This is a genomic window from Archaeoglobus sulfaticallidus PM70-1, assembly GCF_000385565.1.
In the GTDB taxonomy this organism is placed as follows: domain Archaea; phylum Halobacteriota; class Archaeoglobi; order Archaeoglobales; family Archaeoglobaceae; genus Archaeoglobus_A; species Archaeoglobus_A sulfaticallidus.
Genome location: NC_021169.1, coordinates 1 through 111,165, shown reverse-complemented (window position 1 = coordinate 111,165; position 111,165 = coordinate 1). Strand labels below are relative to the sequence as shown.

The window sequence follows — 111,165 nt, the reverse complement described above, 5'->3', positions numbered from 1 at the left end:
ATATGAAGCCTGCATAAAGATGGCAGGAGGAAAGGTTGTCTGGGTGCCACATGCTGAGGGATTTGAGGATGCTCCGGTTGAGGACTACATAACAAGCAAGACCAAGCTGATAATAATAAACTCACCAAGCAATCCGCTTGGAGTAGTCTATCCAGAATCCTTCCTGAAGAAGATCAGGGACCTTGCCGTTGATAGAAACATCCTCGTTATGAGTGACGAGGTATATGAGAAAATAATCTTCGATGGTAAGCATAAGAGCATAGCAGAATTCGATGGAATGCTGGAGAGAACTATTCTGATCAATGGACTGTCAAAGACCTACTCGATGACTGGCTGGAGGCTGGGGTATGCGGCATCAACGGAGGAGATAATAAAGGCGATGACAAAGATACAGTCTCATTCTGTCAGCCACCCAACTTCCTTTGTGCAGTATGCTGCTGTGGCAGCTATAAAAAGTGATCAGAGCTTTCTGAACGAGATGGTTTCGGAGTTCAAGGCTAGAAGGGACATAATCATGGATGGTCTGGACAGGCTGGGAATAAAGTATGCTCCTCCAAAGGGTGCATTCTACATCTTCATGGATGTCAAGCAGGACAGCATGAAATTCTGTGAGGAATTTCTGGCTAAGGAGTATGTTGCGACTACTCCTGGTTCGGCTTTTGGACTGAAGTACAGTACATGGGTCAGGGTTAGCTACGCAACTTCAAGAGAAAACATCGAGGAGATGCTTGTAAGGCTCGAAAGATTCCTCTCCTAATTTTTCTAAATTTTTATGATTGAGTATCCAATAGCCTTCATCGGAGGCCTTATCTCAGCACTCTCTCCGTGCGTTCTACCTGTGATTCCTGTAGTTTTTGCAGTATCAAGGGCCAATATTGTCAGAGCTTTTGTAACAGCATTAAGCATGACTGCCACCTTCTCGATACTGGGGTTCTTTTTCGGGCTAATTGAAGGACAGCTTAGAGTAATCTCGTCTCTTATACTCGCAATCTTCGGGGCGATGCTCCTGCTGAACATAAACCCATTCCAGAGCTTGCCTCTTGGCATCACCAATAGGATTTATCTCACGGGTGGTGTGGTAGGTTCAATCCTTCTTGGAGCTGGGCTGGGAGTTATTTGGAGTCCATGCATAGGCCCGATTCTTGGAGCGGTGCTGTCTTTAGCTTCATCATCTTCCGGGCTGACTGTTATGCTTGCATATTCCTCCGGTTTCGGGATGGCTATAGCATCAATTTTGTTTTTAGGGCTGAAAGCGACAGAGAGGGTTGTTAGAGTATCCAAGGCATCAAACAGAATCTTTGGGGCCATAATTCTGGTTTTTGTTGTGCTCGTTGTTACGGGGTACTTGGCCGAGATTGAACTGATAGTGGCTGAAAAAATGGGCTTTGTTGAAGATCTTTTAGTAAAATTATTCATCATTAAAGTTGAATAAAATGAAAAAAATTTATAGCCTTCGGTTGGATTTTATTGAGATGCATGGAACGCTCAGGTTGCTAATTCTGATAGTATCTCTGCTTGTGATTCCTGTAGCTGACGCTTCGGTAATTCATGGAAAAATTTTCTCATGGGAGAACTTCAAACCGCTTGATGGGGCTGTGGTTGAGATAAATACAAAGCCTGTTCAGAAGAAAGTTACCGAGAATGGCAGCTATATTTTTGAATCCATACTTCCCGGAAATTACACGATAAAAGCCTACTACTGGCAGGATGGTGAGTTGCTTTACTGGGAGGAGAACATCACGATAGTTTCAGAAGGTAAATATGTGCTTGACATGGTTCTGTTCCCAAAGCTTGAGTCGCCAGATGTTAGTGGTCTGGATAAGGTGGAATTCTCGCTGGGTAAGGATGAGGAAGTTGACCAGTCATATCTTGCTGTTGTGGCTGTTGTGGTTGTTGTGACAGTAACGGCTGTAGCATACTTCTGGAAAACCCGTTTGAGGAAAACAGAAAAGATCGAAGAAGTTGAGATGGAGGATATAGATCTCCCGGATGATCTGAAAGAGGTGTTGAACATACTGATGAAGGAGGGAGGAAGAATAACGCAGAAGGAACTAAGAAAGAAGCTTGGATATTCCGAGGCCAAGGTTAGTCTGATGATTGCAGACCTTGAGCGAAGAGGGATCGTGGAGAAAATTAAGAAGGGTAGGGGAAACATAATATTTCTCAGGGATGAATTCCTGAGGAAGTAATATAGCGGATCTATCTTATGTTTCCTGTGCAACCTCAAAATCACTTTCAAACCACTCAAAACCTTTATTTAGAAACAGGATAAATGTGAATTGATGCAAATACCTGATGAAATGCTAAAGCGAGCAGAATACATCTCCTCATTGATAAAAAGGTCTGATGAAGTCCTTATTGTCACCCACATCGATGCTGATGGTATCACTTCTGGATCAATAGCCAGAATAACCCTGGACAGGCTGGGAATAGAAAATGAAGTTGTTTTTGTCAAACAGCTATCCGATTCCGAGATAGAAAAAATAGCAGATGAGAATAAGTTTACCTGGTTTACCGACCTTGGCAGCGGGCAGATAAATTCTATAATCGATAAAAAAATTGATTTTGTTATAACAGACCACCATCTCCCTGTAATGGATAACAAGAGACAGTTGAACCCCCATAGCTTCGGATTTGATGGCAGCTATGAGCTTTCCGGGGCTACCACAACCTATATTCTGTCCAGATACCTCGGAAACAGGCTCTTCGCAATGAATGTAGATTTAATCCCCCTCTCCATAGTTGGTGCAGTAGGTGACCTTCAGGACTCGAGAGAGGGCAGACTTCTCGGGCTGAACAGAATCGTTATAGATGAAGGAATAAAAAGAAAGGTTCTCGCAGTCCATAAAGACCTGAGATTCTTCGGCAAGCAGACGAGGCCTGTGGTCAAGATGCTCGAGTACACGTTCGACCCCTACCTCCCGGGAATAAGCGGGAATGAAGCCGGGGCAATAAACTTCCTCGACTCACTTGGCATAGAAGTCTCTGAGTGGAAAAAGTGGATAGACCTTTCTGAGGAGGAGAGGAAGAGAGCAGTTAACGAGATCGTGAAGCTCTGCATATCTGCTGGTATACCGTTCAAATCAATTAAGAGAATAGTCGGTGAGACATACATACTGTCTCATGAGGAGGAAGGAACGGAGCTCAGGGATGCGATGGAATTCTCAACGCTCCTGAATGCAACTGCCAGATATGGATATGAAGATGTAGGCCTGAAAGTTTGCTTAGGAGATAGAGATGGAGCCTTTAAAAGAGCGAGAACCCTGCTTCAGAACCACAGGAGGAACCTGTCGGAAGGGATAAGGCTGGTGGATGAGATAGGAATAGTCGAGCTTGAGAACATTCAGTACTTCGATGCGAAGGACATGATTCTCGACACAATTGTGGGCATTGTTGCCGGAATGTGCTTCTCAAAGGCGAACCTGAACAAGCCGATTATAGCCCTTGCCAGAAACGATGAAGGTATTAAGGTTTCGGCAAGAGCCACGCAGAGGCTGGTTGACAGGGGTGTGAACCTGGCGAAGGCGATAAAGCTCGTTTCCGAAAAGATTGGCGGAAAGGGTGGAGGACACAGCATAGCTGCGGGAGCTTTAATTCCTGAGTCCGAGGTTGACCGGTTTTTGAAAGAGCTGGATAGGGTTATCGGTCAGCAGCTTGCGAGGGCCTGATTGTGCTGTTTATGTATAGGTAAGGCGCCTGTGTCGCTGTACTGATCAGTTCACTTATTTCACCAGAAAAAAATATATTGTCAGCGCAGCACACCTCAGATCGTGAGGGTCCTGGCAATTAAGAATGCGAAAAATGAAGGACTTGAGTACATCGAAAACATCTTTGAGGCAAGAAATATAGAGTTCGATTATGTTATGGCAAAGGAGATCGAGGAAGTTTCTGAGTATCTGGATTACACACACTTCATAATTCTTGGCGGCCCGCAGGGTGTGTATGAAGATGACAAGCATCCCTATCTGAAAAAGGAAATGGAGCTTATAAGGCTGGTTGATGGAAAGAAACCTGTTCTGGGGGTCTGTCTTGGAGCACAGCTAATAGCAAATGCGTTCGGTGCTGATGTTTACAAGTATAAAAAAGAACTGGGTTGGTATAGTGTTCGAAAGGTGGCAGATTTGCCATTCCCGGATGAGATGGTGGTTTTTCAGTGGCATCAGGACACATTTAATATCCCGGAGGATGCCAAGATAGTCTTTAAAGGAGATAATGTCGAGAATCAGGGATTCATCCTGAGGAAGAATGTCGCGGTTCAGTTCCATCTCGAGGTTACCAAAGATACAGTCAGAAACTGGCTCGAGTCTGAAGGTAGCCTGGATGATGAGGTGAAAGATAGAATAGTTGAAGACACGGACAAATATATTGATGATCTGAATAGGAATACGGAAATACTGATTGAATGGTTTTTGAATCTCTGATTCAGTTCTTTCACTCAAACATTTTTTAAATCCTTTCCGTTTAATTCCTGCAATGAACATAGCCATTCCCTCTTCCTCTCTGATAAACGAAAACGATGAGAAGATTAAAGCATACAAGGTTTGGCAGATTGCAAGATACTGTGCTATATTTAGGGTAGAAAAGATTTACATTTACCACGATCCAAGAAAGGATGATTCAGGCTATATTAAAGATATACTGGAGTACTTAGAAACCCCGCAGTATCTGAGAAAAAGCCTCTTCCCGATAAAGAAATCGCTGAGCTACGCTGGAGCTTTACCCCCTTTAGCAATCCCATCCCATAAGCCGAAACATTTAAAAATCGGTGAGTTAAGGGATGGGGTTGTAAGGAAGGTTGGGCCTGACGGAACGCTATGGGTGGATGTTGGTTTACCTGCCCTGGCCCTGATGAAGGGTGATAAACCCAAGGGGGCCCGCGTTACCGTCAGGGTCTGTTCGAAGACCCCGTTGGTTGTGGAAGAAGCCGAACCCCGGGAATACTGGGGATACAGGGTAGAGAAGGTAAAGCTTGGAAGGATACTCGATAATTCGGTGATCCTCTCGAGGAGAGGGAAACCGATAAGTGAGAGCTTGGAGGAGATAAACCAAAACTCAACGCTCCTCTTCGGAAATCCTGAAGAGGGGGTTCACGAGATAGCGAGGAGGTTGAAGATAAAACTCGATGGAATACCCTCAATAAATTCGATACCGAATCAGGGTACCGAAACTGTGAGGCTGGAAGAGGCGATAATCGCTACGCTGGCGATAATAAACTCCCTGAAGGGTTGAATGGGAAGAATAAGAGTGTATGAGGTTAATTAGAGGTTAATTAAATAATAGGAAGTAAGGTGGTAGGTAATGAAAGAACACAGACCGAGAAGAGGTTCGATGGCATTTTCCCCGAGAAAGAGAGCCAAGAGTATCATACCAAGGATAAGGGCTTGGCCCGAACACAGTGAAACAAAGCCACTCGGTTTTGCCGGCTATAAGGCCGGTATGACGCATGTCGTGATTGTGGATGATAGGAGGAATTCCCCGACATATGGGGAGGAAATAGTAGTGCCCGTAACGGTACTGGAAACCCCGCCGCTGAAGGTTGCAGGGTTCAGAGCTTACAGGAAAACACCCTATGGCTTTGAGATCATGAGCGAGATATGGGCAGAGAATCTTGACAATCAGCTTGGTAGGAGAATAAACATTCCGAAGAAGGTTAATGGAAATGCTGACGACATAGATCTCGATAAGGTAGATCATTTCAGGCTCATAACATACACACAGCCCTACAAGATAACCGGTGTGCCAAAGAAGACTCCAGAGATAATGGAGCAGAAAGTGGGCGGGGATGTTGAGACAGCGTTTGGATATGTGAAGGAGAAGCTTGGTGGAGAAATCAGGGTTTTTGAGGTTTTTGAAGAAGGTTCGATCATCGATGTTACATCCATCACAAAGGGTAAGGGATTTCAGGGTCCTGTTAAGAGATGGGGCGTTATAACACTGAACGCAAAGCATGCAAGGAGCAGCAAGCACAGAAGGATCGGAAACCTCGGTCCATGGAACCCCCACCATGTCAGACCGACTGTTCCTCAGGCAGGTCAGATGGGATTCCACCAGAGGACGGAGTTCAACAAGAGGATAATAAAGATGGGAGAGAACGGTGAGGAAGTAACCCCCAACGGTGGTTTTGTGCACTACGGTGTTGTCAGGGGAGACTATGTGATGGTCTCTGGCAGTGTGCCGGGCAGCGTTAAGAGGCTCGTGAGGTTTAGGTATGCTGTGAGACCACCTTCAGCAGCGTATGATGGAGTCAATGTGATTTATGTGAGCACAACATCCAAGCAGGGCAGGTGATTTTTGTGAAGGCAAAGGTTTACGATCTTAAAGGAGAGGTTGTAGAGGAAATAGAACTGCCATCCGTTTTCGACACAGAATACAGGCCGGATATTATAAGGAAAGCCATTCATTCCCTCCAGAGCAGGAGGAGGCAGCCATATGGCCCCAGCCCCCTTGCGGGAATAAACTATTCCGCTGAAAACTGGGGTCCGGGACATGGTTATGCCAGGGTTCCAAGGCTTAAAACCGGCAGCAGGGCTGTAAAAGTTCCGCAGGCTGTTGGTGGCAGGAGGGCACACCCACCAAAGGTTCAGAAAATCTGGGAAGAGAAGATAAACAAGAAAGAGATGAGAAAAGCTCTCTGCTCTGCGATTGCAGCAACCGTTAACGCTCAGCTTGTTTCAGAAAGGCCACACATATTCAGCGGAGAGCTTCCGAAGATTGTGGTTGATGACCTCCAGAACCTGAAGAAAACCAAGGAAGTAGTGGAAGCTCTGAAGGCAATCGGTGTTTACGAGGATGTTGAGAGGGCTAAATCCAGAAAGAGATACAGGGCTGGAAAAGGAAAGATGAGGGGGAGGAGATACATTGTGAAGAAGAGTGTGCTGATCGTTGCTGGAGAGAAGTCTGACATTCTGAACTCTGCAAGAAATCTTGCCGGTGTTGATGTTGTGGTGGCGAGAAACCTTAATGTAGAACTCCTCGCACCCGGAGCAAAGGCTGGAAGGCTTACTGTCTGGACCAAATCCGCAATTGAAGCTTTGGAGGGATGGTTATGCTGATTAAGTGCTTTATAGTCACAGAAAAAACCTCTACAGAGATAGACAAAAACATTCTTACAGCTATAGTTGACAAAAGGGCGAATAAAAAGCAGATAAAGGAAGAGATTGAGAAGAGGTTTGAGGTTAAGGTTGAGAAGGTTAACACCCTCATAACCCCCAAGGGAGAGAAAAAGGCGTACATCAAGCTAACTCCCGATTATTCGGCTGAAGAAATACTTTCAAAACTTGGTGTGTTCTGATGAGGTGGTTTAATGGGTAAGAGGATAAAATCTCAAAACAGGGGGAAAGGAACCCCGACATATAGGGCTCCCTCACACAAGTATAAGGCTGATCTGAAGCACATAAACTTCGAAGGATTAGTGAAAGCGAAGGTTATCGACATAGAACACGATCCTGCCAGAAATGCTCCTATTGCTAAGGTGAAGCTTCCAGATGGTAGTGAGAGATATATAATAGCCACAGAGGGTATGGGAACTGGACACATAATCGAATGCGGAGAGAAAGTTTCGTTAAGGCCAGGGAACATAACCTATCTGAAAAACATCCCCGAGGGCAGTCCGGTTTGCAACATAGAATCCAACCCGGGTGATGGTGGCAAGTTCGTCAGGGCCAGTGGAACTTTCGCACTGGTTGTTTCCCATGAGGAAACAAGAACGCTCGTTCAGATGCCCTCTGGTGTGCTGAAGTGGTTCAACCCGAATTGCAGAGCGATGATTGGTGTTGTTGCCGGAGGAGGAAGAACGGACAAGCCATTCGTTAAGGCGGGTAAGAAATATCACAAGTACAAGAGCAAGGCTGCAAAGTGGCCAGTGGTCAGAGGAGTTGCGATGAACGCTGTGGATCACCCATTCGGTGGAGGTAAGCACCAGCATACTGGTAAGCCAAAGACGGTCAGCAGAAATGCTCCACCGGGCAGGAAGGTTGGTAGTATTGCTGCAAGAAGAACCGGAGCCAAGAGGTGATATTTATGGCATTAAAAAGCAAGGTTGTAAGGCCGAAAGATTTCAAGTATCGTGGTTATACGCTTGATGAGCTGAAGAAGATGACGCTTGAGCAGTTTGCTCAGCTTTTGCCAGCAAGAGAGAGGAGAAAGATCCTGAGAGGGTTTACTGAGCAGGAAGAGAAGCTCTTGAGAAAGCTGAAGAAAAAGGATGCTGTCAGGACTCACTGCAGGGATATGATAGTTCTGCCAGAAATGGTTGGCAAGATAATCATGGTTCACAACGGCAAGGACTTTGTCAGGGTTGAGGTAAAGCCGGAAATGATCGGTCATAGGCTCGGAGAGTTCGCTCAGACGAGGACATTCATAAAGCACAGCGGTCCGGGTGTCGGTGCTACGAGGAGCAGTAAATTCGTACCGCTCAAGTAAAGGGTGATAGCATGGCGAGAGTCAGGTATGCTTACGAGCCAGAAGATCCCACAAAGGCTGCGAAGGCAATGGGATACGAGATGCCAATCAGCTTCAAACATGCGGTTGAGATATGCTCTGAGATAAAGGGTATGAAGATTGACGAGGCGATAAGGTTCCTCGAAGAGGTTGCAGAGATGAAGAGGGCTGTAAGGTTCAAGAAGTACTACAAGAAGGTCGGGCACAAGAGTGGGCTGGATAAATGGTTCGCGGGCAGATATCCGCAGAAGGCAGCAAGGTATATACTGAAGGTCATAAAGAATCTGGAGGCGAACGCGGACTACAAGGGAATCGAGAAGGATAGGCTTATCATAACCCATGCTCAGGCTAAAAAGGGTAGGGTTCTGAAAAGGTTCACCCCAAGAGCGTTTGGTAGGGCAACTCCGAAATTTAAGACCCTTACAACTGTAGAATTTGTAGCAGAGGTGCGATAATGGCTGTAGAAAGAAAGTTTGTTGAGGAAAGGCTGAAGAAGTTCAGGGTTAAGGAATGGATGGCTCAGGAAGTCAGGAATGCCGGTTTCGGTGGTGTGGATATAACGAGAACACCTCTGGGAACACAGATAACCCTGTTCGTTGAAAGACCGGGTTTGGTTATTGGAAAAGGTGGTAGGAGGATAAGAAACCTCACGGAGAAGCTCAAGGAGTTCGGCATCGATAACCCACAGGTTAGCGTGGATGAAATTGAAAAGCCCGAGTTCAACCCACAGCTCATGGCATCTCTCCTCGCAAGAGCGCTTGAGAGGGGATGGTACTTCAGAAAGGCTGGATACAGGTTCCTGTACAGAATAATGGAGGCTGGAGCAAAGGGATGCGAAATAGAGATCAGTGGAAAGCTAACTGGAGAGAGAGCAAGAACTGAGAAGTTCCTTGCGGGAACTATGGTTCACACCGGTGAGCCAGCCATCTCAGCGGTAAAGACAGGGTTTGATGTTGCGATAAAGAAGCTCGGTGTGATGGGCATTAAGGTCAGAATAATTCCGCCAGATGCAGAACTTCCGGATGAGTTCAGCGTCAAGGAGAAGAGCAGGCCAGAGGTTGAAGAGGTTGAGAGCAAGGAGGCTCAGGAAAGCCCGGAGAGTCAGCCTACTCAGGAAACTGAGGCCTCTGAAGCTTCTGAGCCTTCTGAAGCTAAAAAAGAGGCTGAAAGCACTGAGAGAGGGGATGAGCAATGAAGATGAACGAAATCCGGAAGATGAGTAGGGAAGAGAAGATAAAGAAGCTGAGAGAGCTGGAAAACGAGTTGCTCAGAGTTAGAACTCAGGTTAGATCGGGTGGATCGATTGAGAATCCGGGAATCGTCAGGGCGATAAGGAAAGACATAGCGAGGGTCAAGCTCGCTCTCAGGGAGGAGGGATACAGAGCTTGAATGAACTGATCATCGCACACGAACTCATAGGACTTGAGTGTGAGGTGGTTGACAGCCCTAACAGATACGAGGTAGGGTTAGCGGGGGAAATAGTTGACGAAACGATGAAAACCCTGCTGATCAGGACAGATAGGGGATATAAAAGAATTGCAAAAGCGGACAGGAAGTTTAAGCTCAGAGTTGGTGATTCATGTGTTGAGCTGGATGGTAATCTCATCGCGTACCGTCCTGAAGAAAGAATAAAAAGAGGTTTGTTGATAATTAAGAGGTTTAAAGGAAATTTGAGGAAATTTAAGATAAAGCAAAGGTGATTAGTGTGAGAGACATAGGATATGATGTTAAACCCCCTGAAAAAGAATGTGATGATGAGAATTGTCCATTTCATGGGAAGCTTCCCGTGAGGGGACAGATGCTTAGGGGAAAAGTGGTGAAGACCTACGAAAAATCGGCGGTAATCCAGAGAGAGCACATACGATACATCCCGAAGTACGAGAGGTACATGAAGAAACGATCCAAACTGCACGCTCACAATCCACCATGCATCAACGCAAAGGTAGGCGATACTGTAACGATCATCGAATGCAGACCTCTGAGCAAAACAAAATCGTTTGTTATAGTTGAAAAAGTCTCAGAGGTGACAGAATGAAGGCGAGAAAATCCAAGATCCCGAGGGCGTTGCCTACTGGGGCGAGACTCGTCTGCACGGATAATACCGGTGCGAGGGAGCTTGAGATTATTGCCGTGAAAGGATACAAGGGAGTCAGGAGAAGGTATCCCGCTGCTGGAGTTGGAGATATTGTCGTTGTGAGTGTCAAGAAGGGAACTCCAGAAATAAGGAAGCAGGTGCATTATGCGGTAATCGTCAGGCAGAGGAAGGAGTTCAGGAGGCCTGATGGGACAAGGGTTAAGTTTGAGGATAATGCGGCTGTAATCACGGATCCAAACGGAAACCCGAAGGGGAGTGAAATAAGAGGTGCTGTTGCGAGAGAGGCTGCAGAGAGGTTCTCGAGAATCGGAACTCTCGCAGCAGCAATCGTGTGAGGTGGTATCATGATTCCAAAATCAAAACAGCCAAGAAAGCAGAGAAGGTGGCTGTACAAGACATCAAAGCTCCATGAGAGGCACAGGCTACTCAATGCCACATTATCCAAGGAATTAAGGAAAAAATATGGCAGAAGAACGATAAGGATCAAGAAGGGAGACAAAGTAAGGATAATGAGAGGAGAGTTTGCCGGGCAGGAAGGAAAGGTAATCGAGGTTGACATGAAGAGGCTGAGGATCAAGGTGGATGGTGTTACAACAACGAAAGTCGATGGAACAGAGGTTGCAGTTCCCATTCATCCATCGAATGTGATGATAGTGAGCCTTGGAGAAGTTGATGATGTTAGGAAGAGAAAGCTTGAGAAGGTAGCGAGGTGAATTTATGCATCAAAAGAGATTATCTGCTCCAAAAACACTGAAAATTGCGAGAAAGGTTAAGAAGTGGACGGTAAAGGCATCTCCCGGACCGCATGACAGGTCTGCAGTACCACTGCTCATAGTCGTAAGGGATTTTCTCGGACTGGCGGACAATGCCAGAGAGGCGAGGAGAATAATCGCTTCCGGAGATATACTTGTGGATGGGAAGGTCAGGAAGGACTACAAGTTTCCGGTAGGATTGTTCGATGTTGTATCAATACCGAAGATAGACAAGAGCTACAGAATAGTCTTCGACGAGAAGGGAAGATACATACCCAGGGAGATTGAGGACTCGGACAGAAAGCTGTACAAGATAACTGGGAAGACGCTCCTCAAAGGCGGAAAGGTTCAGCTGAACCTGTTCGATGGAACCAACATCATTGCGACCAACGAGTTCAAAACAAAGGACAGCCTTCTGCTTGAGATACCGAGCAAGAAAATACTTGAGCATTTGAAGTTTGAAGAGGGAGCACTTGTTATGATCATCGGTGGCACTCACGCTGGAGAAATTGGAAGACTCAAGAGCTACAAGGTCGTCAGAGGTTCTGCACCGAATCTTGTTACTGTGGAGGGAGAGGAGAGAGATATCACAACAATCGAGGACTACATATTCGTTGTTGGAGATAAATCGGCATCCAAGCCAGTTATCGACTTGGGAGTGTGATCGCATGAACCCGATGAGAGAGCTGATGATAGATAAGGTTGTCATAAATATGGGGATTGGAGAGAGTGGCGAGAGACTTCAAAGAGCGAGCAAGCTCCTTGAGGAGCTTATAGAGCAGAAACCAGCGATAACACATGCTGTTAAGACCATAAAGAACTTTGGGATAAGGAAGGGAGAACCGATCGGGTTGAAAGTCACACTCAGGGGAGAGAAGGCTGAGGAGTTCTTGAAGAGGGCACTTGTTGTTAAGGAGAACAAGCTGAAGAGGAAACAGGTTAACGCTGGAGAGTTCTCATTTGGAATTCATGAGCATATAGATCTCCCTGGAGTGGATTACGATCCTGATGTTGGTATTTTCGGAATGGATGTCTGTGTGTCCTTGAGAAGAAGGGGCTACAGGGTTAAGAGAAGGAGAATTTCCAGATCGAAAATTGGGAAGAACCATCTGATAACCAAGGAAGAAACTATCGAGTTTTTGAAGAAACTTGGTGTGGAGGTTGAATAAAATGAAGAAGAGTGAGAAGGTGTTCGGCAGAGGGGCCAACGAGTGTAGAAGGTGCGGTAGAAAGGCTGGACTTGTTAGGAAGTACAGGCTGTACCTTTGCAGGCAGTGCTTTAGGGAAATAGCCCCGGAACTGGGATTTAAGAAGTACTGGTAATCGAGGTAGGTGAAGATCATGAGCCTGAGCGATACGCTCTCAAATACGATGATCGCAATAAAGAATGCGGAAAAAGCCGGATATGATGTTTGTGAGGTAAGGCCAGCCTCAAAGCTCGTTGGCAATGTCTTAAAGGTGTTTAAGGATTATGGATACATCAAGGAGTTCGAGTACATTGACGATCACAAGGGAGGTGCTTTCAGGATAACCCTCACGAAGAGGATAAACGATTGCGGTGCGATCAGGCCGAGGATGAGTGCGAAGAAAACGGAGTATGAGAAGTTCGAGAAGAGATTTCTCCCAGGAAAAGACTTCGGAATCCTGGTGGTCTCAACAGTCAAGGGAGTAATGTCCCAGAGGGAAGCAAGGGAGAAAGGTCTTGGTGGAGTGCTTTTAGCTTATGTGTACTAGAGGTGGTGACAATGGCCGATAATGAACGCATCATTGAGATCCCAGAAGGGGTGGAAGTATCGATTGAAGGTGACGATGTTAAGGGCTACACTATCAAGGCAAAAGGACAGAAGGGAGAGAACTCAAGGTATCTGAAATTCAGGGGAGTTAAGATCGTCAAAGAGGATTCGAAGGTTAGAGTATACACAGAGGACGGAAAGATAAAGCAGAAGGCGATGGTTGGTACATTTGCCGCTCACATAAGGAATCTGATTAAAGGCGTGACGGAGGGCTTTGAGTACAAGCTCAGAGTTGTTTACGCTCACTTCCCGGTAAAGCTCAGGGTTGAGGGTAGGGAAGTTGTGATCGAGAACTTCCTTGGAGAGAAGCATCCGAGAAGGTCGAAGATAGTGGGTAGATGTGAGGTAAAGATTCAGGGCAACGACATCATCGTTACGGGGATCGATAAGGAAGAGTGCGGACAGACTGCTGCAAATCTCGAACAGACAACGAGGATTAAGAACCTCGACCAGAGAATCTTCCAAGATGGGATATATATCGTTGAAAAACCATGAGGTGATATTATGGTGGATAAACCGAATCTCTCACCTGAGATCAGAAGGCTTCTTAAGGTTAGGAGAAGGCAGAAGGCCAGGAAGCCAGAGTTCAGAAGGTACGAGTCTCATAAGAAGCTGAGGCTCAGAAGGAAAAGCTGGAGAAGACCGAGGGGTATGGATAACAAGATGAGGCTGAGGATCGCTGGAAAGAAGCCGGTGATGGTTGGTTTCGCCTCACCAGCTGAAGTTAGGGGATACCATCCAAGCGGTTACATAGAGGTTCTAGTTCACAATCCGAAAGAGCTTGAAAATGTTGATGCTGAGACACAGGCTATCAGGATCGCATCATGTGTTGGCCTCAAGAAGAGGCTTATGATTGAAGATAAAGCCAAGGAATTGGGTATTAAAATATTAAATCCATCACAAAGGTGAAGATTATGAATTTAAAGATTCAGAGAAGGCTTGCATCTTCCGTACTGAAATGTGGAGAGAATGCAGTCTGGTTGGATCCAGATCAGCTTGAATCGATAGCTGAGGCAAGCACGAAAGAGGAAATCAGAGAACTCATCGAGAGCGGTGCAATAAAAAGAAAGCCTGTCAAGGGAGTGAGCAGGGCCAGAGCAAGGAAGAGGGCTTTGCAGAGGAAGAAGGGAAGGAGAAGAGGACATGGTAGAAGGAAGGGAAGAAAGGGTGCAAGGATGTCTAGGAAGAGGAAATGGATCATCAGAATAAGGGCTTTGAGGAGAAGGCTTAAAGAATTGAAGGTCGAAGGAAAGCTCGATACAAGGACTTACAGAATGCTGTACAGAAAGGCAAAGGGCGGTGAGTTCAGGTCTGTAGCTCATCTGGAGTTGTATATAGAAACTAACAATTTGTTGAGGGGTGATTAAATGGCCAGGGGTCCTCGTTACAGGGTTCCTTTAAGAAGGAGAAGAGAGGGTAAGACCAACTACAGGAAGAGGTTGAAGTTACTGCTTTCAAGAAAGCCGAGATTGGTTGTCAGGATTACCAATAAGATGGTAATAGCTCAGATAATAGAATACTCTCCGGAAGGTGACAGGGTAATTGCTCATGCAGACTCTTATGAGCTTCAGAAGCTTGGATGGAAAGGAGATGCCAACAACACACCCGCAGCATACCTCACAGGGTTGCTGATAGGCAAGAAAGCTCAGAAAGCTGGTGTCAGTGAGGCTGTGTTAGACATAGGTCTGAAAACACCTACAAGGGGTTCAAGGGTCTTTGCAGTGCTGAGAGGGGCTGTTGAAAGCGGCTTGGAAGTTCCGCATTCGGAAGAGGTATTCCCTGATGATTCAAGAATCAGAGGTGAACACATCAAAGCATACTATGAGCAGGCTGGAGGCTTCAAGGGCTATGAAAAGAGGGGCTTGAGCCCGTCGCAGTTGCCGGATCATGTTGATGAGATAAAATCAAAGATAATGGAGATGGTTGAATGAATGTCCAAGAATGGGTTCCCAAAACAAGACTCGGCAAGCTCGTTGCGGAGGAGAAGATAAGAACGATAGATGACGCTATCGCAAGCGGTTTGCCGATTAAAGAACCTGAAATCGTAGATATCCTGCTTCCGAATCTTGAGGATGAGGTTCTTGAGATTAATCTTGTTCAGAGAATGACCGACAGTGGCAGAAGAACGAGCTTCAGGGTTACGGCCATAGTTGGGAACAGGGATGGTTACATTGGGATTGGAAGTGGAAAGGCATCTCAGGTTGCTCCGGCAATACAGAAGGCGATAAAAGATGCGAAGCTCAATATCTTTAAGGTGAACAGGGGTTGTGGATCCTGGGAGTGTGGCTGTGGAGGAGACCACTCGATCCCGTTCAAGGTTACCGGCAGTGCTGGCAGTGTAAGGGTAACTTTAATTCCGGGCCCGAAGGGTCTGGGAATAGTGGCTGGAGACATGGCAAGGAAAGTCCTTGAACTTGCCGGGGTGAGCGATGTCTGGACATTCACGAGAGGAAACACGAGAACAACGATCAACTTCGCAAAAGCCACTTACGAGGCTTTAAAGCAGACAATGTATATGAAGAGGTGATATAATGAAGTACTATGCGGTTGTGAGGCTCAGGGGCAGGCATGATATCCGGAGGAGCATAAGGGATACGCTAAAAATGCTCAGGCTGCACAAGAAGTATCATTGCGTTATCGTGCCGGAAAACGAGACATATATTGGTATGCTCAGGAAGGTCAAGGATTATGTCGCATATGGGGAGATAACTGCGGAATCTCTTGCCAGGCTGATCAGACTGAGAGGGAGACTTGCAGGAAACAGAAGGGTTACTGATGAGTACATAAAGGAAAAGACAGGCTATGAGACGATTGAGGATTTTGCGAAGGCGGTTATGGAAGGAAAAGTGAGCCTTAAGGATGCAGAGATGAAGCCCGTCTTCAGACTTCACCCTCCAAGAGGTGGTTTGAAGAATATTAAGTGGCACTATCCGAATGGCGAGCTGGGTTATCAAGGTGAAAATATAAACAAACTCCTGTATAAAATGAGGTAGCTCAAGGTGATTGTATGCCCAAGAAGAAGATTAAAAAGATCAGAGGAAGCAGAACCTGTGGAGGCGGCTCCCACAAGAAGAGGAGAGGAAGGGGGAGCAGAGGCGGAGCAGGGAACGCTGGAATCCTTAAGCACAAGTATCTGAAGGCGATAAAAGAAGGATATGAGATTGGAAAGCATGGATTCAGGAGACCAGAAAACATAAAGCTGGAGTACAGGCTCAAAAAGGATCTGTTTGAAACTCTGAGGGAGCTGAAGGATGACGGCAAGCTGGATGACTACGCATACCTCTACCTCAAGTCTCGCCCCGAACTCAATGTTGGGGATCTGAACAACATCATCGAGAAGCTGAACGAACTCGGGCTTGCAGAAAAGGAAGAGGATGCATTCTCAATAGACCTCTCAACCATAGGATACTACAAGCTCCTTGGCAGAGGAATTGTGAACAAGAAGATGAAAGTGAAAGTAGAATACGCGACTCCGAAGGCAGTTGAGAAAATTGAGGCTGTAGGTGGTGCGGTGGTAACTGAATAACCACCATAATTTTTTTAAAGGTGAATTGGGATGGTAGAACAGGTTTTAAGGTCATTACAGCCTTATTTTGAGAGAATACCTAGTGTAGAAAGACCAAAAACTCATGTTCCTTTCAAGAGTAAATTCTCATGGACTGTTGGCATCCTTATCCTCTATTTCATTCTTTCAGGCATTCCGGTTTTCGGACTGTCTCCAGACTCTATAGACATCTTCGAGCATTACAGAGCATTTTTCGCCGGAGCCTCTGGTTCTATACTGACGCTCGGTATAGGCCCAATCGTCACAGCATCGATCATACTCCAGCTCCTCGTTGGGGCAGGCATAATAAAGCTCGACCTCACGAACCCGGATGACCGGGCAACTTATCAGGATTTCCAGAGGTTCCTCGTGTTTGTTATGATCGCCGTGGAGGCGATACCGCAGATAGTTGGAGGTTTGCTGAAGCCCAATCTGGATATAGCAAACGCTCTTGGTGTATCTCCGGGGGTTATAAGCTTCCTGATATTCCTCCAGCTTTTCATCGGTGGCGTTCTGATCGTTTACATGGATGAAGTTGTTTCGAAATGGGGTATAGGGAGTGGTGTCTCGCTGTTCATCCTTGCTGGAATTTCTCAGTCCATAATTATCGGTCTGTTCAACTGGATAAGTCCTGCTGGAGAGATGCCTCCGGGAATAATCCCGAGATGGGTCTGGATCGCTCAGAACATACCGGCAGATCAGTTACTGACACTCTCAGGAATATCATATCTGCTGATAAATGGTGGGATCCTCGCTCTTATAACGACGATAATAATAATCTTCCTCGTCGTGTTTGCTGAGGGAACGAGGGTTGAGATCCCGCTTGCGCATCAGATGGTCAGGGGAGCGAGAGGGAGGTTCCCGATAAAGCTCGTATATACCAGCGTTCTCCCGATGATTTTCGTCAGAGCGCTGCAGGCGAACATTGTTGTTATGGGGATGGTACTCTACAACAATGGAATAACCTTCCTTGGAGAGTATGTTGGAGGCACACCGATAAACGGGTTGATGTATCTGCTCTCTCCCGTTAGAGGTCCTCAAAACTGGATACCATCTCTTGTGAAGCAGAACCCATACTTTGCCGACCTGCCGGACTGGTTTATCTTACTGCATCTGGTCATAGATGCGACCATACTGATAGTCGGAGGCATACTGTTCGCCATGTTCTGGGCACAGACAAGCGGTATGGATGCCAAAACGGTAGCCAACCAGATTGCGAGAAGTGGAATGCAGATACCCGGATTCAGAAAGAGTCCGCAGATACTCGAGAGGTTCCTCAACAGGTACATACCGAAGGTTACGATCCTTGGTGGAGCTCTGATTGGTTTGCTTACTCTGATTGCCAACATGCTTGGTACGATAGGGAATGTCAGTGGAACTGGGCTTTTGCTTGCAGTCAGCATTGCCTACAGGCTCTATGAAGACCTTGCCAAGGAGCAGATGACAGAGATGCACCCGATGCTGAGGAGATTTCTTGGGGAGGAGTAGCGGATAAAAGAGGTGTTAAAAATGCCAAAAAAATTCATCTCAAGATTTTTTTTAAGCCTCGGAATTGTGTTCTTCATAGGCATATTCATAAGCCCTGAGTTCAGGAGGGAGCTTGGCAATCTCGTATCTCCATTTCTCGATCCTTTAGCAAAGATAATGCCGATATATGAGGTAATCCTCATTCTGTCGGTGGTTACGGCAAGCTACTCAACTATTATTCAGAAATTTACTGTGGATACGAATAGGCTTAAGGAAATGCAGAAGAAGATGGCGAAGTTTCAGAAGGAGTACATGGAAGCCATGAAACAGGACAACAAGTTCAAGCTGAAGCAGCTTGAGAGTGAAAGAGAGGAGATCAACAAGATACAGAGCGAAATGATGGGTATGCAGATGAAGCCAATGTTCTACACGATGGTCGTAACTCTGCCAATCTTTATGTGGCTGTACGCAAAGGTTAAGGTTGAGAACATCCTGATCAATGTCCCGTTTGCTGCGGAAAAGATACATATTGGGGATCCGGTATTGTTCTTCCCGTGGTGGATTTTCTGGTATCTGCTGTGCTCGATCGTTGTTGGGCAGGTAATAAGAAAAGTGCTAAGAATGTAGACAAGAGGAAATGGATTATGGGGGTAAAGATAACGATCTCTGGAGCACCGGGGACTGGAACATCTACCATAGCGAAATTACTATCTGAAAGGCTGAACCTGCCGGTAATATCTGCGGGAATGATGTTCAGAAAGCTGGCAAGAGAGAGAGGAATGACACTGGATGAATTCGGAAGATATGCAGACTCCAATCCTGAGATAGATATGCTGATAGACAGAACGCAAAAAGAAGAGGCGGTGAAGAGGGATAGCTGTATTGTTGAGGGAAGGCTGTCTGGATGGATGGTTGAGGATGCTGATCTGAAGGTTCTTCTGTTTGCCAAAGACGATGTGAGGTTTCAGAGGATTGCCAGCAGAGAGAAAAAGCCGTTTGAGGTTGCAAGAGATGAAACATTGAGGAGAGAGCAGATAGAGATGGAGAGGTACTTGAAGTACTATGGTATAGACATCAGGGACTACTCGATTTACGATGTGGTTATAAATTCCGCGAACTTCGGGGCCAAGGAGATAGTTGAGATAATTCTGACCGCACTGGATCAAAAGCTGAATGCGCGAGAAAGTAATCAGGATAAAGGTAGTTGAAAAATCAAAAGCTGGAAAGATGAGGGAAGAGGAATTTTTGATCAAGGAAACAGCCGAAACTGATGAGAGGTATGGGTGCTATCCCTACAAAAGACCCCATTCAGGACTACATCAGGAATGGTGTGGTCTGCATTGACAAGCCGTCTGGCCCTACAAGCCATGAAGTGGTGGTCTGGGTCAGAAAAATTCTTGAAGTAAGCAGAACTGGACATGCAGGAACTCTGGATCCGAAGGTTACCGGTGTTCTGCCCGTGTTCATAGAGAACGCAACCAAGCTTGTTAGATTCCTGCAAACATCCGGAAAGGAGTATGTGGCTTTGATGAGGTTACATGGGGATGCGAGTGAGAAAAGGATAAGGGAGGCCTTTAACCTGTTTAAGGGGAAGATCTATCAGAGACCACCTCTGAAATCTGCGGTTAAAAAGGTTTTGAGAATAAGGGAGATATACGAATCCGAGATACTTGAGGTAGATGGCAGGGATGTTCTCTTCAGAGTTAGAACTGAGGCCGGCACATATATCCGAAAGCTCTGCACGGATATTGGCGAGGTAATAGGCACCGGAGCACATATGCAGGAGCTGAGGAGAACTAAGACGGGATTGTTTGATGAGAACTCAGCATTCACACTTCACGATTTGCTGGATGCCTATGTGATATATAAGGAAACGGGAGAAGAGAGATACTTGAGGGAGATAATCAAGCCGATGGAAATTGCTGTAAAGGATATGAAAAAGGTTGTTGTTAAGGATACAGCCGTCTCGGCTATATGCTATGGAGCGGATTTATCTGCGAGAGGGATATGCTACATAGAGAAGGGCATAAAAGCCGGAGATGATGTGGCAATTTTCACTTTAAAGAATGAGGTTGTGGCCATTGGCAAGGCCTTGGCAGACTCGGAGAGAATGCTGAATGCCAAAAGCGGCATAATGGTTGAGACAGAGCGGGTTATAATGGACAGGGATATGTATCCGAGGTTCTGGAAGTCTAAAAGTCAGGGCTAATGAAAGATGGTTCTGGACCGATGATTACACTTTAGTGCGGGGAGCATGTCAATGTTCAGGCTGATATATACACCTCGGCTCCTCAGCCAGATAGTCTCCTGACATGGCGTATGCTCTCGCTCTGGAACCTCCGCAGATCTTCCTGAACTCACATCTCCCACACTTTCCTTTCAGTAAATCTGGATTTTTCAGTTGGGTAAATATCTCTGATTTACAGTATATTTCCTTTAAGCTCATCTCTCTGATATTTCCTGCATTGATCGGCAGGAATCCACTTGGATAGACCTCGCCTATATGGCTTATGAAGAACATTCCTCTTCCGTCTGTAATCCCCATCATTCTCTTTATTCCATCCATCGCTATGCTCTTGGAATGGCCAATTATTTTACCTCCATCTTTCATTTCCGGGAGGCTCTTTAGCTCATCAAGCAATCTGAAATAGAAATCAGAGACATACTTAATACCCTTCTTTCTTTGGATCTCGATCCTTCTAAGATGGGTCGCAGCAGAGCTTTTAACATTCAGATTTTTCAGCATGGAGAGATCGTAAAGCCAGTTCAGTATGTCCTCGAACTGCTGTGATGTTGGCAGGTATTCCATCCTGGCTCTTCCTGTTGGAACAACGAAGAAGACATCCCATAGCGTTACTTCATTTTCTATCGCTATTCTTGCTATTTCATGCAAGTGCATTATGTTGTGGTTAGTGACCGTTGTGTTGATCTGGGTTGACAGCGAGATGTTTCTGGCGTTTTCGAGTATGTCCATCGACATCCTGAATGTTCCCTTAATTCCCCTGAAGGAGTCATGCACCTTCTCGCTACCATCGATGCTTATCGCAACCCTCGCAACTCCAGCCCTCTTCAACTCCTCGAGTGTACTCTCGTCAGCGAGATCCGTACCGCTGAATGCGATAGCGATCCTCAGCCCCTTGCTAACTCCTTCCCTCACTATATCAAACACATCTTCCCTCATCAGTGGATCTCCGCCTGTGATAACAACCAGCGGATACGGTTTGCTAAACTCGGTTATCTGGCCGATAACCTTTTTTACCTCTTCAAAATTGAGCTCATCTGGATGTCTTTTTCTCTGAGCTTTCGCTCTACAATGCTTGCATGCCAGTTTGCAGGCTCTCGTAAGCTCCCAGAAGATTATGAACGGCTTCTCCATTATATCGAACATCATCTTAAGCAATCCTCCTAATCGATAACCTCAAAATGTATGATCGTGAAAAACTCTTTTTCATCTATGGAACCATAAATCCTTTTCAATTCGGAAAAAAGCTCCTCTCTCGATTCAAATCCATCCAGCTTTGCATCTTCTTCTCCTATCTCGTCGAGCCTTTTAACGATCACCTTAATAATTCTCGCTTTTCCAAAAACCCTGCCATCGCTCGTGAGGTTAACCACACTTCCCTTACTGAAAATCTTTATTCCCCTTCTTATCGTGCTTTTTTTCCTGCCGAGCCTGATCATCTCGACGAACTTTGAATCGAAGTTGATGCTCTGCATGTGCATCACCCTGACACGAACCACTTCCATATCTTGACTATTGCCGAGTGCATCAGGTTGTAAACCCTTCCTTCCTTCAAAAGCTCCTCAAACTCCCACCAGCTTTTCAGCTGGAGACACTTCTGGATTAATACTCTCTCTTCGAGCTCATCCAGCTTCACCCTATTGCTGTCGCTTAACAGATAGTAGTACCTCACGATGGGTCTGGCAATGTCGGAGACATACTCGTACAGGCTTATGCCCTCGATGTACTTTTCCATCCTCGACACATCTGTTTCTGTCAGCTTGGGCTTCTCTGCATCGTAGCTTTTATGCAGAGAATGCAGGAGGAGGTATGCCGTTTCGAAGTCCAGATCCTTAAGCTCATCGGAAAGGTATTCAACAACCCTCTTGACAAAATCAGAGTTCAAACTCCATAGTTTTTCCCTAATTTCATCCTTCAGTCCCTGAATGACGACAACCGTGTACTCTCCAGAGATCTCATTCCTCTGAGGGGTTATGTGTACCGGTATGAACCCTGTTCTGCTCCAGAACCTCAGAAGCTCGGAGGATACTCCAAATCCCGATCCAACCCAGTCGTATCCCTCTGTATATGCCCATTCAAGCAGGTTCTTGAGGGCGAATGTGCCTATCCCCATGTCCATCACATCAGGGTGTGTTGCTATCCTGACAACTCTCAGCCCCTTATATTTTGGAAAGCTGTAGTCCCAGTGGTGTTTCAACACTACATCTGGAATTATCTGACCCTTTGGTTTGTAGCCTTCTGACATCTTCGCTATCACATCTTCCTCTATCGACCCCTCAATAGCGACATGCAGCGAGCACACTGTTTTGCCATTAACGCTAACCCTGAAGGCGATGTGATTCGGCATATCGAACAGGATGACTAAGTCTGAAGGTCGGTTTCTGTAGTGAGCGAGGACATATATGCCGAAGAAGTCGTAGAGCAGATCCTCATTCTCTATGAACGCATCCTTATCTATGTACTCGAACTCAAGCTTTCCATCCTTTATAGCTTCAATATCCTCCTCATTCAGTGCAGCAGGCTTTGAGTCAAGGAGGAGGGTCTTGTAGAGCCATCTCTCAATAGGATCTCCTTTGGCATACCTTATCGGTTCCTCAAGGCTTATCTTCTGAATCTCAACGCTTTCATCCATCTCAAGCCTTTTCAGGAACCTCACACTGAAACTTCTTCCTGAGCCCTCATATCCGTGTATTGTGGACGAGAAAATCGCATACCTTGTGTCCTTCAGGATTTCAAACAGCGTGTTGACATCTATGCTCGCAGCCTCGTCAACGATCACGACATCCGCATATCTGGCTTCTGCTATAGCCCTCCTCGGCACAACATACTCCACGCGAAGGTGTTTGCCCGTGACAACGGTAATCATTCCCGAGGACTCCTTTATCTTGTGATCAACGAAACCATGCCTCTTCAGGGCTATCGTTAAAAATCTGAAGTATGTCTGAACTGATTGAGGGGTTTGCGCGACCACCATAATTCTTATAGCCCTTTTAAGAACCCTCTGCATTCTGGAGATCAGATGGGGGGTCAGGATACCGAGTATCGCTGTCTTACCCCTCCCTCTATCTGCCGTGATCACGGCAACCTTTTTCTCCCGCTTTCTGTCAAAGAAAGTCTCGAACTCGTAAAGGGCGTTAACCTGATCTTGGGTTGCGCATAGCTTGTACAGCTTCTTCTTTATGTTCCTCCTCTCCGGAATGACGATCTCCTTTTCATCTTCTCTCTGTCCTTCCTGGAATCTCTTGACGATCTTGGATTTATCTGCATCGTATATGATCGTTCCCTTAGCCTCTAATGTGTGGGCTATAAATCTTCTGTAGAACCTTGGAATAACGCTTTCTATGCTGTATGGTTCGCTGACAAGCTCCTTGTGCCATTTGCTGATAAAGTTATTCCACTTATCTACTGGAGGTGAGAGAACGATTATTATACCACCTTTCTCAATCGTTTCAATGATTATTCCGAGATCGTTCGGGTTGAAGCCCTCCGTAAGGTCGATCACAAGTGCTGAGTAGGTCTCTCCAAGCACATTTTCAGATTCCTTGAAGTGTATCTTTCTGTTCTTCACAAAATTGAACAGATTGGTGTTGTTTACTATCTCAATAAACCTCGTCCTTCCAGCAAGCAACAGCCTGAAGCCTTTTGGTATGCAGTCTGGGCATATCTTAAGATAGTACTCAAAAATTTTCTTGGAAAGGTTAATCAGCCTATCGTGATCCTCCGAGCATAGGAAGACCATAAATCTGTGATTATTCTTAATCGATTTCTCGGTAGCTTTTTTGATCTCCTCGTGCAGATCGGCGAGCTTTAACTCCGTCATCCTTCTAAACTCCACCCAGCCTGCATAAAATTTTTGGTGTGCTTTCAGGTTTTAACTGTCGAATTGCCGACATAAAACCTTTTTAACCTCTGGCTTAACCTCCTTCTGTGAGGGTTGTTGTTGGATCCAGGAACCCGCTCAAGGTTGAGGGGGTTAAGCAGGCTTTTGAACTGTACTTTGATGATGTAACAGTTGAGTCCAGAAGCGTTGATTCTGGTGTTGAGAGCCAGCCGTTCAATAACAGAACGATCGAGGGAGCGATAAACAGGGCGTTGAACAGCTATTCAGAAGAATTCGATTTTGCAGTAGGCGTTGAGGCTGGCCTGTTCTCGTTCAAAAACACGATTACCGGATTCATAGATTTTCAGGTTTCTGCAGTCTATGACGGCAGCAGGGTTTCGATAGGCTTCGGCCCGGGATTTGAGTATCCTCCTTTTGTCGTGGAGGAGGTCTTGAAGGGGAGAGAGGTTGGGGATGTGATGGACGAGCTTACAGGGATAAAAAACCTCGGTGAGAAGACAGGGGCGATATACTTTCTGACCAAGGGCAAGATCTCGAGAGTGGATCTCACACGGATTTCAGTTATAAACGCTCTCATACCGTGGATCAACAGAGAGTACTACTTTAAAAGCTTTAAAAGCGAATTATGAGCGTGTATGAGAATGGACATCATAAAGCCGTTTGATCCCTGGAAGTCCAAGCTCTGCACATGTCCAGAAAAATTCTCGCTGAATCCATATACCGGATGCTCGCATAAGTGTACATACTGCTATTCAACATACATACCAAACTTTTACAGCCTCAGAACAAAAAAGGATGTAATTAAGAGGGTTGAGAAAGACCTCGAAAAAATTCCGGAGAACTCAATAATCTCTATGTCGAATTCGAGTGATCCGTATCCTGGAGTGGAGAGAAAGCTTGAGATCACGAGAAAAATTCTGGAGTTGCTGAAGGAATACGATATGAGGGTTTTGATCGTCACAAAGAGCGATATCGTTGCGAGGGATGTTGATTTGCTTAGTGAGATGAGGTGTGCTGTCAGCGTATCGATATCAACCCTGAAATTTTTCAGAACATTTGAGCCAAATGCTGTTGATCCAGAGATGAGAATCAGGGCTATGAAAGTGCTGAAGGATAACAATATTCCGGTTATTCTGAGGCTCGATCCGGTAATACCCTTCAAGACTGAAAATGAAATTGATAGCATACTTAACTCATGTGATTTTGTCGATCATGTTGTTTCATCAACGCTGAAGCTCAGATACGATTCTCTGAAAAGAGTTATCAGCTCAAATCCAGAGCTGAGCTTTTTCAGGAACATCTATCTGAATCTCGGTGAAAAGATCCAAAACTCCTTTTATCTTCCTGCTCAGATAAGAAGAGATATTCTAAATGCTGTTAAGGAGAAATGCGAGGAGATGGGGATAAGCTACGCGTTCTGCAGGGAGGGTTTTAGATTCAGAGCTGGAAGCTGCGATGGTACTCATCTGATCAAGTAGCTTTAAGTACTACCTAATCAGAGTAACTATATGACTGACCGGTCAGTCAATGAAGTGAAAAAGAGAATACTTGAGGTTGCCTTAGAGGTATACACAGCAAAACCCCCTCATGAGGTAACGGTGGATGAGATAGCAAAAAAGGCTGGAGTATCCAAGGGATTGATCTTCTACCACTTCAAAAACAAGTACAACCTCGAAAAGGAGGTTATGGGCTTAATTTATAAAATGATTTTCGAGAGCTTGAAGGGCGTAGGAAGCGTGGATGAGCTTCTGGACAGAATGTGCCAGAATCTCTTGAAATTACCAAACATCGTTCGTTTTATAGCCTATCTCAGCGGGAAAGTCATGGTCTATGGGGAGTACGATTACTTCAAAAAGGCCTTTGATGAGGCCATGGAGTTTGTAACTCCGCTCTTCATGAAAGAAGACATTGCTGATCCAAAAAAAGTTGCCATTGCTATAATGGCCCTGTTTGACGGATTGAGTATTTACTCTCTCTTTTATGATATTGGAGATGTTGATGACTACAAGAAAATCGCACTAGATCTGATTAAATGCAGGAAAAAGGAGGAGGTATGAATGAAAATTAAATTTCTGATTCCTTTGCTTTGTTCGCTTTTGCTTGTAAATCCTGCAATAGCACAATCGCTCATTTCCCTGAGCTACCACACAATCCCTCAGAACCCAACTACCGGGTATTTCGTGATCTCCATCGATATATCCAATGCTGGAGGAGAGGTGAAGGGACTCGAGCTGTTTCTGTCTGAGAGCGAAAAGGATTTCTCCTTCTATGATGAGAAATCCAGTCTTGATCTGAGGCTTGGAGATCTGGCATCGGGGAGCACATCAGCACAGGTAAAGGCCTACGCGAAAAAGCCGGGGATATATCAGATTGATGTAGATCTGAAGTACTATGATGTCAATCTCAGTGCATGGAAAAGCATAAATTCGGTTTTTGCTTTAATGGTCTCTGAGAAATCGATTTTCTCGATAGAGAAGGATTATTTCGAAATCTCTGCAAATGAGGATAAAGAGTACAGAGTCAGGATCAAAAACCTCGGCGGGGACTTGGGGAACATCAGAATAGGATTCAAAACTCCTGAAGGCATAGTTGCTGACAGCTCTGTTTTCGACTCGTGGAAGGCTGGAGAGGAAAAGGAGATTTCGTTCAGGCTATCCGCAAATGATGTCCGGGCTGGAAACTATGGGCTGTACCTCGTAATCGATTATGTCGATACCCTCAACAACGAAGGAACCGACAAGCTCCCGCTAACACTGAAAGTCCTAAAGAAACCCATGATCTCCTTGACATCAGACATTCCGGATAAGATATATCCCGATTCGGATTTTGTTATTTCAATCCAGATAAGAAATTCCGGCAACTGCGATTTAAAGAATCTGAGGGCGAGACTGGACTTCCCTGATGAGTTTGTCGGAGAGAAGGAGAAGTTTCTCGGGTATTTTGAGGTTGGAGAGACCAAAATCATAAACTACAGTATCACAGCAAAAGATTATGCCAAACCCGGAAGCTACAGATTCAGCTTAAGGCTTGAAGCTGATGATTTTGCACAGACATCAGATATCGAGGTTTTCGTCAAGGATCCGGGCAGGATAAGCATAGATATTGCTGGAGTTTACACCTCACCTCAAAGAATACTCGGGGGAGACAATTTTAAACTCTCATTGCAGCTGGAGAACAGCGGAAAGCGATCAGCAAAGGCTGTTTATGTGAAACTGACTCTTCCCGAAGGTTTTGAAGGTAAGAATAGTTACTTCATTGGAACACTGGAGAGTGGAGATTCGGCAACGGCTAACCTGGATCTGAAAGCTGGAAAGCCCGGTCTGCATGAGGTGAAGGCGGAGATAAGCTATATGGATATGGCTTACAAAAAGCATTCAGTAACAAAGACATTCACACTGTACGTCTTTCCGAAGGATAGCTCCTACATCTTCGGCTTTGCTGGATTGATCGCCTTGCTTATTGTAGCATATCTGCTGAAAAAGAAAAGGCGGAAAAAGTAGAATTAGGATAGATGCGGATGATAAAGATCGAGAATGTGTGGAAGATCTACAGGATGGGTGCAGTGGATGTTGTTGCGTTGAGAGATGTAACTCTGGAGATAGAAAGGGGAGAGTTCGTCGTCATTCTCGGCCCTTCTGGATGCGGGAAAACAACCCTGCTGAACCTGATCGGCGGACTGGATAAACCCAGCAAGGGCAGAATATTCTTCAATGGCATTGAGGTGTCGTCTCTGAGTGAGGAAGAGCTGACCATGCATAGACGGCAGAACATAGGTTTCATCTTTCAGTTTTTTAACCTGATCCCAACTTTAACCGCGAGAGAAAATGTGATGCTCGCATCGGATTTGGTTGATAACCCAAGATCTGCAGATGAGGTTCTTGAGATTGTAGGGCTGGGAGATAGAGCAGATCATTTCCCTTCAGAGCTCAGTGGTGGAGAGCAGCAGAGGGTTGCGATAGCAAGAGCTCTGGTGAAAAGCCCACCCCTGATTCTGGCTGATGAGCCCACAGGTAGCATGGATTTCGAGACCGGAAAGATGATTCTGAAGGTTATGCGGGAGATAAACAGGCAGGAAAGGATGGTCCTCATCCTCGTCACTCACAACTCGATTATTGCTGAGATCGCTGACAAGATAGTCTATCTGAAGGATGGTGGGGTGGACAGAGTGGTTGAAGTTGAAGACCCGGTTGATCCCGATGAGATCAGGTGGTAAGGTACTGCGACTGAAGGTATTCAGGGATATAAGGTCGCAGAAGTGGATGTTTCTGGCTGTTACAGTCGTTTTAATGCTTGGAATCATGCTCTTTCTATCCTTCTACCTGTCCTACCTGTACCTGAGTGACACCTATCAGACATTCTACACAAAAACGAACTTTGAAGACCTCTCCATAGAGGTCATGAGGGTTGATGATGTGGCCTTAGCCAAAATCAGAAAAATCGATGGTGTTCTTGAGGTGGAGAGGAGAATAGCAATTGATGGAGAGGCAATAATCAACGGTAAAAGGATTCCCGTAAAGATCATTTCGATTCCGGAGTCACAGCCAAAGATAAACAGGCTGTACATATCAGAGGGAGAATACTCTTCGTTTTTAGTCCTAGAAAAATTTGCTGAGTATTATGGTCTGAATGTCGGAAACACGATGGAGTTAGAGTTTGGTGGGAACAGAATAAACCCCAGAATCGGTGGACTCGTTTACTCACCAGAGTACATCATGATAGTCGAGGAAGGATCAATCGTGACATCTCCGGGCTCTTATGGAGTAGTCTTTGTAAAGGAGGATCTGTTAAAAAGGCTGGGTTACGATTACAACGAGGTAAAGATCAGGGTCGTCTCGGAGGATACCAGGGATGAGGTGCTGAACAGGGCTTTGAGTACTCTCAAAGGCTACGGTGTGGTTTACTACTACATATCCGACAATCAGCCGAGCAAGAAGTTGCTCGAAGAAGATCTGAAGGGGTTCAGGAGCCTGGCAATACTGTTCCCTTCTTTTTTCATGATCATTGCTGTATTCGCGACTTACATCCTTCTGACAAGGATGATAAGAGAGCAGATCGGAAACATAGCCGTTCTGAGGGCTATGGGGTTGAGGAGATCCGAGATAGTTCTCCATTACCTCACATATCCGGTAATTATCGGCTTTACAGCAACACCTCTTGGCGTTATTCTGGGATTTATGTCCGCCAGCATCTTAACCTCTAGCTACATCGACTTCCTCAATCTGCCTTACTATGTATCCCTCCCGCACTACGATATCTTTGGATACAGCATTGTGGTTGGCGTCCTCACTCCCATCATATCCGGATTTTTTGTAGCCAGAAACGCATCCCAGATCAGCATCGTTCAGGCGCTGAGGGGATACACAGAGGAACTGTACAGATATGGTTTTGGGGATAAGCTTGTTGAGGTTGCAGAAAGGCTGGTCAAACTGAATCTTTTGATCAAGCTCTCGATCAGAAATGTATTCAGGAACAGGAGGAGAATGATCTTCTCATCCTTCAGCATCATCGCGAGCCTGATACTGATCATGAATTCGATGGTGTTCGTGGATTCAATGGACTATGTCATGGATCTGGAGTTCAACAAGATTCTGTCCTACGATATCAAGGTATCTCTGGAGGACTATAACGGCAAAGAAAAGCTGAAGGAGATAAAGAAGATCAAGGGGGTAATTGAAGCTCATCCGGTTGTTGAGGAGACAATTCTGATCGAGAAGGGAAAGACAAAAGCTGTAATGCTGGTAGCTACAGACTACAACGATCTCTACAACATCTACAACGAGAGGGGAGAGAAACTGCTCCCACCTAAAGGGATTATATTGCCCAGTCTCATAGCAAAAAACCTTTCCATTGTGGAAGGGGAGAAGATAAAGATATACACCGACTTCGGTGAGAGGGAGGTTGAGGTTGTTGGAATAGAGAAGCTACCGCTGATGCCAGTCAGCTATATGAGCTTGGAGTTTTATGATGGGTTCAACGAAATAGTCGTGAGGGTTAAGGAAGGATCGCTGGAAGAAGTGAAATCCAAGGTAGAGCGCATCGATGGGGTTAGGAAGGTTTACACGGTCCAGAAAGCAAAAGAGGACATGATGGAACTGATGGGCTTCTTCTACGCCTTTATATTCTTCTCACTGTTTTTCGGAGCATCGCTGGGCTTCTCAGCGATATTCAACACGACGAACATAAGTGTTATTGAGAGGAGGAGGGAATTTGCAACCCTCAGGATGATCGGCTATACCAACAGGGAGATAGCGATGAGCATCTTTATCGAGAACACAGTCATTTCGATCATCTCGATTGTGGTGGGGTTGCCAATAGCCTATGCCTCTGCATACGGTTACTACCAGTCTTTTCAGACTGAACTCTACTACTTCCCGATGGTGGTATATCCGAGAACATATCTTATATCAATCATAATGATCTTCGCCATAGTCTATCTCGCCCTCATTCCTGCAGTGAAATACATCTCAGGAATGGACATATCAAGGGTTACGAAGGAAGTGGTGGGCTAATGCTTGAGTATCGTGAATCTGTAGTTTCCTAAAATTATTTCTCGCCATCAAACCACCTCCAGCAGTAACTCAATATCCGGGTTCCATAGAATCTTTCTATTTTTCCATTCGTTTGTGGATGGTTTACTTACACGATATGCTTTATCCTGTTCTCTTCCAGAAATTCCTCAAACTTCGATTTCCCTTTAGCCTTCTTCTCTCCTGCCGATGCGTAGAACTGCTCATCTATCCGTTAGAATTGATTCTGGTTTGCCATAATTATCTATAGCCTCTTTTAAAACTTGTAGAGCATTTTCTGTTGTTGCATTTTCAAATACTTCATAACCAACAATTAAACGGGATGCGTCGTCTAAATAGGCTATTATCCTTGCATTATAGAAAAACCTGTATGTCATCAGACGGAGTGCTTTCTTTCGTAGCCCTTGTTTCTCTTCTTTTTGTTCTTTTCTTCTCTTGCATAACCCAGCATCTTCAACTTCGAATCTTGTTCTTGCTTATGCTATATCCTTTCTTCTTTAAGATTGTTTGGAGAACTATTGCATTACACCTGTATTCTTCGTATGCTTCTTTTATAGCTTTTATTTCTTCTTCGGATAGTTCCTTCCTCGGTCTTCCTAGTTTCTTTGGCTCTGGAATCTTTCCGGTATCTTTGTATCGCTTGTAGATTTGATTTACCCTTCTTGGAGTTATGTTTTCGATTTCTGCTATTGTTCTGGTTGATGTTCCTTTCTCTTTTTCTCTTATTATCCATTTTATCGCTTTTTCATCGAGTTTCACACAGGAGTTTGTTGAAGTGGGAAATAATTTCGGGAAAAACACATATCTCATAAAAATGAGAAAACGTTTAATATTAAAAATTTTAAAATATCTAACAAAGGAAAGAAAAAGGGAAGAGGAAAACATCTCGGGATGTTTTGCTCTTCTCAGGGGGCAAAGCATTCCGGTGGTGTTTTTCTCTTCTCTTTCGGGTGGTGGTGATGAAAGGAGTGTTTGTGTTTACCCTGCTTGTAGTGGCCCTTGGAGTGCTGGCAGTAGGGGCAAATGCGGAGGTTGTAGATAGCGAAGGAGACGTTGGAAAATATACGTCGATAGCACTGGATTCAAATGACAATCCGCACATAAGCTACGTTTATTATCCGTCAGTCCTAAATCCTACAAACAGTGAATTGAAATATGCATGGAAGGATTCCAATGGCAAATGGCATATTGAAACTGTTGATAGAGCAAAAGATTTCAGAGATACGTCGATAGCCCTTGACTCGAACGGAAATCCGCACATAAGCTACCATAATTTTAGTTGGACTTTTGTGGGAGCGGTAGGTGAGTTGAAGTATACTTACCCACGTACAGATTACTTGGGGGATTACTTCTGGCATATTGAGACTGTTGAGAGCGGATTTGACAGAGGTATAGTTGTTGGAGAGTATACATCGGTAGCACTAGACTCCAATGACAATCCGCACATAAGCTACTGTAATGCTACATTCCTTAATTTAGAGTATGCATGGAAGGATTCCAATGGCAACTGGCATACTGAAACTGTTGATGATGGAGGCATAGGTACATCGATAGCCCTTGACTCGAACGGAAATCCGCACATAAGCTATTCTTATAATAATGGTAGTATAAAATATGCATATAAGGACATCTTCGGGTGGCATACCGTATTCGTTGAAGTTGGATGTTCCACTTGGATGGTATACCCTTACACATCACTAGCCCTTGACTCGAACGGAAATCCGCACATAAGCTATTGCTATTACTACAACAACACATTCGGCGAGATAAAGTATGCAGAAATGTTTTTCAACCCAATTCAGCATGAATGGGAGCGAGTTATTGAAACAGTTGACAGCAGTGGAGGTGGCAGACATCCATCACTAGCCCTTGACTCGAACGGAAATCCGCACATAAGCTATTACGATGCCACAAATGGGGATTTAAAATATGCATACAAGGACGCTAATGGATGGCATATTGAAACTGTTGATAGCGAGGGAGACGTTGGAAAATATACATCCCTTGCACTGGATTCCAACGGATATCCGCACATAAGCTATTACGATGCCACAAATGGGGATTTAAAATACACGACAAAGCAACCCACCATAGTCAACCTCAAGGGCGGTATTACGGACTTGAATGGAAACCCCGTTTCAACTGCGAGCATGCGTGTGACTGTCAAGAATGTGGATGGTCAGACGGTTTATCAGGAAACTTTCAACGATGTGGTTGGGAATGGAAAGTTTAACGTTCTGCTGGGTGCAACCCAAACGCTTGAGCTGTGGGAAGGTGTGGCTTACAACCTTATCATAGAGGTTGACGTTGACTCCACAACCTTCAGCACTGCTGATGTAACCTTCGGCGACGGAATGCCTGCTGAAGACGTGATAGTGTTCCACCCATGATGAACCATGAGGTTTCTACCAGTACTTTTACTTTTTCTGGCAGCATTTTTACCCGGATGTTCAAGTGTTGAACACAAAGCTACCGAGAACAAAACTGAGGTAAGCAAAGTAAGTGAAAAAGTAAAGCAGACGGTAAACGAGACGGAAATCCTGAAAACTGCGGGAGTGGAAAATGCCAGCGTAACAATGCTTACTCCTCAAAACCTGACGAAGCTCGCTAAAAAATACCCAGCCATCTACGGAAACTTGCCGAACAAAACACTGTATCAGATAAAAACTGAGAATCTACTGATAATAGTTGACGCTGAGGAGAAGAAGGTGTTGAGGAAGTTCAAACTCGTTGGTATTAAACTGGGTGAGTAGCATGCTCAGACTCGTAATAGGGCTTGCAATCCTCCTGATTTTTCTCACTAACGTGTCAGCGACAGAAGTTACCTCCTGCACAACAATAAGCTCTCCTGGCTACTACCATCTCGCCAATGACATCGTTAACAGCACAGCCACTACTTGCATCTGGATTAAAACCAGCGATGTAATCCTGGATGGTAGAGGATATAAAATAGATGGCGTGAGCAGCTCTTCCAGTAACAGATACGGCATATTGGTTTACAAATCAGGCGAAAGTCTGACGAATATAACTCTGGCCAACATCACAGTTACTAACTGGGGTATGGGAGTGTATTTGCAGAATGTATCCCACATTACGCTCATAAACGTGCATCTGATTGACAACTACGGCGATGGAATAATCTTGAAGTCTTCTAACAATATAACCATCAAAAATTGCTCAATTGCAGACAACGATGTCGGAATAACCATAGGATACTACACACGTAATTTAACACTTGTAGATTCAGAAGTGGTGGGAAATTACATCGGAATAAACTATGAAAACACTGTAGAGTATTATCCAAACAACACAATTTACAACAACATCTTCAACAACACCAAGAACGTATATTCTCAGGTAAACTTTTACAGTGTCTGGAACACAACCAAGCAGGCAGGCACTAATATAATAGGTGGCAGTTATCTTGGAGGCAATGCGTGGTTCACCCCTTCCAGAGATGGTTTTAGCGATACGTGTATAGATGACGATGGTGATGGCATCTGCGACACTCCCTACAACATAAATGCCCACAGCACCGATTACCTGCCGCTTACGTATGGAAATGCACCGCCAGATCTTTCCGAATACTCCATTTCGGGTACAGTCTACTATTACGGCACTCAGAGTGGTGAGATATACATTGAAGTATTCTATGAGATGCCTTGGGAAGGAGCAGCACCCCTTTATTTTGAAAACATCTCCGCTCCGGGAAGTTATTCCATCAATGTAACGGAGGGTATTTACTACGTTAGCGCTTTTATGGATGTTAACGGAAATGGCACCTACGATGAAGGTGAGCCTTTTGGAGTTGCCATAAACAGAACTGACTGGAGCATGGCTGACGCGATAAACGTTAGAGGAACCAGTGTTACAGGTGTGGACATAACTCTCTACGAATCTCAAGATACAACCCCACCAGTAATAACCTTTGTTGCTCCAACTCCAACCAGCAACTCGGTGTTGAGCCAAAGCTACATATTTGTGAACGTAACTTCAAATGAACCTCTTGCAACAGCCCTTCTTGAGTGGAATGGGGTTAACATAACCATGAATGGACGTGGAACAAACTGGTATCTGAACATGACAGGGTTAAGCAATGGAGTTTACCAGTTTAGGGTTTATGGAAGAGATCTGGCAGGAAACTGGAACTCAACTGAGGTGAGGAGTGTAACAATCTCAACTCCGCTAGTTGAGGATAACTACGTTCTGAGGATACTGGTAACAGCCAATCCGTCCGATATGGAGGAGGATAATGGATTTGTTATTGATCTGACAGTAATTTCTGGGATGTGCATTATAATAGAAGAAGAAAACTACAGGCTCCACTTAACCTCAAACAAACAGTTACGAGGACTTTCAGTTCAGCCATCAGATACAACCCCACCAGTAATAACCTTTGTTGCTCCAACTCCAACCAGCAACTCGGTGTTGAGCCAAAGCTACATATTTGTGAACGTAACTTCAAATGAACCTCTTGCAACAGCCCTTCTTGAGTGGAATGGGGTTAACATAACCATGAATGGACGTGGAACAAACTGGTATCTGAACATGACAGGGTTAAGCAATGGAGTTTACCAGTTTAGGGTTTATGGAAGAGATCTGGCAGGAAACTGGAACTCAACTGAGGTGAGGAATGTAACAATCTCAACTCCGCTAGTTGAGGGTGGTTACATCCTAACCCTGTCTCTATCCTCGGATTTCTCCAGACCATCTGAGGAAGATGGATACGCAATCAGTCTTGTTATTATCTCAAGAGCTGGTCACGTATTCGAGGAAGGAGGGTACAGAATTCATTTAGCACTTCAAGGTTTGAAATCAACAATCGCTAAAGCTCAGGTTTCCAATACACAGCCAGTGGCAATTTTCACGATAATCCCATCTCCAGCGACAATAAACGAGGAGGTTGAGTTTAACGCATCATTAAGCTACGACCCAGATGGCTTTATTGTAGATTACACATGGAACTTCGGGGATGGAAACATAACAACAACTAATCAGCCAATTATCACCCATGTCTATTCATCTTCTGGAAACTACACTGTAACGTTAACAGTAATAGATAACGATGGGTCGACAAATTCACTTTCAAAGCTGCTAGTTGTAGCTGTAAAAGGTGACTTCAACGATAACAACGAAGTTGACATAGGTGACGTTAGCTATGTAGCTTATATTGTCTTAGGAAAGATGCCGCAAGATCTTAGAGCAGACTTCAATGGAAACAGAAGAGTAGATATAGGTGACTTAGCCAAAATAGCCTACTACCTAATAGGGAAAGTTGACGAACTTTAATTTAATTATTTTATTCCAGTTTTTTTAAAATTCTTTTTATTTCTGCTATTTCCTTTCGTATTCTCTTGAGATTTACTTCAACATCTTTAGGGTATCTTTTTTTAACCATCATCTAATAATAATTCTACAAGCGGTATTAATTTTATAGAACTGAAACAGAATTTCACTCTCATCAGAATTAGCTCATTCTTTTCAACATCAACGGTTGCACAGACATAGTATTTCTTTCTCTTGGCTTTGACAACTGTCTCGTCAGTAGCTATCAGGTTTCTTTGTTTTCTCAGCTGTTATCGAATTTCTCTTCAAATTTCTTTATCCAGTTTCGAAAACATCAGTATGGAACTGGATAAAGTTCAGATAAAATTCTGGCAGTTCTTCTAACTGAGGATGTTTGAATGTATGTCGCTATACACAGTATTTTAACAAATGCGGGCGGGAAGTCCTCTTCCGAAAGGGAGGGGATGAGAGCCCGCAAGCTATTTATACCCTCTCTTTTATACTTCCTTTCGCTACCGCAAGGTAGCCTAGGGATGGGACGGCCCGAAGTCATGCCTGTGGACACCGAACCTCTGCCTAGGTCGGCTGAAAGAGCTACCGATGATGGTAAGTTCGGTGGAGGAAGCAGGAAGCTCCTTGTGTGAGCAAGGGGTAGTTCACTTTCCAAAGGTATTTTGTTCCTTTCAAATGCTTTTAGCTCTTTTTACATTTCCTTTACTTTTAGCATAAAAATGCATAATTCTTAGTATTTATAGTATGCTAATGTGGATACGTCCGGTGGGTGGGTAGATATGTTTAAATACTCTGTGTATACAACTGTATAACAACCTAGTAACAGCCGTAAGGGCTGGACAGCCCATAAGGGCTGGTGTGAAAGTAGTCCGTGAGTCCTTCCTTCAGGGAGGATAACGGATAGTGGCTGTGTGAACCAGCCTGTGGGGATAAGGCTTCCTTCGAGAAGCAAACTCCCCACGAAGCTCCTTGCATGAGCGAGGAGTAGTTCACATTGTCTGATCCATGTTATTTGCTGTAATTTCTGGTGATGCTGATGTACGCGAGAATGAAGATTAGGGATACTGTGAGAGTCCCCCCGACAAGATTTGAGGAGGATATTGAGGAAGTAATTGAGGATCTGCTCTGGGAGCAGTTTGAGGGTAAGCTGGACAAAGAGTATGGAATGATAGTCGGAATTGAGAGCATCGAGGAGATAGGTGACGGCAGGATCATAGAAGGAGATGGAGCGGTTTATTTTGATGTTGTTTTTAATGCGATCACATTCAAGCCGTTAATGCAGGAGGTCATCGAGGGGGAGGTTATCGAAATAGTTGAGTTTGGAGCGTTCGTTAACATCGGCCCCCTCGATGGCTTAATTCACATGAGTCAGATAACCGAGGACTATGTCGTGTTCGATGACAAGAACAAACGACTCATTGGTAAAGAGACCAAGAAATCTCTCCAGGAAGGGGATTTTGTCAGGGCAAGGATTGTCGCGCTAAGTCTGAAAGAAAGAGAGCCGGAGAAGAGCAAGATTGGTCTGACGATGAGACAGCCCTGGCTTGGAAACCTTAAGTGGATCGATGAGGACATTCAGAAGCTCATGAAGGAAAAGGAGAACATATGAGGTGAGTGTAATGGTAGATTACGCGTGTAAGAAGTGCAAGTACATAAGCCACGAGTCTGTGGTCTGCAAGAATTGCGGAAGCTCCGATCTAACCAAGGAATGGTACGGATATGTTGTCATAATCGACCCTGAAAAAAGCCAGATTGCAGAGAAGCTCGGTGTAAAGATACCCGGCAAGTACGCGATAAAGGTTGACTGATTGGGATGGCAGTAAAGGGACTCAAACTCCCGGATAGTCTGAGAGATTACCTCGCTAAACCACATGGAAGGCTTTATACAGGCAAGGGCGAGGATACGGTAGAGAAGATCGAGGAGCTTGGAAAGTACAGTCCGCTGATATGTGTTGGTGACCTCGTCACATATTACATATTCAAGGCTGGCTACAATCCGGATATTGTGGTAATTGATTTCAAGACAATAAGAAATGAAATCGATGAAGAGGTTATCAGCTTTATCGAGAGCAAGACTGAGGGGTACGTACGGCTTGATGTCGTGAACCCCCAGGCTTACATAACTCTTGATCTGGTTGAGAAGTTAATCGAGGCAGTCAGTCTGCTTCCAAAAAAGGTTCTGATTGTGGTTGAGGGGGAGGAGGATTTGGCAGTTTTGCCGCTGGTTTACATGCTGCCGCTAAACTCCCTTTTGCTTTATGGTCAGCCGAGGGAGGGAATCGTTGCGGTGGTCATCAGCGAAGAGAAAAAAAATATTATACCTGACATACTGCAAAGGATGGAGAAACTTGAGGATGGAGATCTGGTAATGGATTTGGTTATGGGGGAAGGATCAGGCTAATGGAGGTGAGTTGATGGAAGTTGAGGTTGAAAGGGAGAACATAAACCCATTGCTTAACAGGAAGGAGATATACCTCAGGGTTAAGTATCAGAACAGTCCAACACCATCTAGGAATGAGATCAGGGAGAAGGTTGCAGGACTTTTCAATACCGAACTGGAGAAGATAGTTGTAAGCTACATAAAGCCACAGTTCGGGCATGGTGAAGCGATCTGCTATGTCAAGATCTATAACAGCGTTGAGGATCTGAAAAAGACCGAGCCAAAGCACATAATCGCGAGGAATTTTGAAAGCGAATCTGAGTCGGAAGAGGGAAGTTAAGGAGGGATTTTATGACAGTCTCAAAGTTCTATGAGATAAAGGGCGAGAAGCTAATCAGGAAGAGGAAGTTCTGCCCGAGATGTGGAGAGGGCGTATTTCTCGCGGAACACAAGGACAGACTCTCCTGTGGGAAGTGCGGATATACTGAATTCAAGAAATAATTTTTAATTTTAAGAAATGATCTCTCTCGGGATAGAAGGTACCGCGTGGAGTTTGAGCATAGGTGTTGTTGATGAGGAGGATGTAATACTCCTCGAAAGCGATCCCTATGTTCCAAAAGAGGGGGGAATACACCCGAGGGAGGCAGCGTTACACCATTCAGAGAAGATAGGTAACCTTTTAAATAGAGTATTCTCGAAAATAAATCCGGAAGAGATTGATGTTATCTCATTCTCTCAGGGTCCGGGTATGGGGCCTTGCCTGAGGATCGTTGCCACTGCGGCAAGAGTTCTTGCTTTAAGGCTTAAAAAACCGCTTGTGGGTGTTAATCACTGCTTAGCTCATGTTGAGGTTGGACGGTGGAAAACTGGGGCTGAAGATCCCATTGCGCTTTATGTCAGCGGGGGGAATTCGCAGATAATTGCCAAGCGGGGAAGCAGATACAGGGTGTTCGGAGAAACGCTCGATATTGGACTGGGCAACGCCCTCGATAAGCTTGCGAGATATATGGGGTTGAAGCACCCTGGGGGCCCCAAGATCGAAGAGCTTGCCAGAAAGGGGAAAGAATACTACGAGTTGCCCTATGTCGTCAAGGGCATGGACTTCTCCTTCAGCGGGATGGTGACATCAGCCCAGAAACTGTTCGATACTGGTAGAAGGATGGAGGATATAGCCTTCAGCTTTCAGGAAACTGCCTTTGCGATGCTGGCTGAGGTTTCCGAGAGAGCCATGGCGTATCTGGACAAGGATGAGCTTCTGCTCGTTGGTGGTGTGGGAGCCAACAGCAGGTTGCAGGAGATGCTGAGGGTTATGTGCGAGGACAGGAATGCGAGTTTTTATGCTCCACCAAAACATCTGATGGGCGACAATGGTGCCATGATAGCCCATCTCGGATTGCTGATGTATCGTAGTGGATACAGGACATCCATCGAGGAGTCAACAGTAAAGCCCAACTTCAGAATAGAGGATGTGGAGGTTTCATGGTAGCATGATCGTCTATCTTGGCGGAGAGGCAGAAGTAAGGATTTTTGAGGATGTGGTTCACAAGATCAGAAGAAGAAAGAGATATCGAATTGAGAAGCTGGACAGCATCCTGAGAAAGAGTAGAGTAAAAACCGAGGTGAATATAATCGCCTCGGCGAGAAGGTGTGGTGTACCAACACCGATAGTCCTCGATGTTGATGGTTATACAATCATTATGGAGAGAATCAAAGGCACACCCTTGAAGGAGATAATGAACGAGGAACTGAGTAGGGAGGTTGGAAGACTCACGGCAAAGCTCCACAGAAAGGGGATAATACATGGCGACATAACGCCTATGAATTTGATTTACAAAGATGGCAGGGTTTACTTCATAGATTTTGGACTATCTTTTTACGATGACAGGATAGAGCCCAAGGGTGTGGACGTTCATATCTACTTTGAGTCTCTGAAGGCGTACTTCGAAAACTGGATTGATCTGAAGGAAGCATTTATTTCAGGATATAGGGAATACGAAAAGGCTGAGGAGGTTCTGAAGAGGGCTGCGGAGATCGAGGAGAGGGGAAGGTATGTTGAAAGAAGAATGATGTGATTGTATAATTGTGTGGTTGTATATTCACCAATTCGAAATTGGAATGAAGAAATTGAAACGAAACTCAACAGCAAAAGGTTAAAGAACTATATTGTTAATTTTAAGTATGGATAATAATCCTGGTTCAAAAGATTTATTCGAAAGTTGTGAGGACTCGTTGTTGGACAACCTTCAGGATTATGCCATATTCTTTCTGGATGCTAACGGGAAGATCATTTCTTGGAATAAGTCTGCAGAGAAACTTATGGGGTACAGGGCTGAAGATGTGGTTGGCACTCATTTTTCAATCCTTTTCAGCAAGGAGGATGTTGAAAGTGGTGAGCCAGATGATGAATTGAAGATTGCGCTCAGAGAGGGAATGTATGTTAAAGAAGGGGTCATGCTGAGAAAAGACGGCTCCAGATTTCTTGCGGAAATAGTTACTGTCTCTTTGAGAGACAGTAACGGTAATCTGATGGGATTTGCCAAAATTGTGAGGGATATTACCGAAAGAAGGAAGCTCGAAATAGCCAAGCGAAGGATGAAAAGGGCGTTAAGAGTTCTTTGCAGGGTGAACGGTGCAATAATCCACTGTGAAAGGGAAAACGAATTGCTGAACAAAGCATGTCAGATTATTGTTGATGAAGGAGGCTACAGGTTTGCTTGGATAGGATATGTGACGCCAGATGATATAAAACCCGTTGCAAAAGCTGGCGAGGGGGATGTTGAACTCCCTGACTTGTCATGGAATGAAGATGAAGGTCAGAGGGATTTGGAAGGAACTGCAGATTCAGCAGCGATAAAAACCAAGAAGCCCATCTTAAGGGATACGAGGTATGGTTCGGCAGTATCTCTTCCACTCGTGTACAAAGATGAAGTATTTGGGGTCCTGAACATCTATGCTGGAGAGAAGGATGTTTTTGATGAAGATGAGGTAAATCTGCTGAAGGAGCTTGCAGAAAACCTGGCTTTTGCGATTGCTGACCACAGGGCTAGAGAGAATGCCGAGAGAGTAAACAAGGCGATGCAGTTTTTATTAAAGCTATCGACAATGGAGGTTGATACGAACACACTGCTGCACGAGGCTTTGAATGAGGTTGTGAAGCTGACTGATAGCAAGTATGGGTTTTTCGGAGAGTTCGGTGCCGATGACTTCAGAGCTCTCGTATGGTCGAGGGATGTCATGGCGGAATGCAGGCGGAATGAAATTCATTTTCAGGTCAGCAAGGGGAGTTTGTGGGCTGAGGCAATAAAAGAAGGAAAGACATTGATAATAAATCAAGGTGAATTCAGACTTCCGAAAGGGCATGTTCCGATTAACAATTTCCTTGCCGTCCCAGTTTTCAAGAATAATACTGGATTTATGATAGGTCTTGCTAATAAAAGCTCCAATTACACAAAAGCCGATGCAGAGCTTACGAAATTCTTTGCAGTTAACATGCAACAGATTCTGGAAAAAAAGAGAGTGGATGAACTGCAGAGAACAATTATTGAAAGCACGGGAACTGCAATGATTATCGTGAAAGAAGATACCACGATAAGCTACGCAAACAGAATTGCCGAAAAGCTTTTCGCTCTACCGAAAGAACGCCTTTTAGGTAAAAGCTGGATCGAGTTCACAGCCAAAGAAGATAGGGAAAAGATACTACGCTATCATAAACTCAGAAGAATAGATCCGAAGCTTGCTCCAAAAAGCTATGAGGTGAAGCTCATCGATGCTAAAGGGAGGGTTAAGCATGTCCTGCTTATAATCTCAATGATGAATCCTAACATGAGCTTAATCTCTCTGATTGACATGACTGAGATGAGGGAGGCTGAGAAGGTCATAAAAGAAAGTGAGATGAGGTACAAGCTGATCTTCGAGAGTTCAATGGACGGGATCATTATAATGGATATGGACGCAAGGATCATAGACTGCAACGAATCAGCATTGAAGATCCTCAATACTCGCCGGGAGGAAATAACTGGCAGAAAGTTCACTGAAATTGGTATAATCGATGAGGAAGACCTGCCGTATTTTATGGAGCGATTTTACAGAGGAATCAGTGAGAAAAAATCAGAGATGGAGTTAAAAGTGAGGGTCGATGGCGAAATAAAGTGGCTCGAGATTTTGTTAAACCTTATAGAGGTGGATGGCAAGCCCGATATGATCCTCAGCATTATAAGGGATATAACCGAAAAGAAACTGATGGAGGAGAAAGAGAAAGCATATGTCAGGCGATTGAAAATCCTTCACGAGCTCGACAAAGGCATACTTGCCAGAAAACCCCTGAACGAGAGTTTAAAACCAGTGGTTGAGAGTATCAGAGATTTTGTAAGGTGTGATGTTGTAGCCATCCTCGCATACAGGGAAGATGGGCTTGAAGCTGTAGCGACAAGCTCGAATATCAAATCTGATGAAATTGATAAAATCCTAAAGATGGTACGCATCGAGAAGACCAGAGTCGATGATTTGCTCGAGCTAAATGAGTTTTCGGAACTTGAAAAACAGCTTCTGAGAGCTGGTCTGACATCATACCTCTGCATGCCCCTAATGGCGAAGGATGAACCTGTTGGTGTGCTGTTTCTGGCATCTAAGAGAAGAAAAGCCTTTGATGAAAAGATGGAGTTTATAGTGGATATTTCAGCGCAGCTTGCAGTGGCACTGCATGAAGCAATCCTGTCTGAAATGAGGCAGAGGGCTTTTGAGCAGATAAATGATAATATTGAGAAGTTTGCAATTCTGGTTGACAAGATAAGGAATCCACTCTTCGGGATTTCCGGAATTGCGGATACGATGATAAGCGATGAGAGAGCCAAAAAGCTGATAAAAGAACAGGTTGATAGGATTTTGGAAATAATCTCCGCTCTGGATGAAGGCTGGCTCGAATCCGAGAATATAAGGGAGTTCCTGAAGAGAGGGTATGGGAGCTAAAATGGTTATGAGAATGGGAGAATTCGATGTTGCAGTCATAGGTGCTGGAATTTCCGGGCTGGCTGCATCCTCGCTGTTAGGTAAATCAATTTTGATTGAAAAGTTGCATAGAGCAGGAGGAACATCCTACTCCTTTAAAAGGGAAGGCTGTATGTTTCTAACAGGCCCACTGGGTTTTTCGTATCCGGAGCTTGTGAGGTCTCTGCTGTCAAGGTTTTCGGTATATACCAGATTCCGCAGAAAGAGCTACAGGATAAAGGCTGGAGAGATCGATTTCAGAATTGACAGCCTTGATGTTGTGGAGAGGGAGCTTAAAAGGCTGTTTCCACATCAGGATGTCGAGAGGGCGATTGAGGACATAAGGAGGGCTATTGGTCTGTTGAGCAACAGGTTCTTCTGGAGGGGCAGATTTTTTGAGATCGATTTTGACAGGATCGGGAATGGGGTACTGAACTCTCTCAGACCAGCAAACTTTGAGCCAGATTTAGAAAAAACACCTTCAGCAAAAGAGTTCTTCTCTGAATACATAGATAACGAAATCCTGCTGAACATACTATCTGCTTTAGGCCCTAAGGACTCAGAGCAGTCCCTTGCATCATGCATTCTGATGTGGAACATAATCGACAAAGGGATCTGGTATCCGGAAATAGGATTTAAAGGAATAATTGATGGCATGGCTGCTGATTTGAAAGCTAAAATCGTTAAAAATACTGCAGTAAGAAGCATCGAATCGGGAGACAAATTCAGAATAGAAACCAGCAGAGGTGTTTATTTTGCCGATAAGCTCATTTCGTGCATGGATCCCTTAAAGCTGTCGGAGATTCTGGATGTGAGGGTTAAAAGCCTGGAGGACTTGAAGCCAGGAGGTTCAACGCTCACAGTGTACTGTCTGACAGATATGAAGGCTGACTCGGACCACATACTGTACTATCCCTCCCTTGATGAATCGAACAACCTGTCAGAAAACAGATTTTACGATAAGGAAATTGAGATCACTTTTTTACACAACCTTAGCGACGAGTTCTGCCCGGGATCGGTGATGATCCGTGCGGCAATGGACTATGATGAGTTCAAATTTGAATCAAAAGAGGAGTACAATGAATTCAAAAAGCAGGTTTCAGAAGAGCTGGTTGAGGTTGTAAAAGCTGTCAATATCGATAAAATTAAAATAGTTGATTCCTCCACCCCGATAACCTATGAGGTCTGGGGTGGCAGATACAGGGGCTCGGTAGCAGGATGGGACTGGAGCGACGCTTATCCGAGATGTCTGGTTGAAACAGACATTCCTGGTTTGTATGTTGCAGGACTCTATTCCTTTTCCATCCCGCTCTTCGGAGGTTTTCCGACATCGCTGCTCAGCGGGTTTATGGCTGCGGAGCTTGCCCTGAATGGTTGAGCCAAAAAGTGAGTCAAAAAGCTACCTGAATCTCGGCTCCCTTCTCTCGATAACCGCCCTCAAACCCTCCTCGAAGTCATCGGATAGCATTGTCTGATATGTATGCTCCATCTCTATTCTGAGATGCTCTTCAAGCGGGTTATCGAAGGCTATGTTCAAAAGCTGCTTTATCCTCGCCACGGCATCTTTTGGGGCCTTGAGGAATTTCTTTGCAATCACATCTCCTCTGGATTCAAGCTCATCTGGCTTAACAACCTCGTTGACGATCCCGCATTCGTAAGCCTTCCTGGCTGAGAAGGTCTCTCCAAGGCACATGAGTTCAAAAGCCCTCTTTATCCCCACATGCCTTGGCATGAAGTATGATGTTCCGATGTCCGGGCTTAATCCCAGTCTGATAAATCCGCTGAAGAATATCGTGTCTTCGGATGCTATTGCGTAATCTGCAGCAAGAACTATGCTTAATCCGGCTCCAAAGGTAAAGCCTTTCGTCAGCACAATTATTGGCTTCGGCAGATCCCTCATCTTCTTGATAATCCCAAAGTTGAAGACATCTCCAAGATCCTGGAAGTTCTTTCTGTCCCTTATCTGTTCGAGGTTCTCAAGCGTTTCCTTGACATTAAGTCCGGCGCAGAAGCTTGACCCTCTGCCGCATATTATGATAACCTTGATATCATCCCGTTCGCACAGTTTGAGTGCATCAGCAAGCTCCTTAGCAGTCTTCAGACTCAGGGGATTGTGTTCTTTTGGCCTGTTGAGGATTATTCTCGCTACACCATCATCAACAACAAACTCGATGTTCTCAAAATCCATGGCCGGGATATCAACTCACTCCTTTTCAACTTTTTCCTTTTTCCTTTTCGCTATGGTTGATAGGAATGCAAGGTATGCATCGAGCTGGATTCTCTCATTGGATCCCTCAGTCAATCTGAAATCAATCTCTCCAAGCTTATCGATCAGAACGACTTTCAGCCTTTCATCAAGGCTGGAGGATATGATCTCTTTGAAAAGCTGGTTCACGACATCCTCTCCAGACATGCCGTACTCTATGAGCAGGTGTTCGAGCTTCTCTCTTGCCTCCAGAAAGTTTCCTGATAAAGCCAGCTCAAGCAAATCCTTCACTTCCTCAGGTCTGGCGGTTGCCGTGATCTGGAATATGACCTCAGCATCAATTTTTTCTCCGAAAGTCGCAGCTCCCTGAAGGGCGTTTATGGCCTTCCTGAAGTCTCCTCCTGAGACATATATCAGAGCCTGCAAACCATCTTCGGTTATCTCAACATTCTCCTTCTCACAGATCTCGAGGAGCTTCTTCTTCATTGCCTCCTCCGATATCGGCCTGAACTTGAAGACAGCACATCTGCTCTGTATTGGCTCGATAATTCTGCTAACATAGTTGCAGCTTAGAATGAACCTGCATATCTTTGAGTACATCTCCATCGTTCTTCTCAAAGCAGCCTGTGCATCAGCAGTAAGGGCATCAGCCTCATCCAGAAATATTATCTTGAACGGAGCATCTCCAATTGGAGCCGTTCTAGCGAACTCCTTTATCTTGTGTCTAACAACATCAATACCCCTCTCGTCTGAATTGTGTAGAAGTACCGGTACATTTCCAGCAAAGAACATTTCGTTACCGGGCACTGAGACATCGTATACGAAGTCGTTGTAATCCACAGCCTCTATCTCCCTGACCCTGAGAACGTGTAAATCTGAATTAACGAGGTTTCTCAAGTTTTTCAAGACTTCTTTTTCCTTCTCAGTCAAACTTTCTACATCCACCATGTCCAGAATTTTCTTCAGTGTTTGCTTTGAAACTGTTTTCCTGTTTTCGTATAGCTGATGCCTCATTTCGTAGCGCCAGTTACCTTCGATTTTATCGCTTATTCTTTCAAAGAAATTCACGAATATCTCCGCTGGCAACAACTCAGATTTCTGATAACCCATGCCACCTTTCCAGATTAATCTAACCTCTCTATCGAAAATAGAGCTTTCTATACCCGTCATTCTGGAAAGCCATGCCACATCTATCAGCAAATCTTTCGACGCTGAGGAAATCCTCACAATATTTGCCCATTCACCATAGCCATCGCCGTCAGCCAACCCTCTTAGAAATGCCATCTTCGCTTCAAACGGCAATTCATAAACAAATCCCGGAATTCTCTTGTTTTTAGCCTTAAAACCGTAGCCATCGTAAAAGTTATCTCTAACAAACTTAGCAAGCTGCGTGCTCAGAACTTTGATCTGTTTCGCCGAGTACTTGCTCCTATCAAAGCCCGACGAAGTGTATGTTTCGTATATTTTTAGTCCAAGAGATTCCGAAAACTCCTTTATCCTGCCAATCTGTTCAAGTTCATTGCTTCCAAACGTATATACTACCTGCCCTGAAGTGTCACCTCTGATGCTTACCGCTCCTTCCGCAGCGTAAGCACCGAAAGACCATGAAACAAGCTCGTTAACCTCCAGCTCATCTATAACCCTAACTCTCGAAGTTACGGATCGGGGCAGGTAGTCAGAAAATGACAGCTTATTAAGAGACCCACCAAGTTTTGACACGAAAGATATGAAGAAATCCCCTTCTTTTATTTCGCTTGCCTTCTTTGCGACGAGGCTACCGTTTTTGTCAAGCAACATAACTGCGTGATTTCCAGTCAGTTCAATTACTCCACCACCTTCTACACGAACTCTGAGAATCTTTCTGGCTTTGTGTCTTATTATTTTGGATACTCTCGCCCATCTGACCCTGTATTTTTCATCAACAGTAAGAACTTCCAGATCTCCGGCATCTGCGTACTCGACATCATCGCCACAGCCGTTAAAGTACATCCTGTCTAGATCTTCGAAAGTTAACCTTTCAACAGCACCATTAACTCTGACCGTAACAGGTGTACTCTTAGAAACCGATGCATTCATCTCTATGAAATTATCTCTCCAGTTCTCTCCGAACAGGTCTCTTGTCAGGGCTATTGCTGAAGCGGTCTTTCCTGTACCGGGAGGTCCGGCGAAGAGTAAATGAGGTATGTTCCTCTTTTCAACATAACCCTTAAGCCTTTGAACAATGGCATGCTGACCAACAACCTCATCGAGCGTTTTAGGCCTGTATTTTTCCACCCAAATTTCCGATTCGAGCATTACTCTTATCGATGAATCTTAAGTATTAAAATTTTGGTGCTATAGCATCAGTTAAAGCTTAATTGGTATAAGGGGACACACAATAAAGCTCTCAATCTCTGAAACTAATCAAGAACTAAGGAAATCTGTTCCAGAATCTTGCTATCCTTAAGCCTGGAAAAGAATCTCTCTACGCAATTCCTCAACCAAGTTTCATGTCTGTATCTAGTCTTTGTGAAGCCCAAGTGCCTCATATCCACAAACTTCTGGCTTGTTCTCACAGTATTTGAGGACTCTCTCAAAACACATGAGCTTAAGCTTCTTCTCCCTTCTGAAGCCCGTAGCCAAGCATTCTTTAAATAGCTTTTTTAGTATAAATATTATAATTTAATTAATTTAACATACAAATCTTTACTGAGAGCACCCATCACTTGCTTACCGATAAGTTTATATGCTGGACAATTATTTCACAGTGTTCGTGACCACCATATGGAAAATGAAGAGCCTGAAATTGATCGTAGCTTGAAAAATCTGCTGAGGGATGGATTAGCGTCTCAGATAATGTTCTCACTGGTTACTGTACCGATTATATCCTCGTATCTGGCACTGATGAAAGCAAGTCCTTTATTAATAGGATTTGTTGCAGGAATTCCGTATCTCTCCCAACTCGTTCAAATTCCTTCGGTTTACATTGCAGAAAAATACAGTAGAAAAAAGATATGTTTAATCTATAACCTCCTTTCAAGGATTTCCCTTTTGCTGATTGCTATAGCTCTTGCAATTGATTTTGATAACTCGGTTTCGCTTGTAGTAATACTTTTCACAGCATATACAGTCTTTAAAGAAGCTTCGAGCCTGCCATGGAGCTCTTGGATGAGAGATTTAATCCCGGACAACATGAGGGGTAAGATATATTCAAAGAGAATTGCGAATGGAAAGTTCATCGCACTATTCGCGGTTTTATCCTTTGCAGTCTTATTTAACTACCTCGGATCTCCAGCGTTCATTCTGCTCTTCATGACAGCATTTTTGGCTGGAGCTGTAAGTCTGTATTTTATAACTGGAATTGATGATGTTGATGTTGAGACGAAAGGCAAGAGAAATCTGAGAGAACCCTTCAAGAACATTAACTTTGTTAGACTGACATCCTCTCTATCCCTCTGGAGGTTTGCATCAGGGATGTCCACTCCTTTCTTTTCAGTTTACATAATATCCGTACTGAATTATCCCTTATGGGTTGTAATAACCCTCGCATCAGTGAGTCAGCTTAGCTCAACTTATTTCTTGAGAATCTCCGGTAAAATGATGGACATGTTCGGTAACAAACCTCTAACGATTTTATCTTTTTCATCTTTCTCTCTCGCAGCACTTCTGTTTACATTTACAACAATGCCAGAAAGGCATCCACTAACACCGATGATCCTGGTCCTGATTTACATCATAGATGGGTTCTACTCCAACATCCCTCCCATTGCGGTTATGAACATGATCGCAAAAATAACTCCAAAGGGAAATTCAGCATCTTACTATGCAGCAAATAATGTAGCATCATCTTTGTTTGGAGCTCTCGGATCTCTTACAGGAGGTATCATAGCATCAGGCCTGCTATATCTAAACTTTGGTATTAAAATAGATATTGAATCCACAATTGGATTTCTCCAGATACCAGCAATTCATCTTGCAGGATATGACTTTCTTTTCCTGATTTCTGCTTTCCTATCCGTCCTTTCTGTAAAGATTCTCAGGAAGTTCGAGGAGAGCAATGCAGTTGATGAGGAACTTGTTAAGGAAGAAATTAGAAAAGCAGTTTATCAAGATGTACTTAGCGTTATATCACATACACCTCTAGTTACAGTCCTGGATGGTTTCAGTGCAAAATTTATGGCTCAGATGAGAACGCAGGATGTTTTTCAGAGCTCCTTGGGTGTTAAAATAAACCCAAACAAGCAATTTGAGTTTGCCCCGGGCAAAATTGAAGATATCGAAAAGATTAAAGAAAACTAATTTCATCGTTTCATGTCAAAAACACTCTGATGTTTCAACTCACAGACTCATTCACTCGCATCTCGAGGCTCACAATGTTTCCAGAACATTCAGCTGGGAAAAATCTTATGCCTCATACAACACAAAACTTTTTAACAAATGCGGGCAGGAAGTCCTCTTCCGAAAGAGGCTGTCCAGCAATTCAAATTTGTGTGAAAAAGGAGGTCGCTCAGGCCTGCAATTTAAAAATAAACGGGATGAATTATTATTCTCAGTAATTGTCGGACAGCCTCGAAAGGGAGGGGATGAGAGCCCGCAAGCTATTTATATCCTCTCTTTTATACTTCCTTTCGCTACCGCAAGGTAGCCTAGGGCTGGGACAGCCCGAAGTTACGCCTGTGGACACCGAACCTCTGCCTAGGTCGGCTGAAAGAGCTACCAATGATGGTAAGTTCGGTGGAGGAAGCAGGAAGCTCCTTGTGTGAGCAAGGGGTAGTTCACTCGATTCAGGATGAAGTTTGAAGAAGGGGTAATATGAGGAAAAGTCTGCCAGAGAGAATATCAACGATAAACATTGGGAAAAACGGTTTGACGGAGAATGTGATAAAGGAAATCAATTTCCAGCTTGAGAAGCGGGGAGTGGTTAAGGTCAAGCTACTCAGGAGTTTCAGAGAAAGCACAGGCAGGGACAGGAAGGAACTCGCAAGAGAGGTAGAGAAAAATATTAATGGCAGACTCGTTAGCCTAAGAGGTATGGTGCTAACCTTCGTAAAATAAAATCAGGAGGGTTAAGATGACGACTGTATATGATGTTCCAGCTAATGAACTGATCGAGTATGTCGCAAAGAAGCTCGAGGAGATGGAGGAGTTTAAACCCCCAGAGTGGGCAAACTTCGTTAAAACAGGAGTTCACAAGCAGAGGTCTCCGGAACAGCCAAATTGGTGGTACTTAAGGACTGCAGCCATATTCAGAAGGGTCTATACCGATGGACCGGTTGGTATTCAGAGACTGAGGACTGTATTTGGGGGAAGGAAGAGAAGAGGCTCAAAGCCACCGAGATTCGCAAAGGGCAGCGGTTCAATCGTAAGGAAAGCACTTCAGCAGCTTGAAAAGGCGGGGTTTGTTGAAAAGGTTGATGGAGGAAGGATCGTTACACCCAAGGGCAGATCTTTCCTTGATAAATCTGCAAATGAACTCAAAGAGAAGCTCGTTGAGAAGATACCCGCTCTGGAGAAGTACTGATCTCCGGGGGGGTTTTGATGGATGAACTTGAAGAGATAAGAAGGCGGAAGCTCGCGGAACTTCAGGCACAGAGGGAAAGGGAGCTTGAGGAACTCAGGAGACAGCAGGAGCTTCAGAGTGAGATTCAGGCTCAGAAGAAGGCAATATTGAGGGCGATACTTGAGCCCGAAGCCCGTGAAAGGCTTGCAAGAATCAAGCTCGCTCATCCTGAAATATCCGAGTCAATAGAGAACCAGCTCATAGCTCTCGCTCAAACTGGAAGGTTGAGGCAGAAGATAACAGATGAAATGCTCGTAGAAATTCTGAAAAGGGCTCTGCCCAAGAAGAGGGAGACAAAAATTATCAGAAAATAAAGTGGGGTGTTTTAATGGGAAAGAAGACAGTAGGTGTTAAGTTCAGGCTTGCAAAGTTTTACAGGCAGAATAGGAGAGCACCTTTGTGGGTAACCTTGAAAACGAAGAGGAGGGTATTTTCCAGCCCGAAAAGGAGACACTGGAGACGCAAAAAATTGAAGGTGTGATGTGAAATGACCAAGATAGTTCTTGAACGGGTTTATTCTGTAAGGCTCAGGCAGAAGCTTAAACCATATCCAAGATGGCTCAGGGCGAAGAAGGCAATGAAGTTCCTCAGGAAGTTCCTCAGCAGGCACATGAAAGCAGAGCCGGACAACATCAAGTTCGATACGAGGCTGAACGAGAAGATATGGGAGAGGGGTATTCAGAAGCCACCGGCGAGGATCAGAATAAGGGCTGTAAAGTTCGATGATGGAATAGTTGAGGTTGAACTCGCAGATTAATTTTTGATAGCAGATGTCTGAACTGCTTTCGATTCAGGGCGTTCCACTTGTGGGACTCTATATCAGGGCCTCAGAGGATTACGCCGTTGTCGGGGTTAGGGATGAGAAGGTAATCCAAATCGTTGAAGAGGAGCTTGAGGTAAAGGCTATCAGAACAACAATCGCAGGATCTGAGCTGGTTGGAGCGATGGTGGCCATGAACTCCACAGGAGCAGTGGTATGCCGGCATGTCAGGCAGAAGGAAATAGAAAAGATCAGCAGGTACATTGATGTCAGGGTTGTGGACACGAACATGACCTGCCTGGGGAACAACATCCTCATCAACGATTATGGAGCTATTGTCCACCCTGAACTGGACAGGGCGTTGATTGAGGAGATATCAGACTTTTTTGGAATAAAGATTCTGGTGGGCACGATAGGCGGTATAAAGACAGTTGGCATGTCAGCTTGTGTGACGAACAAGGGAGCGCTCGTGAATCCGAACTCAACCGAGTGGGAGATGAAGAGGCTCTCTGATATTCTGAAGGTACCCGTGGAGAAGGGGACGATAAACTTTGGAAGCGATATGGTGGGGACAGGAGTGGTGGCGAATACGAAGGGATATATAGCCGGCAGAGACACAACCGGATTCGAGCTTGGAGTGGTTGAGGAGGCTCTTGGCTTTATTTAGATGTTTAAGGGGTGGTTGTGATGATGTTTGAGGTGAGCGGGAAGTTCAGGAATGGTGAGATCTGGACGAAGTTCAGAAAGGTTGTTGAGGCTCATAACGAGAATTTTGCAAGAGAAAAGGTTCTGTCTTTGATCGGGAGCAACCATAAGGTTAAGAGAAACCTTATAAAGATAGAGGAACTCAGAAAGATTGAAGAAAATTAATTTTTTAGATGTAGTGGGTGAGGCTGATGGACAAGGATGAGGAGAGAATAGCTCAGGAAGCCCAGCAGAAGCTGGCATTGCTGCAGCAACTCCAGAGTGAGGCGGAGGAAATCCAGAGGAAAATATTTGAGGTTGATGTTGTTCAGGCTGAGATTGATAGAACTATAGAGACCCTCGAGTACTTTGAGAAAGTGGAGGACGATGTTGATGCCCTGATCAACCTTGGTTCTGGAGTGTTTGCGTATGTTGACATCAAGAACTCGAAGAAGATGCTTGTTGATGTTGGTGCTGGAGCGGTAATCGAGAGAGAAGTGAGTGAGGTTCTGGATATACTTAAGAAGAGAAAGGAGTCAATTCAGAAAGGAAAGGACAGGTATATTCAGCTTCTTGAGGGCGTTTATTCTCAGGCAAGGCAGTTGCAGAAGGAAATTGCTGAACTATCAAGCCAGTTGAAGGAGTAGTTCAGGTATGTTCAAAAAGCTCAAGGAAAAGCTGAAAATTTTTAGAAAGAAAGTAGATGAGGAGGAAGCCCGGGAAGAGGTTAGGCAGGTTGAGGCCAGAGAGGCCAAGCCTGAGCCTAAAGTTGAGGCTGAAGTGGTAGAGGAGAAGAGAAAAGAAGTTGAAAAGGAGGCTAAAAAGGAGAAGGTCAGCTTAAAAGATAAGATCAAGGCTGTAGTTTTTGAGAGAGAGGTAATTATTGATGAGGGCAAGCTTGAGGGAATCCTATCCGAGCTCGAAATGATTCTGCTCGAGAGTGATGTTGCATTTGATGTTGTTGATGAGATTACCCAGAAGTTGAAGGACAGCCTTGTTGGAAGGAGAAAGAAAATAGGTCAGAAGCTTTCGGATATCGTTATAGATGAGCTCAAATCCATTTTGAAGGATATACTCGACAGGAACAGATTCGATTTTGATGAATTCGTAAGGAATGTGGATAAGCCAGCGAACATACTATTTGTTGGAGTTAATGGTACTGGGAAGACAACCACAATAGCGAAAATAGCGAAGAGGCTTACGAGTCAGGGCTACTCGGTTGTGGTGGCAGCCGGGGACACATTCAGGGCTGGAGCGATCGAACAGCTGGAGGAGCATGCCAAGAATCTGGGTGTGAAGATAATAAAGCACAAAACTGGAGCCGATCCGGCAGCGGTGATATTCGATGCGATAAAGCATGCTGAAGCCAAGGGTATAGACATAGTCCTCTCAGATACCGCAGGGAGGATGCACACGAAAAAGAACCTCATAGATCAGCTTGGCAAGATAAAGAGGGTTACAAAACCGGCACTGACGATATTCGTCGATGAGAGCCTTGCCGGAAATGATGCGATAGAGAGAGCGAGGATGTTCAACGATGCCGTGGGGATTGATGGTAGCATTCTGACAAAGCTGGATGCGGATCCAAAGGGTGGAACGGCTATATCCATAAGCTACATAACCGGCAAACCCGTGCTGTTTGTTGGGACTGGACAGAGTTACGATGATCTGGAGAAGTTCAGTTCGGAATGGCTGATCGGCAGAATTTTTGATTGATTCTTTTTGGTTGATTCTCTCTACTCAAATGATTTCAACTGCCTTAAGTAAAAGTAATCGCCCAGGTGGTTTACAAGCTCCAACCCCTCAGGATGCTCTCCATACAGTGGCTTTATTATGCAGTCAGCCATAACTCTGTCGGAGAGTCTGATTATGTGTTTATACAGTTCATAAGGCGGTCTTATCGAGTATATCAGACTTGAGTTTTCATAGATCTCGATTCTTGGATTTCTTATATCATCACACTCGAATGAAACCCCCTCTGGCGGTTCAAATCTTTTCACATCCACGCAGACTATGTTGAAACCTCTTTTTGAAAGCTCAAGTGCAACATCAAACCTGTTCCCGCAGCAAACCTCAACCACCTTCCCGCTGTAGTTTTTGGAGATGAAGGCTGTGAGCCCATCGAAGACCATATAGTTAAATATCTTCTCTGTGCTATATATTACTGTGCTTTCGGTTGTGATAAGGAGTTACACTAGCAGAGATGTGAAGGATATGCTTGAAATAGAGAAAGAAGCTTTTCAGCCAGCTAACCCGTCATACGATCTGTTCGTTTACATCTCTCACAGTGACGATCTGCTCGTGGCAGATATAGGCGGGAGGGTTGTTGGGTATATTGCGGTAATGGACATGGATTCATCAGCGAAAATAATCTCGTTTGCCGTGAAGAGGGAGTTCAGGGGAATGGGGATAGGTACAATACTGTTAGATAAGGCACTGGTAAGGTGTAGGGAAAGAGGGAAGAAATCAGTTTATCTTGAGGTCAGGGTTTCAAACGAGAGGGCACAAAAATTGTATAAAAAAAAGGGATTTAAGATTATCGATGTAATCCCGAGCTACTACAGAGACGGAGAGGATGCGTATCTAATGCTGTGCAACACTACAGACGACCTCTAACATCTCTCTCACTCGTGGGTTTTTAACGACATCTTCCGGCTGAGATTCTTTAAAAATGTCTGTTATGCCTTTGCAGAGTGTCAGAATTGCTTTTTTGTGCTCAGCCTTGCTTTTATGGATGTGCACAGGCTGAATGCCAAGCTTATCATATGATGCAAAATGTCCGTTTGCGATTCCTGCCTCTTCAAAGAACCTCTTCATGTGAAACAGCGTTAAGTGCAGAAATACAAGTTCTTCCTTGTGCATAGGAATCCCCCACCCTGGAATTTGAAGGGAACAAAGAGTAAAAAAATTTATTGGTCGAACTTTAATAATATGATACTACGACATTTAATGTCAAAAGTATAAATACAAATTTCATAATTGGGTAGTTTATTATTAATCATTTTATTTTTGCCATGGTTTTTGTGGGTATGTTGCTTTTTGCTGGTGGATATTGAATTTATAAATATTTTTACAATATTTTTACACAGGGTTACAGGGTTTACTGAAACCCGTTAGACGGTTACAGTTTAAGTGTTTGTGCAAAGCAATACTGTAAACGAAGTGCCGGAAGCTGGCATTGAACAAATGTTTGTTTTACCACCCACCACATACTTAATACTCGCTAACATGGTGGAGTTGTAGTATACCTTTCAGCTTGAGCAGATGTCTAAAAAACCAAAAGTACTATATATTTTACTTGCCAATTTTTGGACAGTGAAATTATGCTGTCAAGAATGGAGGTTACATTACTTTTAAAGCTCAGCAGAGAAAGAACCATATCTCAGTTAGCCAAGGAGTTAGACATATCCATTTACAGAGCTTCCACCCTAGTTACATCTCTTGAAAGGAAAGGTTTGGTGAAGACAGGAAAAAAAGGAAAGCATAAACGAGTATCACCAAGTGATGCAAAGCCAGCAGAGTTATTCAGGAGATTAACCCATAAATTTAGCCACATGCCTCTTGAGGTAATTTTAAGCGGGAAAACTCTTGCACTTCTTGCCGTCCTCAAAGCTCCTTTGGGTGCTCATGAGATTTGTTTAAGAAGCAATCTCTCTAGGAGCACATTTTACCACATAGTTGACAGGCTCTCCAGTTATGGCATACTTGGGAAAAGAAAGAAAGAGAGAAAATACTTCTTAATAGAGAGGTACAGATTATTTCATGAGTTTGCTAAGGAATTCTGTGATTTGCAAAATTCTATCAAAGCGAGAGAGTTTTCTCAGGATTCTGCTGTAGTGTGGGGTGGAGTTGGAGAGTTTATTTTGTCGACAAGAGAATATAGGGGAAAAAAGGCTGGAAACTTTCATCTGACTGGAGTCGAAAGGTTTGGCGATTTTGGATTGGATCTTATTGGAACTGGACAATACCACTACTATTATTCTGAGAAAGTGAAGGAGCTTTCTTTGGAGAACATAGTAACGCATGCACTGCTCATTGATTTCAGTCCAAGGACAATTTTATACTCAGCGGTTCTCCTGTTAGCGCACAGGGACAAAATAAGCGAAAGGAAGCTTTTTGAGCTGGGTAAAAAATATGATGTAAGTGTAAAGAATTTACTGGGACTTCTGGAGGGTAAAGAGGCTGGAAGGTACCCCTACCCATCCATAAAAGAAGTTGAGGAAACTTTCAGGGCATATTTTGGTGAAGAGATATGGACAAAGTAACTAGAGAAAGGATTGTGTCCGAACTCCACCTGCTGGAAGAGAAGGCGAAGCTACTTGGTGCTGAGCCCCTGAGAGCTTACCTGATTGGTGGCGGGAATCTGGCTCTTAGAGGACTGAAGAGTGCAACAAAGGACATTGACATTGTGGTGTTAGGCAGAGAACAGTTCACCCTTCTGCAAAGTCTTTTAGAAACTCCGGTACCACGACTCCCAATCTACAGGAGAGTGTATAGGTCTCAATGGGAATACGACCTGGGAATGACAGCCAGATATGAACATCCAGTGGAAAAATTTAGTCTCGATGTTTTCGTGGAGAGGATTCTCAACAAGCTGTATTTATCCGAAGGTATGGTTGCGAGGGCTGAGGTTCCAGGAGAATTCTCATCTCACGAGCTTTTTGAGATATATCTTGTTTCAAAAGAAGACATCTTCTTGTTTAAAACCATAACTTCAATTGAAAGAGTGAGGGATGTTGAGGATTTAGTGATGCTTGTTGAAGCTGGATTGGATTTTGAGATAATAATCCAAGAGCTCAAAAACCAGCTTTCCATGGATAACTCTCTCAGGATCTTAATCCCGGGGATACTGGATCGTATTGATGTCCTGATGGAACAGATTGGGACTGTGAAAGGGCTTGTTCACTTCAAAGAATATTTAGAAGAAGCAAACGAGTCTCTGTGAGCAAAGCGAGAGATGCTTGCACAGGATTAAAAGAATTAGTCAAAAATGGAAGATTCTATTTTTTAGAAACAAGATTTGATTTCTCTGCTGTTTTATGATCTCACGGTGTTTTCTGCTGGTGTTTGGTTTTACCACTCATTACATGCTTGATTTGTTGCTAAAGCATGTGAGCAGTGGAATACCTTTGCTGTTTCCGTTTAGCTGGGAGGAATCGTGGGGGTGGTACAGAGTGATGATTGCAGGATGGCTGCTAGTGGTGCTGGCAGTTGTTGTTCGTGCTGCAACCAGAAACGGCAGTAAGACATTTGGGGGGAAGAGATTCTGTATGTTGGCTGTTGATATATTATCTCAGGTAAGTTTGCCTGTCAACAACTTACGCTTGAAAATCAAAACCTATTAAAAAAGAGCACCATACGCAAAAAGAAAATGGAAAATCCAGCAAGTTCAGGAGATTCAGTATGGTTGATCCATCACTGCAGAAAAGGCACAGCTTTACTTTCAGCTGGTTGTCAGATCGATTACACAAGTCTCAAGTTCATTCAAAAAGAATCACAAAATTTTTATGCTATTGTAAAAAATGCTAATAAAAATAAAAATCAGGACTGGTGGATGTTACCTGACCAGTTTAAACCTGTGCTGGCTGAAACCGAGCTTCGGCGATGAGGGGATTCCAGGACAGTTCTTACTATCTTTCTGGTTTTTAATGGATTGTTATTGCAAAGCAAGAGAAGAGTCTGGTTGAGAGAGGTGGTAAACAATGGAGTTACATCTAGTATATGGCCAATAAATAGATAAATAGCGATTTCCACTTCAAAGTTTTGCTTGTCTATGCTGGCATTTTCATTCCTGCTTCGTCCTTTTGACACTTTGCGGATTCCTTTATCTTCGCCATGGGGTTTGCTGCTTGTTTGGGGATGCTTTGTTTAACGGTTACAGTTTATGTGTTTAGATACAAAGCTGATCTATCTGGTAGCCGATAAGGAAGTACTGGCAGTGGATTGGTTCTTGTCAGGATTTGTGCAGTAATAAGAACCAAACAATCTAAACAGTGGTAGAATCTACCTAATTTTGATTACTTGGTAAAATCCCTGTAAAGCCAGGAATTAGGATCTTGATCATTTCTTTAAAACAAAGATTGTTATTTTTTCGAACAGAAAGGATAATTTCAATATATCAGAATGTAATGAACGAAAAATTTTATAAATTATGGAGCAATTAAAAGGGATATAATAACTGGAGGTTGGTTTATGAAAGCGCTTATCTTATCCGGTGGACACGGTACAAGACTTCGCCCTCTGACATATTCTCAGCAAAAACAGTTAATTCCAGTGGCGAATAAACCTGTGCTGTTTTATGCCATTGAGGATGTTATAGAGGCCGGTGTTAAAGACATAGGAATCATTATCGGGCCTAATAAAGATACAAAAGAGATATTGAAACTTTAGGAATTTAAGCGGTGATGAAGTGATGGAAGGAATACTAGTCAAGCCTTTAAAAAGATTTGCAGATGAAAGAGGATTCTTCACCGAGATAATGCGTGAGGACTGGAATGTATTCCAGGATGAGGTAGTCCAGGCAAACCTCTCCATCACCTACCCGGGCATTGTAAGGGCATGGCACAGACATGAGAGGGGACAGGTTGATTACTTCGTCTGCATTAAGGGAGCCATCAAGATATGTGCATACGATGATGAAACTCAGGAGCCTAACGAAATAGTTTCAACAGGCGAAAACCTGCAGGTGGTGAGGGTGCCAGGCCACTACTGGCATGGCTTTAGAGCTGTTGGAAGTGAACCAGCAATGCTTGTTTACTTCGTTAACAGACTGTACGATCACGAAAGCCCAGATGAAATCAGAAGACCTTGGAACGATCCCACAGTTGTGCCTAGGGTCATAAACGGAAGAAAAGATGATCCCCGCTGCAACAAGCCCTGGGACTGGTTCTATCCACCGCATAAGTGATAGATTATGAACATCTTGAGGTTGTTTTAAGTTGGTGTAAATTATGAAAATTCTCGTTACTGGTGCATCAGGACAAATCGGCTCATATGTGCTGGAAAGGTTTGTAGATAATTGTGATGCTATTGGAGTTGATTTAAGGCGTTGTCCGATTAAGGATCTGAGAGATTTGGTTTTGCAGGGTGATTTAAGGAATTGCGAGTTTGTGAGAAAGGTTGTTAGGGATATGGATGCTGTTGTTCATTTGGCAGCTCAGGTTTCTGTTGAGAACAGCTGGAGTAATCCTGTTTATGATGCTGGAAACAACATAATCTCTACGATTAACCTTTTAAAAGCCTGTTCAGACGTTGAAGTCAGTAGATTCGTTTATATCTCATCTGCCGCTGTCTATGGAAATCCCCAGTATGTTCCAGTTGATGAAGAACATCCAAAGAATCCTATTTCTCCCTATGGAGTTAGCAAGCTTACTGGTGAATACTACTGTAGAGTTTTCTCAGACAGAATCCATACTGTCACAATCAGACCATTCAATGTTTTCTCAGCGAGAATGGATCCAAGCAATCCCTACTCTGGCGTAATAGCCAAATTCATTTCAAGAGTTAAGCAGAAACTTCCTCCAGTAATTTATGGGGATGGGAATCAGACGAGAGATTTTATCCACGTTAGGGACGTAGTCGATTTTATAGAGATAGCTGTTAAAAAAGGAGTAAATGGAGGAGCGTATAATGTTGGAACTGGGAGGGAAACTTCTATTCAGGAGCTTGCTGAAATTATCATGGAAATCGCTGGCATCAACAGTAGGCCGGTTTTTGATAAGCCTAGACCGGGAGATATAAGAAGGTCATGTGCAGATATATCAAAAGCCAGAAAGCTTGGATTTGAGCCGAAAACTGATTTAAGAAGAGATTTAGATGAAATCTTTGAGGAATGGTAATATGAAAAGGCTAATCTTATTCACTGTAACCATTTCGCTTCTGCTGTTGCTCAACACATACTATTATCTATACTACGAGCTGCATAAAGAATATCCCGGCAACGAAGACATTATTGAAGGCTTTGAAGGAAAAGTTTCTATCTACGGAGTCGTTATCAATAAAAGTTATGATGGATTTTATATTTTAATTGAGCATGGACCCAAGAATAAGGCTGTAAAAGTCCTATCAGACCTGGATGTTGAGAACGGAGACAGGGTTGAAGTTCTAGGGTTATTGCAGAAGGACGAGATTATCCCGGAAAAGATCATAGTCTACAAAAAGTGGTCCTACTATTCAATCTTTATTCGTTCTGTCATTGCTATACCAATTGTTGTTTTCATTTTCTTCAAATACTGGAGGTTTGATTTCAGGCAAAAGAGATTTAGGAGAAGAAAAAATGCCTGACTGGTTAGCCCACGTTCTGTTTGCTTACATTTTATGTAAAGTTTTGGGGATTAGATTTAAGGTATTTAGCAATGAAAACACGGCAATAGTTATAGTAGGTTCCTTAGTACCAGATACTGTGAAGGTAGGGTTGATCTTTGATTTGATTGATGTTCATGCATGGGATTTTATCGCTCCACTGCATACTCCTGCTGGCTCATTACTTGTTGCGGGTTTGATTTCTCTGCTGTTTTATGAGGTGTATACTGTATTTTTGCTGTTAATTCTGGGGTTCACAACTCATTACATGCTTGATTTGTTGCTTAAGCATGTGAGTGGTGGAATGCTTTTGCTGTTTCCGTTTAGCTGGGGGGGATATCAGCTGGGGTTGATACAGGTTGATGACTACAGGATAACGCTGGTTTTTGTGGTACTGGCAGTTATCGTTTATGCTGTTACTCGAAACAAAACATCTTAAAGTTTATAATATTACATTATATGTTGTATTATCTCTTATTAATTAATTCAGAAAATTATACAGTAAGATATTTAGGGAACAGAGATTCTGTATGTTGGCTTGATCGTGAATGGAGGGAGATGGACGCTATATTAGCAACAATCTCAGGTAGGTTTGCCTGTTAACAACTACGCTTAAGAATAAAAACCTATTAAAAACAAAAACATCATGCGCGAAAAAGAAAATGGAAAATCCAGCAAGTTCAGTATGGTTGGTCCATCACTGCAGAAAAGGCACAGCATCACTTTCGAGGGTGCTGGTTGTCAGATCGATTACACAAGTCACAAGTCCATTCAAAACAGGAAATCACAAAATTTTTATGCTACTGTAAAAAATGCTAATAAAAATAAAAATCAGGACTGATGCTCCCGGATGTTACCTGACCGGTTTAAATCTGGTGCTGGCTGAAACCGAGCTTCGGCGATGAGGGAGCCGGTCGGGGTCAGTTTTTACTATCTTTGGTTTTATGGAATGGTATTATATAGAAAGCTTAAGAAGGCTCAGAAAAGAATCAAAGAAGGGGTTAGTATTTCAACTTATATCAAGATAATAAAACCTAAAAATTTTCAATCTAAGCATTTATTATCTTTAATTATCTAATTAAAGATTAGGTGGTGAAAATGAAAATTTTGGGGCTTTGGCTCTGAACTGAGCAGTGATGGGAGGATCCGACGCAGGTAGGCGATATTTTCCTGGAAGTTGTTATGAAGCTTTAATTCTTTCTGGCGTACATGGGACAAGACTCATTCCTTAACATATTTTCAGCGAAAATAGCTCATACTGGTAACAAATCAGTTTTATCTATGTTATAGAAGATGTAATAAAAAGAAGGGTTCCTGACTTCTGTCAATCTTATCACCCCAACTTCATTCTGTTGAGTATTTTAAGCGTAGAAACTTACACAATCTAAGAAAGCTGATTCTAATCGCAAGATGATTAGGGAACGTGGGCAGGTTAGTTCTTATCAATAAAATTTAAATTGGGGGAGAATATGTTAAAGTAGATCCCACGTACTTTAGACTAGTGGAACTAAGATCATTAATTGCAGATGCCAAGCAAAGCCAAGAAGAGGGCTGGGGTGGAAAACTAAAAATAAGATTTAAAGAGCAAACTTTGAACAAACCTTGGAGCCATTCAAAACAGAAAGATTTGATGCTGTGATAAACCTGTGCAGCGTTAGTTGGCGGAATTTTATATGGCTATGAGAGACTTGGAAAAATATTTTATAACAACATCTTAATGTCTACTTATTTGATGGAAGTTGCGAGGTTGACAAGGGTAAAGAAGTTTATTAATCCAATCTCAAATTATACCAATCTTACTCGTTTAATGGAGTTCAGGGAAGAGGAGTGGTGGGATGGACAGCTTCATGAATCTGTTTTGGTTTATGGATTCGTAAGGAAAGCGAGTTGAGCTCAGGGTTGGGCATATTACAAGCAATATTGTTTTGAAACGATTAATCTTATTTTACCAAATATGTATGGTCTAGGTGACCATTTTTGACGAAAAGCGTTCTCACGCATCGGGTGCGTTGATAATGAAGTTTGTGGAGGCAAGGGGAAGAAATCTTCCAAGTGTTATAGTTTAGAGCAAGCCTGTAAGGGAATGGCGTTATGTGGAAGATGGAGCAGAAGCTTTAGTGAGGGCACTTTATATTCCATTTACAATAAAACCAAACAATAAATATGGGTGTAGGTAAAGGAACATCCGTTCTTGAATTAGCAAAAATGATAAAAAAGATAGTGGATTATGAGGGAGAAGTAATCTTAGATACATCAAAAAAGCCAGATGAGCACTATGCAAGATAATGAATGTTGAAAAAATGAAGGAGATATTCAATTGGATACCGCAGACAAGTTTAAAAGAAGGAATAAGAAAAACAGTTTAGTGGATATATAAAAAATAGAGGTCATCCAATGAAGGTTGAGAAGATAAATCTTGAGATCGATAGAATTAAAGAATGGAGATTTTCACTGCTCCTCGTATAAACTATATTACATAACTATGCCCTCATTTAGAAGAATTATAAAGATAGAAAAGGATCAAGAAATGTGATGAAGCATGAAAGATGATATGAGGCTGGAGGATGTAGGAAGAAAAGAAGAAACTCACTGGAACATTAAGAGTAATCTTCAAAGGATTATTCTACACATTAGGGATTTGTTTATACAGACAACAAGAATTATCACTTCTAAAGAAAAACTTAGAGAGCACGCACGTACTCCTCTCTATGAAAATGCCTACTATTTAATGGCAGGAAGCGTTGTATCGGCATCACTTGGCCTCATTTATTGGATTGTGATAGCGAGGATTTATTCACCAGCGGAGATAGGCTTAGCTAGTGCTTTGATCTCCACTGTAGGAATGCTTTCCTCTTTTTCACTTTTAGGTTTTAACTTAGGCTTGGTAAGATTCTTACCAGAAGATGAAGATAAAAACGGAACAATAAACTCATGTCTTACCATGTCAGGATTAATTTCAATGATGTTATCAATAATTTTCATTTCTGGTATTACTCTCTGGATGCCAAAATTATTATTCCTCAAGGAAAATATGGTTTTTTCCCTACTTTTTACGTTTTTTGCTATCATTGGTTCAATTCTCTTTATGCAAAGGTATGTGTTTATAGCATTTCGCTCTGTCAAGTTTAACTTTTTGCAGCAGATAATAGCAAATGTTCTAAAAATTCCTTTAGCTATAGTTTTGATTTCTTTAGGTGTGTTGGGCATCTTTTTAGCCTATGGTTCGGCATTACTCTTAGCAGTTATACTTGGTAATGTTCTCATAAGGATAATTCTTCCAGGTTATTCTCCATTACCTACAATTAAAAAGAAGGTCATTAATGACATGCTACACTACTCTTTTGCAAATTATGTTGCTGGTATTTTTGGAGGAATCTCAAACTTTATTTTACCACTAATGGTATTAAGTATACTAGGAGCTGAGGCTAATGCTTACTTTACCATAGCATTTACTGCATCAATGATGGTATTTACGGTCCCATGTGCAATAGCAACATCCTTATTCGCAGAAGGTTCAAATGTACCCGAAAAACTTCGCATCAACGCTATTAGGTCAATAAAGCTCTCGTTTATTCTACTTATTCCACTGTCAATTCTTATCTTCCTTTTTGGTGATAAAATCTTGTTGCTCTTTGGGAGAGCATATTCTGAAAATGCCTTTAAACTGCTATCAATTTTCATCATCTCAGCAGTTCCAATTAGCATCATCGAAACCTATGTATCTGTTGAGAGAGTGAGGAGAAAAGTAGGAAATGTATTAGTTACATATGTGATAATGGCTACATCTACTATTGTTATGAGCTACTTATTAATGACCAGAATCGGTCTAGTAGGTGTGGGAATAGGATGGCTTATAGGAACGGGAATCGCAGCTTTAGTAGTAACGACAAGACAAGTTAGATTTATACTGGAAATGTGAGATTTGAAATGTGGGCGGGGGAAACAGAGAAAACAATAATGTTTCGCAGAAGAATAGAAGAAGTAAGTTTACTATAAAATTTCAGAGAATTTTCCTCTAAGTTATGCCTAAGATGGAAATTACTCGATAAAGGCTGAGTCATTTAGATTGGAGAGTAAAAAGAAAGAAGGAGATGTATAAATTCTAAATAGACTTATTAGAGAGAGTGGATAGAATAGAATTTATAGACGCAAACTTAAATGATACTGTACCATGGTTTATTGACATTCTCGTCCTAAAAGGAAGGAAGATGAGAGATAAATTGGCATCGTTTCTGGACAAGAGGGGTGTTGGAACGAGCTTTTTTATCCCAACGATTCACACAACCGCTCTATTCATGGGTAAACGGGAACTTCCCGAATGCAGAATATGTTTCGGAAAGGGGTAGTGGTAATCTTCATCGTTATTTTTAAATAATGAAGATATAGAAGGAGTATGCAGAGATCAGAAACTTCTTTAAAGAAGGGGGGACATGAATTGAAACACATTCCAATTTCTCAACCAGTGATTGGTGAAGAGGAAATAAAAGCGGTAGTAGAGGTTTTACGTTCGGGCAGGTTATCACAAGGAGATCGAGTAGCCACATTTGAAGAGAAATTTGCCCAATATGTTGGGACCGAATATGCAATAGCAGTAAATTCTGGGACTTCTGCCCTACATGTAGCCCTCTCCTCTCTCGGAATTGGAAAGGGAGATGAAGTCATAACAACAACTTTCTCTTTCGTTTCAACAGCATCTTGTATTTTAATGCAGGGTGCAAAACCCGTTTTCGTAGATATAGATCCAAAGACTTACAATATTGAACCAAGCCAGATAGAACATAGGATAACAGAAAGGACGAAGGCAATCATACCTGTTCATCTATATGGACAACCATGTGAAATCAATAAAATTATAAATGTTGCTGAAAAATATAACCTCTGGGTAATAGAAGATTGTGCTCAGGCCTTAGGGGCGGAGTATCACGGGAAAAAGGTTGGAACTTTTGGAGATGTTGCTTGCTTCAGCTTCTATCCAACTAAGAGTATAACTACTGGTGAGGGAGGAATGATCGTAACAAACGACGAGAGAATAGCGGAAAGGGCAAGAATGATAAGAAATCATGGACAGCGCGTAAAATACATTCATGAAATACTTGGGTATAATTATAGAATGACAGACATAGCAGCAGCTATCGGCATTGTTCAACTTGAAAAACTTGAAGGTTTTATTCAAAAGAGAATAAGTAATGCGGAATATTATAATAAAAATTTAAAAATTAAGGGAAAAACCTTTGTTGCAAATAATGTAAGGCATGTATTTAATCTCTATACGATAAGAGTTAGAAATAGAGAGGGGCTAATCGAACATCTGAAGAGGAATGACATAGGGTATGGAATCTACTATCCAATTCCACTTCATAGACAGCCAAAATTTATGAGGTTCTGCAGACGCAGTTTGCCTGAAGCAGAGAGGGCTTGTGGAGAAGTTTTATCAATACCTATGCACCCTACTCTAACCGAAGAACAGCTAAAACGTGTATGCGATGTTATAAATGAATGGATGGAGGTGAATGATATACGCCATGCGTGAAAACTTGAGGTTAAGAGGAAAGGTTGCATTGGTTACTGGGAGTTCAAGAGGAATTGGAAGGGCAGTAGCTCTATCTTTAGCGAGAGAGGGTTCGGATGTTGTAGTGAGCTATTTAGAAAAAAAAGAAAAAGCTAGAGAAGTGGCAGATATGATAGAAGATATGGGCAGACGTGCTATAACAATTCAAGTAGATGTAAAAAATTTTAATGAAGTCGCACATATGGTAGAACATGTTATAAAGAAACTTGGGAGGATAGATATACTTGTTAATAATGCAGGGATTATCAGAGATAGAACTATTAAAAAAATGGAAAAGGAAGAATGGGACGATGTAATCAACACAAATCTTACTGGAGTTTTCAACTGTACTAAGGCTGTAATACCCTACATGGAGAAACAGGGGGGTGGAAAAATTGTAAATATCTCTTCAGTTATTGGGTTAGCAGGAAATTTTGGTCAAACGAATTATGCGGCATCAAAAGCAGGTGTAATTGGATTTACCAAATCTTTAGCCAAAGAACTCGCAAGAAAGGGAATATTGGTTAATGCGGTAGCTCCAGGATTTGTAGAGACTGGTATGCTCAAAGCTATTCCAAACAGAATAAAAAAGCAAATATTGGAAAGAATACCACTAGGCAGATTTGCAACTCCAGATGAGATCTCAAAAGTGGTGGTATTTTTAGCTTCTGATGATGCTAACTATATAACAGGTCAAGTCATCATCGTAGATGGAGGCTGGTATATATGAGATGGACATTAAGGCCTGAAGTGCTCGATACACTCAGAAGGTTGTTTCACATAGATTCTAAAGATTTAGAATGGGTTAATGGGAGCTTAATATGCAAAGATGCGGAGATCAAGAGCTCCACACTCATTCTGCCAGGATGCATGATCGTGGGAGAAGTGGAAATAGGAGGTAATAATGTAATAGGACCATATACCGTCATAGGTGCTCCTCCACAGCATAGAGATTTCTATTCAAGTAAACTACCAGAAACAGGTAAAATTGTAATAGGAAATAATAATATCATCCGAGAGTTCGTCACTGTACATCTTCCCACAGAAGGTGAGACTGTCATAGGCGATAATTGCTTCCTCTTAGCATACGTGCACTTAGGTCACGACGTTATACTAGGTAACAATGTTACTCTATCAAATAATACCCAAATTGGTGGTCACAGCACCATTAAGGATAATGTTATAACTGGTTTAAATACGTGCATACATCAATACACCACGCTGGGAGCTTACTCAATGATAGGAATGGGATCAATAGTTGTTAAAGATGTTCCGCCATTTGTAGTATATAAAAACTTCATATGTTATAAGATAAATGAAGTTGGACTAGAAAGGGCAGGATTTAACACAAGCGAGATCGAGGAAATTAAAAAGTACTACAAGGAATTTCTAGATATAGATAAAATTACTAGCCTAAGGGTTAAAAAACACCTTATTGACTTTTTGAATACGAGAAACTCTAATAGGAAAATTGCTGAGGTTGATATATCATGAGAGGTCTCGAAAACATAAGAGTTGGAGTAATTGGAGTAGGTGTAATGGGAAAAAACCATGTAAGAGTATACAAAGAGCTAGGTTGCGAGCTCGTTGGCATAGCTGACGTGGATAAAGAAAGGGTTGAAGAAGTCTCAAGATTATACGGAACGAGGGCCTTCATGAGTTACAAAGAGTTGCTCAATTCACGCATAGATGCCGTGAGTATAGCAGTTCCAACTACCTTTCACGGGAAAGTAGCTTTAGATGCGATAAACGCTGGAGTAAATGTCCTTGTAGAGAAACCAATAGCAGATAGCGTAAAGAGCGCTTTAGAAATAATTGAAGCAGCTAAGAAGAGAAGTGTAAAGCTTATGGTTGGACATGTTGAGCGATTCAACCCAGTGGTAGAAGTGATAAAAGAGAGGATAGCGCATGCCGATGTAATATCAATAAGCACAGTTAGGGTTGGACCCTTACCACCAAGAATAAAAGATGTAGGTGTTGTCCTCGATTTAGCGACCCATGATATAGATTTGGCAAGGTATCTTACCGAATCTGAACCTGTAGAGATATATTCCTTTATATCGAGCTCTCTATATAACAAAGAAGATACAGCTCTAATAATGCTTAAAATGGAAAATGGTGTGTTGGTAAACATAAATGTGAACTGGTTAACACCTTTTAAGGTTAGAGAGATAAGTATTGCAACTGCTGATAAATTTATAAGGGGGTGGTTGATTGAACAAAAAGTACGCGAATACGTAAGACATGGAGATGACTCTTACATTGTAAAAGAGCTTAAAGTTCCATACGATGAGCCACTAAAACTAGAGTTATCCGCCTTTGTGGAATCTATTATTAAGGATAAACCAGTTCCAGTAAGTGGGGAAGATGGATTAAAGGTTTTAGAAGTTGCCGAGTTATGTATGATGTAATTTGTCAATTCGAGATATTTCTATAATGTGAGAGGTTTAAGTATGAAGGATGATATTGTGAGGCCGAATATAATATTTATAGTTATTGATGCTCTTAGGGCTAGGAATTTATCTTGCTATGGTTATTCAAAATTAACAAGTCCAAATATAGACAACATTGCTAAAAAAGGAATATTATTCGAAAATGCGTATTCATGTACTAATACTACTGATCCATCCATTACTACCATTTTCTCGGGAAAGTATATTCTCTCGCATGGAATCATTCATCATGGAACATTAGTTCAAAAAAGTGAAATAAATAAGCTTAAAGAAAGTGGTACATATTTCCTACCTGAAATTTTAAAGTCTTATGGATATGTTACATGTGCATTTGATATACTTGGTAGATGGCACAAAAGAGGATATGATTTTTACATTGGTCCATCTGGGTCATCAGCAGCAGTAGGAGGTATAATTAAACGAATAAAAAGAACAGCAAGTAAATTTCCTTCTCCGATCTATAAATTTTTGAAAGTTTTATACTTGAAGATAAGAGGGGAAAGCGAGCCTGTCATTTATGATGACGCTAAAATTCTTACCAATAAGGCTATAAGGTTTATAGATCAAAATTTAGGTAAAAAATTCTTTCTATTTATTCATTATTGGGATGTTCACCAATACAATCCTCCTAAAGAGTATATTGGGAAATTTAGCATCGACGATAATATTCAAAGTGAAGAGGAGATACTCAATCAAATTACATACCCAACCACCTTACCATCAGTAAAGGAGGGTCTCTTAAGACACATAGTAAGCAGAGAGATTAAAACTGTTTCTGACTTTATAGCCAGATATGATGAGGCTATATACTTTGTAGACCATGAGATAGGAAGATTAATAGAGCACCTTGAAAAAAAGAAGATATTAGACGATACATTCATCATATTGACTGCAGATCATGGTGAAAGCTTATTTGAACATGGCATTTTTGTAGACCATCATGGTTTATATGATGTCAATATTCATATACCTCTTATTTTTTTATATCCTGAGATTGGAGAGCATAAAAAATAAAAAGTTTTGTTCAACACTTTGATTTGGTTCCAACCATTCTAGATATTTTAGATATACCTACTGAAGGATATGACTTTGATGGAAGGAGTTTGCTACCTTTATTACGCAATGAGATTAAACAATTGCATTCATTCATTTGTGCTGAAGAAACTTTTTATCAATATAAACGAGCAATTAGAACAGACAAATATAAATACATTCAAGCGTTATCAGAAAAAAGTGTTGTATGCAGAAGTTGCGGCATTGTGCATGGTGGCTTTGAAGAATTATATAACTTAAAAGAAGACCCGGAAGAAGAAAACAATATTATTGAAAATGACTATGAGATCGCTATGGAGCTCAGAGACACATTATCCAAATGGGTAGAACATATTGAAAACAAAAAGTTTGAAAAAGCAAAAATTAAAGAGAAAATAAAGAGACTGAGATCTTTTGACAAAATCTAACCATTGGGGTATTGATATGAAAGTAATACAAATAATGGGTTATTCATTATCCAAGCTTGCATTGAATATCGACGTCACATCTTTTGAGGATGAATGGCACATCGTAACCGCTAAACAAATCATTAGACAAACAAAAAAATATGAAATAGAATGTTGGCAGCCAGAAAGAACTTTTAAGAAAGTTCAAGTGTGTCAAAAGAATGGAATAGTTCACAAGGTATTCCCTTCATTCTATATACCCTTTAGAGGTTTGAAAGAATTTGAGATTTCTCTACCCTTGTTAAAAGAGATAAAAAACAAAAGAAGCTTTGATCCATCTACACAATCCTTTTCTCTTTATGTATAAGCCCATTGCCTGTCTCTCTAAGAATATGCCACTCGTGATAACATCACATGGTGGACGTTACAATCCGTTAATGCGCCTGATTGACAGAATAGATTTGTTGGCAAGGATAGCTTTTAAAAATGTGGATTGCCTTCTTGTAGATACTCAAGCAGAAAAAGAATATTTCTCTCGCATATTAGGCGATGATAAGCGAATAGACTTACAGTTAACAATTGTTGGCGTTGACTTCGATAGGTTTAAACCGTTAAACAAAGAAAGAGCTAAAGAGATCGTTAGGCTCCCTTCGCAAAAGAAAGTAATATTATATGTTGGTAGACTTTATAAGTTAAAAGGCGCAGATATAATCATACAAGCGTTTAAGACATTAAAAAAGAAGTATGATGTTGAACTGATTATGATTGGGTACCATCAAAATGATCCACTCATAAAGGACGCAAGAGCTGCCGGAGCGAGGATAATACCCGTCATTCCACAAGAACAATTAGTTCCTTATTATAACGCTGCCGATGTCTTTGTAACAGCATCATTCGAAGAAAATGTTGTTGCTCCTGGGGGAATAGGTATGGCACCTATAGAAGCATTAGCTTGCAACACACCAGTTGTTAGTCCGAGTCTACGACATTTTCCTCAAGATGATGTTGAAAAAGTGGGGAAGATTCCACAGAGTCCGGAAGATGTAGCAAAATGTATTGCTGGGATACTTGAGGATCCCACTCCATACCATAATTGTCGTAGGGTTGCAAGGCGTTATTATGATTGGAAAGTTGTAGTGGATCACCTAATAAAAATATATGACAAATTATTTAGTAAGTATTATGGATAAATCATAAAATTTCTAATAATTGAACAAAATACTAAACATAACCAACAAGTGGTAGTAAATGGGCTGTACAAAATTGGCTGGCAGTGAGGTCATGTAAATAAACTTTTCAAACATCAACGGAGCAAAGATAAAACTACTTTATAGAAAGATACTCCAAGTTTAGCTTAAATAATCAATGCCGTTTATTAAAGCGGGGGCAGAGTATCATGGGAAGAAGGCTGGGACTTTTTTAGAGAATTCATACCCTTGAAAGGGTACAGGAGGTGGTTGTTTGAGGAGTGAAGTTATTTCGGGATGCTATATGGCTATTTCCATTGTCAAAACTTATTTAGGAGTTAGTATAAAGATGCTTAAAGATGAGTGGCTCATGATTGTTACTCGACAGACAGTGAAAAGGTGGAAAGATACTTAGAGTTCTGTGGGGTACTAAGAAATACATCTCTGAAATGCTTAAAGATTCATCACCCTCTAAAAAGTGCCAAGAAATTGTGAGAGAATATTTTGATGGGAATACTACCATCAGAAGACTATCAGAAATTTATGGTAGGCCATCTGATGCAAAGCTAAAGATATTCCAAACATCAAGAGGCAAGTGGGATGTGGAATGTTTAGCTTTAATAGTTGCTTCTCTAGGGGGTAAATAAATGAGCAAAACTAATTACCAGTATCCACTTGTAGCGGTAGTAGTTCCAGTACACAACAATAAAGAAGATACAGCAGAATTTCTCGAATCACTAAAAAGCGTGACTTACCCAAATTACAAAATAATAATAGTAGATGATGGTTCTACAGATGGAACTGAAGAGATGATAAAGACGGCCTATCCTGAGGTAATTTTGCTGAAAGGAGACGGCAATTTGTGGTGGTCAAGAGCTGTTAATTTGGGAATTGAAAAAGCCCTCGAAATTTGTGCAGATTATGTACTGCTGATTGATAACGACTGTGTGGTAGATAGTGGTTTTATGTCAGCCTTAGTAGAAACTGCACTAAGGAATCCTCGCTCTATAATTGTTTCGAAAGTTCTATATTATGATCATCCGAACAAAATCTGGGAAGCTGGAGCTGATATCAACTGGTTTAAGGGTGAATACGTCCCAATTGGTCATGGGGAGATTGATAAGGGACAGTACCAAACTGAACGATATGTTAAATGTAGTACTCTTGTAGGGGCTTTAATTGATGTTACTATATTTAAAGAAATGGGGCTTATGGACTATAAAAACTTCCCACAATTTAAGGCAGACATAGATTTTACCTATAGAGCATATAAAAGAGGGTACTCAATAATATATCAACCCAAAAGCCAAGTGTGGCATAAAGTTGATTCTACCATTAGGAAAAAATTACCAAAAACTTCTTCTTTCCGATCTACCTTTATTTATTTAACAAAAGATATGCGATCGCCAATGAACTTTAATGCCACTATTAAATATTACCTAAGACACTGTCCTTTTTATTTTTTGCCCCTTGTCTTACTCAAATACTTTGCAGTGCTACTATTAAAGAGTTGGCAGCACAACCCCTTATACTTAGATCGTAAAAAAATCCCATTTCTCCAGCGCAAATCTTAGCGTACCAGTAAGATCTGGGCATCATTATTTTTATAGACTACCTCAAATTGATTGGTAAGTTCTAATTCCTTTAGATATACGTATTCCATTCTATTTGATGAACAGTATATTGGTGTTTTGTTTTTATTGGTTCTTAGGTATATGTAACCTTTTGTTACTTGTATTTGCTTAGATTCATCTAAAACCCAAACAGCAATAAATCCCGGTAAGTAGCGGAGAAATAAGTATTTAGTCATGGGGTCTGTATATATGGTCTGAGAATTATCCATGTTCTTTAATATCCAAATGGCAGCCCTGTCTTGTTGCCCACTAAAACGTGCATACTCTATTGTATTGTTAAAGGAGATTGTTGGGTAAGGGTCATCAGCCAGTTCGTAGACAAATCCACTGTTAAACAATAGGTATATCGCTAGGAAGAGAGATATTATTTTGATTGTTATGTCATCTGTACTAAACTCTTTGAATTTTTTAAGTTTTTTGGTAGAACTTACTATCCAGTTGAAAACAGCTTCGCAACCTATGATACTTACTGGTGCTAAAGTAAGGAGTATTATCTGGTATGACCTAGATTGATGGTAGGCTAACTGCATGAAATACGGTATAATTAGAAGAGCTATCATCCATATAACAGTTGAGATAAAAAAGGCAATATGTTCTGCACTAAATTCTCTTTTTTTTCTTTTTACCAATAGTTGATTTATACCAATAAAGATAAAGAACTGAGTCATGATATTTAAATATTTGGTTATCGTATGTAACAATGTCAATTCCTTTCGCATTAGAACTATTGTAGCTTCTCTCGTTTCTAATTGCCAAAAAGTGCTAATAAGATTTGATAAAATGTGATTTGCTAGTTTAGTAAGGGTATTAAATGCACTAGAGTTTCCGGTGTGCTTATACCAAGCCAAAACTGAAATTAGATATAATATTAGGTATCTATGATTTAGTAACTGACTCTTCTTTCGCAGTATATGTAATATGACGATGGCTAGTGAAGAAAGGAACATGTAATAGTATGTCAACCCGTAGTGCGAAATGAGTAACCCAAAGCTGAAGATTATGAGCAATATTTTCTTTGCTTTTATACGGAACTTTTGATATTCTGCAAATACAAATATAATTAAGACCAAGAATAGTTCTGCTATTTGTTGTCTTGCAAGCCCAGGCATTTCTCCATAGAAGGCAAGCATAGATATAAACAAAAAAGCAGAGAAGAAAGCTTTCTGCTCGCCAATTACCTTTCGACACGTTTCAAACATGACTAATGGTACGAGTGAAAAAATGAGTGGATAAATGATCTTGAATACCCACACCACATCCATATGCAAAATATATGAATATGTGGGTATCAATAAGACTATACTTAAACACGAATTAATGTCGTCTGAAATTGTTGAATCCCAAAAAGAATTTTTCATGACTTGGTTAACGAAGTAATATTCGAGTTGAATGTCAGCGCCTGTTACATGTGTAGATATAAGTGAGCGATGAAACAGAAGTGCTATGCTAGCACTAATTATAGCGAGAGAGTAAAGTTCGATTGGAACAAGTTTGTCAAGGGAGACGAAGAGAGCAGTTAGGGCAATAAGGAAAATTAACAAAAGTAAAAAAAGATTGAAGTTATAGAAATTAACCAAAAATGCGCCTAAAGCGCTTAATACAGGAAGAAAAGCCAAGAATAAAGTTGAAGGAAAATGTAAACTACTAGTATTTATATTGGGTAACGTCAAATTTCCTACCCTCTTATAATAACAAACCATCAATAATATTAAAACAATAGTACTGATAGTAATAACAAGAGGTTGAACCGATATTGGACTTAGAACGTCAAATAATGGCAAGAGAAAGTTTATTAACCAAACTGAAAACATAACTACTGCTAAGCTCAACCCGGCACTTAAAAAAAGTTTCTCGTTAAAAGTCAGCTCGTCTAGCTTTAGGATTTTTACCACAAGAAATCCTGGAATAAAAGTGAGGTAAACAAAACCTATAATCTGCCTGAGGATGGGAACATCAAATGCGATTACCAGCCAAAGGAGTAATTGAATGGCTAAGATTAATTTTAAAAGATTTTGACCTCTAATCTCTTGCGGTAAATTTTTAGATATCATTTAATCAGTCCCCCCAAACTTATAACAATTGAGAATAAATTCTGATTATCTTCTTTATGTTTCTTCTAACATCAAAGTTTTTTTCAACGAATTTTCTTCCATTCAAGCCGAATATTTTTCTTTTTTCAACGTCGTTTGCGAGATGGATTATCTTTATGGCTAATTCATTGATATCGGGGTATTTAACTTTGTACCCATTATAACCATCGATAATTAGCTCAGAGATCGCTGTTTTGTCGAATCCAATTGCAGGTCTTCCACAAGCCATAGCTTCGACAAAAGGCAATCCGAAACTCTCCCATGTTGATGCCGATACATAAATATCAGATGCAGCATAATATTTAGGCAACTCCTCGTCAGGAATATGACCACAAAATATAACATATTTCTCCAAGCCAGCATTACGTACCATATATCTCAAAATCTGTTTATATTGGATCGTTGTCTTCCCAACTGAACCGACTAATAGTAATTTAATGTTTTGTATTTTCTTTGTAACTATTCTCATACAATCAATTAAAAGGTCTTGCCCTTTTCTAGGTGTTAGTGCAGACACACAAAGTAATACAATATCATCATGATTAATTCCATATCTTTCTCTAATTTCATCCCCCTTTATGGAAAGATTGAACTTCTGTAGATTAACGCCATTGTAGACGACTTCAATCTTGCTCTTTTCTATTCTGTGTTTTCTTATAAGCGCATTTTTCATATAGTTGCTCACACATATTATTTTTTCAGAAAAGTGGAGTCCTAAAAATTCACCGATATCCGCACGGACTAGAGATAAAGGATTTTTCCAACTTAATCGCCAGGATTGATGGTTTACACCATGTGAATGCATTATATGCTTTGTTTTTGAGGAATTTATAAAAGCACCACAAACATCCATCGGATAATAATGCGAATGAAATATATCGGGCTCTTCTCTTTTAATTGTTTTTATTATGTCTAAAATATTTGTCTGATATAATGTTTCATTATACTTACATAATATAACTGGTACTTTGGATTTTATATTACATTTACCACAAACAATTTTAACATCATATCCTTTTTCGTATAAACATCTTGCCATTTCTTCAACAACCCTTCCTATTCCGGACCCATATAATACTCTATCCGTACCGATTAAAATTTTCACTTACGAAGATCCCTCCTAATTCCTTTTTGTTCTTAATGACTACTCCTTTAAGTTTTTGGGTAATACAAATATTTCTTTATCTCACAACTTTTATTATTTCTGTATAACTTTCTTCTTCCTAAATCTAAGCTTTAGTGTCTGTGACTAAAGAAATTTCTCACGTTATTAACTATGTAGTCTAATTCCTCATACTTTAATCCCAGTGAAGAAGGTAACCACAACCCCTGCTTAGAAATTGTATTTGAAATGTCGAAATGTCCTTTATATACCTTATATGGTTTTTGAGTATTTATAGCAGGGTAGAAAGGTCTTGAGCCTATGTTTTTTGTTTTAAGGTAGTTTATTAACTCATCTCGTATACTTTCCTCAACTAATATGTCTATAAACCAAGGGACAGTTTGATTCAAATCTGTTGGAATGAACTTTATTTCCTCCACATTTTTTAAACTGTTGTAGTAAAACTTGTATATTTCCTTTTTTCTTTTGACTCTCCATTTTATCGATTTTAACTGTTCTAAACCTATGACTGCTTGGAGATCTGTAAATTTAAAGTTATACCCTATATCTTCATGCAGGTCTACTCCTGGTTTTACACGACAAAAATCCTTTAGTTTTTTTATTTTTTTGTATATGCTCTCATCGTTTGTTACTATTATGCCACCTTGTCCTGTTGTTATTAGTTTATGGGGCGTAAGGGAATACACTCCAATGATTCCAAACGTTCCGAGGTACTTGTTGTTCCATGTTGACATAAATGCTTGACACGAGTCTTCAATTAATATGATGTCGTTTTCATAACAGAATTTTACTACTTTGTCCATATTTCCACTTCTACCATTTAGAGACACATATATTAATGCCTTTACACTTCTATCTATTTTTTCAATTTTTTTAATGTCAAGACACAAAGTATCTTTTTCAATATCTACCAAAATAACATCTGCACCAGTCCACTTTACAGCGTTAGGGGTAGCTATCATAGTAAAATTTGGGACTATAACTTTATCTCCCTTGCTAATACCACACGCTAAAAGAGATAAATACAATGCGGCAGTCCCACTCGTTACAACTACTGCATAGTCAATATTAAGAAGTTCACAGATTCTTTCCTCGAATTCCTCAGTTTTTTTAAATTCAGTAAGCCAACCTCCTGACTTCAAGTATTCAACAACTGCTTTTATTTCCCCTTTACTTATATATGGCTCTACTTGTGGAATGAACTCCATTCTTGTCACCTCATAGTTATTTAAATTTTTCCATTTTTATTCTCTTTCTATCAACCTCTGGACCAAAATAAGGACCATTTTTAACTTCAAGAACAAATGTATTATCCTCTAGGATTTTATATCCATGCCCGCCATCTAATAAAATTAAAATATCTCCTTCTTTAAGTTCTAGTGTTTCTATTAAATTTTCGTTTTTGTCAAATATATATGCTTTTATTTTTCCTTTTCTTAAGAAAATAACTTCTTGAGTGCGAGTAACTTCTCTTTTGACCTCATTATGAATATGTGGTTGTAAAAATTTACCTTTATCGTACCCCCATATACCTACCTGAACGAAATCTTTCTCATCAGAGTAAAAATTAAGTCCTTTTTTCCAAGCATCTGACGGTATATAGATAGCATATCTTGTACCATCTCTCTCTAATACATTAATCTTCAATTCTAAACACCCCCTTACTTTAATGATTGCTTCCAAGTTTTTTTAATGTACCACTCCACAGTCTTCTTAATGCCTTCTCGGATATTTGTTTTAGGTTGCCAGCCTAGAATTCTTTTCATCTTACGTATATCTAAAATTTTCTTTGGAGCTCCGTCTGGTTTTGACCTATCGAAAATGAATTCACCATCCCAGTTTGCAGCATCTTTTATCATATAAGCAATTTCCCTTATAGTGTATCCTTTACCTTCTCCGATATTCATGATTTCGACGTCATTATACATTTCCATCGCTAAAACTATGCCCTCTGCAGCATCTTCTACATACCCCCATTCTCTAACAGGGTTTCCTGTACCCCAAATTTCAACGATCTTTTTTCCTTCAAATTTTGCATCGACTATCTTTTTAATTAGAGCCCCAAGTGCGTGGGAGCGTATTGGGTCAAAGTGGTCACCTGGTCCATATAAATTTGGTAAAACAAGATGTATTGAATTGAAGCCATATTTTTCTTTAAGAGCCCAAGCATGAACCCAAAGAGCTTTTCGTGGCATACCATAAGTTAAAACTGTTTCGTGCATAGGACCATCCCACCATTTATCCTCTCTATATATCTCTGCAACTCCGGGATATGTGCAGTTTGGCATTATGTTTACGAATTTTTTTACTCCAACTTCAAAAGACGCTCTTAGAAGATTAAATCCCATCATTAAGTTGTCTTCGTAAATTTCAACAGGTTTTAAGGCGTTATAGGCTATTCCTCCTACATGTGCGGCAGAATTTATTACTATCTCCGGTTCGACATTTTTTAAGAAACTTATTAAAGTCTTCCAATCTCTTATATCTATTCCAGACCTACGGCTGAAAGGGACTACCTCATAGTTTTTCTTTTTTAGCACTTTCACTATATTGCTACCTAAAAACCCAAATCCCCCAGCAACTGCCACTTTAACCATTATACACCCCTCTATTTCATTATATTATATATTCCCTCCACTCCTCATTATGTTTCTTAGTTCCTTCCAAAAGCAGCCTTGTCCTTCTAATGTCAGCTTCAACCATAATTTTAACCAATTCTTTGAATTTCACTTTAGGTTCCCATCCAAGCTTTTTCCGTGCCTTTGTGCTATCACCAAGTAAGAATTCAGCCTCAGCTGGGCGGAAATACCGTTTGGATACCTCAACTACGATATCTCCTGGTTTTATTTTCATGCTATCTTTGAACTCGCTATCCATAATCTCCGCAACGACACCTTTCTCCTCTATGCCTTCTCCCCTCCACTCTATTATAACTCCTATATGCTTGAAGGCCTCCTCCACGAACTTTCTAACTGAGTGTGCTTCTCCTGTAGCTATTACGTAGTCATCTGGTTCATCTTGTTGGAGCATTAGCCACATCGCTTTCACGTATTCAGGTGCATACCCCCAATCTCTTTTTGCATCTAGGTAACCCAAAACTAGTTTATCCTGAACCCCAAAAGCTATCCTTGAAACAGCCCTTGTTATTTTTCTCGTAACGAAAGTTTCACCTCTACGAGGGCTTTCATGGTTGAAGAGTATTCCATTCGCTATCCACATTCCATAGGCCTCTCTGTAATTTACACAGAGGTGATACGCAGCAACTTTTGCAATTGCGTATGGACTTTTAGGGTTAAAGGGTGTTTCTTCGTTTTGAGGAGGGGGAGATGAACCAAACATTTCACTACTACTTGCTTGGTATATCTTAATATCAAGTCCTAAGTTCTTCACAGCTTCAAGAAGTCTTAAGGTTCCTGTGGCTACTACGTCAAAAGTATATACAGGTACTTCAAAACTCACTTGTACGTGACTTTGAGCAGCAAGATTGTAGATTTCATCAGGTTGAATTTTTTCAAGTATTTTAATCAGAGAGGTTTCATCTGTCATGTCTCCTCTAAACCAATCAAACTTCTCAGGGCTATGAAATTCTATTATGTGGTCTATTCTGCTTGTATTAAACGAGCTAGCCCTTCTTATCACTCCATACACTTTGTAGTTTTTATTAAGAAGGAACTCTACCAAATAGGAACCATCTTGACCAGTTACTCCCGTAATTAAGGCCGTTTTCATTTATAACACCTCTTATCTTAACTTTAGGATTACACTTTATAATCTTTGTTATTGATTGTGATATCCCTCAAAATAATTTTACATGGGTTTTTGGTTGAGTATGTTGATAAAACTTACCTTGGTTGTATACCTCTCTTTAGCATGTAGTGCATGCATACAAGCTCTTTCTAGCTATGCTACAGTCGCTTCTATACAAAGCTGGATCTTTTGCATTTTAAGTTATTGGAGATGTTTATCTTGACAATGTTCACGTATATGCTTTTTAAATTTCTCTGTTTAGAATTATTACTATTGAATATGAAAGCATTATTAATTCTATTAAAAAAGAACACACTAATTCTTTCTACTCAAGAATTCTTGACTTTTTGTATAATTTTTAAATGCAAAAAGAGAAAATATCTATCTTCATTGCCATTTTTAAATAATTAATAAGTTTCTCTCGTCTTTCTCCAAATTATATTTTTAATGACCCAATTCGCAAGTCTTGGGTTAGACATGTAAATTATTTGCTTCATGATGCTCTTACGGCCTGTAGAATTTTTCATTCTTTCGAATAAAACTCTTATCAATGTTGATGTTTTGTAATGATATGGCATTGTAAAATTATTTTTAACAAGGTTATTTATTTCGGATTCATTTTCTCCTAACTCATTGACGACCATTTCAATTTTTTCTGGGACAAATCCGCAAAATTCTTGATGCAGTCTTTTAATTATACTTAATGAAGCTTGTGCAGCAGTTAGTATGTTGTTTTCCCTAAAAATGCTAGTAAAACTGCTAATTTCCTTTCTATTCATATTTTTTAGGTAATACAAAGTGGTATAATAATCTGCTAGGGTAAACAACAGCTCTGGTATTATGGAGTGTGTGAGTACTACAGCTAACTCAGCTTCTGGTTTGAGCACTTTAACTTTTTCGTTTTCTATTCTTATTTCGGTGACGTAATTTTTTAATTTATCTTTATCTAAATAAATAATATAACTTGCACTTACTTCTTTATAAAGATCTATATAATACTTACCACCCTGTTTACCACCGACTGTACGTTTATCTATATTTTCGTACCCTCCTCTAAGATCGTATACAACTACTTGATTTGGTGCCTCACCAATTTTATAATAACCTCTATTAAGTAGTTGCTCAATTATCCACCTATATTTATTTTCAGAGCAAAAAAACAGTACATCTACGTCACTAGGAGTATGTGGGAAAGGTTTGAAAAACTTAAATATAACATATTCTTCAGTAAGTTCGTTTAAAACCTTAGAAATCCTTATAACAGTCTTTAATGTCTCCATATATCTTACAATATTTTCTTTGTAAAGTGGATCCGACTCACTTAACTTTCCACATTCTTTAAGTTTTTCTAAATAGAATAATCCAATCTTATTCTTTTGAGCGAACTCATATGCATCCGGAATATAATTCTCTTTACAGTCTTGGGTAAACGGTGAGCCTATAAACTTAAGGAGTTTTCCTGTTAAATTCATGGAAAAACCTCCGATTCTAGTTCAGATAGTAATTCTTTTATATTTTTCGTACCATCTAGGACAAACATACAACATTTTTTCCCTATTTTTAAATAAATCTGTCTTCGAGCTTTAAGATATTCTATTGAGGGTACATCATCTTTTCGACTATAGGCAATTTCTTCAGGCGCATCTATCAGGAATACAAAATCAGGTTCTGGAATTAATAAAAAACACTTTTTAAGCAAATCTAAAATATATTCCTCCGAGTAATTCATATCTATAGCAATATCGGTAATTATAGTATCATATATGTATCGATCACAGACAATATTTTTTCCAAACATCAACGGAATTTTAATCTTTAATATTACTTGGATAATATAATCACATAGTAAGATCAGAGTGTATATCTTAGAAACTATTTGACATCTTAACAATCTTTTTTTTGAATGAAGGTATTCAGTGTAATTTTTAGAGATATCTTTATTTCGAAGGAAGAGAAATCTACCGATCGTCATAACTGGTTTAGAGATTCGAGGGACGAGCCTAGCATATACATAGTGAGCGTCAATACCTTTCTCTCTTAAAGATGTTACTAATAATTTTGCAAGAGTAGTTTTTCCTGTACCATCGATTCCCGTAAAACAAATAAAAAATCCCCCCCTCTTTCCAGTCATATGGTCTCCTCCACTAGTTTATAGTAAATTTCCCTAAGCCTTTGAGCAATATTTTTCCAAGAATAGGGTGTGACCTTACGTCGTGTAGCAATTCTTATATCTCCATTTTTTTTAATTTTCTCAACTCCTTGAATTATTTCTGTTTCTTTTTCAACAAATATTAGCCCCTCACCTTCATTAAAAATGCTTAATCCATCGAATTTTCTAGTTAACACTGGAAGATTGCAAGCCATGGCCTCTATTACAGAAAGGGGGAAAAGAATTGTATCACCTTCCAGTACTGGGAAAATATAACAATCAGACATTTGATAAAACTCCTCTATATGTTCAAAATATCCTCTAAATATAATGCATCCCGTTTTTTGAAGGGTTTGTATAATATTTTTTTCAACTTTAAGATATTCACTGGAAACGATAATTACTTGATTTCCCATACGAGCCAATTCGCCTAGTATTTTAAGATTTCTTTTTTTCGTCAGGTGTCCCACATGTAGAATAGTAAATTTCTCCTCATCTATATTATATCTAACTCTTAATTTTTTCTTAAGATGGCTTGGCACCGGTTTAAATTTCTCGAAATCTACACCATTGGGAACGTATATTGTTTTAAGACCAAGAGACTTAAACATCCTTTTTGATGTATTGGATTGAGCTAATATTAAATCTGGTTTGCGTGGAAGTGATTTAATAAACCGGTTAATATCTTTTGGATAGGGTGTAGACATAATGATTTTGGGATTAGAGTGATCTCTATAATTCAGGTAATATAGAAGGAAATTCACAAACAAAAAACTTCTATAAGTTGGTCCAGGTATATAGTGAACTATTGTTGGATGAAACATTTTTATTTTCTTCCAGAATTTTAACGTTTTAATCTCTTTAATATTGGCCTTGAGTATATCGAGATCATCGTATTTGGATAATTCTTTGGCTAAATATTGTGCAATATTTTTAAACCCCTCATCTAGATTACTTGAGAAATCACCTATGAGACATACTTTCATATTACAATCTCCCCTAACAATAGGAACTTAACTATTATGCAAGCTGATAATACAACTCTCATAAACTTTTTCCATTTTTTTCGCTACCTTATTCCAAGCTAGATTTTCAACTATGTATCTTTTTCCCTTTTTAACCATTTTCTCTCCAATTTCTGGCTTCTCTAGCAATATTTTTATTTTCTCTTTCAAATCATTTTCATTCCCGTATCTCACTAAAAAACCGCAGTTAGTTTCTTTTATAATCTCTCCACATCCACAGTCATCCGTAGCTATTACTGGCGTTCCACACATTATTGCTTCAAAGGGAACTAATCCGAATATTTCATGTATAGAAGGATAGACTAAGACTTCTGCATCTACATATGCACTTAGATTATCATCCAAGTATCCAACAAAATAAACGCTGTTGCTAATTTTTAATCTGTTTACAAGTTCAATTAATTTATCTTTATGTCCATCATCTGGACCGGCAATAACTAGAACAACATCCTTCTTTTCTATATTTAACCTAAAGAAAGATTTAATTAGAAAATCTATGCCCTTCCTTTTATGAATGCGACCTAAAAATAAAATTATACGTTTATTGATATGAAATTTCTCCTTAAATTTTCTATTCTCTGGGAGAACTTTAAATTTATCTACATCCAAGCCATTAGGGATTGTTACAATTTTGTTTTTGCTAATGCCCATGTGTTTGTACTGCTTTACTTCAGCTTTAGAGACGGCAATCACTTTTGAGGCATCATTCAGTATCTTATATCCCCAAGTAAAATCAAATAATTTTTTGAGATTTTGTTTTGCAATCATTCTTGGTAGTGAGCCGTGGGCTTGCAAAACATAGGGGACACCATATTTTTTAGCATAATTATAAACAACGATATTTTGAAAAGTGCGATATTCATGCATGTGGATGATATCAAAATTTTGAATCCTCTTTTTTACTATAGAAATCATACTTGGGGAAAGAAATATGTTATGGTTCCACGCGAGCTTATTACTCAAATTCGGGAAATATTGAACTCTAATACCATCTATTTCTTGCACTTTTTTGTTGACTCTTGAATCTTTGCTCAAGGTATCAGTTGTATATACCGTTACTTCATGTCCTTTTTCCACTAACCTTTTAGATAACTCATAAGCCACTCTTACTGGACCCCCATATCCCCAAGCTGGCACAAAATAAGGGATAACTTGAAGAATTTTCATCGTAATCAAAATTCAGCACTCTGCTTAATATTCTCCCAATTTGCCTTAAACCATTCGAGTGTCTTCTTCAACCCACTTTTGATGTCTACTTTTGGTTCATATCCAAGCATCTCCTTTGCTTTTTTAATCGATGCTTTCCTTCTTATTGATCTATCCCAGCTCCTTCTCTCCTTAAATACTATTCCTGCCTTGTTTCCTGTCAGCTCGTTTATCCAGTTTGCCAAGTCTATAATCTTTGTTTCAGTTTCAGATGCAAGGTTAAATGCTTCACCTACTGCTTTTTTAACCACGCCACATCTCAATGTGCCATCTACGATATCAGACACGTAAGTGAAATCTCTCGTTTCTTCACCAGTTCCTGTTATTGGCAGAGGCATACCATTCAAAGCCCAGTACATGAAGTTTGGTATAACATTTCTGTACCTCCCAGGAACTTCACCCGGCCCATATACATTGAAGTATCTCGCTCTGGCTACTTGTAGCTCATACAGGTTGTAGAAATAGTTGCAGTACAGTTCACCCAGCAGTTTGTGTATTTGATAAGGGGTATCCAAATCGAGCGAAACAAAATCTTCTTTCAACGGCAATGGCGCTTGAGCACCATAAACTGAACACCCAGATGAAGCGTAAACGACTCTGGATACATCGGTAAGTCTGCAGTATTCTAAAATCTTCAATGTGCCAAGTCCGTTTACCATTAAGTCTGTTTCAGGATGTTCAACAGAGTTCTGATTTGCGAAGTGTGCAGCTAAATGGAAGACGTAATCTGGCTTTTCGTAAAAGACTTGCTTTAGCTTTTCCTCATCAAGTATGTTACCTTGAACAAATTCAATGTTGTCTGCAACCGGAATGTTCCATTTGTATGAAGCTGACAGATCGTCCAGTATAATCACTTTTTTAGCTCCAAGCTCACTCAAAACCTTACACAGATTGCTCCCAATGCAACCAGCTCCACCGGTCACCAAAACTGTTGCCCCTTCATATTCTTCAAACATTTCTGACATTTTATCACCACTTTCAAATTTTTTATGACTATTATTTAAATTTTCTCAGAGATTCAAACAATTTTTCATATTTTGAACAGCAAACACCTATGGCAAAGTTATTTCTTGCATATTCTGCTCCATTTCTGCCGAATTTTTCCACCAAGTGTGGATTGTTATATAGCTCCAAGATAGCTTCTACAAGATTTTCTGGATTTTTTGGCTCTATACAATACCCGCATTCTGCCTCTCTTACTATTTTTGGTACATCTCCATCTAAAGGAACGTTGGCAATAACAGCTCTTCCAGCCGCCATTATGTCGTTTAATTTCCTTGGAACTACTGGTGTTTTTACTCTATTTGCATCCAGTGTAACTAAACATACATCTGAGGCTGCTAAAAGCATTGAATATTTCTCCTTGGGTTGAAATGGTAGCATTAATACATTATCTAATCCTAACAACTCTACCTTTCTTTCGATATCTCCTTTTTGAGGACCATCGCCAACCAAAAGAAACACTATATCTTTTTTGTCTTTAAGTAAGGCTGCCGCATCAACGATAGTTTCAATATCTTGAGAGTACGACATTATCCCAGCATAGGTTACTACGAATTTATCAATTATACCTAACTTCTTTCTGAATTCGTTATACCTATCTGATACCTTAATATCACTGTTATGCCAGTTCGGTATTACTGTAATTTTTTCTTCTGGAACTTTCTCTGCTATGTGTTGTTTATTTCCTTCGGAATGTACGGTAATATGATCAGATAGCTCATATACTAACTTTTCAATAACTCTAAATATCTCAATAAGTATTGGATTTTTGAGTAGCCCCAAATCTATGGCAGCTTGTGGGTATAAATCTTGAATATTGACTATTAACGGTACTCTTTTTATCTTGCTTAAAACCCATCCTGCTAATCCTAAAGGCAATGGGGGTGAGTACACCACGATTACATCTGATTTGGCAAACAAACCACCAAGAGTTACAGAAAGTGGGACAAAAAAGTGCTCTAATCCTCGTAAAATTGGAGAATCTCTTGGTGCTTGCAAGCTACGCACTCTTATGACATTTATGCCATCTATTTTTTCTCTAAGGAATGCTTTCCGTTTGTACTTTGACATCAGATGTAACTCGTCTTTGTTGAGATTGTATTCTCTGGGAAAAGTTGTTACAACTGTTACCTTATGACCTCTCTTCGTCAACTCCTCCGCAAACTCATAAAACAAGTGAGAGGCACTACCAATCTCTGGGGGAAAATACATTACAAGCAGTGTTATGTTCATATATCCACCTCAATTTTAATTGGCTGACCCTCTTTTAACGACTTCAGTATTTTGAATGTTGTAATCGTTGTATGTACGTACTCCTCAAATTTTACTGGTATATCTTTACCTCCTTTTATCGATGAAAAGAATATTTCAAATTCTGACTTATGTCCTCTATCAACTCCAAACCAGTTTTTCATTTTCTTCTTTTTACCATCTTTTGAGACAACTAATGATTTGAAGTTATCAATAACGGCTACAGCATTATTACCAAATATTTCAACTCTTTCCCTTGAAAATGCACGATCTCCATTTGAAACATACAATATAGATGCTATAGATCCATTCTCAAAAGAGATGTTTACTAAAACATTGTCATCTGCTGAATAGTGTGGAGCATCTATGGCTTGTGCATATACATATTTGGGCGATGATTCTGTGAAATATATGGCTAGATCTACGAAATGGCAGACTTCTCCTAGAATTCTACCACCTCCTTCTGCAGGATCATAGACCCAACTGTCAGATGGTAACTTGCCTGCATTTACTCTAATATTCAATGCAAGCGGCTCTTTACAACCTATGGTCTCTTTAGCTTTCATGCAAAGAGGTGAGAATCGTCTGTTAAATCCGACCATAATCTTACCATCCGAACTATTGTATGCTTCAATTACCCTCTTTAGCTCTTTGGATGTTAACGCCATCGGTTTCTCTACAAACACGTCTTTATCATGTTCAAGTGCTTCAGACGATATCCTTGCGTGGAGATCATGCCTCGTCGCAATAACTACACAGTCTATATTGGGGTCCTCCAGTATTTTCATATAATTGGTCGTACAGTAATCAAAATCGAATTTTCTGGCCATATACTCTGCAGACGTGCCAGTTGCGGTGGCAACACCAACTAAATTAACGTATGGTATTTTCTTGATAATTGGTAGTATTGTACCTTTAGCGAAGTTTCCGGCACCTATTAACCCGACATTTATCTTGTCTTTTTTATAATCTTTCTTTTTCTTTGTTTTCACTTTTATAATTTCAGCCTTTGGTTCTCCCTCTAGATAGTCATAATAGAATAATACTCCAATTGCATTTGTACCTTTCAACAGCTCTTCATAAGCTTTCTCTGCTTCGTCTATCTTAAATCTGTGAGTTATAATTTTGTCTAGATCTATCTTCCCTTCACTAACAAGTTCTAAGAAATACTTCATGTTTCTTTTAACAGTCCAGCGGACATACGGGTAAGGGTAATCAACTCCTTTCAACTCATAAAAAGGGTCATAAACACCTGGTCCGAAGGATCTAGAAACTACAAGTTCCAATTCCTTCTTGTAAAAAACTTCTCTGGGGATATCTAATCCAACAAGTCCTGGAACAACGATTTTACCTCGCTCTCTTGCTATTTCTGATGCCAACTCAATTGGCTCATCGCTTTTTGTGGATGCAAATATAATCACAGCATCCATGCCATAACCGTCTGAGAATATCCTTGAGACTTTTATGGCATCCTTGGTATTAGAGACTTCGTCTGCTCCTAGTTCCTTTGCTAATTTTAGCTTAGGTTCAGATACATCTACTCCCAAAACGTTATACCCAGATGCTTTTGCAATCTGGACAGCCAGCAATCCCAAAAGACCCAATCCGATTATGCATACATTTTCTCCCGGTTGTAATGATGCCAGTCTGATAGCATGTACGGCAATTGCCCCTACCCCTGCAAAGGAGGCATGGTCGAAACTAACGTTCTCAGGGATCTTCACACATAGGTTATATGGAACTGAAATAATCTCTGCATGTGATGCAAATCCGCTACCTGTGCAAGCAACTCTGTCTCCCTTTCTAAATTCAGCATCAGAATTCCCAACGTCTATAACTATACCAGCGGAGCTATAACCTAAAGGTTCTGGAGAAGCTAATCGCCTTTTAGCTTGCTTGTATGCTTCTATCCAACCTTCGGACTTTGCAAAATCCAAAACTTGTTTTGTTAGATCCGGTCGGGATAACGCCTTGGAGATTGTATTTTTTCTAGCAAAATCAATCATATTTTTTTCTGTGCCTATACTAACTACTGAAATGACGTTCTTTACAAGGACTCGTCTAGGACGCACTAATGGTGTAGGAACGTTTACCAACTTTATCTCACCAGTACTAAAATCTAATACAACCTGCTTCATTTTAAGTGCCCACCTCACTCATTATTGCATTTATTATCCTCTCTCCAGCCTTACCATCGCCAAATGGGTTTTTCCAATTGTTCCTTTTGTTGAGCATTAACTTGACTCCTCCTAAAATTCTTTCTGGTTTTGTTCCGGCTAAAACATTTGATCCAACCTCTAAAGTCTCTGGTCTCTCCGTATTATCCCTTAGGGTTACACAAGGGACTCCCAATACACATGTTTCCTCCTGCACACCACCAGAATCAGTTAAAACCAATTTTGCATTAGCCTCTAACTGCAAAAACTCAAGAAAACCTAAAGGATTTATGAGTGTAACTCCATTTAAATTAAACCCAAATTCTTCTATTCTTTTCTGAGTTCTCGGATGTATTGGAAATATTACAGGAATAGCAAATTCATTATGGATTAATTCTAATCCTCTTATAATTCCCTTTATTCTTTCTCTAACATCTACATTTTCTTGTCTGTGTGTGGTTACCAGAAAGTACTCCTTAGGCTTTAAATTAAGTTCCTTTAGCACGCTTACTTTCTTTTTAGCAATCTCTAAGTTCTGATAAACTGCATCAACAATCGTGTTTCCAGTGACAAATATACTGTTCTCGCTTATGCTCTCCCTTATCAAATTTTGCTTAGCCACTTCCGTTGGGGCAAAGAGGAAATCTGAAATATGATCTGTTAAAACTCTGTTGATTTCTTCTGGCATTCTTTTGTCATATGATCTGAGTCCAGCTTCGACATGTCCAGCTTTAATATGTAGCTTAGCAGCAGCTAAAGCTCCTGCCAAGACCGTGTTTGTATCTCCCTGCACTAAAACGATTTTAGGTTTTTCTTGCATCAGGATCTTCTCAACTCCAATCATGATTTTACCAGTTTGTTCTGCATGAGTTCCAGAACCAACATCTAAGTTGTATTTTGGTCGAGGCAACTCCAATTCTTCAAAGAATATCCTGTCCATTTCGTAGGAATAATGCTGACCTGTATGCAAAACGAAGTAATCTAGTCCTCTTTTCTCACATTCCCTAACCACAGGGCTCATTTTGATTATTTCTGGACGAGTGCCAAGAACTATTGCTATCATTCTCTTACCTCACATACAATATATTTATCTCAAGAACAAGATGTATCCAAAATATTCATATAAGCGAACTATACACTTCATACACTCTTTCGACAATCACGTCATAACTAAAATTCTCCTCAACATGTCTTCTTCCTTCCCTTCCCATTGTCTTTCTCAAATCATCATCTTCAAGCAATTCGATCACTTTAGATGCCATAGCCTTAGCATCTCCTGGTTTAACGAGAAATCCAGTTTTTCCATCTGTCACTATCTCCCTTGTGTCTCCAACATCAGTGGCAACAACTGGAACTCCACATGCTAAAGACTCCATACAAATCGTAGGCAATCCTTCCATATATGATGGTAAAACTGAAACTGCAGTTTTGTGATATATGTCTGGCATTTTGTCGTGGGGGACGTGTCCCATGAGCTTTATTGGTAAGTTAGAATTCTTCAGTTTTTCAGCAAGACTTCCATCCCCAACAACCATGAATTTCACATCCTCTAGTTCATTATGAATAGTTTTGAAGACATCTTTAAGTAACTCAGCACCCTTCCACTTTTCAAGCTTTCCAACATAAGTTACAACTCTCGAATCGTTTTCAGAATAGCTGAACTTTTCTGTGCAGACACAATTTGGTATCCATTCTGCATCAACACCAAACTTTCTCTTTATTATTGGAATGTCGCTTTTTGCTACACTCAATACCTTATCAGCAATTTTTACCGTAAGCAACCCAAGCGTTTTGTCATATATGTTCTCTTTCGCCCATGTTCTCCATGGATGAAATTTCTTAGCTTCAGAATAATTTAAACCACCATGAAAATGTAAGACATACTTAAAATTCTTGAAAATCCTTGCTAAAGCTGTCATATTTGACATGAAAAAGATGTAGGAATGGACATGAACAATATCAAAATCCTTGCTCAATAACTTGGTGAAAACATTTGCAAATGGGTTCATGTTCCAAACCACAGTATACGCCCGTAAAACATGAATATGAAAATTATCCGGATATTCAACTTTATCAAAATTACCAACGCTGGAAGTGTAAACATGCACTTCATTTCCCTGATCTGCTAAACGCCTCGCAACCTCATAAGCATAAATCCCGGAGCCAGTCGGGTATGCTGGCCCCCAGAAAGCTGTCACCATTGCAATCTTCATTTTTCCACCTTTCAATTTTTATCTTAAATTATTTCTAATCTAAATTAAATTAAAGTAAGATTATATAACACTACAAACTGACTTTACTCAATGTTACTTTTTGGACACATTGGAATTACACTCGGAATTGCCTACTTACTTGAAACCAGGTTCAAAAGTTAGATGGACTACAGGCTGATATTCATAGGTTCATTACTTCCGGACATAATAGATAAGCCATTGGGAATGATTCTGCTACCATTAAACAACGGCAGAGTTTTTGGACATACTCTGCTGTTCATTCTCATTCTCCTCCTGATTGGCTTAAAATACAGAAAATCCCTGTTTTTATCCTTTGCATCTTTTCTCCATTTAATTGAAGATGAGTTATGGAACGAACCAGAAACATTCTTCTGGCCTCTTTTAGGCGACTTTCCTGCTAAAGAACATTCAAGCTTTTACGAGTATATCGAGAGGATTATATCAGAATACACACCTTCCCTTTCCCACATCTTCATTTCAGAGGTTATTGGCATTGTTATAATCTTGATATTCTTAAAAGAGAGAGTAATTTCCACAAGCTAAACGATTCCAAGTTCCTCTCTAGCTACTCTCAGGAATTCCTCTGCAAACCCGACGACAAATTCTGCTTCTTCTCTGCTCACAAGTAAACCACCGTACTGTATGTTGTGTCTTGAAAGTCTAATTTTGTCGAAGGTATTAATTAATTCAAGAATTTTATCTTCCTGTTACTTAACAACAAATTCTGTACCAGCACACATCAGCTAATCAAAAATTCTTTTGCCTTTTTTACGAATTCCCTTGCATCTTTGAGAATATCTGTAGCCGTCTCTTCTGAAATCTCCTGAAAAATTCCGTAATCACTTTCCTCCCTCAAATCAAAGGCCTTGCTGAGTCTAATGCAATCCTCCTCATTGAGTCCCAGTTTCTCCTTGTTTTTCCAGATCAGGAATATTGTTCCCCTGTGGGTTCTGGAGTCTTCACCTACACTCAAAATCATGGCTTTAGATGCGTGGAACATTGCATAGTAAGCTGTGCTACAGCATCGTTCATACATACCCATTTTGAGTTCACTTTCAGCATCTCTGAGAAGTTTCTCAGCTTTTTTAATTCTAAGTGTTATTTCATCCAATTACTATCCCTTCCCTCTCTACGGATCGAATAAATGATAGATTCATTTCTTTCATCTTTGTATACCTGTCGATTCTAAGTATTTTGACCGAAATTAATCTTTTGGCTATAGGAATAAACGAATAAATCACTTTTCTAATGTCGTTTTCAATACTATCGTCTCTTACCACTACGAGGATGTCGATGTCGCTCTCTGCACTGTAATCTCCTCTCGCGTATGAACCAAACAGGACAATTCTCTCCACCTTGTCACCAAATCTTTCCTTAATTTTTCTGGATATCTCCAACAGGTAATCAGCGATCATTCTTCTCTAATCAATTTGTACTGCTGATAATTTAAGTTTTTTGAAACGGTACAGGCATAATTCAGCCCACATACAGATTATTTTTATCTTAGATTATTTTTATGAGTAAATTAAAAGGTTATATAACACTACAAACTGACTTTATGTTTGCTCTTCAGATTGGAATTGAAGTTGTTTGACTAAAGAACATTCAAGCTTTTACGAGTATATCGAGAGGATTATATCAGAATACACACCTTCCCTTTCCCACATCTTCATTTCAGAGGTTATTGGCATTGTTATAATCTTGATATTCTTAAAAGAGAGAGTAATTTCCACAAGCTAAACGATTCCAAGTTCCTCTCTAGCTACTCTCAGGAATTCCTCTGCAAACCCGACGACAAATTCTGCTTCTTCTCTGCTCACAAGTAAACCACCGTACTGTATGTTGTGTCTTGAAAGTCTAATTTTGTCGAAGGTATTAATTAATTCAAGAATTTTATCCCTTTCCTTATACAAATACTTCAGTGCAAGGCCAAGACAATAATGACTTCTTTCCACGTAACCTTTCGCAAAAAGCAAAGCTCTCGCTGAGTGAAATGCACTGTTATACGCTGCGATTTCAGCCATTTCGTATTCTTCGATTTCAATATTCTTTCTTGCAGATTTCAGAAATCTCTCTGCTATTTTCAGCGTTTTCAGCTTTCAACAGCCTTGGAATCTCTTTTTATCAGCCCCTTATCCAGGCATTCCTGAAATTTCATAGCTCCGCACCTTTTATGAGAATGTAGTTTCTAAGAACACTTTCAGCAAATTTATTGCCCTCTTTTTTCATCTTCTCCCATCTGTAATACGGTAAAACCGTGAGCTGTATTTCTCTTCCCAGTTTTTCCTGAAGTTCAAGAATTAAATCTCTATTTACATCCTCTTCTTCGCCTATAATCAGGATGTCTAAATCGCTCATCTCATCAAAGTTTCCTGAAGCAAAGCTACCGTAGATTGCAAGGGATATGCAGTTCTCTGCTATTTTTTCAATGCCAAGTTCCTTTAGTAAGGTTGCGTAATAAGCTTTTTTCAATTCCCTTACGGCAAAATCATCGTTATTAAGTGTGAAGAGTTTAAGATTGCCTTTTCTCTTAACACGCAATATACAATCTCTCTCAAAGATGTCACAGTAAGTTTTTGCACTTCCAGGACTTATTTTCAGCCTCCTTGACAGCTCTTTAAGGTGCACCTCTGCAGATTGATGAGTGATGAAATATTCAAGCACTTTGAATCCAACAAATTTTCTAAATTCTTGGATCATATAATATGTTGAACGATCGTTCAACTTAAAAAACTATCGTTCATTTTATTGATATGATTTTCGTCTCGCTCAGAAGAACCGGTTCTTAACGAAACTTCCTTTTTCAACTTCTCTCTTAACCAAAATTTCTGCTTCAACCCAGCTATCACTCCCAATTTTTACACCGGGATATATAGAAACGTTAATTCCCGTCTTAACATTGTAACCAATGAAAGCTCCAAGCTTTCTTCTTCCGCTATCAATTCTCTTACCCTTAATCGTAACATCTCAGAAATTATAGGCTTCATCATAATTTTAGCATTCTTGATAAAACGCAGATTTTCTAACGCCCGACTAAACATGTGATCATTCCGTTAGCTGTGTTCTGAAATGAACTTGTCGATATAGTCCAGCAATTTCGGTAAATCCCGCATTAAATTCTCAACATCGGTGTCTGTGGTGTGGATGAGTGTAAACCTTAGTATGGTGCGTTGTCCCACTCTATTCATCAAACTTTGGATTTAGCAATAGCCTTAAACTCCAATGGTATATCTTTCCCGGTAAAGTAAAGAACTTCTATTCCTATTACTTTCCCTTCCTTGCTCTTTTTTAGGATTATCTCCTCCCCCACTTCCTCACAAACGTATTCTTCCTGAGGATCATCAAACCATATGTCAAGAGTTTCCATCTCCTTGTTGTGAACTAAAATTATTTTTTTCTCCATATCTCCTCACTTTCTTCCATAAAGGCCTTCAACAAAACTTCTTTTAAGCTTTTTTCGATTAGCTCCTCAAGTTCATCTTTTGAGAATTGAGCAGTCAATATTCCCACCTTAATTCATTGACTTCTTCTGATATTTTCTTCCAAGTCCTTTCCCATCTTCTTAATCGATGATAACTGCATCGTAAACAAATGCTATCGTTCACAGTTCAATTCCTGCTTTAATCAAAGCTTTCTTTATCTTCTCAATTTCCTCTTCAAGCCTCTCAAACCTATTCTCAAGCAGCTCATTTGTTTTATCTATTTTTGACGAAGCTTCCTTGACACTCTTATTTACTTCTCTGATCTCACTCTTCAGATCTTCTCTTGTACCTCTGATCTCCTTTATTGTTTCATCCTGTTTCTTCAACATCGAGTCCTGCTTCTCAAGCATCATATCCTGTCTCTCGAGCATCATATCCTGCTTCTGCAACATCGAATCCTGCTTTTCTAGCATCTTCAAGCCAACCTGGACGATCTTGGACAGCTGAGCAGTATTAAAGCTGCTCCTAAACCTCTCAATATCTCTAACTCTCCCAGTATATTCTTCAACCTGAATTTTTTCAACCACAGCATTCTCTGGTTTGTTTGATTTGATGAATTCCAGAAATTCTTCGATCTGCTCCTTTTCGCCATCAACCAAAACAACTAAAGCTTCTCTCCCGTTAATTTTAACATTTCTTGCATCAAAATATGGAATGAACAAATAATCTGCTTCCTCAAGAAGGAACAAGCGATAGCCAGCATTGTGAACTTTGCCAGTTATCGTTATCTTAACCGCCATTACAATATTCACCTCAGCCAATTAAAAATAATTTTGGGTAGGATTTTTTGAGATCTGTAATATTATATTTTAAGATAGATTACGCCGCAAGCATCGTTTAGTATTATTCCGGATATATCAATAATAAGATTCGGTCTTCATTACACCTCCATCATAATCCTCAACCTTTATTGCCTCAAATTCGGCATTATCCGGCTTTTTTCTTTTTACAAGCTCGATTAAAGCATTTATCTTATCCTCCAGATCTTCAACAGGCACTTCGACAGCCTGCACGTCATTCAGAGTAATGCCATCTGCAAAGAACTCTCTATTTTAAGTGATTCAGCTAAGCCCAGAAGAAACGGGGATAACCAGCATCATGAACACCTTTGATGATTCTCAGTTCTTTTTTCACCTTATTTACAGTCTCTCAAAAAAAGTCTTTTTTGATGTTGATGGAGCCGACCTCTGCTGTCAAAGCTGAAGTCAATAGCCCCAACTACGCCTATCCAGCCCTCCTCATCGCCTGTCGGCTCGGTCTCTGCTGGACAGGCCCTTTATTTTTTGTTGATCTGATTAATTATTCCGCTTTGTTCCTACCTTTGTTACATTCTGCTTTGTTACCTCCACTCACTATTCAGCACAGACTCCAGAAGGTCTGTGGAAACCCGGATGTACTTCCTGACAACTGAAATGAAAATCTCCTTCTGCCTTGAGAAGGTTATCCACCAGGTATCGTCAAAATCCTCTATACTGGATAGCTCCTTTGCAATCAGCCTTATCTGAGCCTCGGATACCTTGTATCCCCTATCCTTCAGAATTTTTCTCAGTCTTGACAGGGCAATCAAAAAATAGCCTATCTTTTTACCCCTGTCGGAGGAAATGTTTCCGACTGATCCACATTTGTTGCAGTAAGGATGGAGTTTTATAATGCCGTTCTGCGTCTTCATCCAGTCCTTTTTGTTTGACTCATGGACACAAGGCATCCGGTTCAACCTCTTTCAGTTATGTTTAAGATGTGGGATATTTAGATCCAATAATGATTATTTACTACTGCTATTTTTATTGTAAAACTAAATGCGAGATATATAATTTTTTCGAGTTGATCCTCTTTTTGTTTTTTATGGGTTGGTAATATGGTGGTATGGTGATCTTTCTGCCCCCCTCAGCACATGCTTTTCGATTTAGGAAAGACTTTTTTATGATATTTAACTTTGTTGGTACATATTTTTGATCGAAAAATAAAACCCTGCGGGCTGCAAATGGGTGACAAACTCTCCAGCACCAGTTAACACTACTGAAAATCCAGAAAAATTTTTTGTAAAGCTGTAAAGCCCCTGTTGAAAATTAAAGGCTAAAACCCTAACTTTCCAGCAAGAAACCTTCCGATTATCAGCCTCTGTATCTCGCTCGTCCCCTCATAAATCGTACCCACTCTTGCATCCCTGTAGTACCTCTCAACATCGTACTCCTTGCTGAACCCATACCCACCAAACACCTGAACAGCCTCATAGGTAACCTTTATCGCAGTCTCACTCGCGTACAGCTTCGCAGCACTGCTTAATGCAGGATTTGGCTCACCCTTGTCAACCAGATATGCAGCCTTGAAAATTAACAGCTTAGCCGACTCTATTGCCGTGAACATATCTGCTAACTTGAACTGGATTGCCTGATGCTCTATGAGGGGCTTGCCAAAGGCTTTTCTCTCCTTTGCGTACTGCAAGGCTCTTTCGTAGGCACCTATGGCAATTCCAAGCTGGATGGCACCAACGAGAATCCTGCTCTCGTTGAAGAATCGCATTAGCTGGTAGAATCCAAAGTTCTCTGTTCCAACGAGATTTTCCTGCGGGATAAAAACATTCCTGAAGTACAGCTCGGAGGTATCATGGCAGTTCAGACCCATTTTCTTTATCGGCTTTGTCTCAAACCCTTCCATCGATTTCTCAACAACAAGTGCAGAAAAGCCCTTGTATGCAGGCTTGGCGTTTAAGTCTGTTCTCGCTATAACCACCACCCAGTCTGATATGCCCCCGTTGGTTATGAATGTCTTGGAGCCGTTGAGGATGTATCCCCCTTCAACCTTCTCCGCCCTGGTTTTTATGCTGTTAACATCACTTCCAGCATCGGGCTCGGTGATGGCTATTGCAGATGTTGTTTTTCCCTCAGCAACAGCCCTCAAATACCTCTCCTTCTGCTCCTCAGTTCCGAAGTACTTCACCATCGGGCATCCGAGAGTTGAGGCTGCTATTGCCGATCCTATCCCGCTGTCCGCTCTCGTAAGCTCCATGCAGATAATGGGTATCGATATGAAATCCATTCCCGCCCCGCCATACTCTTCCGGAATGTCAGCCCCAACAAATCCAAGTTTGGCAGCCCTTCTGAAAATCTCCCATGGATATTCTGCTTTCTCATCATATTCCCTGCCATAAGGCATTATTTCCTTCTCGGCGAACTCTCTTACCGCATCCCTCAACATCCTATGCTCCTCATTGAACGAGAAGTCCATTATTTCACCATATAAAAGGTTATAATTTTAATATTTAGCTTTTTCGATTTATTGGTATTCAAACAGTAATGCAATTCCTGTATCAGGTATTATTCAGCACTTTTACTCCTTAAAACATGAAAAACCTGCAAGCGATCGAAAATCTTTCGGAATTCGAACAAGCAATAAAATCAAATTAACCGATGAATAACCGCTTGCTCCTGTTTGACAATCGAAGATTTTATATATCTTTTTAGTAACATTCAAGTAAAAGTAAGGCGAATTTTATAAAAAAAGGCCGAGATAGGGATAATTCGGTTTAAAAGGAATTCCCTGCTTTTATGGAGGTGATAAAGTGACATGGGTAGAAGAACTCAGACAGAACATTACCGAGATTGAGGAACTCGAAAAATACATCCCCCTCTCTCCAGAAGAGAAGGAGAGGCTGGAGGAGGTGATTCAGGCTCATCCGATGTCAATATCTAGATACTATCTCTCACTGATAGATCCAAACGATCCCGATGACCCCATCAGGAAGATGGCAGTTCCATCCGTAAAGGAGCTCGACCTCGCTGGAGAATATGATACAAGTGGTGAGAGTCAGAACACGAAGCTACCGGGCTTGCAGCATAAGTATGCCCAGACAGCGTTGATTCTCGCAACAAACGCATGTGCGATGTACTGCAGGCACTGCTTCAGGAAAAGGCTTGTGGGCATTCCAACTAAAGAGACAATAGAACGACTGGACGGTGCGGTTGAGTACATTAGGGAGCATAAGGAGATAAACAATGTTCTTGTCAGTGGCGGGGATCCGTTCCTGCTTCCAACGGAGGTAATCGAGGAGTTTCTGTACAAGCTAACCGATATTCCGCATGTGGATTTCGTCAGGTTCGGCACGAGAACTCCGGTAACCTTCCCTGACAGAATACTCATGGATCCGGAGCTGCCTGAGGTTCTTCAGAAATACTCAACCAGGGACAGGAGGGTTTACATCGTAACCCAGTTCAATCATCCAAGGGAGATAACTGATAAATCCACGAGAGCTGTAGATGCCCTGATAAAGGCTAACACTATAATCAGCAACCAGACGGTTTTGCTTAAGGGTGTTAACGACTCAGGAAAGGTTCTGGCAGAGCTGATGAACGTAATAAACAGAATTGGTGTGATCCCTTACTACATATTCCAGTGCAGACCTGTAAAGAGGGTGAAGAGCCACTTTCAGGTTCCGCTCTATGACGGCTACTGGATTGTGGAGGAAGCGAAGAAATATCTGAACGGGCACACGAAGAGAATAAGATACATAATGTCTCATGTTACTGGTAAGATTGAGATTATTGGGGTTATGGACGGTTACATGTACTTCAAATACCATCAGGCCAAAGACCCCTCCAACCTCGGAAAGATGTTCAGAAAAAAGGTCAGCAAGACTGCTGCATGGCTTGACGATTTTGAGGAATAGTTGCTAGTTTATAGACAAATTTAATATAGTTTTTTTCTGGAATACTGAAACATGAATCTGATTGAGGACGAGTTAAATGTCAAGATAATCGAGGGAATTTTAAACTCAAAAACACAGGATGAGATTGCTTATGACCTTAATGTCTCGACGAAGACTGTGTACAATAGAATGAAGCTTCTTGAATCTCATGGATACATCAAAGAGGTAAAAAAAGGAGTCTGGAAGGTTGACTATGCGAAGATAGGGATGGACTACATGGGTGTTGTTTTGCTCGGCATACACAACGATAGGGAGGGTATGGAAACACTCATCGAGCATTTGAAAAAACTCGATTATGTCGAAAATGTTTTCGAGATCATCGGCAGCGAGTACAACCTCTGCATAATAGTTCGATTTCGTGGCTTGGAAGAGGCCATAAACGAGACGGGCAAGTTTCAGGCGTGGCTCAACAAAAAAGGGATAAGGATAGACAGATTCAATTCTTTCATAAGTGGAAAAACGCATAAAGATCATAGAAGATCCAGGATTTTAGGAAACTATAAGGGCTAATCCCCGCGACTTCCGCGAGATACAGCCCGTAAGGATATGACTCCCCCGTTGTAGTATAGCCAAGGCTTGACCTGCGGCTCCTGAATTGACAGGAGCGTGGGTGGCCCGAAGTGTGGATGATAAGGCTGGAAAGGCCTTTGAACACCCTCTAGGGCTAAACACCGTGCTGGAAGGATGCCCCTTTTTAATGGAGGAAGGAGATCCACAGTATAACTTTGAGCCTTGCTTATTTAGTTTTTTAATTTTAAATTATGTTTAATTTTTAGGTAATAGGGATACTGATTATAGATTCCTAAATACCAAACCCATAATATTTATATACTTCAACTAGCTTAAACGCATAAGTATGTCTTGTAATGTCACGATATTAAATTTCGAAAGTTACTTAAAACCCTGTTATTTTTGTGGTAGTTGGAGCGATTTCGAGGAGGGATGAGTTTGCCAAAGGTCGTTGCAAAGCCAGAGGTATGTATTGGCTGCCACCTCTGTGAGATATGGTGTGCAGTTGCACACTCAAGAACGAGGGATATACTGAAGGCCTTTAAGTATGAGAAAAAGAAACCTGTGCCGAGAATAGTTGTTGATGAAAATCTGCCCGAGTGCTTTGCCATCCAGTGCAGACATTGTGATGAGCCTAACTGTGTTTTCGCCTGTATCAGCGGTGCTCTGTATAAGGATACAGAAACAGGAAAGGTTTTGCACGATGAAAGCAAGTGTGTTGGATGCTTGAGCTGTGTGATGGCCTGTCCTTATGGCAGCATTGTGATAGATTTTGAGGAGAAGAAGATCGTTAAATGTGATCTGTGTGAGGGGCTTGAGTTCCCCACATGCGTTAAGATGTGTCCCAATAATGCGCTGGTTTACATATCCGGAGGGGAAGAATGAAGTTCGATGTTGTGGTCATAGGAAATTCTGCCGGTGGTATAGGTTGCATAGAGGCTATAAGGAGCAGAAACAGGGACTTGACGATTGCGGTCATATCTGAGGAGGAGTACCACACATATTCAAAGGCGCTGATCCCCTACTACCTCTCCGGGAGGATAAGCAGGGAGAAGATGTACTACAGACCACCCGACTTTTATGAGAAAATGGATGTAACGCCGATACTCGGAAAGAGGGCAGTTTCGATAAATGTCAGCGAGAAGAAGGTAATACTCGATTCTGGTGAGGAAATAGAGTATGGCAAGCTTCTCATAGCCACCGGTGGAAAGCCATTCATCCCGCAAATGGAGGGTTTTGATCCCAAACTGGAGAACGCCTTCTCCTTTGTAACGATGGACGATGCCCTTGGCATCGAAAAGGAACTTGAGGATGCAAAAAAGGCTGTAATCCTTGGAGGAGGAGTTATCGGGCTGATGGCTGCCGAGGTTCTGGCGGAGAAGGGCTTGGAGGTGCATGTAATCGAACTTGCAGACAGGGTTCTTGCCCCGGTGGTTGACGAGAGAACATCGGAGATAGTCCAGAGGGTTTTTGATGAGCATGGAGTCAGCATCCACACAGGCCTGACAATAAAGAAGGTGAACTCCAGCAACAACAGGGTTTACAGCGTAACGCTCACAGATGGCAGGGAGATTGAATGCGATCTCATGATTGTTGCGGTCGGTGTCGTGCCGAATATAGATCTTGTGAGAGATAGTGAAATCGAGGTTAATCGTGGCATAGTTGTCAACAGGAAGATGGAAACCTCGGCCAAAGATGTCTATGCGTGCGGTGACTGTGCAGAAGTCTATGACTTCATGATCGATGACAGAAGACTCCTGCCCCTCTGGCCCAACGCTTATTATGGCGGAAGAGTTGCCGGGCTGAACATCGCTGGAGGGAGTGCGGAGTTTGAGGGCACATCCATGAACGCGATGCACTTCTTCGATGTTTACATAATAAATGCCGGACTCAACATAACGGATGAAATCGCGGAGAAGGAAGGCTACGAGGTTCTGATCAGATTTGATCCGGAAAGGAAGGTTTACAGAAGGATTGCAATCAAAGATGGGCTTATAAAGGGAATAGTGCTTGTGGGAAAGGTTGACAGGGCAGGAATATACCTCAACCTGATGAAGAGGAAGATAGATGTCACGGAGTTCAAGGAAAGACTCCTCGACTACGACTTCGGATACACAAAGCTTCCAGAGCATATCAGATGGGATTTGCTGAAGGATGATGTGGTTCTCGGAATAATATGAGGTGAAAGCATGAGGTTTGAGATAAACAGGTGTGAGAGGTACCTCCCGAACAAGGACATCGAAGCATGTGGACTGTTCGGTGTTATGAACATCAAGGGCGAGAGGTTTGGAGGAGAAATGGCGATAAAGGCAATATCTAACATGAAAGCCAGAGGAAACGGTCTTGGCGGTGGATTTGCTGTTTATGGCATCTATCCCGAATACAAGGACTATTACGCCCTTCACATAATGTATCAGGATGGAAACCTCGATGCAAAGAAGAAGGTTGATGAATTCCTCTCTAAAAACTTCGATATCGTTCACGATGAGGAGATTCCCACAAACCCATCTGCTGATGTATCCTATCCACCTCTGGTGTGGAGATATTTTGTAGCTCCCAAAAATACCGAAGAAAAGCTGAGCGATGATGATTTTGTTGTCGAGAAAGTTATGCACATCAATACCCGGATAGAGGATGCTTATGTTTTCTCATCCGGAAAGGACATGGGTGTGTTCAAGGGAGTTGGATTCCCAGAGGATGTTGCTGACTTCTTCATGCTCGACGAGCTTTACAAGGGCTACATGTGGACAGCCCACAGCAGATTCCCGACCAACACACCCGGATGGTGGGGTGGAGCACACCCATTCAGCATTCTCGACTGGACTGTGGTGCACAACGGGGAGATCTCATCATACGGAACCAACAGAAGGTATCTGGAGATGTTCGGATACTACTGTACGCTCTTTACAGACACAGAGGTTATGGCGTATGCTGTTGATTTGCTTATGAGGAGGCAGGGATTGCCTATAGAGATAGTTTCGAAAATTTTCGCAGCACCGATGTGGGATCAGATAGAGCACATGGAGGAGAAAAAGAAGAAGCTGTACACAACCCTCAGGATGGTTTACGCTCCTCTGCTGATCAACGGGCCTTTTACCGTTATCGTGGCTCACCATGGAGAGATGTTCGGCATAACCGACAGAATAAGGCTCAGGCCAATCACTGCTGGAGCCAAAGGCGACTTCGTCTTCCTTTCATCTGAGGAAGCAGGTATCAGGGCTGTATCTCCTGATCTCGACATGGTCTGGACGCCGAGAGGTGGAGAGCCGGTTGTTGTCAGGCTGAACAGGAAGGATCATCTGAAGAGCCTTAAGGAGTCGATTTGAGGGTGATATGATGGAAATGAAAACTTACATGCTTCCCGAATTCATCATAGAAAGAGATGATGAGAGATGTATAAGATGCAGGGTCTGTGAGAGGCAGTGCTCTCAGGAAGGGCACAGGTATGATCCCGAACTGGATAGGATGTTTCACGATGAGTATGTTTGTGTTGGGTGCCAGAGGTGTGTTGTTTTCTGCCCAACAAATGCCCTTACTGTCAGACCCCATCCCTCCACATACCGCCCCAACGCCAACTGGACGAGAGAGAGAATCCAGGATTTGAAGAAGCAGGCTGAAACCGGAGGAGTTATTCTAACCGGAAGTGGTAACGATAAGCCTTATAGAATATACTGGGATCATCTCGTGCTTAACGCCTCTCAGGTTACAAATCCATCGATAGATCCATTGAGAGAGCCAATGGAGCTCAGAACTTTCCTCGGAAGAAAGCCTGATGGACTGGAGATAAAGTACAGCGAGGACTATGAGGATGTTGAGATCGCAACCGAACTGCATCCGAATGTTATGCTCGAGACGCCAATAGTCTTCTCGGCGATGTCATATGGAGCTATAAGCTACAACGCGTTCAAATCTCTGGCAATGGCATCCAAGGAATTCGGAACCCTCTTCAACACCGGAGAGGGTGGTTTGCCAAAGAGTTTGAGAGAGGAATATGGTGGAAATGCTATAGTACAGGTAGCGAGCGGGAGGTTTGGTGTGGATCCCGATTACCTGAATGTCTCTGCCGTGGTTGAGATCAAGATAGGTCAGGGTGCGAAGCCGGGAATAGGAGGCCATCTGCCGGGGGAGAAAGTCAGCATAAGAATATCCGAGACGAGGATGATTCCCGAAGGGACTGATGCTCTCTCACCCGCCCCACAGCATGATATCTATTCGATAGAGGATCTCTCGATGCTGATCTATGCGCTGAAGGAGGCAACCAACTATGAAAAGCCCGTAAGCGTTAAGATCGCAGCCGTGCACAATGTTGCTGCAATAGCATCCGGAATAGTCAGGGCTGGAGCGGACATAGTAGCGATTGACGGGCTCAGAGGTGGTACAGGTGCTGCACCCAAGATAATAAGAGATAATGTCGGAATTCCGATAGAGCTGGCTTTAGCCTCGGTAGATCAGAGGCTGAGAGAGGAAGGAATCAGGCACAAAGCGTCGATACTTGTCGCTGGAGGATTCAGAAACAGTGCGGATGTGCTGAAGGCAATCGCGCTTGGAGCAGATGCTGTGTACATCGGAACTCCAGCGCTCATAGCGATGGGATGCACATTATGTCAGAAATGCTACACAGGAAAGTGTGCATGGGGTATATGCACGCAGGATCCATACCTCACAAAGAGGCTAAATCCGGAGATTGCGAGCAGGAGGCTGTACAACCTCCTGAAGGGCTGGAGCAATGAGATCAAGGAGATGCTCGGAGGTATGGGAATAAACGCCATTGAGAGCGTTAGAGGCAACAGGGATCATCTGAGAGGAGTTGGACTGGAGGAATGGGAACTCAGGGTGCTCGGAGTTAAGGGTGCAGGAGAGTAGAGGTGGTATTATGGTTTCGATAGCCAAGTTCTCTTTAAGGGATATGTTCCTTGAGGGAGTTAGACCCCTTGAAAAGATACTGAAGTACATCCAGATTGAGGGTGAGGAGGCTGTTATCGACGCCAAGGAGCTCAAACACAAGGAAGTTAATGATCTGCTCAGGTATGCTGCCCTGAATGGAGTAAAGAAGGTTCGTGTTATAAATACTGTGGGGCAGAGGTACATAGGCACAAGGCTGCACCTTCCAAGTCCCGCTCCAAAGCTTGAGATACACATTGAGGGAACACCCGGAAACGATCTCGGGGCATTTCTGGATGGTCACAGAATAATCGTTCATGGAAATGCTCAGGATGGTGTTGGCAACACGATGGACGATGGAGAGATAATTATTCATGGAAGGGCTGGAGATGTTGTTGCAATGTCGATGAGAGGAGGGAAGATATATATTAGGGACAATGTTGGTTACCGAACAGCAATCCACATGAAGGAGTACATAAACAAAGTTCCCGTTTTAGTTATAGGCGGAACATCTCAGGACTTCTTTGGAGAGTACATGGCAGGAGGGAGAGTTATCCTGCTCGGTCTAACGCTGAAGGAGGGAGAAAAGCACAAGGCATACTATATAGGCACCGGAATGCATGGCGGGGTTATATATCTGAGGGGCAAGGTTGAGAAGTACCAGCTCGGGAAGGAAGTAGGAATAGTTGAGATGGAGAAAGAGGACTGGAAGTTCGTCGAGGAGCATGTCGGGAAGTACTGTGAGTACTTCAACAGGGACAAGGAGAAAATTATGGAAGGCAACTTCCTCAAGCTGATTCCTGTATCTAAAAGACCTTACGGAAAGATATACGCATATTAGCTTTTTTATTTTTTATAGGATTTTGCCGCAAGAAGACCACCGATTTTAACCGGTGGATGAATTGCGGCTTCTACCACGATTTTTCACTCCTTCAATGTACTTTTTAATGGTTTCTGCCGAAACATGTCCTGCTGTACCAACGTAGTAGCTTGGCGACCATATATGGCCACCCCAGAGCTCTTTCTCCCTTAGTTCAGGAAATTTCTCAAACAATCTTTTCGCAGTCACCCCTTTCAGAATCTTGACTATGTTCGTTGGAGCTTCAAAAGGCGGAGCAGAGATGAAGAGGTGAATGTGGTCAGGCATGACTTCAAGCTCAATAATCTCCCAACCCTTGGTTTCCGCTATTGTTTTAATCTGCTCCTCCAGAAACTCCCTAACCTCATCAACCAGTACTGGCTTTCTGTACTTCGGACACCACACGATGTGGTAGTTAATCTCGTATACTGCTGAACTCTTTCTTCCCATACCTATAGGTAGCAAATTTTAAATACTTAAATCTTTCTACCTATAGGTGTGAAGGTACAGAAGGTCATCAAGTGCAAGGTCGTTCACCTCACCAGGGTTAAGCGTGAACTGCTTACACAGGAATACGAAAACCTTCAGAAGTTCCTTCAGGGTGATAACTCTGTTAAGCTCTATTCTGCAAATAAGCAACAGGCAAAGCGTTACTACAAGAAAGTTAAACCCGACAAGGAGTATCCCTTGAGCATACGCAAGGATTTGATTAAAGTTGAACGCAAGAACACAAAAATTGCCAAGTACTGGGCTCGCATCCCTGTTGCTGGTAGAAGGGGTGGGATATGGGTTGCCATAAAGCCACATCGGGACATTCCCGAAGATGTCGAAATCTGCGAATCAAAGTTGTTTAGAAGGAATGGTGAGTTCTACTTACATCTAACCATTCAAAGGGAAATTGGCTTCGTCAAAGTTGAAACTTCTGATTGCGTTTTGTATATTCCTCCTTCATTTACAGTTAACGAACGCACCGTGGTTATAGCAATCGACATAGGAGAAGCAAACCCCATAGCTTCTGTGGAGCTGTGGGGTTTTGGAATGCAGAGAAGGAATGTGAAATTCTTAGGTAAAGAAATAAGAGCAATAAGGACACACTACAACTGGGTTAGGAAGTCGGTGGGGAGAAAGAAGATAAAGCATGCTGTGAAATGGATTAAGCAATTAGGTAACAAGGAGTCGAGAAAGGTGGCAGACGTTCTGCACAAAGCAACCCGTTCAATCGTGGACAGAGCTATTGAACTCAAACAACAGGGTTTCGAACCAATCATTGTCTTTGGTGATCTCAAGAACGTAAGAAAACCCCACATCAAGGGCAAACCAAGATGCAGGAAGAACAACCGCAAGGTACACACAATGCCATCGTTTAAAGTAAAGCACATGTTGCTTTACAAAGCCCTGTGGGCTGGGATACCAGTAGCTATTGTAAATGAGGCGTGGACATCAAAGCAATGCTGGAGATGTGGTTCAACGAACACTGTTGTCAGAAAGAGGATGTTCAAATGCAAAGACTGTGGGTTGGAGTACAATCGAGATTTAAACGGTAGTGTGAATATAGGTAACAGGCTCCTCGGCTATATGCTGAGGAGCAGGGCTGATGTGAACCAGCCCGAAACTCCCCCAGTATACAGCGTACTTGTTAGCGATTCAGCGTGCGAGGGGAGAAGCCACCGTCTTTAGACGGTGGTAGTTCACAGCTTGCCGAAAGAAGACTACTGTCCTATCCGATGGGTGAATCACCCCGCCTTTGCGAAGCTGTCCAGCAATTACTGGGAATAATAATTCATCCCGTTTATTTTTAAATTGCAAGCCTGAGCGAGCTCCTTTTTCACGCAAATTTGACTTGCTGGGCAGCCACTTTTGGAAGGGCCCTTGCAAGCAACGGGAAGATAAATTGTGGTTTTGATCTTTGATTTGATTGATATTTATGGCCTCTGTTTCTCTGTCTCTCTACGAACACCTAGTGCTTCAAGGATGGCCTTGCATCCTTCAACATCGAAAAACCTCGTTTTGAGGAACTTTATAACCTCTTCATCATTCACGCTGTTTAATCTCCTGATGGCTGATTTCAGGATGGAGGTTATCAGGGGCTCGGAATAATCTTCGATCAGTTTATCCGAGGGAATGAACTTCCAGCCGAAGCTTTCAAGTTTTTTAACCATTGGTTCTTCGGTCTAGACTAGCTCTTTCCTCATAAAATCACCTAATACTCTTCAACTTCAAGCCCCTCAATTCTTTTAAAATGATCCTCTCTGGTTACGAGACTTAAATCGTAGGTTATGGCTGTAGCGGCAATAACAACATCAGGGAATGGTAGCATTTCACCCTTCTTTATGAGAGAAGCGTCGATTTCTGCTGCCCTCTTTGCTATTTCATAGGTGTAGGGTATAATCTCGAATCTTGATAGCGAAGCTTCGCCAAGCTTTAACTTCTCCTCGTCTCCTATGTAGTGTAAGCCCCTCAGCACTTCATGTGCGGTTACAACCGAGATGGCTTTAATTGATGGTGAGGAATCAGTCTCTTCAGCCTTCTTCAACGCCTTTTTGTCGTGTTTGAAGAGGTCTATAACAAAAGAGGTGTCGAAGAGCCACATTACAGCAACCCCTTAAGCCTTGCCAGATCAACCTCTTTCTGCCTCTCAATAAGCTCCTTGATTTTGTCTGCCTCGCTATCATCGAGTATCTTCGGAATATCACTTATCTTCTGCCTTTTCAGCAGTCTTTTGATCACATCGCTGAAAGATTCACCTTTCATCTTCGTCTTTGAGAGCATCTCGTAAACATCATCTGACACGGCTATTGTTTTTGCCATAATTTTGTGTATTGATATAGATATATTTAAGATTTAACTTTCTGAACTCTGAAAATATCATTCAGTAATATCCAGCAAGTTCAGGAGATTCAGTATGGTTGATCTATTACAAAAAGTCGCTAAGAAAGCTAAGAAAGCTCCCCGCTGAAAGAGGCTGTCCGACAATTACTGAGAATAATAATTCATCCCGTTTATTTTTAAATTGCAGGCCTGAGCGACCTCTTTTTTCTCACAAATTTGAATTGCTGGACAGCCTCGCGAGCGAGGGGTGATTCACTTTTCCTGTTTCATCTAATCCAAATCTTGTGGCTAAAAATTTGGAAAACATGATATAGTTTTTCACCAAATCTCTTCCAAGTATGTGGACATGTTGCGGGAACTATTGTTTCTGCCATAACGGGGGAAAGGTAATGTATGGAAGGGAATCAAATAAAGTTATGAAAAACCTCGAGGAGGTAATCCAGATACTGAAGGAGAACGATAGAATTCTGAAAGAGAGGTTTAAAGTTAAAAGTATAGGCGTATTTGGTTCTGTAACGAGGGGGGAGCAAAAGGAGACAAGCGATATTGACATCATAGTTGAATTTTCCGAACCTGTAGGCTGGGAAATAGTAGATTTGAAGGAATTTCTTGAAGAACTGCTTGGGGTTAGGGTTGATGTTGTGACGAAAAATGCTGCGATGAGAAAGCCATTGTTGTGGAAATCCATAGAAAGGGAGGTTGTTTATGTCTAAACGAACTCCAGAGCTGTTTGTTCAGGATATGCTGGAAGCAATTGAGAAGATTGAACGGTACACATCCTCGATTGAAGATTTAGAGGATTTTATGAGAGAAGATATGGTTGTTGATGCAGTTTTAAGAAATCTTGAAATCATAGGAGAAGCTGCAAAAAACATCCCTGAAGACCTTCGCTCAAAATATGGAGAAATACCGTGGAAAAGAGTTGTAGGGCTGAGAAATGTTGTGATTCACGGTTATTTTGCGGTAGATCTTGAAGTTGTCTGGGTGATTGTAAAGAGACAGCTTCCTGAGCTTAAAGAGGTTCTGCTGAAGATGATGGAGGAGTTGGAGAGATCCGAAAATAAATAAGGAGGTGTAGTAATTATGAGAAAATCCGTCAAGATTAAAGCTTCGCCACATTTATTCCATTCTTTAAACAGAACTGACGGAATAGCTGTGTAGCATAAAATATCATTCTCATCTCCGTAATAGTAGTTTCGGTAGTAGACGTGTAAAATCTTTTAACTTTCTGTTGCTGCTAAGTCCCCTTGCGCAAGCGAGAGGATACAGCAGGGGAGGCGGGAGGGGGAGGCTGGAGGTAAATTTTATATAGTTTTAGCAAAAAACTAAAAACTATGAAATACAAACTCGACAGAGATGCTCACTCTGTCTACTCTCTTCACTATCACCTCATCTTCGTAGTAAAATATCGCAGGAAAGTATTTACAAATGATAGAATTATAGACTTCCTAAAACAGAAAATTCACGAAATCTCAGAAACGTTTGAGGTTGAAGTTCTTGCCATAGAATGCGATGTCGATCACGTTCACATCCTCTTCAAAGCAAAGCCAACACTGAACATTCCCAAGTACATCAACGCTCTGAAAACAATAACTTCAAGAGAAATAAGGCGAAATTTTCCAGAGGTAAAGAAGAAGCTGTGGAAGAACGTTTTCTGGTCACCTTCATACTTCTTGGCAACCAGTGGGCAGGTAACTTTGGATGTTCTGAAAAGATACGTGGAATCGCAGGGTGAGTGAATGCTGATTAGCTACAAATTCCGCATATACCCTTCAAAAGCGATTCAAGCTAAACTGAATGAACAACTCGAAATATGCAGATGGCTTTACAACCGCTTACTTGAAGAAGTCAACAAAGCAAAGAAAGAAGGAAGAAAGATAAAGCAAACGGATACTCAAGCTCTCATCGTAAAGCTCAAGGAAGAAAACCCCAGTTTGAACAAGGTCTACTCCAAAGTCCTGCAGATGGTGAACTATCAGCTATGGGCAAACATAAAAGCGTTGGCTAAACTAAGGGAAAACGGAAAGAAGGTTGGATGGCTAAGGTATAAGACAGGAAACTCCTTCAAAACCCTAAACTTCAACCAGTCGGGATTCAAGATAGACTTTGAGAGGAAGAAACTAATCCTGTCAAAGGTTGGCGAAATTCCGATTAGGATTCACCGTTGCATTGAAGGCAAGGTCAAGGGTGTAATAATCAAGAGAACGAAATCTGGAAAGTGGTTTGCAATAGTTCAGGCAGAAGTTGGGGCCAAGCCTCTAGCACCAACTGGCAAAGTTGTAGGAATAGACGTTGGAGTAAGGTACTTCCTCGCAGACACCGATGGAAGACAAGTAGAGAATCCTTGCTTCTATGAGAAAACACTAAAGAGGATAAAAAGGCTTCAGAGGGATTTATCAAGGAAGCAAAAGGGTTCAAAGAACTGGGAAAAATGCAGAATCAAGTTAGCAAAAGCTTACGAGAAGCTTGTCAATCAACGCAACGACTTCTTACATAAGCTTTCTCGTTTTTACGTCGATAACTACGATGTCATAGCCGTCGAAGATCTACGAATTCAAAACATGGTTAGAGCAGGTAAAACGCTTGCTCAACGTATATTAGATGCCTCTTGGGGCAAGTTCATCCAGCTGCTCTCCTACAAGGCTGAAAGAGCTGGTAGGAGAGTGGTTAGGGTGAGCCCCAAGGGGACTTCTGAAGGTCTGTCGTTTGATGACCCGTTAAGAGACTGCATCTCAGCATGTAGAATACTCTCACGGGGGCTGGGACGGCCCTGTCAGCCTGTGGAGGGGGACCTCTACTCCTCGTAA

Annotated in this window: 137 protein-coding genes and 2 pseudogenes (1 of these 139 only partly in view); 100 read left to right on the top strand and 39 right to left on the bottom strand. The window is 41.6% G+C overall.

What is annotated here, in order from left to right; translation table 11 throughout:
* From ASULF_RS00680 to ASULF_RS00520, 33 genes and pseudogenes are all read left to right on the top strand, one after another.
* Positions 1-757, top strand: the 3' portion of a protein-coding gene (locus ASULF_RS00680; RefSeq protein WP_015589769.1) for a pyridoxal phosphate-dependent aminotransferase. The gene continues 374 nt to the left of window position 1, outside the view; the window shows 757 of its 1,131 coding nt (coding positions 375-1,131); its start codon lies beyond the left edge, outside the window; the stop codon is at positions 755-757.
* A 15-nt stretch (positions 758-772) separates the two neighbouring features.
* Positions 773-1,432: a cytochrome c biogenesis CcdA family protein gene (locus ASULF_RS00675; protein WP_015589768.1), complete on the top strand. Its 660-nt coding sequence runs from the start codon at positions 773-775 to the stop codon at positions 1,430-1,432.
* Between the two features lie 40 nt (positions 1,433-1,472).
* The gene (locus ASULF_RS00670) at positions 1,473-2,189 is read left to right on the top strand and encodes a helix-turn-helix transcriptional regulator (RefSeq protein WP_201763921.1); all 717 of its coding nucleotides are present in this window, start codon (positions 1,473-1,475) and stop codon (positions 2,187-2,189) included.
* Positions 2,190-2,282: 93 nt separating this feature from the next.
* Positions 2,283-3,668: a single-stranded-DNA-specific exonuclease RecJ gene (locus ASULF_RS00665; RefSeq protein ID WP_015589766.1), complete on the top strand. Its 1,386-nt coding sequence runs from the start codon at positions 2,283-2,285 to the stop codon at positions 3,666-3,668.
* Between the two features lie 102 nt (positions 3,669-3,770).
* The gene (locus ASULF_RS00660; protein ID WP_015589765.1) at positions 3,771-4,421 is read left to right on the top strand and encodes a type 1 glutamine amidotransferase; all 651 of its coding nucleotides are present in this window, start codon (positions 3,771-3,773) and stop codon (positions 4,419-4,421) included.
* 52 nt (positions 4,422-4,473) lie between these two features.
* Complete coding sequence (locus ASULF_RS00655; protein WP_015589764.1) at positions 4,474-5,229, top strand: putative RNA uridine N3 methyltransferase; 756 nt, start codon at positions 4,474-4,476, stop codon at positions 5,227-5,229.
* A gap of 69 nt (positions 5,230-5,298) precedes the next feature.
* Entirely contained in the window at positions 5,299-6,288 is a 990-nt protein-coding gene (locus tag ASULF_RS00650; RefSeq protein WP_015589763.1) for a 50S ribosomal protein L3, read from the top strand.
* A 5-nt stretch (positions 6,289-6,293) separates the two neighbouring features.
* Positions 6,294-7,052, top strand: a complete 759-nt coding sequence (rpl4p, locus tag ASULF_RS00645) for a 50S ribosomal protein L4 (protein WP_015589762.1) — start codon at positions 6,294-6,296, stop codon at positions 7,050-7,052.
* Positions 7,046-7,291, top strand: a complete 246-nt coding sequence (locus ASULF_RS00640; protein WP_015589761.1) for a 50S ribosomal protein L23 — start codon at positions 7,046-7,048, stop codon at positions 7,289-7,291. The genes rpl4p and ASULF_RS00640 overlap by 7 nt, the downstream gene beginning before the upstream one ends.
* Before the next feature lie 12 nt (positions 7,292-7,303).
* Entirely contained in the window at positions 7,304-8,014 is a 711-nt protein-coding gene (locus tag ASULF_RS00635) for a 50S ribosomal protein L2 (protein ID WP_015589760.1), read from the top strand.
* Positions 8,015-8,019: 5 nt separating this feature from the next.
* Positions 8,020-8,421 carry a 30S ribosomal protein S19 gene (rpsS, locus tag ASULF_RS00630; RefSeq protein WP_015589759.1) on the top strand — a complete coding sequence of 134 codons (402 nt, stop codon included), beginning with the start codon at positions 8,020-8,022 and terminating at the stop codon, positions 8,419-8,421.
* Between the two features lie 11 nt (positions 8,422-8,432).
* Positions 8,433-8,894, top strand: coding sequence for a 50S ribosomal protein L22 (rplV, locus tag ASULF_RS00625; RefSeq protein ID WP_015589758.1), 462 nt, complete (start codon positions 8,433-8,435; stop codon positions 8,892-8,894).
* Entirely contained in the window at positions 8,894-9,634 is a 741-nt protein-coding gene (locus ASULF_RS00620; protein WP_015589757.1) for a 30S ribosomal protein S3, read from the top strand. The genes rplV and ASULF_RS00620 overlap by 1 nt, the downstream gene beginning before the upstream one ends.
* On the top strand, positions 9,631-9,828 hold the full coding sequence (rpmC, locus tag ASULF_RS00615; protein WP_015589756.1) for a 50S ribosomal protein L29: 198 nt from the start codon (positions 9,631-9,633) through the stop codon (positions 9,826-9,828). Before ASULF_RS00620 ends, rpmC begins: the two co-directional genes overlap by 4 nt.
* Complete coding sequence (locus tag ASULF_RS00610; RefSeq protein ID WP_015589755.1) at positions 9,825-10,139, top strand: ribonuclease P protein component 1; 315 nt, start codon at positions 9,825-9,827, stop codon at positions 10,137-10,139. The genes rpmC and ASULF_RS00610 overlap by 4 nt, the downstream gene beginning before the upstream one ends.
* A 5-nt stretch (positions 10,140-10,144) precedes the next feature.
* The gene (locus ASULF_RS00605; protein WP_015589754.1) at positions 10,145-10,474 is read left to right on the top strand and encodes a 30S ribosomal protein S17; all 330 of its coding nucleotides are present in this window, start codon (positions 10,145-10,147) and stop codon (positions 10,472-10,474) included.
* On the top strand, positions 10,471-10,869 hold the full coding sequence (locus ASULF_RS00600) for a 50S ribosomal protein L14 (RefSeq protein WP_015589753.1): 399 nt from the start codon (positions 10,471-10,473) through the stop codon (positions 10,867-10,869). Before ASULF_RS00605 ends, ASULF_RS00600 begins: the two co-directional genes overlap by 4 nt.
* A 9-nt stretch (positions 10,870-10,878) precedes the next feature.
* Positions 10,879-11,247 (top strand): 50S ribosomal protein L24, encoded by a 369-nt coding sequence (rplX, locus tag ASULF_RS00595; protein ID WP_015589752.1) that lies wholly within the window; start codon positions 10,879-10,881, stop codon positions 11,245-11,247.
* Between the two features lie 4 nt (positions 11,248-11,251).
* Positions 11,252-11,950 (top strand): 30S ribosomal protein S4e, encoded by a 699-nt coding sequence (locus ASULF_RS00590; RefSeq protein WP_015589751.1) that lies wholly within the window; start codon positions 11,252-11,254, stop codon positions 11,948-11,950.
* Between the two features lie 4 nt (positions 11,951-11,954).
* Positions 11,955-12,455 carry a 50S ribosomal protein L5 gene (locus ASULF_RS00585; protein WP_015589750.1) on the top strand — a complete coding sequence of 167 codons (501 nt, stop codon included), beginning with the start codon at positions 11,955-11,957 and terminating at the stop codon, positions 12,453-12,455.
* Position 12,456: 1 nt separating this feature from the next.
* Complete coding sequence (locus ASULF_RS00580; protein ID WP_015589749.1) at positions 12,457-12,609, top strand: 30S ribosomal protein S14; 153 nt, start codon at positions 12,457-12,459, stop codon at positions 12,607-12,609.
* Between the two features lie 18 nt (positions 12,610-12,627).
* Positions 12,628-13,020, top strand: a complete 393-nt coding sequence (locus ASULF_RS00575; RefSeq protein WP_015589748.1) for a 30S ribosomal protein S8 — start codon at positions 12,628-12,630, stop codon at positions 13,018-13,020.
* Between the two features lie 11 nt (positions 13,021-13,031).
* Positions 13,032-13,574 (top strand): 50S ribosomal protein L6, encoded by a 543-nt coding sequence (locus ASULF_RS00570; RefSeq protein WP_015589747.1) that lies wholly within the window; start codon positions 13,032-13,034, stop codon positions 13,572-13,574.
* Between the two features lie 9 nt (positions 13,575-13,583).
* Positions 13,584-13,988 (top strand): 50S ribosomal protein L32e, encoded by a 405-nt coding sequence (locus ASULF_RS00565; protein WP_015589746.1) that lies wholly within the window; start codon positions 13,584-13,586, stop codon positions 13,986-13,988.
* A 5-nt stretch (positions 13,989-13,993) separates the two neighbouring features.
* Positions 13,994-14,446: a 50S ribosomal protein L19e gene (locus tag ASULF_RS00560; protein ID WP_015589745.1), complete on the top strand. Its 453-nt coding sequence runs from the start codon at positions 13,994-13,996 to the stop codon at positions 14,444-14,446.
* Positions 14,447-15,010, top strand: a complete 564-nt coding sequence (locus tag ASULF_RS00555) for a 50S ribosomal protein L18 (protein ID WP_015589744.1) — start codon at positions 14,447-14,449, stop codon at positions 15,008-15,010.
* Positions 15,007-15,606 carry a 30S ribosomal protein S5 gene (locus ASULF_RS00550; RefSeq protein ID WP_015589743.1) on the top strand — a complete coding sequence of 200 codons (600 nt, stop codon included), beginning with the start codon at positions 15,007-15,009 and terminating at the stop codon, positions 15,604-15,606. The genes ASULF_RS00555 and ASULF_RS00550 overlap by 4 nt, the downstream gene beginning before the upstream one ends.
* A 4-nt stretch (positions 15,607-15,610) precedes the next feature.
* Positions 15,611-16,072: a 50S ribosomal protein L30 gene (gene rpmD, locus ASULF_RS00545; RefSeq protein WP_015589742.1), complete on the top strand. Its 462-nt coding sequence runs from the start codon at positions 15,611-15,613 to the stop codon at positions 16,070-16,072.
* 14 nt (positions 16,073-16,086) lie between these two features.
* Positions 16,087-16,605 (top strand): uL15m family ribosomal protein, encoded by a 519-nt coding sequence (locus ASULF_RS00540; RefSeq protein ID WP_015589741.1) that lies wholly within the window; start codon positions 16,087-16,089, stop codon positions 16,603-16,605.
* A 30-nt stretch (positions 16,606-16,635) separates the two neighbouring features.
* On the top strand, positions 16,636-18,111 hold the full coding sequence (secY, locus tag ASULF_RS00535) for a preprotein translocase subunit SecY (protein ID WP_015589740.1): 1,476 nt from the start codon (positions 16,636-16,638) through the stop codon (positions 18,109-18,111).
* Between the two features lie 21 nt (positions 18,112-18,132).
* On the top strand, positions 18,133-18,717 hold the full coding sequence (locus tag ASULF_RS00530; protein ID WP_015589739.1) for a DUF106 domain-containing protein: 585 nt from the start codon (positions 18,133-18,135) through the stop codon (positions 18,715-18,717).
* Positions 18,718-18,734: 17 nt separating this feature from the next.
* Positions 18,735-19,298, top strand: a complete 564-nt coding sequence (gene cmk, locus ASULF_RS00525) for a (d)CMP kinase (protein ID WP_015589738.1) — start codon at positions 18,735-18,737, stop codon at positions 19,296-19,298.
* Positions 19,285-20,299 (top strand): annotated as a pseudogene (locus ASULF_RS00520) (RNA-guided pseudouridylation complex pseudouridine synthase subunit Cbf5). The gene cmk and the pseudogene ASULF_RS00520 overlap by 14 nt, the downstream one beginning before the upstream one ends.
* Before the next feature lie 48 nt (positions 20,300-20,347).
* On the opposite strand, the gene ASULF_RS00515 reads toward ASULF_RS00520, so the two are convergent.
* Genes ASULF_RS00515 through ASULF_RS00505 form a run of 3 tightly spaced genes read right to left on the bottom strand, consistent with a single transcriptional unit; the run spans position 20,348 to position 24,152 of the window.
* On the bottom strand, positions 20,348-21,481 hold the full coding sequence (locus ASULF_RS00515; protein ID WP_015589736.1) for a TIGR04053 family radical SAM/SPASM domain-containing protein: 1,134 nt from the start codon (positions 21,479-21,481) through the stop codon (positions 20,348-20,350).
* A 14-nt stretch (positions 21,482-21,495) separates the two neighbouring features.
* Complete coding sequence (locus ASULF_RS00510; RefSeq protein ID WP_236609691.1) at positions 21,496-21,837, bottom strand: ASCH domain-containing protein; 342 nt, start codon at positions 21,835-21,837, stop codon at positions 21,496-21,498.
* Entirely contained in the window at positions 21,813-24,152 is a 2,340-nt protein-coding gene (locus ASULF_RS00505) for a tRNA(Met) cytidine acetyltransferase TmcA (RefSeq protein ID WP_015589734.1), read from the bottom strand. Before ASULF_RS00505 ends, ASULF_RS00510 begins: the two co-directional genes overlap by 25 nt.
* A 107-nt stretch (positions 24,153-24,259) precedes the next feature.
* On the opposite strand from ASULF_RS00505, the gene yjjX reads away from it, so the two are divergent.
* The 6 genes from yjjX to ASULF_RS00475 are packed head-to-tail and all read left to right on the top strand — an operon-like array spanning position 24,260 to position 30,682.
* On the top strand, positions 24,260-24,802 hold the full coding sequence (yjjX, locus tag ASULF_RS00500; protein ID WP_015589733.1) for an inosine/xanthosine triphosphatase: 543 nt from the start codon (positions 24,260-24,262) through the stop codon (positions 24,800-24,802).
* Positions 24,803-24,814: 12 nt separating this feature from the next.
* Complete coding sequence (locus tag ASULF_RS00495; RefSeq protein ID WP_015589732.1) at positions 24,815-25,651, top strand: SPL family radical SAM protein; 837 nt, start codon at positions 24,815-24,817, stop codon at positions 25,649-25,651.
* Positions 25,652-25,681: 30 nt separating this feature from the next.
* Positions 25,682-26,230 carry a TetR/AcrR family transcriptional regulator gene (locus ASULF_RS00490; RefSeq protein ID WP_015589731.1) on the top strand — a complete coding sequence of 183 codons (549 nt, stop codon included), beginning with the start codon at positions 25,682-25,684 and terminating at the stop codon, positions 26,228-26,230.
* Positions 26,231-27,673 (top strand): COG1361 S-layer family protein, encoded by a 1,443-nt coding sequence (locus ASULF_RS00485; RefSeq protein ID WP_015589730.1) that lies wholly within the window; start codon positions 26,231-26,233, stop codon positions 27,671-27,673.
* 17 nt (positions 27,674-27,690) lie between these two features.
* Entirely contained in the window at positions 27,691-28,386 is a 696-nt protein-coding gene (locus ASULF_RS00480) for an ABC transporter ATP-binding protein (RefSeq protein WP_015589729.1), read from the top strand.
* The gene (locus ASULF_RS00475) at positions 28,370-30,682 is read left to right on the top strand and encodes an ABC transporter permease (protein WP_236609689.1); all 2,313 of its coding nucleotides are present in this window, start codon (positions 28,370-28,372) and stop codon (positions 30,680-30,682) included. Before ASULF_RS00480 ends, ASULF_RS00475 begins: the two co-directional genes overlap by 17 nt.
* 221 nt (positions 30,683-30,903) lie before the next feature.
* On the opposite strand, the gene ASULF_RS11640 is transcribed toward ASULF_RS00475, so the two are convergent.
* Both ASULF_RS11640 and ASULF_RS11245 read right to left on the bottom strand, forming a co-directional pair.
* Positions 30,904-31,077: a DDE-type integrase/transposase/recombinase gene (locus ASULF_RS11640; protein WP_015589727.1), complete on the bottom strand. Its 174-nt coding sequence runs from the start codon at positions 31,075-31,077 to the stop codon at positions 30,904-30,906.
* A gap of 76 nt (positions 31,078-31,153) precedes the next feature.
* A complete protein-coding gene (locus ASULF_RS11245) occupies positions 31,154-31,510 on the bottom strand; it encodes a hypothetical protein (RefSeq protein WP_015589726.1) in 357 nt (118 codons plus the stop codon).
* Positions 31,511-31,668: 158 nt separating this feature from the next.
* Between ASULF_RS11245 and ASULF_RS00465 the strand changes: the two genes are divergently transcribed.
* The 12 genes from ASULF_RS00465 (at position 31,669) to ASULF_RS00405 (ending at position 44,739) form a co-directional block, all read left to right on the top strand.
* Positions 31,669-33,090, top strand: a complete 1,422-nt coding sequence (locus ASULF_RS00465) for a hypothetical protein (RefSeq protein WP_144060459.1) — start codon at positions 31,669-31,671, stop codon at positions 33,088-33,090.
* A 6-nt stretch (positions 33,091-33,096) separates the two neighbouring features.
* Positions 33,097-33,453 (top strand): hypothetical protein, encoded by a 357-nt coding sequence (locus tag ASULF_RS00460; protein ID WP_015589724.1) that lies wholly within the window; start codon positions 33,097-33,099, stop codon positions 33,451-33,453.
* 52 nt (positions 33,454-33,505) lie between these two features.
* Complete coding sequence (locus ASULF_RS00455; RefSeq protein ID WP_169336372.1) at positions 33,506-35,989, top strand: NosD domain-containing protein; 2,484 nt, start codon at positions 33,506-33,508, stop codon at positions 35,987-35,989.
* Between the two features lie 1,045 nt (positions 35,990-37,034).
* A complete protein-coding gene (gene rpoE / locus ASULF_RS00445) occupies positions 37,035-37,607 on the top strand; it encodes a DNA-directed RNA polymerase (protein ID WP_015589722.1) in 573 nt (190 codons plus the stop codon).
* Positions 37,608-37,617: 10 nt separating this feature from the next.
* Positions 37,618-37,806, top strand: a complete 189-nt coding sequence (gene spt4 / locus ASULF_RS00440) for a transcription elongation factor subunit Spt4 (RefSeq protein ID WP_015589721.1) — start codon at positions 37,618-37,620, stop codon at positions 37,804-37,806.
* A 5-nt stretch (positions 37,807-37,811) separates the two neighbouring features.
* Positions 37,812-38,399: a GTP-dependent dephospho-CoA kinase family protein gene (locus tag ASULF_RS00435; protein ID WP_015589720.1), complete on the top strand. Its 588-nt coding sequence runs from the start codon at positions 37,812-37,814 to the stop codon at positions 38,397-38,399.
* 13 nt (positions 38,400-38,412) lie between these two features.
* Positions 38,413-38,718: a 30S ribosomal protein S24e gene (locus tag ASULF_RS00430; protein ID WP_015589719.1), complete on the top strand. Its 306-nt coding sequence runs from the start codon at positions 38,413-38,415 to the stop codon at positions 38,716-38,718.
* Between the two features lie 11 nt (positions 38,719-38,729).
* A complete protein-coding gene (locus ASULF_RS00425) occupies positions 38,730-38,879 on the top strand; it encodes a 30S ribosomal protein S27ae (protein ID WP_015589718.1) in 150 nt (49 codons plus the stop codon).
* 16 nt (positions 38,880-38,895) lie between these two features.
* A complete protein-coding gene (locus ASULF_RS00420; protein WP_015589717.1) occupies positions 38,896-39,864 on the top strand; it encodes a bifunctional N(6)-L-threonylcarbamoyladenine synthase/serine/threonine protein kinase in 969 nt (322 codons plus the stop codon).
* Between the two features lies 1 nt (position 39,865).
* Complete coding sequence (locus ASULF_RS00415) at positions 39,866-40,450, top strand: Kae1-associated kinase Bud32 (protein WP_015589716.1); 585 nt, start codon at positions 39,866-39,868, stop codon at positions 40,448-40,450.
* Between the two features lie 106 nt (positions 40,451-40,556).
* On the top strand, positions 40,557-43,343 hold the full coding sequence (locus tag ASULF_RS00410) for a PAS domain S-box protein (protein WP_015589715.1): 2,787 nt from the start codon (positions 40,557-40,559) through the stop codon (positions 43,341-43,343).
* A complete protein-coding gene (locus ASULF_RS00405; RefSeq protein ID WP_015589714.1) occupies positions 43,333-44,739 on the top strand; it encodes a phytoene desaturase family protein in 1,407 nt (468 codons plus the stop codon). Before ASULF_RS00410 ends, ASULF_RS00405 begins: the two co-directional genes overlap by 11 nt.
* 21 nt (positions 44,740-44,760) lie before the next feature.
* Here the strand turns inward: ASULF_RS00405 and ASULF_RS00400 are convergent, their stop codons facing one another.
* From ASULF_RS00400 to ASULF_RS12260, 3 genes are all read right to left on the bottom strand, one after another.
* The gene (locus tag ASULF_RS00400) at positions 44,761-45,549 is read right to left on the bottom strand and encodes an enoyl-CoA hydratase/isomerase family protein (protein WP_015589713.1); all 789 of its coding nucleotides are present in this window, start codon (positions 45,547-45,549) and stop codon (positions 44,761-44,763) included.
* Positions 45,550-45,564: 15 nt separating this feature from the next.
* Positions 45,565-47,862 (bottom strand): replication factor C small subunit, encoded by a 2,298-nt coding sequence (locus ASULF_RS00395; protein ID WP_015589712.1) that lies wholly within the window; start codon positions 47,860-47,862, stop codon positions 45,565-45,567.
* Positions 47,863-48,066: 204 nt separating this feature from the next.
* On the bottom strand, positions 48,067-48,189 hold the full coding sequence (locus ASULF_RS12260) for a hypothetical protein (RefSeq protein WP_269077383.1): 123 nt from the start codon (positions 48,187-48,189) through the stop codon (positions 48,067-48,069).
* Between the two features lie 141 nt (positions 48,190-48,330).
* Here ASULF_RS12260 and ASULF_RS00390 point away from each other — a divergent pair, with 141 nt between their 5' ends.
* From ASULF_RS00390 to ftsY, 10 genes are all read left to right on the top strand, one after another.
* The gene (locus tag ASULF_RS00390) at positions 48,331-49,845 is read left to right on the top strand and encodes an MFS transporter (RefSeq protein WP_015589711.1); all 1,515 of its coding nucleotides are present in this window, start codon (positions 48,331-48,333) and stop codon (positions 49,843-49,845) included.
* A 513-nt stretch (positions 49,846-50,358) separates the two neighbouring features.
* Positions 50,359-50,601 carry a YhbY family RNA-binding protein gene (locus ASULF_RS00380; RefSeq protein WP_015589710.1) on the top strand — a complete coding sequence of 81 codons (243 nt, stop codon included), beginning with the start codon at positions 50,359-50,361 and terminating at the stop codon, positions 50,599-50,601.
* Between the two features lie 16 nt (positions 50,602-50,617).
* Entirely contained in the window at positions 50,618-51,067 is a 450-nt protein-coding gene (locus ASULF_RS00375; protein WP_015589709.1) for a 30S ribosomal protein S19e, read from the top strand.
* 17 nt (positions 51,068-51,084) lie between these two features.
* Positions 51,085-51,420 (top strand): DNA-binding protein, encoded by a 336-nt coding sequence (locus ASULF_RS00370; protein WP_015589708.1) that lies wholly within the window; start codon positions 51,085-51,087, stop codon positions 51,418-51,420.
* 14 nt (positions 51,421-51,434) lie between these two features.
* Positions 51,435-51,587, top strand: a complete 153-nt coding sequence (locus tag ASULF_RS00365) for a 50S ribosomal protein L39e (RefSeq protein ID WP_015589707.1) — start codon at positions 51,435-51,437, stop codon at positions 51,585-51,587.
* A 6-nt stretch (positions 51,588-51,593) separates the two neighbouring features.
* Entirely contained in the window at positions 51,594-51,863 is a 270-nt protein-coding gene (locus ASULF_RS00360) for a 50S ribosomal protein L31e (protein ID WP_015589706.1), read from the top strand.
* A gap of 13 nt (positions 51,864-51,876) precedes the next feature.
* A complete protein-coding gene (locus ASULF_RS00355) occupies positions 51,877-52,533 on the top strand; it encodes a translation initiation factor IF-6 (protein ID WP_015589705.1) in 657 nt (218 codons plus the stop codon).
* A gap of 20 nt (positions 52,534-52,553) precedes the next feature.
* Positions 52,554-52,736, top strand: a complete 183-nt coding sequence (rpl18a, locus tag ASULF_RS00350; RefSeq protein WP_015589704.1) for a 50S ribosomal protein L18Ae — start codon at positions 52,554-52,556, stop codon at positions 52,734-52,736.
* A gap of 26 nt (positions 52,737-52,762) precedes the next feature.
* Complete coding sequence (gene pfdA / locus ASULF_RS00345) at positions 52,763-53,197, top strand: prefoldin subunit alpha (protein ID WP_015589703.1); 435 nt, start codon at positions 52,763-52,765, stop codon at positions 53,195-53,197.
* Between the two features lie 7 nt (positions 53,198-53,204).
* Positions 53,205-54,266, top strand: a complete 1,062-nt coding sequence (gene ftsY / locus ASULF_RS00340; protein ID WP_015589702.1) for a signal recognition particle-docking protein FtsY — start codon at positions 53,205-53,207, stop codon at positions 54,264-54,266.
* Positions 54,267-54,286: 20 nt separating this feature from the next.
* On the opposite strand, the gene ASULF_RS00335 is transcribed toward ftsY, so the two are convergent.
* Positions 54,287-54,682: a UPF0146 family protein gene (locus ASULF_RS00335; RefSeq protein ID WP_015589701.1), complete on the bottom strand. Its 396-nt coding sequence runs from the start codon at positions 54,680-54,682 to the stop codon at positions 54,287-54,289.
* 34 nt (positions 54,683-54,716) lie between these two features.
* On the opposite strand from ASULF_RS00335, the gene rimI reads away from it, so the two are divergent.
* The gene (rimI, locus tag ASULF_RS00330; protein WP_144060458.1) at positions 54,717-55,166 is read left to right on the top strand and encodes a ribosomal protein S18-alanine N-acetyltransferase; all 450 of its coding nucleotides are present in this window, start codon (positions 54,717-54,719) and stop codon (positions 55,164-55,166) included.
* Here rimI and ASULF_RS00325 read toward each other — a convergent pair.
* A complete protein-coding gene (locus ASULF_RS00325; RefSeq protein WP_015589699.1) occupies positions 55,134-55,412 on the bottom strand; it encodes a UPF0058 family protein in 279 nt (92 codons plus the stop codon). The genes rimI and ASULF_RS00325 overlap by 33 nt on opposite strands.
* Positions 55,413-55,873: 461 nt before the next feature.
* On the opposite strand from ASULF_RS00325, the gene ASULF_RS00320 reads away from it, so the two are divergent.
* From ASULF_RS00320 to ASULF_RS00210, 24 genes and pseudogenes are all read left to right on the top strand, one after another.
* Positions 55,874-56,815 (top strand): MarR family transcriptional regulator, encoded by a 942-nt coding sequence (locus ASULF_RS00320; protein WP_015589698.1) that lies wholly within the window; start codon positions 55,874-55,876, stop codon positions 56,813-56,815.
* Entirely contained in the window at positions 56,803-57,495 is a 693-nt protein-coding gene (locus tag ASULF_RS00315) for a hypothetical protein (protein WP_015589697.1), read from the top strand. The genes ASULF_RS00320 and ASULF_RS00315 overlap by 13 nt, the downstream gene beginning before the upstream one ends.
* A 94-nt stretch (positions 57,496-57,589) precedes the next feature.
* A complete protein-coding gene (locus ASULF_RS12375; protein WP_048098062.1) occupies positions 57,590-57,895 on the top strand; it encodes a metal-dependent hydrolase in 306 nt (101 codons plus the stop codon).
* Positions 57,896-57,921: 26 nt separating this feature from the next.
* A complete protein-coding gene (locus ASULF_RS00305) occupies positions 57,922-58,158 on the top strand; it encodes a hypothetical protein (RefSeq protein WP_048098061.1) in 237 nt (78 codons plus the stop codon).
* Positions 58,159-58,742: 584 nt separating this feature from the next.
* Positions 58,743-58,916, top strand: a pseudogene (locus tag ASULF_RS00300) (sugar phosphate nucleotidyltransferase); the annotation flags it as partial.
* Positions 58,917-58,959: 43 nt separating this feature from the next.
* Positions 58,960-59,457 (top strand): polysaccharide biosynthesis C-terminal domain-containing protein, encoded by a 498-nt coding sequence (locus ASULF_RS00295; RefSeq protein ID WP_048098060.1) that lies wholly within the window; start codon positions 58,960-58,962, stop codon positions 59,455-59,457.
* Between the two features lie 43 nt (positions 59,458-59,500).
* Positions 59,501-60,388 carry an NAD-dependent epimerase/dehydratase family protein gene (locus tag ASULF_RS00290; RefSeq protein ID WP_015589693.1) on the top strand — a complete coding sequence of 296 codons (888 nt, stop codon included), beginning with the start codon at positions 59,501-59,503 and terminating at the stop codon, positions 60,386-60,388.
* A 1-nt stretch (position 60,389) separates the two neighbouring features.
* Positions 60,390-60,833, top strand: a complete 444-nt coding sequence (locus ASULF_RS00285; RefSeq protein WP_015589692.1) for a hypothetical protein — start codon at positions 60,390-60,392, stop codon at positions 60,831-60,833.
* Positions 60,826-61,290 carry a metal-dependent hydrolase gene (locus ASULF_RS00280; protein WP_015589691.1) on the top strand — a complete coding sequence of 155 codons (465 nt, stop codon included), beginning with the start codon at positions 60,826-60,828 and terminating at the stop codon, positions 61,288-61,290. The genes ASULF_RS00285 and ASULF_RS00280 overlap by 8 nt, the downstream gene beginning before the upstream one ends.
* 207 nt (positions 61,291-61,497) lie before the next feature.
* Positions 61,498-61,692, top strand: coding sequence for a hypothetical protein (locus ASULF_RS00275; protein ID WP_048098059.1), 195 nt, complete (start codon positions 61,498-61,500; stop codon positions 61,690-61,692).
* Positions 61,693-62,583: 891 nt separating this feature from the next.
* Positions 62,584-62,742, top strand: a complete 159-nt coding sequence (locus tag ASULF_RS11835) for a hypothetical protein (protein ID WP_169336371.1) — start codon at positions 62,584-62,586, stop codon at positions 62,740-62,742.
* A gap of 272 nt (positions 62,743-63,014) precedes the next feature.
* Positions 63,015-63,137: a hypothetical protein gene (locus ASULF_RS12255; RefSeq protein ID WP_015589689.1), complete on the top strand. Its 123-nt coding sequence runs from the start codon at positions 63,015-63,017 to the stop codon at positions 63,135-63,137.
* A gap of 253 nt (positions 63,138-63,390) precedes the next feature.
* Positions 63,391-64,770: an oligosaccharide flippase family protein gene (locus ASULF_RS00265; protein WP_015589688.1), complete on the top strand. Its 1,380-nt coding sequence runs from the start codon at positions 63,391-63,393 to the stop codon at positions 64,768-64,770.
* 205 nt (positions 64,771-64,975) lie between these two features.
* Positions 64,976-65,197, top strand: a complete 222-nt coding sequence (locus ASULF_RS00260) for a hypothetical protein (RefSeq protein WP_015589687.1) — start codon at positions 64,976-64,978, stop codon at positions 65,195-65,197.
* A gap of 47 nt (positions 65,198-65,244) precedes the next feature.
* Entirely contained in the window at positions 65,245-66,381 is a 1,137-nt protein-coding gene (locus ASULF_RS00255) for a DegT/DnrJ/EryC1/StrS family aminotransferase (RefSeq protein ID WP_015589686.1), read from the top strand.
* Entirely contained in the window at positions 66,362-67,129 is a 768-nt protein-coding gene (gene fabG / locus ASULF_RS00250; protein WP_015589685.1) for a 3-oxoacyl-[acyl-carrier-protein] reductase, read from the top strand. The genes ASULF_RS00255 and fabG overlap by 20 nt, the downstream gene beginning before the upstream one ends.
* Positions 67,126-67,893, top strand: coding sequence for an LbetaH domain-containing protein (locus ASULF_RS00245; RefSeq protein ID WP_015589684.1), 768 nt, complete (start codon positions 67,126-67,128; stop codon positions 67,891-67,893). Before fabG ends, ASULF_RS00245 begins: the two co-directional genes overlap by 4 nt.
* Positions 67,890-68,810, top strand: coding sequence for a Gfo/Idh/MocA family protein (locus tag ASULF_RS00240; RefSeq protein ID WP_015589683.1), 921 nt, complete (start codon positions 67,890-67,892; stop codon positions 68,808-68,810). Before ASULF_RS00245 ends, ASULF_RS00240 begins: the two co-directional genes overlap by 4 nt.
* Positions 68,811-68,852: 42 nt before the next feature.
* A complete protein-coding gene (locus ASULF_RS00235) occupies positions 68,853-69,866 on the top strand; it encodes a sulfatase (protein WP_015589682.1) in 1,014 nt (337 codons plus the stop codon).
* 23 nt (positions 69,867-69,889) lie between these two features.
* Positions 69,890-70,312, top strand: a complete 423-nt coding sequence (locus tag ASULF_RS00230) for an alkaline phosphatase family protein (protein ID WP_048098057.1) — start codon at positions 69,890-69,892, stop codon at positions 70,310-70,312.
* A 16-nt stretch (positions 70,313-70,328) separates the two neighbouring features.
* On the top strand, positions 70,329-70,658 hold the full coding sequence (locus ASULF_RS00225; RefSeq protein ID WP_015589679.1) for a hypothetical protein: 330 nt from the start codon (positions 70,329-70,331) through the stop codon (positions 70,656-70,658).
* A 25-nt stretch (positions 70,659-70,683) separates the two neighbouring features.
* Positions 70,684-71,481: a glycosyltransferase family 4 protein gene (locus ASULF_RS00220; RefSeq protein WP_169336370.1), complete on the top strand. Its 798-nt coding sequence runs from the start codon at positions 70,684-70,686 to the stop codon at positions 71,479-71,481.
* A 488-nt stretch (positions 71,482-71,969) separates the two neighbouring features.
* A complete protein-coding gene (locus ASULF_RS11830; protein WP_169336369.1) occupies positions 71,970-72,125 on the top strand; it encodes a hypothetical protein in 156 nt (51 codons plus the stop codon).
* Positions 72,126-73,052, top strand: a complete 927-nt coding sequence (locus ASULF_RS00210) for a glycosyltransferase family 2 protein (protein WP_015589677.1) — start codon at positions 72,126-72,128, stop codon at positions 73,050-73,052.
* On the opposite strand, the gene ASULF_RS00205 is transcribed toward ASULF_RS00210, so the two are convergent.
* From ASULF_RS00205 to ASULF_RS00135, 15 genes are all read right to left on the bottom strand, one after another.
* On the bottom strand, positions 73,049-75,163 hold the full coding sequence (locus ASULF_RS00205; RefSeq protein WP_015589676.1) for a DUF2206 domain-containing protein: 2,115 nt from the start codon (positions 75,161-75,163) through the stop codon (positions 73,049-73,051). The two genes, ASULF_RS00210 and ASULF_RS00205, sit on opposite strands and share 4 nt — an antisense overlap.
* Before the next feature lie 19 nt (positions 75,164-75,182).
* The gene (locus tag ASULF_RS00200) at positions 75,183-76,307 is read right to left on the bottom strand and encodes a glycosyltransferase family 4 protein (protein WP_015589675.1); all 1,125 of its coding nucleotides are present in this window, start codon (positions 76,305-76,307) and stop codon (positions 75,183-75,185) included.
* Positions 76,308-76,438: 131 nt separating this feature from the next.
* Positions 76,439-77,533: a DegT/DnrJ/EryC1/StrS family aminotransferase gene (locus tag ASULF_RS00195; RefSeq protein WP_015589674.1), complete on the bottom strand. Its 1,095-nt coding sequence runs from the start codon at positions 77,531-77,533 to the stop codon at positions 76,439-76,441.
* Positions 77,534-77,549: 16 nt separating this feature from the next.
* On the bottom strand, positions 77,550-77,972 hold the full coding sequence (locus tag ASULF_RS00190) for a WbuC family cupin fold metalloprotein (protein ID WP_015589673.1): 423 nt from the start codon (positions 77,970-77,972) through the stop codon (positions 77,550-77,552).
* Between the two features lie 14 nt (positions 77,973-77,986).
* Positions 77,987-78,922, bottom strand: a complete 936-nt coding sequence (locus ASULF_RS00185; protein WP_015589672.1) for an NAD-dependent epimerase/dehydratase family protein — start codon at positions 78,920-78,922, stop codon at positions 77,987-77,989.
* Between the two features lie 19 nt (positions 78,923-78,941).
* Positions 78,942-80,054, bottom strand: a complete 1,113-nt coding sequence (gene gmd / locus ASULF_RS00180) for a GDP-mannose 4,6-dehydratase (protein ID WP_015589671.1) — start codon at positions 80,052-80,054, stop codon at positions 78,942-78,944.
* Positions 80,055-80,479: 425 nt separating this feature from the next.
* Entirely contained in the window at positions 80,480-81,544 is a 1,065-nt protein-coding gene (locus ASULF_RS00175; RefSeq protein WP_015589670.1) for a hypothetical protein, read from the bottom strand.
* The gene (locus ASULF_RS00170; RefSeq protein WP_015589669.1) at positions 81,541-82,203 is read right to left on the bottom strand and encodes a nucleoside/nucleotide kinase family protein; all 663 of its coding nucleotides are present in this window, start codon (positions 82,201-82,203) and stop codon (positions 81,541-81,543) included. The genes ASULF_RS00175 and ASULF_RS00170 overlap by 4 nt, the downstream gene beginning before the upstream one ends.
* Positions 82,200-83,207 (bottom strand): glycosyltransferase family 4 protein, encoded by a 1,008-nt coding sequence (locus ASULF_RS00165; protein WP_015589668.1) that lies wholly within the window; start codon positions 83,205-83,207, stop codon positions 82,200-82,202. The genes ASULF_RS00170 and ASULF_RS00165 overlap by 4 nt, the downstream gene beginning before the upstream one ends.
* A 27-nt stretch (positions 83,208-83,234) precedes the next feature.
* On the bottom strand, positions 83,235-84,413 hold the full coding sequence (locus ASULF_RS00160; RefSeq protein ID WP_015589667.1) for a glycosyltransferase: 1,179 nt from the start codon (positions 84,411-84,413) through the stop codon (positions 83,235-83,237).
* Positions 84,414-84,418: 5 nt separating this feature from the next.
* Positions 84,419-85,417, bottom strand: coding sequence for an NAD-dependent epimerase/dehydratase family protein (locus ASULF_RS00155; RefSeq protein ID WP_015589666.1), 999 nt, complete (start codon positions 85,415-85,417; stop codon positions 84,419-84,421).
* Between the two features lie 31 nt (positions 85,418-85,448).
* Positions 85,449-86,687: a glycosyltransferase family 4 protein gene (locus ASULF_RS00150; RefSeq protein ID WP_015589665.1), complete on the bottom strand. Its 1,239-nt coding sequence runs from the start codon at positions 86,685-86,687 to the stop codon at positions 85,449-85,451.
* Positions 86,684-88,843, bottom strand: a complete 2,160-nt coding sequence (locus ASULF_RS00145) for a bi-domain-containing oxidoreductase (protein WP_015589664.1) — start codon at positions 88,841-88,843, stop codon at positions 86,684-86,686. Before ASULF_RS00145 ends, ASULF_RS00150 begins: the two co-directional genes overlap by 4 nt.
* Before the next feature lies 1 nt (position 88,844).
* Complete coding sequence (gene wecB / locus ASULF_RS00140; RefSeq protein WP_015589663.1) at positions 88,845-89,924, bottom strand: non-hydrolyzing UDP-N-acetylglucosamine 2-epimerase; 1,080 nt, start codon at positions 89,922-89,924, stop codon at positions 88,845-88,847.
* Positions 89,925-89,979: 55 nt separating this feature from the next.
* The gene (locus ASULF_RS00135) at positions 89,980-91,074 is read right to left on the bottom strand and encodes a glycosyltransferase family 4 protein (RefSeq protein ID WP_015589662.1); all 1,095 of its coding nucleotides are present in this window, start codon (positions 91,072-91,074) and stop codon (positions 89,980-89,982) included.
* A gap of 162 nt (positions 91,075-91,236) precedes the next feature.
* On the opposite strand from ASULF_RS00135, the gene ASULF_RS00130 reads away from it, so the two are divergent.
* A complete protein-coding gene (locus tag ASULF_RS00130) occupies positions 91,237-91,638 on the top strand; it encodes a metal-dependent hydrolase (RefSeq protein ID WP_015589661.1) in 402 nt (133 codons plus the stop codon).
* On the opposite strand, the gene ASULF_RS12360 is transcribed toward ASULF_RS00130, so the two are convergent.
* The 10 genes from ASULF_RS12360 to ASULF_RS00085 form a co-directional block, all read right to left on the bottom strand.
* The gene (locus tag ASULF_RS12360) at positions 91,635-91,739 is read right to left on the bottom strand and encodes a hypothetical protein (protein ID WP_330217186.1); all 105 of its coding nucleotides are present in this window, start codon (positions 91,737-91,739) and stop codon (positions 91,635-91,637) included. The genes ASULF_RS00130 and ASULF_RS12360 overlap by 4 nt on opposite strands.
* Before the next feature lie 95 nt (positions 91,740-91,834).
* Positions 91,835-92,206: a HEPN domain-containing protein gene (locus tag ASULF_RS00125; protein WP_015589660.1), complete on the bottom strand. Its 372-nt coding sequence runs from the start codon at positions 92,204-92,206 to the stop codon at positions 91,835-91,837.
* Positions 92,199-92,510 (bottom strand): nucleotidyltransferase domain-containing protein, encoded by a 312-nt coding sequence (locus ASULF_RS00120; RefSeq protein ID WP_015589659.1) that lies wholly within the window; start codon positions 92,508-92,510, stop codon positions 92,199-92,201. Before ASULF_RS00120 ends, ASULF_RS00125 begins: the two co-directional genes overlap by 8 nt.
* Positions 92,511-92,831: 321 nt before the next feature.
* Positions 92,832-93,134, bottom strand: a complete 303-nt coding sequence (locus tag ASULF_RS00115; protein WP_236609731.1) for a HEPN domain-containing protein — start codon at positions 93,132-93,134, stop codon at positions 92,832-92,834.
* A 115-nt stretch (positions 93,135-93,249) separates the two neighbouring features.
* A complete protein-coding gene (locus tag ASULF_RS00110; RefSeq protein ID WP_015589657.1) occupies positions 93,250-93,795 on the bottom strand; it encodes a nucleotidyltransferase family protein in 546 nt (181 codons plus the stop codon).
* Positions 93,796-94,282: 487 nt separating this feature from the next.
* Positions 94,283-94,498 carry a DUF2283 domain-containing protein gene (locus tag ASULF_RS00100; RefSeq protein WP_015589656.1) on the bottom strand — a complete coding sequence of 72 codons (216 nt, stop codon included), beginning with the start codon at positions 94,496-94,498 and terminating at the stop codon, positions 94,283-94,285.
* Between the two features lie 198 nt (positions 94,499-94,696).
* A complete protein-coding gene (locus ASULF_RS00095) occupies positions 94,697-95,317 on the bottom strand; it encodes an acylphosphatase (RefSeq protein ID WP_015589655.1) in 621 nt (206 codons plus the stop codon).
* 117 nt (positions 95,318-95,434) lie between these two features.
* A complete protein-coding gene (locus tag ASULF_RS11825; protein ID WP_169336368.1) occupies positions 95,435-95,575 on the bottom strand; it encodes a hypothetical protein in 141 nt (46 codons plus the stop codon).
* A gap of 341 nt (positions 95,576-95,916) precedes the next feature.
* Positions 95,917-96,282: a hypothetical protein gene (locus ASULF_RS00090; RefSeq protein ID WP_015589653.1), complete on the bottom strand. Its 366-nt coding sequence runs from the start codon at positions 96,280-96,282 to the stop codon at positions 95,917-95,919.
* 368 nt (positions 96,283-96,650) lie between these two features.
* Positions 96,651-97,802, bottom strand: coding sequence for an acyl-CoA dehydrogenase family protein (locus ASULF_RS00085; RefSeq protein ID WP_015589652.1), 1,152 nt, complete (start codon positions 97,800-97,802; stop codon positions 96,651-96,653).
* Between the two features lie 334 nt (positions 97,803-98,136).
* Here ASULF_RS00085 and ASULF_RS00080 point away from each other — a divergent pair, with 334 nt between their 5' ends.
* The 8 genes from ASULF_RS00080 (at position 98,137) to ASULF_RS00050 (ending at position 105,511) form a co-directional block, all read left to right on the top strand.
* A complete protein-coding gene (locus tag ASULF_RS00080; RefSeq protein ID WP_015589651.1) occupies positions 98,137-99,240 on the top strand; it encodes a KamA family radical SAM protein in 1,104 nt (367 codons plus the stop codon).
* Between the two features lie 51 nt (positions 99,241-99,291).
* Positions 99,292-99,789, top strand: coding sequence for an HTH domain-containing protein (locus ASULF_RS00075; protein WP_015589650.1), 498 nt, complete (start codon positions 99,292-99,294; stop codon positions 99,787-99,789).
* A gap of 112 nt (positions 99,790-99,901) precedes the next feature.
* Entirely contained in the window at positions 99,902-100,048 is a 147-nt protein-coding gene (locus ASULF_RS11820; protein ID WP_169336367.1) for a hypothetical protein, read from the top strand.
* 179 nt (positions 100,049-100,227) lie between these two features.
* Complete coding sequence (locus tag ASULF_RS00070) at positions 100,228-100,674, top strand: 4Fe-4S dicluster domain-containing protein (protein WP_015589649.1); 447 nt, start codon at positions 100,228-100,230, stop codon at positions 100,672-100,674.
* Positions 100,671-101,969: an NAD(P)/FAD-dependent oxidoreductase gene (locus ASULF_RS00065; protein ID WP_015589648.1), complete on the top strand. Its 1,299-nt coding sequence runs from the start codon at positions 100,671-100,673 to the stop codon at positions 101,967-101,969. The genes ASULF_RS00070 and ASULF_RS00065 overlap by 4 nt, the downstream gene beginning before the upstream one ends.
* Before the next feature lie 9 nt (positions 101,970-101,978).
* Entirely contained in the window at positions 101,979-103,115 is a 1,137-nt protein-coding gene (locus ASULF_RS00060; RefSeq protein ID WP_015589647.1) for a class II glutamine amidotransferase, read from the top strand.
* 10 nt (positions 103,116-103,125) lie between these two features.
* On the top strand, positions 103,126-104,652 hold the full coding sequence (locus ASULF_RS00055; protein WP_015589646.1) for a glutamate synthase-related protein: 1,527 nt from the start codon (positions 103,126-103,128) through the stop codon (positions 104,650-104,652).
* A 10-nt stretch (positions 104,653-104,662) separates the two neighbouring features.
* A complete protein-coding gene (locus ASULF_RS00050) occupies positions 104,663-105,511 on the top strand; it encodes a GltB/FmdC/FwdC-like GXGXG domain-containing protein (protein ID WP_015589645.1) in 849 nt (282 codons plus the stop codon).
* A gap of 45 nt (positions 105,512-105,556) precedes the next feature.
* Here the strand turns inward: ASULF_RS00050 and tnpA (ASULF_RS00045) are convergent, their stop codons facing one another.
* Positions 105,557-105,979, bottom strand: a complete 423-nt coding sequence (tnpA, locus tag ASULF_RS00045; protein ID WP_015589644.1) for an IS200/IS605 family transposase — start codon at positions 105,977-105,979, stop codon at positions 105,557-105,559.
* 48 nt (positions 105,980-106,027) lie between these two features.
* Between tnpA (ASULF_RS00045) and ASULF_RS00040 the strand changes: the two genes are divergently transcribed.
* Positions 106,028-107,206: an RNA-guided endonuclease TnpB family protein gene (locus tag ASULF_RS00040; protein WP_015589643.1), complete on the top strand. Its 1,179-nt coding sequence runs from the start codon at positions 106,028-106,030 to the stop codon at positions 107,204-107,206.
* Positions 107,207-107,451: 245 nt separating this feature from the next.
* Here the strand turns inward: ASULF_RS00040 and ASULF_RS00035 are convergent, their stop codons facing one another.
* Genes ASULF_RS00035 through ASULF_RS00025 form a run of 3 tightly spaced genes read right to left on the bottom strand, consistent with a single transcriptional unit; the run spans position 107,452 to position 108,337 of the window.
* A complete protein-coding gene (locus ASULF_RS00035; protein WP_015589642.1) occupies positions 107,452-107,688 on the bottom strand; it encodes a PDDEXK family nuclease in 237 nt (78 codons plus the stop codon).
* 41 nt (positions 107,689-107,729) lie between these two features.
* Positions 107,730-108,119, bottom strand: a complete 390-nt coding sequence (locus ASULF_RS00030; protein WP_015589641.1) for a type II toxin-antitoxin system VapC family toxin — start codon at positions 108,117-108,119, stop codon at positions 107,730-107,732.
* On the bottom strand, positions 108,119-108,337 hold the full coding sequence (locus ASULF_RS00025; protein WP_015589640.1) for an antitoxin VapB family protein: 219 nt from the start codon (positions 108,335-108,337) through the stop codon (positions 108,119-108,121). The genes ASULF_RS00030 and ASULF_RS00025 overlap by 1 nt, the downstream gene beginning before the upstream one ends.
* A gap of 437 nt (positions 108,338-108,774) precedes the next feature.
* Between ASULF_RS00025 and ASULF_RS00020 the strand changes: the two genes are divergently transcribed.
* From ASULF_RS00020 to ASULF_RS00005, 4 genes are all read left to right on the top strand, one after another.
* Positions 108,775-109,071, top strand: a complete 297-nt coding sequence (locus ASULF_RS00020; protein WP_048098166.1) for a nucleotidyltransferase family protein — start codon at positions 108,775-108,777, stop codon at positions 109,069-109,071.
* Complete coding sequence (locus ASULF_RS00015; protein WP_015589638.1) at positions 109,064-109,426, top strand: HepT-like ribonuclease domain-containing protein; 363 nt, start codon at positions 109,064-109,066, stop codon at positions 109,424-109,426. Before ASULF_RS00020 ends, ASULF_RS00015 begins: the two co-directional genes overlap by 8 nt.
* Before the next feature lie 266 nt (positions 109,427-109,692).
* Positions 109,693-110,097 carry an IS200/IS605 family transposase gene (gene tnpA / locus ASULF_RS00010; RefSeq protein WP_015589637.1) on the top strand — a complete coding sequence of 135 codons (405 nt, stop codon included), beginning with the start codon at positions 109,693-109,695 and terminating at the stop codon, positions 110,095-110,097.
* Positions 110,098-111,165, top strand: coding sequence for an RNA-guided endonuclease InsQ/TnpB family protein (locus ASULF_RS00005; RefSeq protein ID WP_015589636.1), 1,068 nt, complete (start codon positions 110,098-110,100; stop codon positions 111,163-111,165).

Excerpts from the sequence above, each read along its gene's own strand:
- ASULF_RS00675 (WP_015589768.1), top strand. The coding sequence starts at position 773 with ATGATTGAGTATCCAATAGCCTTCATCGGAGGCCTTATCTCAGCACTC.
- ASULF_RS00670 (WP_201763921.1), top strand. The coding sequence starts at position 1,473 with ATGCATGGAACGCTCAGGTTGCTAATTCTGATAGTATCTCTGCTTGTG.
- ASULF_RS00665 (WP_015589766.1), top strand. The coding sequence starts at position 2,283 with ATGCAAATACCTGATGAAATGCTAAAGCGAGCAGAATACATCTCCTCA.
- ASULF_RS00655 (WP_015589764.1), top strand. The coding sequence starts at position 4,474 with ATGAACATAGCCATTCCCTCTTCCTCTCTGATAAACGAAAACGATGAG.
- ASULF_RS00650 (WP_015589763.1), top strand. The coding sequence starts at position 5,299 with ATGAAAGAACACAGACCGAGAAGAGGTTCGATGGCATTTTCCCCGAGA.
- ASULF_RS00640 (WP_015589761.1), top strand. The coding sequence starts at position 7,046 with ATGCTGATTAAGTGCTTTATAGTCACAGAAAAAACCTCTACAGAGATA.
- ASULF_RS00635 (WP_015589760.1), top strand. The coding sequence starts at position 7,304 with ATGGGTAAGAGGATAAAATCTCAAAACAGGGGGAAAGGAACCCCGACA.
- rpsS (WP_015589759.1), top strand. The coding sequence starts at position 8,020 with ATGGCATTAAAAAGCAAGGTTGTAAGGCCGAAAGATTTCAAGTATCGT.
- rplV (WP_015589758.1), top strand. The coding sequence starts at position 8,433 with ATGGCGAGAGTCAGGTATGCTTACGAGCCAGAAGATCCCACAAAGGCT.
- ASULF_RS00620 (WP_015589757.1), top strand. The coding sequence starts at position 8,894 with ATGGCTGTAGAAAGAAAGTTTGTTGAGGAAAGGCTGAAGAAGTTCAGG.
- rpmC (WP_015589756.1), top strand. The coding sequence starts at position 9,631 with ATGAAGATGAACGAAATCCGGAAGATGAGTAGGGAAGAGAAGATAAAG.
- ASULF_RS00600 (WP_015589753.1), top strand. The coding sequence starts at position 10,471 with ATGAAGGCGAGAAAATCCAAGATCCCGAGGGCGTTGCCTACTGGGGCG.
- rplX (WP_015589752.1), top strand. The coding sequence starts at position 10,879 with ATGATTCCAAAATCAAAACAGCCAAGAAAGCAGAGAAGGTGGCTGTAC.
- ASULF_RS00590 (WP_015589751.1), top strand. The coding sequence starts at position 11,252 with ATGCATCAAAAGAGATTATCTGCTCCAAAAACACTGAAAATTGCGAGA.
- ASULF_RS00585 (WP_015589750.1), top strand. The coding sequence starts at position 11,955 with ATGAACCCGATGAGAGAGCTGATGATAGATAAGGTTGTCATAAATATG.
- ASULF_RS00580 (WP_015589749.1), top strand. The coding sequence starts at position 12,457 with ATGAAGAAGAGTGAGAAGGTGTTCGGCAGAGGGGCCAACGAGTGTAGA.
- ASULF_RS00575 (WP_015589748.1), top strand. The coding sequence starts at position 12,628 with ATGAGCCTGAGCGATACGCTCTCAAATACGATGATCGCAATAAAGAAT.
- ASULF_RS00570 (WP_015589747.1), top strand. The coding sequence starts at position 13,032 with ATGGCCGATAATGAACGCATCATTGAGATCCCAGAAGGGGTGGAAGTA.
- ASULF_RS00565 (WP_015589746.1), top strand. The coding sequence starts at position 13,584 with ATGGTGGATAAACCGAATCTCTCACCTGAGATCAGAAGGCTTCTTAAG.
- ASULF_RS00560 (WP_015589745.1), top strand. The coding sequence starts at position 13,994 with ATGAATTTAAAGATTCAGAGAAGGCTTGCATCTTCCGTACTGAAATGT.
- ASULF_RS00555 (WP_015589744.1), top strand. The coding sequence starts at position 14,447 with ATGGCCAGGGGTCCTCGTTACAGGGTTCCTTTAAGAAGGAGAAGAGAG.
- ASULF_RS00550 (WP_015589743.1), top strand. The coding sequence starts at position 15,007 with ATGAATGTCCAAGAATGGGTTCCCAAAACAAGACTCGGCAAGCTCGTT.
- rpmD (WP_015589742.1), top strand. The coding sequence starts at position 15,611 with ATGAAGTACTATGCGGTTGTGAGGCTCAGGGGCAGGCATGATATCCGG.
- ASULF_RS00540 (WP_015589741.1), top strand. The coding sequence starts at position 16,087 with ATGCCCAAGAAGAAGATTAAAAAGATCAGAGGAAGCAGAACCTGTGGA.
- secY (WP_015589740.1), top strand. The coding sequence starts at position 16,636 with ATGGTAGAACAGGTTTTAAGGTCATTACAGCCTTATTTTGAGAGAATA.
- ASULF_RS00530 (WP_015589739.1), top strand. The coding sequence starts at position 18,133 with ATGCCAAAAAAATTCATCTCAAGATTTTTTTTAAGCCTCGGAATTGTG.
- cmk (WP_015589738.1), top strand. The coding sequence starts at position 18,735 with ATGGGGGTAAAGATAACGATCTCTGGAGCACCGGGGACTGGAACATCT.
- ASULF_RS00515 (WP_015589736.1), bottom strand. The coding sequence starts at position 21,481 with ATGATGTTCGATATAATGGAGAAGCCGTTCATAATCTTCTGGGAGCTT.
- ASULF_RS00510 (WP_236609691.1), bottom strand. The coding sequence starts at position 21,837 with ATGGAAGTGGTTCGTGTCAGGGTGATGCACATGCAGAGCATCAACTTC.
- ASULF_RS00505 (WP_015589734.1), bottom strand. The coding sequence starts at position 24,152 with ATGACGGAGTTAAAGCTCGCCGATCTGCACGAGGAGATCAAAAAAGCT.
- ASULF_RS00495 (WP_015589732.1), top strand. The coding sequence starts at position 24,815 with ATGGACATCATAAAGCCGTTTGATCCCTGGAAGTCCAAGCTCTGCACA.
- ASULF_RS00490 (WP_015589731.1), top strand. The coding sequence starts at position 25,682 with ATGACTGACCGGTCAGTCAATGAAGTGAAAAAGAGAATACTTGAGGTT.
- ASULF_RS00485 (WP_015589730.1), top strand. The coding sequence starts at position 26,231 with ATGAAAATTAAATTTCTGATTCCTTTGCTTTGTTCGCTTTTGCTTGTA.
- ASULF_RS00480 (WP_015589729.1), top strand. The coding sequence starts at position 27,691 with ATGATAAAGATCGAGAATGTGTGGAAGATCTACAGGATGGGTGCAGTG.
- ASULF_RS00475 (WP_236609689.1), top strand. The coding sequence starts at position 28,370 with ATGAGATCAGGTGGTAAGGTACTGCGACTGAAGGTATTCAGGGATATA.
- ASULF_RS11640 (WP_015589727.1), bottom strand. The coding sequence starts at position 31,077 with ATGACATACAGGTTTTTCTATAATGCAAGGATAATAGCCTATTTAGAC.
- ASULF_RS11245 (WP_015589726.1), bottom strand. The coding sequence starts at position 31,510 with ATGAGATATGTGTTTTTCCCGAAATTATTTCCCACTTCAACAAACTCC.
- ASULF_RS00460 (WP_015589724.1), top strand. The coding sequence starts at position 33,097 with ATGAGGTTTCTACCAGTACTTTTACTTTTTCTGGCAGCATTTTTACCC.
- rpoE (WP_015589722.1), top strand. The coding sequence starts at position 37,035 with ATGTACGCGAGAATGAAGATTAGGGATACTGTGAGAGTCCCCCCGACA.
- spt4 (WP_015589721.1), top strand. The coding sequence starts at position 37,618 with ATGGTAGATTACGCGTGTAAGAAGTGCAAGTACATAAGCCACGAGTCT.
- ASULF_RS00435 (WP_015589720.1), top strand. The coding sequence starts at position 37,812 with ATGGCAGTAAAGGGACTCAAACTCCCGGATAGTCTGAGAGATTACCTC.
- ASULF_RS00430 (WP_015589719.1), top strand. The coding sequence starts at position 38,413 with ATGGAAGTTGAGGTTGAAAGGGAGAACATAAACCCATTGCTTAACAGG.
- ASULF_RS00425 (WP_015589718.1), top strand. The coding sequence starts at position 38,730 with ATGACAGTCTCAAAGTTCTATGAGATAAAGGGCGAGAAGCTAATCAGG.
- ASULF_RS00420 (WP_015589717.1), top strand. The coding sequence starts at position 38,896 with ATGATCTCTCTCGGGATAGAAGGTACCGCGTGGAGTTTGAGCATAGGT.
- ASULF_RS00415 (WP_015589716.1), top strand. The coding sequence starts at position 39,866 with ATGATCGTCTATCTTGGCGGAGAGGCAGAAGTAAGGATTTTTGAGGAT.
- ASULF_RS00410 (WP_015589715.1), top strand. The coding sequence starts at position 40,557 with ATGGATAATAATCCTGGTTCAAAAGATTTATTCGAAAGTTGTGAGGAC.
- ASULF_RS00405 (WP_015589714.1), top strand. The coding sequence starts at position 43,333 with ATGGGAGCTAAAATGGTTATGAGAATGGGAGAATTCGATGTTGCAGTC.
- ASULF_RS00400 (WP_015589713.1), bottom strand. The coding sequence starts at position 45,549 with ATGGATTTTGAGAACATCGAGTTTGTTGTTGATGATGGTGTAGCGAGA.
- ASULF_RS00395 (WP_015589712.1), bottom strand. The coding sequence starts at position 47,862 with ATGCTCGAATCGGAAATTTGGGTGGAAAAATACAGGCCTAAAACGCTC.
- ASULF_RS00390 (WP_015589711.1), top strand. The coding sequence starts at position 48,331 with ATGGAAAATGAAGAGCCTGAAATTGATCGTAGCTTGAAAAATCTGCTG.
- ASULF_RS00380 (WP_015589710.1), top strand. The coding sequence starts at position 50,359 with ATGAGGAAAAGTCTGCCAGAGAGAATATCAACGATAAACATTGGGAAA.
- ASULF_RS00375 (WP_015589709.1), top strand. The coding sequence starts at position 50,618 with ATGACGACTGTATATGATGTTCCAGCTAATGAACTGATCGAGTATGTC.
- ASULF_RS00370 (WP_015589708.1), top strand. The coding sequence starts at position 51,085 with ATGGATGAACTTGAAGAGATAAGAAGGCGGAAGCTCGCGGAACTTCAG.
- ASULF_RS00365 (WP_015589707.1), top strand. The coding sequence starts at position 51,435 with ATGGGAAAGAAGACAGTAGGTGTTAAGTTCAGGCTTGCAAAGTTTTAC.
- ASULF_RS00360 (WP_015589706.1), top strand. The coding sequence starts at position 51,594 with ATGACCAAGATAGTTCTTGAACGGGTTTATTCTGTAAGGCTCAGGCAG.
- ASULF_RS00355 (WP_015589705.1), top strand. The coding sequence starts at position 51,877 with ATGTCTGAACTGCTTTCGATTCAGGGCGTTCCACTTGTGGGACTCTAT.
- rpl18a (WP_015589704.1), top strand. The coding sequence starts at position 52,554 with ATGATGTTTGAGGTGAGCGGGAAGTTCAGGAATGGTGAGATCTGGACG.
- pfdA (WP_015589703.1), top strand. The coding sequence starts at position 52,763 with ATGGACAAGGATGAGGAGAGAATAGCTCAGGAAGCCCAGCAGAAGCTG.
- ftsY (WP_015589702.1), top strand. The coding sequence starts at position 53,205 with ATGTTCAAAAAGCTCAAGGAAAAGCTGAAAATTTTTAGAAAGAAAGTA.
- ASULF_RS00335 (WP_015589701.1), bottom strand. The coding sequence starts at position 54,682 with ATGGTCTTCGATGGGCTCACAGCCTTCATCTCCAAAAACTACAGCGGG.
- ASULF_RS00325 (WP_015589699.1), bottom strand. The coding sequence starts at position 55,412 with ATGCACAAGGAAGAACTTGTATTTCTGCACTTAACGCTGTTTCACATG.
- ASULF_RS00320 (WP_015589698.1), top strand. The coding sequence starts at position 55,874 with ATGCTGTCAAGAATGGAGGTTACATTACTTTTAAAGCTCAGCAGAGAA.
- ASULF_RS00315 (WP_015589697.1), top strand. The coding sequence starts at position 56,803 with ATGGACAAAGTAACTAGAGAAAGGATTGTGTCCGAACTCCACCTGCTG.
- ASULF_RS12375 (WP_048098062.1), top strand. The coding sequence starts at position 57,590 with ATGATCTCACGGTGTTTTCTGCTGGTGTTTGGTTTTACCACTCATTAC.
- ASULF_RS00305 (WP_048098061.1), top strand. The coding sequence starts at position 57,922 with ATGGAAAATCCAGCAAGTTCAGGAGATTCAGTATGGTTGATCCATCAC.
- ASULF_RS00290 (WP_015589693.1), top strand. The coding sequence starts at position 59,501 with ATGAAAATTCTCGTTACTGGTGCATCAGGACAAATCGGCTCATATGTG.
- ASULF_RS00285 (WP_015589692.1), top strand. The coding sequence starts at position 60,390 with ATGAAAAGGCTAATCTTATTCACTGTAACCATTTCGCTTCTGCTGTTG.
- ASULF_RS00280 (WP_015589691.1), top strand. The coding sequence starts at position 60,826 with ATGCCTGACTGGTTAGCCCACGTTCTGTTTGCTTACATTTTATGTAAA.
- ASULF_RS00275 (WP_048098059.1), top strand. The coding sequence starts at position 61,498 with ATGCGCGAAAAAGAAAATGGAAAATCCAGCAAGTTCAGTATGGTTGGT.
- ASULF_RS11835 (WP_169336371.1), top strand. The coding sequence starts at position 62,584 with ATGGAAGTTGCGAGGTTGACAAGGGTAAAGAAGTTTATTAATCCAATC.
- ASULF_RS12255 (WP_015589689.1), top strand. The coding sequence starts at position 63,015 with ATGGGTGTAGGTAAAGGAACATCCGTTCTTGAATTAGCAAAAATGATA.
- ASULF_RS00265 (WP_015589688.1), top strand. The coding sequence starts at position 63,391 with ATGAAAGATGATATGAGGCTGGAGGATGTAGGAAGAAAAGAAGAAACT.
- ASULF_RS00255 (WP_015589686.1), top strand. The coding sequence starts at position 65,245 with ATGCAGAGATCAGAAACTTCTTTAAAGAAGGGGGGACATGAATTGAAA.
- fabG (WP_015589685.1), top strand. The coding sequence starts at position 66,362 with ATGATATACGCCATGCGTGAAAACTTGAGGTTAAGAGGAAAGGTTGCA.
- ASULF_RS00245 (WP_015589684.1), top strand. The coding sequence starts at position 67,126 with ATGAGATGGACATTAAGGCCTGAAGTGCTCGATACACTCAGAAGGTTG.
- ASULF_RS00240 (WP_015589683.1), top strand. The coding sequence starts at position 67,890 with ATGAGAGGTCTCGAAAACATAAGAGTTGGAGTAATTGGAGTAGGTGTA.
- ASULF_RS00235 (WP_015589682.1), top strand. The coding sequence starts at position 68,853 with ATGAAGGATGATATTGTGAGGCCGAATATAATATTTATAGTTATTGAT.
- ASULF_RS00225 (WP_015589679.1), top strand. The coding sequence starts at position 70,329 with ATGAAAGTAATACAAATAATGGGTTATTCATTATCCAAGCTTGCATTG.
- ASULF_RS00220 (WP_169336370.1), top strand. The coding sequence starts at position 70,684 with ATGCCACTCGTGATAACATCACATGGTGGACGTTACAATCCGTTAATG.
- ASULF_RS00210 (WP_015589677.1), top strand. The coding sequence starts at position 72,126 with ATGAGCAAAACTAATTACCAGTATCCACTTGTAGCGGTAGTAGTTCCA.
- ASULF_RS00205 (WP_015589676.1), bottom strand. The coding sequence starts at position 75,163 with ATGATATCTAAAAATTTACCGCAAGAGATTAGAGGTCAAAATCTTTTA.
- ASULF_RS00195 (WP_015589674.1), bottom strand. The coding sequence starts at position 77,533 with ATGGAGTTCATTCCACAAGTAGAGCCATATATAAGTAAAGGGGAAATA.
- ASULF_RS00185 (WP_015589672.1), bottom strand. The coding sequence starts at position 78,922 with ATGGTTAAAGTGGCAGTTGCTGGGGGATTTGGGTTTTTAGGTAGCAAT.
- gmd (WP_015589671.1), bottom strand. The coding sequence starts at position 80,054 with ATGAAAACGGCCTTAATTACGGGAGTAACTGGTCAAGATGGTTCCTAT.
- ASULF_RS00175 (WP_015589670.1), bottom strand. The coding sequence starts at position 81,544 with ATGAATTTAACAGGAAAACTCCTTAAGTTTATAGGCTCACCGTTTACC.
- ASULF_RS00170 (WP_015589669.1), bottom strand. The coding sequence starts at position 82,203 with ATGACTGGAAAGAGGGGGGGATTTTTTATTTGTTTTACGGGAATCGAT.
- ASULF_RS00165 (WP_015589668.1), bottom strand. The coding sequence starts at position 83,207 with ATGAAAGTATGTCTCATAGGTGATTTCTCAAGTAATCTAGATGAGGGG.
- ASULF_RS00160 (WP_015589667.1), bottom strand. The coding sequence starts at position 84,413 with ATGAAAATTCTTCAAGTTATCCCTTATTTTGTGCCAGCTTGGGGATAT.
- ASULF_RS00155 (WP_015589666.1), bottom strand. The coding sequence starts at position 85,417 with ATGTCAGAAATGTTTGAAGAATATGAAGGGGCAACAGTTTTGGTGACC.
- ASULF_RS00150 (WP_015589665.1), bottom strand. The coding sequence starts at position 86,687 with ATGAACATAACACTGCTTGTAATGTATTTTCCCCCAGAGATTGGTAGT.
- ASULF_RS00145 (WP_015589664.1), bottom strand. The coding sequence starts at position 88,843 with ATGAAGCAGGTTGTATTAGATTTTAGTACTGGTGAGATAAAGTTGGTA.
- wecB (WP_015589663.1), bottom strand. The coding sequence starts at position 89,924 with ATGATAGCAATAGTTCTTGGCACTCGTCCAGAAATAATCAAAATGAGC.
- ASULF_RS00135 (WP_015589662.1), bottom strand. The coding sequence starts at position 91,074 with ATGAAGATTGCAATGGTGACAGCTTTCTGGGGGCCAGCATACCCGACT.
- ASULF_RS00130 (WP_015589661.1), top strand. The coding sequence starts at position 91,237 with ATGGACTACAGGCTGATATTCATAGGTTCATTACTTCCGGACATAATA.
- ASULF_RS00120 (WP_015589659.1), bottom strand. The coding sequence starts at position 92,510 with ATGATCGCTGATTACCTGTTGGAGATATCCAGAAAAATTAAGGAAAGA.
- ASULF_RS00110 (WP_015589657.1), bottom strand. The coding sequence starts at position 93,795 with ATGATCCAAGAATTTAGAAAATTTGTTGGATTCAAAGTGCTTGAATAT.
- ASULF_RS00100 (WP_015589656.1), bottom strand. The coding sequence starts at position 94,498 with ATGGAGAAAAAAATAATTTTAGTTCACAACAAGGAGATGGAAACTCTT.
- ASULF_RS00095 (WP_015589655.1), bottom strand. The coding sequence starts at position 95,317 with ATGGCGGTTAAGATAACGATAACTGGCAAAGTTCACAATGCTGGCTAT.
- ASULF_RS00090 (WP_015589653.1), bottom strand. The coding sequence starts at position 96,282 with ATGCCTTGTGTCCATGAGTCAAACAAAAAGGACTGGATGAAGACGCAG.
- ASULF_RS00085 (WP_015589652.1), bottom strand. The coding sequence starts at position 97,802 with ATGGACTTCTCGTTCAATGAGGAGCATAGGATGTTGAGGGATGCGGTA.
- ASULF_RS00075 (WP_015589650.1), top strand. The coding sequence starts at position 99,292 with ATGAATCTGATTGAGGACGAGTTAAATGTCAAGATAATCGAGGGAATT.
- ASULF_RS00065 (WP_015589648.1), top strand. The coding sequence starts at position 100,671 with ATGAAGTTCGATGTTGTGGTCATAGGAAATTCTGCCGGTGGTATAGGT.
- ASULF_RS00060 (WP_015589647.1), top strand. The coding sequence starts at position 101,979 with ATGAGGTTTGAGATAAACAGGTGTGAGAGGTACCTCCCGAACAAGGAC.
- ASULF_RS00055 (WP_015589646.1), top strand. The coding sequence starts at position 103,126 with ATGGAAATGAAAACTTACATGCTTCCCGAATTCATCATAGAAAGAGAT.
- ASULF_RS00050 (WP_015589645.1), top strand. The coding sequence starts at position 104,663 with ATGGTTTCGATAGCCAAGTTCTCTTTAAGGGATATGTTCCTTGAGGGA.
- tnpA (WP_015589644.1), bottom strand. The coding sequence starts at position 105,979 with ATGGGAAGAAAGAGTTCAGCAGTATACGAGATTAACTACCACATCGTG.
- ASULF_RS00035 (WP_015589642.1), bottom strand. The coding sequence starts at position 107,688 with ATGGTTAAAAAACTTGAAAGCTTCGGCTGGAAGTTCATTCCCTCGGAT.
- ASULF_RS00030 (WP_015589641.1), bottom strand. The coding sequence starts at position 108,119 with ATGTGGCTCTTCGACACCTCTTTTGTTATAGACCTCTTCAAACACGAC.
- ASULF_RS00025 (WP_015589640.1), bottom strand. The coding sequence starts at position 108,337 with ATGGCAAAAACAATAGCCGTGTCAGATGATGTTTACGAGATGCTCTCA.
- ASULF_RS00020 (WP_048098166.1), top strand. The coding sequence starts at position 108,775 with ATGAAAAACCTCGAGGAGGTAATCCAGATACTGAAGGAGAACGATAGA.
- ASULF_RS00015 (WP_015589638.1), top strand. The coding sequence starts at position 109,064 with ATGTCTAAACGAACTCCAGAGCTGTTTGTTCAGGATATGCTGGAAGCA.
- tnpA (WP_015589637.1), top strand. The coding sequence starts at position 109,693 with ATGAAATACAAACTCGACAGAGATGCTCACTCTGTCTACTCTCTTCAC.
- ASULF_RS00005 (WP_015589636.1), top strand. The coding sequence starts at position 110,098 with ATGCTGATTAGCTACAAATTCCGCATATACCCTTCAAAAGCGATTCAA.